Raw genomic sequence first — 115,343 nt, forward strand, 5'->3', positions numbered from 1 at the left:
TCCCGTTTGGTGGCGATAGCGGAGGGGTTCCACACGTACCCATCCCGAACACGACCGTTAAGTCCTCCAGCGCCGATGGTACTTGGACCGCAGGGTCCTGGGAGAGTAGGACGCCGCCAAGCAGATACTCTGCAAGATATGTTTACATACTTATGGTAATCATGTTTTATAGTCGTTTATATTCCCTGATAGCTCAGTTGGTAGAGCACTCGACTGTTAATCGAGTTGTCACAGGTTCGAGTCCTGTTCGGGGAGCCATATAAGGCCCGTTGGTCAAGCGGTTAAGACACCTCCCTTTCACGGAGGTAACAGGGGTTCGATTCCCCTACGGGTCACCAATTATATTGTATTCTATCCTTTATGGAGGCTTAGCTCAGCTGGGAGAGCATCTGCCTTACAAGCAGAGGGTCGGGGGTTCGATCCCCTCAGCCTCCACCATTTAACTCAATATGCTTGTTACAATGACGCGGGGTGGAGCAGCCCGGTAGCTCGTCGGGCTCATAACCCGAAGGCCGCAGGTTCAAATCCTGCCCCCGCAACCAATTTTATTCCTTAGAGGAATATATTTATGTGGAACCGTGGTGTAGTTGGCCTAACATGCCTGCCTGTCACGCAGGAGATCGCGGGTTCGAATCCCGTCGGTTCCGCCATTTATCTTTACAGTTGTGAGCCATTAGCTCAGTTGGTAGAGCACCTGACTTTTAATCAGGGTGTCGAAGGTTCGAATCCTTCATGGCTCACCATTTTTTTTACAAGCGTGCGCGTGTGGCGGAATTGGCAGACGCACTAGACTTAGGATCTAGCGTTTCACGACGTGGGGGTTCAAGTCCCTCCACGCGCACCATATGTTTTGCGGACGTGGCTCAGCGGTAGAGCATCGCCTTGCCAAGGCGAGGGTCGCGGGTTCGATTCCCGTCGTCCGCTCCATTTTTATCACAAATATTTGCGCCCTTAGCTCAGCTGGATAGAGCGTTTGACTACGAATCAAAAGGCCAGGAGTTCGAATCTCTTAGGGCGCACCATTTTTATTAAGAAATACATAACACGCCGGTGTGGCGGAACTGGCAGACGCGCACGACTCAAAATCGTGAGGGAAACCGTGGGGGTTCGAGTCCCTTCACCGGCATATAACGGGACGTAGCTCAGCTTGGTAGAGCACCTGGTTTGGGTCCAGGGGGTCGCATGTTCAAATCGTGTCGTCCCGATCAAATGAAAGACCATCGAATTACTTCGGTGGTCTTTTTGCTATGTAAGGTAATGACTGCAACTTACCTATGCATCAGCTTTCTAAGAGTCTAAGTTCGACATGATGGGTAAGTTTTGTCCTCTCGATAAAGGAGAGCAGCTCGGGCTTGTTTTCACATACAGCGGAATGTTCCAACCATAGTTGATATTTCATTTTGTGCAATACAGATAGATGGAAAGGGTAGGTCTCCCGAGATCTTAAGACATACCCACCTGTAGGAGTATTCTTCCAGGGATCTTTAAATACGGTGGCGATCGGAAATCTGAGCCGTGTCTACCAGTCTTGTTGCTGTTGTTTTTCACGAATACTCGTGTCTACCTCTCGTATGGTGCTTGAGTCTGTACAGTCCTTATATGAAGAGAGATTACTGAATTAGTGGGGCACGTCAACTTTATTATCGCCAAATGCATAACCCATAATATATCTGGATCCATTTTCTTCATACCAGAGTGCACCAAAGCATAATGACTGTAGACTAAGAGGTTCAAGCAATTTCTGATGTGTTCCAAAATAATAATACGTACTGTATACAGTGCTTCCACTGTGGCTCATCCCTTAAAATAGTTTTGCACAACACAAAAAGCCGCAGACAGAGGAGGACCTCTGCTGCGGTTTGCGATTACAGGCTTAAATAAACCTAACGCAAAGACGTTGCGGATCAAGGATCTCTCTCTGTGCGTTTACGAGGTTAGCTGTCGGATTCGGACGGTGAGAGTCGCCCTACCCTTACCCTATGAGACTGTGAACAGTCCCTTTGGATTCACACCCCAGGTAGGTCCTTTCAAACCTAGTGGTTTCCCCATTTCCTGCCAAGCGGAAATTCAACGTGTGTTCACCCAAATGATACTATTGATTGCTTCTTCTTGTGAAAAACAAAAGAGCCCTTTTAAGCTAAAGAGAATCCAAATGTGGTCGGTTAACGACAATAACTAGAGTAAATATGTATGACCGTTTATAAGGTATCTTTCTTCAAAAACCTCTATTTATTGTTTTTCGCATTGCATATCTTTAAAAATATCTCGTTTTCTAGAGAAATCAGGACGGGATAAAGACTTCGAAGGTCTGTTGGCTGTATAAACGAAGTCCTCTTCGGTCACAATAAAGAAAAGTAAGCAGATAGAAGGGGATTAGCGTGAATGCTTCAAAACTAAAAAAACAGTTGAAAAGGAATTGGAAAAAGTGGAAGCGACGGACTGGAACAACGGCATTGTGTATTATTGTTGTTGGGATGGTCTGGTGGGGATTTCATCTCTCCGATAAAGTTCAATCTTTACTGAACTCGAAACCTCAGATTGCTGTCCAAACTTTAAAATATTTACAGAATAATTCGCTCGAGGATGAGTCCGAAGAAGACCGTTATTTTTTACAAAGATTAGAAGAATCAGATGAAATGCATAAGGTTACTTTTCGAAAAAATTATGTTTGTGGTCAAGAAGAACAGGTTCTTGGACAAATGCGCTCTGAACGCATTAGTCATCTACTTCAACATAATCCAGCATGGATAGGTCACCTCGATCGTAACGGGGATGTGTGGCTTATAGAGACGATCTCAGACTTATCACCTGTGTGTAAACAGAAAGCTTATATGAGTATGGATGCAAACGGTAATCTTACATTATATGAAGGCCCTCCTCATAAAGAAAAAGTGTTAAAAACATTCTTTCAGCTTGATATTAATTCCATGGAATCAACACTTCCTAATGGGGTTCTAAAAGAACTATATGATGGTATCCGAATACAGGATATTGATGAGTATAACAGTGTCATTTCAACTTTTAGTGACTATGCACGCGAGCATAGCGAGAATGTGATGAAGAGGACAGATTAAGAATAGAAGAGATATAAAAAACAACTCCCTCAGTATGTTAGAGGGAGTTGTTTTGATATTCCAATTGTTGCTAATAAATTAAGATTAGACTTGAACCGTCCATTGAAGTGTATCTTCAATCAATCCTGTTTGGATGCCTGTAATTGTATCATAAAGCTTCTGAGATAGTTCTCCGATATGCCCTTGATTAATAACCATTTGATTATTATTCCAATACAATTCACCAACAGGAGATATAACGGCAGCTGTTCCAGTTCCAAATACCTCTTCTAAAGTATTGTTCTTGGATGCTTCGTACACTTCTTCCATGGAGAGCTGACGTTCCTCCATAGGCACACCCCAGTTGCGTAGCAATTCCATAATTGAATCACGCGTTACACCCGCTAGAATACTACCGTTCAATTTAGGTGTAATGACTTTCCCGTCAATTTTGAAGAAAATATTCATGCTTCCTACTTCTTCAATATACTTCTTCTCAATGGCATCTAGCCACAGAACTTGCGAATAACCTGCTTCTTTGGCTTCCGTCTGTGCTTTGATGCTAGCCGCGTAATTACCAGCAGCTTTAGCCATCCCCAGACCTCCACGAACTGCACGTGTGTAGGAGCTCTCTACGTTGATTTTAACAGGCTCTAGTCCTTCACTATAGTAAGCGCCAACAGGTGACAGAATGACCATGAGTTTATAGGTGTGGGATGCACGTACGCCTAGACAAGGTTCAGTCGCGATAATAAAGGGGCGAATATATAATGAGGTCCCTTTTCCAGTTGGAATCCAATCTTTATCTACATTAATTAAGGTTTGAATGGCATGGATCAGGAATTCACCATCGACCTCAGGAATTTCAAGACGTCTATTGGATTGGTTGAAACGTTCCATATTTTTCTCAGGTCTAAACAAGAGAATTTGCTTATTCTTTGTTAAGAATGCTTTCATACCCTCAAAAACAGCTTGACCGTAATGAAATACCATAGCGGCAGGGTCTAATTCAATAGGGGCATAAGGAACGATACGAGGTTCATGCCAACCTTGCTCTAAGTTGTAGTCTAGTATAAACATGTGATCTGTGAAATGCTGACCGAACTCCAGATGGCTTTCATCCGGTTTTACTTTGTGGGTGGTTCTTTGTTGAATTTGAATGTCCATATTCTAACTCCTCCTGAGTCTCATTGAAATATTCTTTCTTAATTATAATGATAAAAAAAACAATTGGTCAATCCAATTATATCTATTAAGATAATAGTTAGCATCTATAAGTGGGAGGCGATTCTGTGGAATTTAGACTTTTGGAGTATTTTCTTGCTGTTTGTGACGAGTTACATTTCACAAGAGCAGCAGTACGTTTAGGTATTAGTCAGCCTACGTTGAGTCAACAGATTCGTCTACTTGAAGAAAGGGTAGGTACACCGTTATTCAGAAGAATCGGGAAAAGGAATCATATGACAGAGGCAGGAAGTATTCTACGGAATCATGCGATACGAGTCTTCTATGAGCTAGAACAGGCACAAATAAAAATAAAAGAGATCAAAGGATTGCAACGAGGCAAGTTGAGAATTGGATGTTCAGGTAACCATTTACTCACTACGTCCATCGTTTCTTTCCATGAGAAATATCCGGGTATATCCTTATCTGTGATAGAGTTAGCGACGGAAGAAACAAAGCAGGGTTTGTTAAATAACGAGCTAGATATCGGTGTTGTATTTCTTCCATTGGAAGATATTCATCTAATAAGTCAGCCCTTATATACGGAAGAGCTTAGTTTAGTTGTTTCTACTGAGCACTCATTAGCGCAGGAGTGTAGTGTATCATTCATGCGTTTGCAGAACCTATCCCTAGTATTATTTCCAGAGAAGTTCCTGGTAAGGCAGATGATAGATGCATATGGTAGAGAGGTAGGAATTACGTTTAGTCCTATTCTCGAACTGTCAACAATGGAGTCTATGTTACAGATGGTCCAACTTAATATAGGGGCAACGATTTTACCCAAATCTTATATAAATGTGAATCATATACCAGATCATCGCATTAAAATCATTCCAATTATTGAACCTACTCCCCAAAAAGTGGTGGGAATTGTGTATAGAAATGAAGCTATTAGGACGTTGGCGATGGATGCTTTTATCAGCGAATTATTATATCATTTCCGATCTTAAGGGAAAAAATACTCGCTCTAGAGGTTTATTAAGAATCTATGGTATGTCACGGTGGTATTTCTAGCAGTCATAGACTTAACTGATAGTTTTTCATATAATAAGAAGAACGAATACATATGTTCGCTTTATGATGAGGGAGAGATTGACTTTGCGGATTTTAGGAATTGACCCGGGTATTGCCATTGTCGGATTTGGTTTTGTAGACAAGGAGGGAAGTAAAATCACGCCGGTTCAATACGGATGTATTCAGACAGAAGCTCATACGCCAGAAGAAGACCGTTTGTTACATGTGTACGAAGGTATGATACAGTTGATAGATAAATATAAACCAGATACCGTTGCATTCGAAAAGCTATTTTTTAATCGAAATGTAACGACAGCAATGACCGTCAGTCAGGCACGTGGGGTCATGATTCTAGCAGCAGTACAAAGAGGATTACCCATCGGTGAGTATACACCATTACAGGTGAAGCAGGCTGTTGTCGGATATGGTAAGGCGGAAAAGAAGCAGGTTCAGGAGATGGTGCGTATTTATTTGCGCTTAAAAGAAGTTCCTAAACCCGATGACGTTGCGGATGCTTTAGCTGTAGCTATATGCCATGCACATTCGTATACATTAAATTCGAAGTTAAATGAGGTATTGCGAAAATGATAGATTTCTTAACTGGCCCTGTCGTCCATTTGGAGAATGATTATGTTGTGTTAGATGTTCGGGGTGTTGGTTACCGTGTATTTTGCCCTAATCCATATGCTTTTGCCAAACTTGAAGGTGAAGTTACAATTTATATCCATCACCATGTACGTGAAGATGCGATGTTATTATTTGGTTTCCCAACACGTGAGGAGCAGAAGTTGTTCCGTAAGTTAATTGAGGTATCTGGTATAGGCCCCAAGGTGGCGCTTGGTATATTAAGTGGTGGAAATCCGGATCTTGTTGTTTCAGCAATCTATCAGGAGAATATTGCGTTCTTAACCAAACTTCCTGGCATCGGAAAGAAGACTGCGCAGAGAATGATCCTAGACTTGAAGGACAAGTTAGATGGTCTAGGCCTTGGTGCAACGGTTATATCTGGAGGATTATTCACTGTTCCTGAACCACAAGCGGGAGATGGATCTTCGTGGTCTGAGGCTAGAGAAGGATTGAAGGCGCTAGGTTATACGGAAACAGAGCTAGACAGTGTATGGTTAAAAATTAAAAATGATGTCTCCTATGAAGACACGATAGACGTCTTAATGAAGCGGGCGCTCAAACTGCTCTATGCGGGCTAAGGAAGAGGAGCGATAAGTAATGGAAGACCGTATTATATCAGCAAACTTGATGATGGAAGATCAGGCGGTGGAGCTCAGTCTTCGCCCACGATATTTGGCAGAATATATTGGTCAGAATCAAGTGAAGGAAAATCTAAAGATTTATATTGAAGCGGCCAAAATGCGTAATGAAGCCCTTGATCATGTGCTTCTATATGGTCCGCCAGGACTTGGTAAAACGACATTGGCCAATATCATCGCTAATGAATTAGGTGTCAATCTACGTACTACGTCTGGACCTGCTATTGAACGTCCTGGAGACTTGGCTGCATTACTGACCAATCTTCAAGAAGGTGATGTGCTATTTATTGATGAAATTCACCGTCTACACCGAACCGTTGAGGAAGTTATGTATCCAGCGATGGAGGATTTCGCGCTCGATATTATGATCGGGAAGGGGCCAAGTGCCCGATCCGTCCGATTGGATTTGCCTCCTTTTACATTAATCGGAGCTACAACACGTGCAGGCCTGTTATCAGCACCTCTACGGGATCGATTCGGTGTAGTCAGTCGGCTGGAATTCTATAGTGTGGACGAACTTAGCTTTATCGTATCCAGAGGAGCGGACATATTCGGTATTGAGATTGTGGGCGACGCAGCTGAAGAGATAGCTCTAAGAGCTAGGGGGACTCCTCGTATTGCTAACCGCTTACTGAAGCGAGTACGTGACTATGCACAGGTACGTGGAGATGGCATCATCACACGTGATATTGCGGATCAAGCACTGCACATGTTACAAGTTGACCCGAGAGGGCTAGATCAGATTGATTACAAAATACTTCATACGATGATTACTAGCTTCCGTGGAGGTCCGGTAGGACTTGATACGATTGCTGCAACGATAGGAGAAGAAAGTCAGACGATCGAGGATGTGTACGAACCCTATTTAATGCAGATTGGCTTCTTGCAACGAACACCACGTGGAAGAATAGTGTCGCCTACAGCCTATCAACACTTGGGATTGCCACAACCACCTCAACAGAAGTAAATAACCTATCTTAGAGAGGAGAATTTGATGATTCTCAATTTGAAAAGTAAGGCATTGAAGTGGTTAGGTAAAGGAATGTTAGTTATTGTTCTTAGTTCAGCTTGTCTAACCTCCCCACAAGGGGTAAGTGCGGACGGGCTCACACCGGATAACATAAGAGTTGCATTGTTTCTAGATTTAGGTACTACTTACAAATCAACAACTCCTACTGTAACCTTGCAATCTACTTCCTCATGGAATGCAGGTTTTAAGGGGACAGATGGGTATCAATCGCTGGTTACTTTAGAAGGTAATCAACAAGTGCGATTTAGCATGGATACTTTCCGTGTCAAAGTATTGGAGACAAAGGATTGGATAACAGCTGCGGCAGCAGCGAAGAAGTTGTCTTCAACGAGCGATAAGCCGTTGATATTCAGTACTTCACTAGGTGACAGTACGGTATATCAGCTGTATTCGGGAACGTATGCAACAGAACAAGCGGGACATGAGGCTGTAGTTCGCTTAACTAAGACGGTAGCTTCTCAATTGAACGGTCAGGTACCTTCACTAAAGGGAAGTAAACATTGGTCTGCTGGAGTCTACAATTCTCAGGATCAAGCAGCAACACAACAAAAGGCCATTCAATCTGCTGGATTGGATGCTATGACCGTTATTCAGGGAATGCCTTCCGGTGAAGTTCAATATGCCGTGTGGGTTGGAGAAGCCGTAAGTGATCTTGAAATGTCAAACATTCAAAATAAAATGAGTCAACTTGTACCGTCAGTAACGGTATCAGAGGTTGACTCTTCTATTCCTGCACTTATATTACGTCAAGACGTAGGTATTAATCTTACTTCAATACAAACGGTTGATCATTATCAAATAAGCGGTGAGTCTGCTAAGTTGTGGATTCCAGACAATACACATGGAATGAAAGTTACGGAGAGATCGGCACGTAGCTATCGAGGTCATTGGGAAGTTAGTCTATATAATGGGCAGCTAGCATTGGTGAACGAAGTGCCGTTAGAACAGTACCTTTATTCCGTTGTTGGGGGAGAAGTACCCTCTTCATGGCCAAGTGAGGCATTGAAATCACAGGCTGTAGCTGCTCGAAGTTATGCTATCTTTCAGAGCAACAAATATAAGATAGCAGACGTAGTCGATACGACATTAAGCCAAGTATATAATGGGATAGGTTCGGAAGCGACGAGTATAACCCAAGCTGTTGATGACACTCAGGGAGAAATCCTAACACAAGATGGTAAAGTGGTTGAGACCATATTCTCATCTAATAGTGGGGGTGTAACGGCTGATTCTAGTGAAGTGTGGAATAGTAATAATAAAACTTTTGAAAGTGTCACAAGTGAAGGGGATATAACCGCACAAAAGAGTCTCAAGATGTGGTATCATGTCTTGTTAACTAATGGTGTTACAGGTTATGTTCGAGAGGATAATGTAAAAGAATTGCCAAGTACAACAGCTTCGGGGCTGGCTCAGTTAACGGTAACATCAAAGGATACGGATGTTCGGGTCATCCCTTTAGTTCAATCCAATGTTACAGCAGTTAGTAAACTTAATCCGGGAGATACAGCTGTAATTCTAGCAAAAGTTGCAGAATCAAACACGTATTCGTGGGTTAGAGGTCCTTATACCTCTGCTGAATTACTTAAGACGATGAAGGGGATAACAACCTTACAGTTACCTTCAAGCATAGATGCACTAGAAATAACGAAACGTGGACCATCCGGTCGCGTTATTGAACTCCAAGTCAATGGACAAGTCATGGACGTGAAATATCCAGATATGTTCAGATCTGCCCTTAACGGACTACCAAGTACATTGTTTGATATTGTATCAACAGGAAGTTATACTGTATTAGGTTCAGACGGTGTAACGGTAAAGGCATTTGCTTCTTCTAGTACTTCCGTTATTTCAGCTTCAGGGACTAGTAGTCTTAACAATGCGGGAACTGTCATCATGAATAGTGAATCAAAGGCAGAAGTATTGGAAGCAGGTCAGAAGTTTATATTTATTGGACAAGGAAATGGTCATGGTCTAGGGCTTTCTCAGTGGGGAGCAAAAGGCATGGCGGATGCAGGGAATGATTATCAGGATATTTTGAAACACTATTATCAAAATGTCACTATTACTAAGGAATGACGACACATGGATGTAGAATTATATAATTTTGATCTACCAGAAGAATTGATTGCACAGACGCCACTTTTTGATCGAAGTTCATCACGATTGCTTACGCTGAATAAAGAAGATGGTAAGACAGAACATCATACCTTTAAAGATATAACGGAATATCTTAAGCCAGGCGATACGCTGGTATTGAATGACACTCGCGTTATCCCTGCAAGACTATTTGGTGTAAAGGAAGATACGGGTGCTAAGGCCGAGGTTCTATTACTTAAGAATTTAGGTGAGGATCGCTGGGAAGCATTAGTTAAGCCAGGAAAAAAACTGAAACAAGGAAATACGATCGTTTTTAGTGAAGAACTTAAAGCGGTGATTGAGTCTGAAGGTGATATGGGAGGCAGAGTACTCAAGTTTACTTATCATGGAGTATTTCAAGAAATCCTAGATCGGATTGGACAAATGCCACTTCCTCCATATATTAAGGATAAGCTTGATGATCGTGAACGTTACCAAACGGTGTATGCGCGTCATGAAGGTTCAGCAGCTGCACCTACAGCAGGCCTTCATTTCACAGAGGAATTACTTGATGATATCCGTGCAAAGGGTGTGTCAGTAGCGTTTATTACACTGCATGTGGGATTAGGAACCTTCAGACCCATGTCAGTGGAACGAGTAGAAGACCACGTGATGCATGAGGAGTACTATTCTTTGTCTCAAGAAACGGCAGATCTACTCAACGATACTCGTCGTGATGGAGGTAGAATTATTGCTGTCGGAACAACTTCATGTCGAACGTTAGAGACAGTAGGGAAGCAATGTTCAGGTGGACCACTCAAGGAAAGTAGTGGCTGGACCAGTATTTTCATGTTTCCGGGTTATGAGTTTACGGTTGTGGATGCATTGATCACGAATTTCCATTTACCGAAATCCACCTTGGTCATGTTGGTTAGTGCATTGGCAGGGAGAGAACATATTCTTGATGCGTATAAAGAAGCCGTGAAGGAAAAGTATCGGTTCTTCAGCTTCGGCGATGCAATGTTTATTTATTAAAATAGGTAAAAAGTGAAAGTGAGTTTTACTTGAGTCTAGAAGAACGTTATATAAGGAAGGAATTCAAATACACTATGGCAGCAGCAATTACTTATGAACACATTAAAACATGTAAGCAATCAGGAGCTCGATTAGGGCGTGTTCATACGCCTCATGGAATTATTGAGACACCTACATTTATGCCTGTTGGAACACTAGCAACCGTGAAGACGATGAGTCCGGAAGAACTTAAGCAAATGGATGCTCAGATTATTCTAAGTAATACGTATCATTTGTTCCTACGTCCTGGACACGATATTATCCGTGAAGCGGGTGGTCTACACAAATTTATGAATTGGGATCGCCCAATCCTAACGGATAGCGGTGGTTTTCAAGTATTTAGTCTTAGTGAAATGCGTAAAATCACAGAAGAAGGCGTTCATTTCCGCTCTCATCTAAATGGTGATAAATTGTTCCTTTCACCAGAGGTAGCCATGGAAATTCAGAATGCACTTGGATCAGATATAATGATGGCGTTTGATGAATGTCCTCCTTATCCTGCAGAATATGATTATGTGAAGAAATCACTTGAACGCACGACTCGTTGGGCTGAACGTTGTCTTGAAAGTCATGCCCGCACGAAAGATCAAGGCCTATTTGCTATTGTGCAAGGTGGGATGCATGAAGATCTTCGGAAGCAAAGTGCACGTGATTTGACTTCCATGGATTTCCCGGGGTATGCTATTGGTGGACTCAGCGTAGGAGAGTCTAAGCAGATCATGTATGATGTGCTGGATTATACAGTTCCATTACTTCCTAGTAATAAACCCCGTTATTTAATGGGTGTGGGGTCTCCGGATGCGCTAATTGAAGGATCTATTCGTGGAGTAGATATGTTTGACTGCGTTCTCCCAACACGGATTGCTCGTAATGGGACAACAATGACAAGCGAAGGACGAGTTGTGATCCGCAACGCTAAGTATGCTCGTGATTACGGTCCACTAGATCCAGCATGTGATTGTTATACATGTAGGAATTACTCGAGAGCTTACCTGCGGCATTTGATTAAGGCAGACGAGACCTTTGGACTGAGACTGACTACATACCATAATCTGCATTTCTTGCTAGAGTTAATGCGCAAGGTTCGTCAGAGTATTATGGACGACAGACTGCTAGATTTTCGCGATGAGTTTTTTGAACAGTATGGGCTTTACGAGAATCTTAAAGGTTTCTAGAATGAAGCAATCTATTTGAGGGGGAAGTTACATGTCTGAAATGATTCAATTATTATGGCCTTTTGTTCTTATGTTTGCGATCTTTTACTTTTTGTTAATTCGTCCGCAACAAAAGAAACAAAAAACACGTGCATCCATGTTAAGTGCTCTTAAAAAGGGAGATAAGGTAGTAACCATTGGTGGTCTTCACGGTACAATCGTAGAAATTACTGATGATATTATCGTACTTCTTGTGAATGATGTTACAAAACTTACTTTTGACCGTAGCGCGATTAGCCAAGGTGTTCGCACAGACGTTGAAAGTAAATAAAGTACATTCTTAATCTAGAACTATATTGTGAAATCAAAGAAGAGGTTGTCCATATCGTCGTTAGACGAAATGGATAACCTCTTTTGCATGATACGGTGTAATGGTTGATTCATTATTTACTATTGTGAGGCACACGAATTTTATGAGGAGCTTTCTTATAAAGGGGTTTTTCCTCTTTTCTAAGAATTGATTTTGCCCAATAAATACCTAAACTGGATGAAATAATGCCGAGGAGTGAACCCGCAAACATGTCACTAACCCAATGTATACCAAGATAGAAAATGCTGAATATAATAATGATTCCACTTATCCCTGTGATGATTCTCCAACGACGATTACCTGAACGTGCACCCAATAGTAATATCGTCATAGAGATGGAAGTATGAAGGCTTGGGAAGCAATTGTTCAGACCGGATAGAGGTCTATAGGATTCCTCGAATGTAGGAAATACATCTAGCATATGAAAACGGACTCCTGCGGGTGGATAGGACCATACCTCATTTACGGGAAAAAACAGGTAAAAGGGAATTGCGACAGAGTAATTAATAATGATAGCGAAGCAAATGGCATATACAAATAACTTGTTACGATCTAAAAGGTAAACCCCAATGGAGGAAATTAGTAAGGATTGAAAAACAATAACATAGAAGAAGACGCATATTTGGGTGATGATTGGATTGTAGAAAAAGTCTTGTATATTTCTTACGATATGTCCCTCTATACCGAAGATCCAGGGGGTGAAATCAGCATAATATTTCATGTTGTGTTCAAAGCGTAGTTCATTTTTATTAATGAACAAGATCGCTGCAACCGACAAGATTAATACTATAAATTTACGTGAAGATAGAATGGTTGCAGCGAGCTCTTTGATGACTAGAAAAGGATTACGCATTGATCCTATCCATATAAGCAGTATAATCGTTACTGTTGAGGCTAAAGCAATGGTTCCCATGGATTGATATAACACAAAAACGGCCTCCTCTTTATAACATGACTTCATCTAGTGTACCATATTTATAAGGAAGAGACTATTTATGGGAATTACTTATTTTGCTTTAAATTTACCCCGAACATTCCTCCAATAGCACCAATAACAAAGGCAAGGCCAATCCAAAGAATATTTCCAAAATGAAGTGAGTTATCTAAGGCTAGAAAACTGATGAGTAGAATGATTAATGTGTAAAAGGCACCCGTTAATCCCCCGTGATACCATCCTTTTTTACCAGCACGTTTACCCGATACCATCCCTCCAACGATCGCGGAGAATATATGAATAATATAAGTATACGTGCCAAGATCGTGTTCCTGCATTTCACTTAACCATAAGAATAACGATAGAACGAATGAACCCATCATCATCCAAAAGAACGCATACCAAAGTCCAGCAAGTAATGGGCTGGTAATTCGAAATGAGATGAATTGACGAATAAATTGCATCTGAGAGACCCCCCTTTATAGTTGATTAGTTACTGTCATTGTATGATGGGGCTTGCCCCAGTAGTACAAGAAAGCACAGAGTTGATGGTGAAAGTGACTTTCCATTAATTAAAACGCAGATGATTGCATGAGCTTGCTATAAACAGGTGACAATAGAAATAAATAATAGTCTAATCTTGACAAGATTAAGGGGTGGATTTAATTGACGGGAGATATTTCAACATACATTTTAAGGACATTATTGATGTATGTTGTTATCTATTTCACGATTCGTATTATGGGTAAGCGCGAAATAGGAAAGCTTTCTCTGTTCGATCTAGTTATCTCTATCATGATTGCTGAAATTGCTGTATTTGTAGTGGAAGATATGAAACGTCCCATTATGGATGGAATCATTCCTATGGCTGTACTTGTGGTTCTGCAGGTCATCATTGCAAAAATAAGTCTGAAAAGTAGAAAACTTCGGTTATTGTTTGATGGTAAACCTTCCGTATTGATATCTAACGGTAGACTCCATCGAGATGAGATGAAGAAACAACGTTACAATCTGGATGATCTTATGCTACAGATCCGTCAAAAGGATATTGATAATATTGCTGACGTGGAGTTTGCTATTTTAGAGACAACGGGTCAACTTACAGTACTTCCTAAAGAATCGAATTCGGGTATGAATTTTTCCAATGCCAATGCCAAGAAATCGAAGAGAAGAAAGAAAGTTCTGATTCCAGCCGGAAAGATCACACATCAAGGAATACCTGTACCCCTAATTATGGATGGTAAAGTCCAAGATGATAATTTGGCATTGATCAAAAAGTCACGCTTTTGGTTGAAAAACCAAATTCAGGCTAAAGGTGCAGAAAATTTTGAAGATGTTTTTATGTGCAGTATTGATCATCAAAATCAAATTTACATCGATTTTAAGGAAAAAATAGCGGGTAAGCCGGTTAAGTAACCGTGCGAAACCATTTACCAATGAGTGGTGTTTTTTCTAAATCACGAATAGATACGAGTTTAATACTAAATATAATAATGATATAAATTAGGATTCCTACTATACCTGCAACGATGAACTGAAACCAAGGGTGATCATGGAATGGAAGGTGATTATACGCATATTGTGTGCCACCAGCCATGATGATCATAGCTACACCCATTTTGAAGAAGTCGAAGAGCTTATATTTAAAAGACAACATTCTAGCTACACTGAATCCATGTAACATGGTTACGATGATACTATTTGCAATAATAGCTATCACGGCTCCTAGAATTCCGAATTCAGGTTGGGAAGCTAAGTACCAGATTAGGAACAGCTTGATGGCAGAACCTATTAATGTATTACGAAGTGCTTTACCCGGATGATCTAGCGCCTGCAAGGCAACCTGTAGCGGGGCCTGTACGTAAATAAATAAGGCGAAAGGCGCCATCAGGTGCAACATGCTTGAAATATTCTGGTCGTTATATAAAAGCAAGCATAGCGGAGCAGCGAGGATAAACATAAGGACAGAGAAGGGTGCTCCGGTGACCAGTGCAAGCCGTATGGTCTGGTTGAGCCTTTTGTGTATCGTGATCATATCCTTGCGAGCGGCTGCCTCTGATAAAGAAGGAACAAGGGAGACAGCTAATGAAGCGGTTAGTGCGCTGGGAAGGAGTAGCAATGGAATGATCATTCCTTGTAATGCTCCATATTGTGCTGTTGCAATAGAAGTAGCAAAACCGGCTATGGCTAGACTTTGTGCTGTTATGATAGATTCAAACAGATAGGAGAATGATCCTACAAGCTTACCTGCAGTGACAGGAATAGTAATTTTTAATAAGCGATGAAGTACTCCTCTTGTGGGTATGTTAGCAGGTTCATGGGGGTTAACAGGTTCGGCAATATTCTCGGGTTCGGTCATATCCTCCTTTCTATTCTCCGCATGGTATTGCCATAACAATATAAGTAAACCAATAAATTCACCGGCCATCACACCAAGCATTGCACCAGCTGCACCGAACTCAATTCCTTTGGGTAAAAGGAGAAATGAGAACCAAAGGACACAAACAATTCTGACCACGGTCTCAACAATGGAGGATAGGGCAGATGGAATCATATTTTGTTTTCCTTGGAAGTAACCCCGATAGACTGAGGATATAGCTACAATCACTAGCATAGGACTCATACTAACGAATGTATGATAGACTCGGGGGTCTGTTAGAATATTATTTGTAATCCAAGGGGCAAATAAGATCGATAGCAGCATAAAGACAATACCGAGTCCAATCGTTAACCCAAGACTAACTCGTAAAACGGCACGTGAGTTTCTTGGATTATCTGCTGCATCAGCTTCAGATACCAGTTTGGAGATAGCAAGAGGGATGCCTCCCGTAATGATCGTTATTAGAACGATAAAAAAAGGATATGCAAGTTGGTAAATTCCAACCCCCTCAGCTCCTATAATTCGTGGTAAGATTATTCGGGGAATGAACCCGAGAATCCTATTGATGATTCCTGCTGCCAATAATATCAAGGTACCTTGTATAAATGTTTGTTTTATATGTCTACGTTTATTCAACTTTTCACTCCCTCTTCCAAGAATCAAGCTTAGCCGGTTATCCAGCATGACCACTATTATATGGATATGCTCAACCTGTCCATTCTCATGCTAAAGCTTTGTAATAGAATAAATATAAAAAGGAAATAGACCTCCAAGGTCGAATTACTTGTTAAGAGATATAGACATCATGAGAGAGGAGGGATACACGTGGGAGTAAAAGATTTAAGTAGTGTCCAGCTCGATGATGATATTCACATGATGTGCATGAGTAAAGCGGCAGAATTTAGACTTATCGGATATGAGCACGTGACCGGTAAAGATGTATGGGACTGTGTAAGTTCGAAATACGAGAAGGAAGGGATTCCTCCTCTCTATAAGTTAGTGAATGATATTCTATCTTTGAAAGTAACGAATTTTATGAATTTTATGACGATGGCTGCCTATCGAGGATCTTCTTTCGATTAAGAAAGGGTCCTTTTTGTCATATAGAGTTAAGGTAGAATGTGGTTCTTTTTCACAAAATGACACAAATTTATAATTTTGATAAATTGACTGCATTTTAACGCATGGCTATAATAGGAATATTGAGAACGAAAGGGGAACTAAGAACGGAATGAAAAGAATTATCAGTTTTTTCGTTACAGTAATCGTGTTGACTGCCGTTATGGCTGTGTCTACCCCAGGATTACTGGATAAGGTCCGATTGGGCCTTGACCTTAAGGGAGGATTTGAAATTCTCTATGAGGCTAAGCCACTAGTCGAGGGACAAGCTGTTACCAAAGAATCTTTGAACAGTACAGCAAAAAGTTTAGAAAAACGTGCTAACTTAATGGGAACTAGTGAACCCGAAGTGACAACTGAAGGAGCTAATCGAATTCGTCTGAAGATCGCAGGAGTAACAGACGAGGCTGAGGTTAGAAAGAAAATGAAAGAACCTGCGAATCTAACGTTTCGTAGTTCGCCCACTGGAGGCATTGAACCGACAGATTTTACTAAAATCGAGCTCTTAGGAAGCGATTTTAAAGAGAATGGCGCAGAAGTTGGCTTTGATAATCTAAATAATCCGGAAATTAGTATTACGGTGAAAGATAAGGCTAAATTTGCGGAAGTTACAAAACGCCTTATTAACAAAGAACTAGCTATTTTCTTGGATGAAAATTTGCTATCAGCTCCAACTGTAAGAGCTGAATTAACGGATGGGAAAGCTTCAATCAGTGGTAATTACACGATTGATGAAGCTAAGAATATTCGTGATACGATTAACTTAGGATCGTTGCCACTTAGCCTTACAGAGAAATACTCTCAAAGTGTTGGGGCGACACTCGGTAAACAATCACTAGATCAAACGATTGTAGCGGGACTTATAGCATCCGTATTAATTCTTATTTTCATGATTGGAATGTATCGTTTGCCTGGGTTACTAGCAAGCTTTGCTCTGATCTTGCATACATGGTTGCTAATCTTAGTATTCGTTCTAGCTGACTTCACATTAACTTTGCCGGGTATAGCAGCGTTTATATTGGGGATTGGTATGGCAGTAGATGCTAATATTATAACTAATGAACGGATTAGAGAAGAAATGCGGAATGGAAAAAGTGTTCTATCTTCTGTTAAAGCAGGGAATAAATCCTCTTTCCGTACGGTAATAGATTCTAATATTACAACAATCATTGTTGCAGGTGTTATGTTTGCTTACGGAACAGGTGCTGTAAAAGGCTTTGCATTAGTACTCATTGTTGAAATTGTATTGAGTATTGCAACGAACCTTTACTTCTCCCACTGGTTGCTTAGCCTATTGGTTAAGTCAGGCCTACTTAAAAAGCCGAAGCAATTTGGTGTAAAGGAGAGTGAAATTCGTGAGCTTTAAGAAAGAGATTGATTTCGTTCATATTAGTAAGTATTTCTATACAGCTTCCATCATTCTAACGATCGTAGGGATTATTTGTCTTTCTGTATTCGGGCTGAACTTCGGAGTTGACTTTCGTGCAGGTTCCAATGTAGATATATCCCTTTCGAAATCTCTAACACAGAGTCAAGTACTACCTATTCTCGAGAAACTTGGAATAGAAGACGGAACGAGTATTACTCCTGGGGATAAACGAATGAATATCCGATTCATCGAAGAGTTGAATGAAGAGCATGATAACCAACTTAAAGCTGAGATTCTAAAGCTGGATGGTACTGCATCTTTTGAGATCAATACGGTAGACACAGAGATGGCGAAGGAACTTGGAAGAAATGCCATTTACGCTGTGCTTCTATCTTGTATTGGGATCATTATTTATGTAAGTATCCGCTTTGAATGGCGGTTTGCGCTGGCAGCTATATTGGCGCTGATCCATGATGCATTTTTGGTTGTTACCGTGTTCTCCATCTTCCGTTTGGAAGTGGATTTGATCTTTATTACCGCCGTGTTAACGATTATCGGTTATTCAATTAATGATACCATTGTTATCTTCGACCGAATCCGTGAGAACTTGCGCTTCGCTAAGCTCAAAACCGAAAAAGATCTTAATGCATTAGTGAACAAGAGTGTGAATCAAATGCTTATGCGTTCACTCTATACTGCTCTTACGGTCTTTATTGCAGCGCTCTTCCTATACCTATTTGGAGGAGAATCGATTAAAATGTTCTCCTTGGCTATGGTTGTAGGATTGATATTTGGTGCTTACTCTTCCATCTTTATTGCTAGTCCTTTCTGGCTATTGCTTAAAAGTAAACAAAAGAATAAGAAACTCGGCAAAGCATCTTAAGCCTAAAAAATGTTGTTGAAATCATATTATGAAAGCCGCGGTCTATAACGACGCGGCTTTCATAATGACTAGGTATTAATGTGCATCGTTTCGTTAGATTTAAGTACGAGAAGATCGGCAAGGTATACATGGATACTAGTTATCGGAATTGAAGTTGCTAGAGGGGGGCCCATGTGACTATACAACGTTCAGCATCAACGGAAACCGTAACTTGGACAGGAATTGTTTGTGAATTTGGACTTGCTATCTTTAAGGGGATTGTTGGTTATTTCTCCGATAGTAAAGCTTTATTGGGAGATGCATTGTATTCTGCTACGGAAGCTTCTACATCACTAGCAAATAAACTTCCTTGGAAGCGAAAGGCTACAGTTGGAGGTAATCGCCAATCAGTTAGAATAGAACCTGTGCTAGCGATTATCTTTTCAGTATTAGTTCTCATGGGAGGACTAAAAATTGCTTCGGGTGCGATTCACAATCTTTCGAAGGATGATTTGAAATCACCGGGACAATTCTCAGTGATTGCCGTCTTTGTTTCTCTTGCGGTTAGAGAAGCCATTTTCCAATTTCAATACCGTACATCCAAAAAGAGAAATGAAGGAAAACAGGTAACCTATACTTCAAATCATCGGCTAGGAATATATTCGTCTTTTATCGTATTGCTTGGTGTATTCCTTTCGGTCGCAGGTAATATGTATGGGTGGCCAGGTTTACTATATATGGACTCTATTGCAGCTTTAATTGTATCTGTTCTAGTGCTGAGAAAAGGTTATCTTCTTATAGTAAATTCTGTATATGGTAGGATTGCTCATCAGGAAATAGAGGAAGAGAATTCCGCGAATTTTATCGATACCGTTCAGCGTGTCCATGGAATCATAACTGTAGACGATCTGAAGTCACATGAGCAGGGACATTACATTGTTATTTATGTGAAAGTGAGTGTTAATCCAACTATTACGGTATTGGAAGCACAAGATATAGCTGACTGTGCCAAAAAGCTTCTAATGAATCGGTTTCTCCATGTGAGTGACGTGAACATTCAAGTTGTTCCTTATGATCCTGGATATCCTTATAAATCTAATCATGATCTAACTAGTCGAGATGTACCAACGTTACTACAGTAAATACAAGAAATGATACATGAAGAAGGTAGGAAAGAAAGGTGAATATACGTGCTCCATTCGAAATATAAGTGGCAGCCACAGACATTCGATGCTAAAGAAAGCCAAGCGTTTGCTGACGTATTGTCTATTTCTCCGTTGCTCGCTTCCCTTCTTATCACAAGAGGAATTTGTACTGTTGAAGAAGCCGAAATGTTTATAAAAGGAAACATGAATGATATTCATGATCCTTACCTATTACATGGTATGGCAGAAGCAGTACCCAGAATTCATCATGCTGTGGATAATGACGAACATATATTGATATATGGGGATTACGATGCTGACGGAGTATCCAGTACGTCACTGATGATTCATCTGATGCGTCACATGGGTGCATCATACGATATTTATATCCCTCATCGTTCCAACGAAGGGTATGGTCTTCATAATCATGCGATAGATTGGGCACATCAACAGGGTGTCTCTCTAATCATTACGGTTGATACGGGCATAAGTGCTGTGGACCAGGTAGCCTATGCTAATTCCCTTGGGATTGATGTTATTGTTACGGATCATCACGAGCCTCCTGAGATTCTACCTAACGCGTATGCTCTGATTAATCCTAAACTATCTAACTGTACTTATCCTTATAAGGGTTTAGCGGGTGTAGGCGTTGCATATAAGCTATGTCAGGCTTTAATTGGCAACCCACCATTAGAATGGACAGAACTTGTTGCTATTGGTACTGTAGCTGATTTAATGCCTCTGACAGGTGAGAATCGTATTCTTGTTCGAACAGGTTTGGAATCGATGCGTAAGTCTTCTTTTCAAGGGATTCAAGCATTGCTTGAGGTATGTGGAATTGTTAAGGAAACAGTGACATCCACCAATATTGCCTTTGGTATGGCTCCTAGAATTAATGCAAGTGGACGATTAGATCATGCAGGTAGAGCTGTTTCTTTACTAACGACAGAAGATCCGTCCGAAGCGCTAGGTCTTGCCCATGAATTAGATAACTTGAATAAGCAGAGACAAAAGGTAGTTGAGGATATTCTTCAAGAGGCTCTTGCACAACTCGAAGAGAAGATACAATCGGTAGGCCTTCCCTCTGTTATTGTGTTAGCAGGAAAGGACTGGAACGTGGGTGTAGTCGGCATAGTAGCATCCAAAATCTTAGAACGTTATTATCGCCCTGTCATTATATTAGGTATAGATGGTGATAATGGAGTGTGTAAAGGTTCCGCTCGTTCCATCCCTGGACTTGATATGTATGCTGCTTTAACATCTTGCAAACATTTGATGGACCATTATGGGGGACATTCGGCAGCAGCTGGAATGAGCTTGTCTGTCGAACAGTTAGGTGATTTTGAAAGTGCTCTGAATCATTTTGCCAAAAACATTCTAAAGCCCGATGATCTCATTCCTATCGTAGTGGCTGATGGCGAATGGAAGGTATCAGATTTACCTATCTCTGTCATTGAAGAAATAGAGTTACTGCAACCTTTTGGAATGGCTAATCCTATTCCGCGCTTCATCATTAGGGATATTGAGCTACAAGAAACTCGTAAAATGGGTCGTGATCAGAAACATCTTCGACTTACGATGAAGCAAGCAAATGGAATGATGGAAGCTGTTGCATTCGGTCAAGGTGATCTAGCAGATGTATTGACTACGGGGACATCAATGGACGTTATAGGGGAATTATCAATTAATGAGTGGAATGGATCTCGAAAACTGCAATTTATGCTCCATGACTTAGCTATTTCAGAACCTCAAGTGTTTGATTTACGTGGGGTCAAAGATCCACAGGTAGAGATGAATCACTTTTTACGGATCATGAGTCCTCGTCTTCGTGGCCATTCTGCTCAAGTTGGTGTTCTATTTGATGAAAAAATGCGACAAGATGTAAGAAATGAATTGAACGAACTATCCTTTTGGGTATATGATAAGAACGGTGGAATGGTTTCTGCGAACTCCATAGCTGAACAAGAGGGTAAAGAAGACATAACGACCTTGTTTGTTCTGGATGCACCCCAATCGACACGACAGTTAGATGAGATAATGACCACATTTAAGTCATTAAGCAATATTTTCTTGCTACACGCGACGGATGTTCGAGAGAAACTTCAAGTTCCTGATCGAGAACTGTTTAAAAAGTTGTATATATTGTTGTCTCGTATTGGAACTGATCCAGTATTAGAGCGGGATGTATTATCCCAAATTAGTCGTCAGTCATCCACCTCTGTAAGAATGCTCTCCAAGATGATGGATGTGTTCGAGGAGTTATCCTTTATTGAACGAAGTAACGGTTATATTACGTTGGTGTCTAAACCTTCCAAAAGGGACTTAGATCATTCTTTTCACTTTCGGGATTTAGGAAATCTTGCAGAAATGGAGCACCATTTGCTCTATGCCAATACAGCACAATTAATGGATTGGATGAAAAGCCTTTTGAAGGGTGCCTCATAATATCCAAAGAAGTAACGCTCAAAACATGGTATAGGCTTTCGAAGTGTGTTTTTACGAAGTCTTTCCAAGAAGTAACGCTCAAAACATTTAGGAGGAAATAACTTGAATTTGAAAGATTATATTCGTGTCATCCCTGATTTTCCAGAACCGGGAATTAGCTTTAAAGATATAACAACCCTACTTAAAGATGGTGCTATGTACAAAAAAGCTATTGATGAATTGAAAGAGCTTGTTGCACATCTTGAAATCGATCTAATCGCTGGGCCAGAGGCTCGCGGGTTCGTCGTAGGTGCTCCACTTGCTTACGCGTTAGGTGTTGGTTTTATTCCAATTCGTAAAAGTGGTAAGCTTCCTTATGAGACCATAGAGTTGGGCTATAATCTTGAGTATGGTAAAGATAGTCTAGCTATGCATACAGATGCGATTGAAAAAGGTCAAAAAGTGTTAATCGCAGATGATTTATTAGCTACAGGTGGAACCATCTCTACTTCCGTAAACTTGGTTCGTCAGTTGGGTGGAGATGTCGTGGGTGCTGCTTTCCTAATCGAATTAGATCCACTTAAGGGACGCGACAAATTAACAGACGTAGAAGTGTTCTCACTTCTATCCTATGAAGACTAAGGGATAAGTTTCCCGGGAAATAGTCGAATAAACACATAAAACCCCCTCATCCTTTTCAGAAGGATGAGGGGGTTTTATGTGTGATATACAGGTTAATACATTAGATGGTAGGCGGCTCCTCAACGGGAGAGTCCTCTTTCTCGTTAGATAATCCCAGTACTTCAATTAATTTGACAAGCAGGCTTAGGACGATCCCTACAATGGTTGCTAATGCCATTCCTTTGAGCTCAACGCCGAATATGTTTAGCGTCGCGCCACTTAGACCAGTAACCAATACAAGTGTAGCTAGAATCATATTGGATGCTTTTGAGAAATCAACCTTCTGTTCTACAAAAATACGGAGACCTGAAGCAGCAATAACACCGAATAAAAGAAGAGATACGCCGCCCATTACAGCATCTGGGATATTAGAAATAACAGAAGAGAAGGTTCCAGAGAAGGATAGAAGAATGGCGATAATAGCCGCTCCACCGATGACAAATACAGAGTAAACCTTCGTGAGCGCCATAACACCTATATTTTCGCCATAGGTAGTATTTGGAGTTGAACCGACAAATCCGGAGAAAATAGTGGAGATCCCATTACCTAGGAGTGAACGGTGTAGACCCGGTTCTTTATTTAGATCTTTGCCGACAATGCTACTTGTTACAAGTAGATGACCTATGTGTTCAACGATGACCACAAGAGACACGGGAATGATGGTCAGGATGACTGTTATGTCCCAACTAGGTGTTGTGAAATGTGGGGCAGAGAAGAAACTAGCATTCGCGATCGCAGTTGTGTTTAATTCACCCATAAAGTATGCCAAGAGATATCCGGTTACAATACCAATCAAGATGTGAATGATTTTAGAGAAACCACGGAACATCAGCGCCCCAATGACAGTAACACCCAGTGTAGACATGGATATAATGATTGTAGATGAATCGGGGGTCCATGCTGTTGCGGCATCAGCAGGGGCTATCAATCCTGCCATGCGTGCGGCTACAGGTACTAGCTCAAGTCCTATAGTTGCTACAATGGCTCCCATAACAGCTGGAGGGAAGACGACATCAATCCAGCCTGTCCCAGCAAGTTTAACAATTAAGGCTACAATACAGAATATAACGCCGGTAACAATGAATGCACCTAATGCTAATGAATAGCCTTGGCCAGGATTGTTAATGATGACCATACTGACAGGAGATATAAAAGCAAAACTGGAGCCTAAGTATGCGGGGATTTTCCCCTTACAAATCAGAATATAGAACAAAGTACCGATTCCATTCATTAATAGAATCATCCCTGGATCGACACCGAAAAGATTAGGAACTAAGACGGTGCTGCCAAACATAGCGAATAAGTGCTGTAGACTAAGTAGAAAACCAGGGACTAGAGGTAATCGCTCGTTAACTTGAATTTCTCGTTGCAACATTGTTCACTCCAATTGGTTTTATATTGTCTTTTTGAAAATTGATCTTATATAGATTAAATATATTTGTGGAATATTACAACAACATTTTTGAAATAATCAATATTACGTTAACTTATTGGCGAAAATTGCTCTTCTTTGTAAAGCTTTTCCATGGATTAGATGAAGTGTTGACGTATTACGTCACAAGCGTCATAATTAATAAAAAATCACACGGAGGGAACCTGCAAAGATAATTAGATATGCGGGTTCATTTTATATAGAAGGGAAACGGAATGAACTAGATGGGCATAGAGCGATTACTTGAAAAGGCTGAAGCCTATATAAAAGAAAATGATCTTATCCGCATCCGGGAAGCCTATGACTTTGCTGAACAGGCTCATCACGGTCAAGTGCGGAAATCAGGCGAACCTTATATTCTGCATCCGTTAGCGGTTGCAGATATTGTCGTGAGTATGCAGATGGATACGATATCTGTTATTGCAGCTCTCTTACATGATGTTGTTGAAGATACTACGGTCTCATTAGTTGACATTCGTAATAAGTTCGGTGATACCTGTGCCATGCTGGTGGATGGGCTTACTAAGCTTGAACGTATAAAGTTTAGATCCAAAGAAGAACAACAGAACGAGAATTATCGAAAAATGTTTATTGCCATGGCACAGGACATTCGTGTCATTGTTATTAAATTAGCAGATCGCCTTCATAATATGCGAACATTGAAGTTTCAATCGGAAGAAAGTCAACGCCGAATTGCTTATGAGACATTGGAGATATTCTGTCCTGTAGCAGATCGTTTAGGTATTTCTGCTATCAAGGGTGAGATGGAAGACCTGTCTCTACGCTACTTAAATCCACAGCAATATTATCGTATTGCAAACCTCATTCATAAAAAGCGCGCAGAACGCGAGGGATTCGTGGATAGCGTTATCGTAAGAATAAAAGAAAAACTGGATGAGATGGGGATCGAAGGTGATCTTTCAGGTCGTCCTAAACATATTTATAGCGTGTTCAATAAAATGACTACGAAAAACAAACAATTCAATGAAATATATGACCTACTTGCCATTCGTATCATTGTCGATAATATCAAAGATTGTTATGCGACATTAGGGATTATTCATACCTTATGGAAACCGATGCCAGGTCGATTTAAGGATTATATAGCAATGCCCAAAGCGAATATGTATCAGTCACTGCATACGACTGTAGTGGGCCCTAATGGAGAACCGACAGAAGTACAAATTCGTACGATGGAGATGCATCGTACTGCTGAATTTGGTATTGCTGCGCACTGGGCTTACAAAGAGGGTGCTGCCGCTGTAGGTAACTTCGACAATAAAATGACATTCTTTAGAGAAATTCTAGAACTTCAGCATGAAGCCAAGGATGCGTCAGAATTCGTCGAATCTTTGAAAATGGACTTTTTCTCTGATCTTGTGTTTGTATTTACACCTAAAGGTGAGGTTGTAGAGCTTCCTTCGGGTTCCGTTCCATTAGATTATGCTTATAGAATTCATACGGAAGTTGGTAATCGAACGATTGGTTCGAAAGTGAATGGACGCATCGTACCGTTGGATCATAAGCTGAAGACCGGCGATATTGTTGAAATTATGACTTCCAAGCACTCTTATGGACCTAGTCAGGATTGGCTTAAGATCGCTCAGTCTTCGCATGCTCGAAGCAAGATTAAACAATGGTTTAAGAAGGAAAGACGGGAAGAGAATATTGAAAAGGGACGTGATTCGGTTGAACGTGAACTGAAACGTCTAGGGTTGGATGCTTCCGATTGGATGACTGATGATAAGCTAATGGAAGTCGCGAAGAAGTTTGCTTTTAATGATCCGGAAGATATGCTCTCTGCTGTTGGATTCAGTGGTATAACAGCATCCCAAATCTGTACACGTCTGACAGAGAAGTTACGCAAAGAGCAAGAAGAAGCAAATCTGATTGAATTGACCTCGGAGATCAAGGAAATCAAGGCTCCAACGGTAGAAAAGAAGAATCGTCCTACGAATGGTGTACGTGTGAAAGGAATAGACAACTTGTTAGTACGATTCGCACGTTGTTGTAACCCAGTACCGGGTGACGAAATTATCGGCTACGTGACACGAGGTAGAGGAGTATCGATTCATCGTACGGACTGTCCTAACATCATGTTAGAAGGTGATGGAGAGGAAGCAGCACGAGTTATCGAAGTGGAGTGGGAAGGTCAACTAGAAGCGAATTATAGTGTTGACATCGAGATTACAGGTCATGATCGTAACGGACTCCTAAATGAGGTGCTACAGGCTGTTTCCGAGACGAAGACGAATATTTCTGCGGTGACAGGACGTTCTGATAAGAACAAAATGGCACAGATGCACATGACAATTCTTATTCGGAATACAGATCATCTTCATTCAGTCGTTGAACGTATTAAAAGAGTGAAGGATGTATATACGGTACACCGAATTATCCAGTAATCAGGGATGTATGATAAAAGGAGCGAGTAAGTTCATATGAAAGTGGTAGTACAACGCTGTAAAGAGGCTTCTGTTACTGTTGATGAAGAAGTCGTGGGTAAGATCGATCAAGGATTGATGGTACTTGTAGGAGTCACTCATGAGGATACGGAGAAAGATGCGAAATACTTGGCAGAAAAAGTAACGGGCTTACGTATCTTCGAAGATGATTTTGGGAAAATGAACTTTAGTGTTGTGGATACAAAGGGTGCGATATTATCCGTTTCTCAGTTCACCCTGTATGGTGATTGTCGCAAAGGCAGACGACCGAACTTTATGGCTGCAGCGAAGCCTGATATGGCATTAGAGCTTTATGAAACCTTTAATCGTGAATTAGTCAATAAAGGATTACAAGTTGAAACGGGTATTTTCGGTGAAATGATGGATGTTTCTTTTACCAACTGGGGACCTGTGACCTTGATTATAGATAGCCAAGTAGACGCATAGAAGGTGAATCCCGAGGGAATGATGAGAATAGAGCTCAAGATATTCTTAAGCATCCAAAGGAGCGCTGTATCATGCGACAGTCATCCAAACAAGGGGCATCTCAAGTATTACCCATGTTGCCTATAGGTAGTTTTTATGAAATCATTCAAAGTGATCGTGCTTTAAAAGACGTGTCATATCCAATGTGGTCGGTCTGCCCCAAGGGTAACCATCGTGAAGATATACCAAGGATGTAGCACGTTAAATAGGAGTAAACAGGGACAACCTATCAAGGTTGTCTTTTTTAATATATAGAATTTGCTTATTGAGATGGAGTTGAAACTTGATCTCTTACATAACAGTTAGGTGTTATAAAATACGCGGATTAGGGTAATAACAATTAGATCTTAAAAAAAAGGAGCCCGATATCATGAGTAAAGTTGCATTTCTATTAGCTAATCAATTTGAAGATTCCGAAATGAAAGAACCCTATGATGCTGTGACAAATGCAGGACACGAAGCTGTTATCATTGGGTTGAAAAAAGGCGAAACACTTAAAGGAAAACAAGGTTCATCCACATATACAACAGACTTAGCCGTAGCAGATGCCCTAAAGGAAGAATATGATGCTGTTGTTATTCCAGGAGGTTCTTCTCCAGAAGCGTTACGTCTGGATTCCAATATATTAGAATTTGTAAAAAAAGCGAATGAAAAGAAGAAACCGATCGCCGCGATCTGCCATGGACCACAAATACTTATAAGCGCAGAATTGCTTAAAGGCCGAGTGGTTACTTCTTACCAAGCGCTACAAGATGATATGATCAATGCAGGTGCTGAGTTCAAAAATGAAGAGGTTGTGGTTGATGGTAACTTTATTACTTCACGTACACCTGATGATGAACCCGCATTTATTCGTGAATTATTAAAGGTACTTTAATCTCATATATTTTGTATGATTCCAGTATGAAAAGGGAGGATTCACATGTCTAAACATATTCAAGCCTATTTCCAAACCGAGGATCAAGCAGAAAGTGCTAGAATTACCCTTCTAACGTATAAAACAGAAAATTTAGAAGTTAGTAAGTTAGCGGAGACTATTGGGCGCAATAATAATCTTCTATTGCCTCTTGTGGCAATAAGTCCATCAGGAAATATGAACAATTCAGGAGCAGTAGGTGTTATGGGTGGTGGAGTCGCTGGAAATAACATTGTTCCAATCATAGAAAGTGATGGTAATTCAGATTCGAACGTTAACAAGAATGGAACGTTAATTGACACTGCGGATGTAACAACTGATAATGTTGAAAATTTGAATTATGTTCTTGTTGCGAAGGTTAAAGATGAGCAATATGATGAAATCGTCCAAAAGCTTCGTGAAGTCCACGCATATGTGGAAAAGATGGATTAGATCCAACCATAATAAAGCGCTTACTTAATTGTAATATAACTGTAATGTAGAATACATGATCCTTTAACATAGCCTGACTATAATAGACCTATGACCCCCTTTTTTTAATATAATTTTGGACCTACAATGTCGATTGTAGGTTTTTTTCTGTCGTAAAAGAGATGTGAACTATTGACTTTAGTGCGCTAGTTCATTACAATCTAAAAATAGTTATAAATTGATTCAATGACAGGATTAAGTAATCCAGGCCCCACAAGATCAGAGAAGAGTCCCTTGGCTGTAAGGATTCTCTTGATGACCGGATGAATGACTTCCTCGAGAACAGTTGGCGAAACAAGTGAAGTCTCATAACATTCACATGATTGTAGTAGCCACCTGCGCTGAACGGGCGTTAATCGTGTAAGCAAATGGTCATGCTCGTCTAAGGACAGTTGGTCATTTGAAATGTGGGTGGTACCACGGGTGATTCGTTAATAACAATCTCTCGTCCCGGTTCTTTTTGAACAGGGCGGGGGATTTTTTGATTTTAAATTGGTTAAATATGTAAACGGAGGTATGGATAGATGGCCTTTCAAAAACCGACAGGAACGCAAGATTTATTGCCAGGAACGGTAGAAAAATGGCAATACGTTGAGCAAAAAGCGAGAGATTTATGTAGACGTTTTAATTATCGTGAAATTCGGACACCGCTTTTTGAACAGACGGATTTGTTTGTACGTGGGGTTGGAGATACAACCGATATTGTTGAGAAGGAAATGTATACATTCAATGATAAGGGTGACCGCAGCATGACATTACGTCCTGAAGGGACGGCTGGTGTAGTTAGAGCCTATGTAGAGAATAAGCTCTACGGTGAACCCGATGTCAGCAAATTGTACTATATCGGATCGATGTTTCGGTATGAACGCCCACAGGCAGGACGATATCGCCAATTTCATCAATTTGGTGTAGAAGCCTTTGGAGCGGTTGATCCTGCGATTGATGCGGAAGTGATATCGCTAGGTTATCAATTTTGTAAGGAGTTAGGACTGCAGGGTGTGAAAGTAGAAATTAACTCTGTAGGTACACCTGAGACTCGTACAGCATATCGTGAGCAATTAATTGCCTATCTAACACCTATGAAAGATAGCCTTTGTAAAGATTGTAAATCTCGGATGGAGCGTAATCCAATGCGAGTGTTGGATTGTAAAGTGGACCATGATAAATTTCATGATGCACCCTCTATTTTAGAAAGTCTAGATGAAGAATGCAGCACTCTTTTTGAAAAGGTAAAGCAGCATTTGGATGTGATGGAAGTGGACTATGTTGTGAATCCAAGATTGGTTAGAGGACTAGATTATTACACGCATACCGCGTTTGAATTTAAAGCAGAAGGTATTGGCGCTATCGACACAATTGGTGGAGGAGGTCGTTATAATGGCCTTGTCAGCGGCATTGGTGGTCCTGACCAACCGGGTATTGGTGTAGGGATTGGGTTAGAGCGTATTATACTTATTCTTGAGAAACAACAGATCGAATTAAATGCACAGAAACCTCTAGATGTATACTTCGTCGCTTTAGGGGAAGCAGCAGATAAAGAAATTACCAAACAATTATTTAAGCTTCGCCAACTTGGTTTCTCAGGAGAACGCGATTATTTGGGACGGAAGATGAAAGCACAAATGAAATCATCTGACCGTTTCAAGGCACGGTATACTGCCATCCTAGGGGATGACGAGTTAGAGCGTGGAGAAATTGCGCTGAAATCGATGGAAACAGGTGAACAACATACTGTGAAATTGGATGAGCTACATCTTAAGCTTGTATAAAATTAGGATTAAAAAAGGAGAACGATTAAGAATGAGTAGAACCCATCAATGTGGAACACTTACGCCAGGCCATATCGGAGAGACAGTTACTTTGAATGGTTGGGTACAGACTCGTCGTGACTTGGGAGGCGTTATGTTTATTGATTTCCGTGACCGTAGCGGGATCGTACAGATCGTATTTAACCCAGCATACTCCGGCGAAGCACTTGCTATCGCTGATAAAGTTCGTAGCGAATATGTACTGAAAGTAACAGGAACAGTTGTAGAACGTGATGCAGAGACTGTTAATGCTAATCTTCCTACGGGACAAATTGAAGTCCATATTACTGAGATCGAAGTATTAAATTCAGCTAAGACACCTCCATTCTTTATCGAAGATGGTGTTGAAGTAGATGAATCACTTCGTCTGAAATATCGATATTTAGATCTACGTAGACCTGAGATGCAGAAGACCCTTATCTTACGTTCAAAGGCTTCCAAAATATTCCGAGACTTCTTGGATGAAGAAGGATTCATTGATGTTGAGACACCTATCTTAACGAAGAGTTCACCAGAAGGCGCGCGTGATTATTTGGTACCAAGTCGGGTCCATGCTGGAGAGTTCTTTGCTCTTCCACAATCACCACAAATATACAAACAATTATTGATGGTCGGTGGACTGGAACGTTATTATCAAATCGCTCGTTGTTTCCGTGATGAAGATCTTCGTTCAGATCGTCAACCTGAATTTACGCAAGTCGATATTGAGACTTCCTTCTTAGATCGAGATACGCTTCTAAACATGATGGAGAAACTGATGGCGCGTCTCTTTAAAGAAACGGTAGGCGTAGAATTACCATTGCCATTCCAACGTATTAGTCATGCAGAAGCGATGAGTAAGTATGGTTCTGATAAACCGGATCTACGTTTTGGCTTGGAGCTTGAAGATTTGAGTGACATCGTAGCTAATAGTGGTGCTAAGGTATTCGCTTCTGTGATCGAAAAAGGTGGACAAGTGAAGTGTCTTAACGCTAAAGGATGCGGAACATGGAGTCGTAAGGACATCGATGAGCTTGGAACATATGCAAGCCGTTATGGAGCGAAGGGTCTGGCTTGGGTTCAAGTGAAAGATGGCGAATTCAAGGGTCCAATCGTTAAATTCCTTACAGAACAAGAAATTGAAGCGATTAAAGAACGTACGGGCGCTGAAGAAGGCGATCTTCTATTATTCTCCGCGGATAACAGTAAGGTTGTTGCAGATGTGTTAGGTGCATTACGTCTTAAAATTGGTCGTCAACTAGGATTAATTAACGATAAAGAATTCAAATTTGTCTGGGTATTGGACTTCCCATTACTTAGTTATGATGATGACCAAAAACGTTATATTGCAGAACATCACCCATTCACACGTCCTAAGGATGAGGACTTAGCATTATTCGATACAGATCCTCTAAAAATGCGTGCGGAAGCTTATGATATTGTATTAAACGGCTACGAAGTGGGTGGCGGTTCAATGCGTATATTTAAACGTGAGATTCAGGAGAAAATGTTCAATGCACTTGGTCTTTCACCTGAGGAAGCTTACGATAAATTCGGATACTTACTTGATGCATTTGAGTATGGAACTCCACCTCATGGCGGGATTGCCTTTGGTTTAGACAGACTTGTTATGTTATTAGCTGGTCGTACGAACCTTCGTGAAACGATTGCTTTCCCAAAAACAGCCAGTGCTACGGATCTGTTGATGGATGCTCCTTCACCGGTAGAAAATGTGCAGCTTGAACAGCTTCATATTAAATTGTCCAAAAAACCAGGTGATGACAAGAAATCATAAAGGAGGTCTAGTTAGATGCTGAATCAATTCTCGCGTACAGAACTCGCGATTGGATCAGAAGGCCTTGAAATCATGAAGAATAGCACGGTAGCCGTCTTGGGTATCGGGGGAGTGGGCTCCATTGCAGTGGAGGCCCTCGCTCGTACAGGAGTTGGACGAATCATTCTGATTGACAAAGACGTTGTGGATATCACGAACGTTAATCGACAAATTCATGCCTTAACTACGACAGTAGGTCAGAAAAAGACAGAATTAATGGTTGATCGGGTTAAACTCATTAATCCAGAGTGTGAGGCTATCGCGCTCAATATGTTTTATACGGATGAAACGTATGAGGAATTATTTAAATATGACTTGGATTATGTACTAGATGCGTCTGATACCATTGTGTATAAAATTCATATTATTAAAGAATGCCTCAAGAGAAAGATTCCGATGATTTCTAGTATGGGTGCTGCGAACAAGATGGATCCAACACGTTTTCAAGTAGCAGATATATCGAAGACAACAATGGATCCTATTGCCAGGGTCATTCGTACTACACTTCGCAAGGATGGTATTAAGAAAGGCGTGAAAGTCGTGTTCTCTACGGAGACACCGATGAAACCACGCGAAGATATCACACAGAAGATTGTGCCGGAGAATGCACCAGATAGACGGAAAGCGAAGCAACCGCCTGCGAGCAATGCTTTTGTACCGCCAGTTGTAGGATTAATTATGGCTAGTGTTGCGGTTCGAGAGTTACTTGCTAACAATGGGATTGTGACATAAACGTGAATTTTTAATTTCAAAATAGGGTTGGCGTGGTTGCCGAATTTCGGTCTCCACGTCCTTTTTTTGTGATTATGAGATATGCTAGAGACTGAATTTAAATGTAAATAGAGAATAGGGGAGCAAGTAGATGAAAACAGGATTTTGGCACCGAAGTTTAGGTCTTACCCCAGAAGATGATTGGAAGAAAGAATGGATTGCAGGATTGGTATCCTATTTTGCAGTTGTTTATATTGTGATGGTCAATGCTACGATTCTTCACGATGCAGGAATGCCACTAAAAGCAGCCATGGTGGGTACACTACTAACGTCAATTATGGGGTGTCTGCTAATGGCTTTTGGAGGGAAGTCACCTATTATTGTTGTCCCGGGTATGGGAATTAACGCCTTTTTCACCTATACGCTAGTCCATTCTATGAAGCTTAGCTGGCAGGAAGCGCTTGCTGTTGTTAGTGTTACGGGCGTGATTTTTTCAATCGTAGCTTTTACTTCGTTATACAAAATCATCAGTGAAGCCATTCCTAAGAATCTTCAACATGGTATAACCGTAGGAATTGGATTATTTCTAACGTTCATTGGATTACAGAAATCTGGCATTGTAGTTGCACATCCGACGACATTTGTCGCTATTGGACATTTCTCAGATCCATCCGTTATCGTATCTTGTGTGACGTTACTCTTAGGATTAGTTCTTTTTGTACGAGGAGTACAGGGAGGCATGCTCATTACGATGCTTGTAGGAACTGGACTTGCGTATCTCCTAGGCGCCGGACCAACTTCAACTAAAGCGGAGTCAGGTCATACCTTCCAAGCATACGGTGAGGTATTTGCAGGACTATCATGGACCAGTATCGGAAGTATCGTATTTTGGATTGCTGTTTTTCTCATGTTGTTGATTGTTGTCTTTGAAAATATTGGGTTAGTTGCTTCTCAGACAACTCTTATAGGACGTCCAGAGAACTTTAAGGGAAGCCTCAGAGCCTTGTCAGTAACGAATATATTTGCCGGTATATTTGGTACAAGCCCTGTTGTAGCTGCTGCAGAGTCTACTGCCGGTATCGCGGCAGGAGGGCGTACTGGGTTGACCTCATTAGTATCAGCTATTTTGTTTGGGGCAACATTTTTCTTTATCCCCCTACTGACTTGGATTCCGGATAGTGCTCTCGCACCTATTCTAATTATTATTGGTGGGTTGATGGTTCAAAGTGTACAGGAAATGGATTTCAAAGATCTTACCGAAGCTTTTCCAGCTTTCTTGTTGATGGTGATGATTCCATTTACTTACAGTATTGTGGATGGTATGGCCTTTGGCTTCATTGCGTATCCTGTTGTGAAGTTAGCTCAGAATAGAGGGAAAGAAGTTTCTCCCGTTCTATACGGAATTGCTATTTTGTTTATAGCTAACTTTGTTCTTAATTCCATGTTATAAAAGGTTTACCAAGCATTCTAGTTGGATGCAGCTACGATGACGGATTGTCCTTCAGATCGCTGATGCCCTCTGATTTCTTGATTGTATATTGCTTGAAGCGGATGAAATCAGAGGGCAAACCTATGCTTTCGAAGAAGCTTTCCTATGGAAAGCTTGTAGGCAAACGCTGCTGCTTCTTCAGGACAATTCCTTCACCTTCGCTGATGTTGGTTAAATTCAAACTGGCTCGTGGTTTCTCAAATAGCGTTATGATATACTTGATTTTCTTTGCTGTAAGACAATATTTTAAGCAAAGCTTATATCAAACAGGAAGCGAAAGCTCCAAAAAAACTTTGGATTATGCTTACGAAGCAAGTTTTTTTTGCGAAGTAGAGCAGGAAGCGAAAGCTCCAAAAAAACTTTTAGGAGGTAACTGAAATTGGAAAATGACTTTCAAAGTGCCTATCAAGAGGAAGAGAAAAGGCTGAATGATGCGATCTCAGAAATTGATCGCCAACTGGAATGGCTGCAAGGTGTTGATGTCTATACGGGACACGATTTCACAGAGCAAATCCTCGAAGCGGGGCGTGAAGAGAAGCGTATAGCACTGGCCAAAACCCTGCAGGAGCCTTATTTTGGACGCTTGGATTTCCAAGGTACGAAGGATCAAGACAAAAAACCACTTTATATCGGAAAGATTGGTGTCGATCGTGAAGTGGTGACAGACCAGCCACTTGTTATCGATTGGCGTGCACCAGTGGCGAGTCTTTTTTACTCATTCACGGGTGGTGAGGAGTCTGCGTCTTATGAAGCGCCTGAAGGACTGATTGAAGGGCTTGTGTATTTGAAACGTAACGTCGTTATACGAAAACAAATATTAGAGCGAGTTTCTGATACCTATAACAGAGAGAATGAGCAACCTGCGGTATCCGATGAATTTCTAGTCTATCGTCTTGGAGAGAACAAGGATAATAAGTTGCGTGATATCGTATCAACGATTCAGGCAGAACAGGATCAGATTATTCGTGCTGCCAAGAATACAGCACTCATTATTCAAGGCGTAGCAGGTAGTGGGAAAACAACCGTCGCACTACACCGTCTGGCCTTTTTACTGTATCAGTACAAAGAACAGGTCACAGCGGAAAAAATGATTATTTTTGCTCCCAACCATATGTTCTTGGATTATATTTCTGATGTACTCCCTGAACTGGGCGTAGGTGATATTCAACAGAGTACCTTTGCTGATTGGGCAATGGACGTGCTTGAGTTAAATATGCCACTTGCAGATGCAGGGGAGACACTATATTATTGGTTCGAACATGTAGGTGGAACTCGGGAATTGAATGATGAGGTACCAGGGCGATTCAAAGGGTCTTTGACGCTCATGAAGATGATCTCAAGTGTAATTGAATCGTTGGAGAATTCCTCTGTACCAGAAGGTGATTTCACCCCATGGGATGGTAAGGTATTATCACGGGACAAGATTCTATATTGGTATAACGAAGAATACAAGCCGTATCCACTTGCCAAACGTAAAGAGCGTGTCATGGCGAGGATCCATCGTTGGGTAGAAATGGAGCTTAAGAAGTCTCCATCAGAAGCCGTCCTTAAAGATCGTAAGAAAAAGGCAACACAACGTGAGAAGAGTTATTCTTCCAAATGGCCTAAATATGAGCCTTTGACATTATATAAACAAATGTTTCGTGCTTTGAAAGCACCTATCGGATGGTCAGATGAAGCATTAGAAGGAATTCCAGCTAGCTTGCTGAAATCAACCCAGTCTGATCTTAAGAAGGATATCATTCGTGAAGAGGATCTGTCCCCCCTTCTTTATATTCATTATTTATTGAATGATATAACAGGCGATCAGCGATTTGATCATATCGTTATTGATGAAGCACAAGATTTCTCACCTTTCCAGGTGGCTGTTCTTGATTTATTTGTAAAGGGACATTCGTTCACCATTCTAGGAGACCTTTCACAGGGAATTCATGCATATCGGGGAGTACATCACTGGGAAGAGATGAGTTCATTATTTAAGCCAGAACATACGGCTTATTTCGCATTAACTCGAAGTTATCGTTCAACCATGGAGATTATCGAATTTGCGAATGGCATTTTGGAAAAAGGTGTCCAAAGTGATCTTATGGCAGTCCCCGTATTTCGTAGTGGAGATCCAGTTCGATTAATTCCTTATGGTCAAGGTGAGGATGCAAGGGTAAGTAATCTACAAGAAGCATTAAGTCGATTGTCTATTAAAGAGTATCGGACGGTAGCTATCCTGACGAGAACACTTCATGAGGCTAGAGAATTACATCAGCAATTAGCAGGAAGTGTAGCTGATTTACACCTGATTGATGGAAGTAAACAAGCCTATCAAGGTGGGTTATCTGTACTTCCCGTGTATCTGTCCAAAGGGTTGGAATTTGATGCTGTTATTGTAGCGGATGCAGATTTAGAACATTATGGTCCCAAGCCATGGGACGCTAAGTTGATGTATGTAGGTTGTACGCGTGCGTTGCATGAGCTATGGATTCTGCATGGCGAAGATATCCCTAATTATTTGGGTAGCACTGAAGAAGAGATAGCCGTTGAAGGTTGGCCTGAAGAATCTGAATAGAATAAATGATGAGGATTACCCCTTGGGGTAGTCCTTTTTTGGTAAAAAATAGTTTTACTCATTCTTTCACTTGTTGGTATACCTGATTATATGAGTTAATAAGGATGTCGGAACCGACCATTACGCCATGAAAGGAGGCTGATTGAATTGATCAACGCATACGAGGTGGTTTCCGCGTAAGCGGAAGCCTACAGAAGGGGACCGCCGCAAGCGGTCCCCTTTATTATTTTTTTATAACCATGAGGGTATTTAATGATGTATAATAAGATCGGTTGGAAAAAAAATACATAGTCGAAAGGAGGCGGAATCAATGGGCGTTATTAAAAATATCTTAAATGCAGCAGTAGAAGGACAATGCTTTAAGGAGGACGTTGATTATCGCGAATTACAAAAATGGCAGGGATGTGCTTCCACCTAGCTTGTTGAAAGAGCTTCAACAATATATTCATGGGGAATTGATATATATCCCGAAGAAGAACAATCAGCGTGTGGGCTGGGGAGAACTCAGTGGAACACGGAAGCTGATCACCCGTAGGAATGAAGAAATTTATGGATTATATTCAGAAGGTCGCTCTGTTGAAGATTTGCAACAAACCTATCATTTATCTGAAGACAGTATCCGGAAGGTCATTGTCAAAATGCGGATGGAGCTAGGTAAATCTTCAGTAAAGAGTTAGCATAGAAGTTCATAGTTCCTTTATAGTTCGTAGAAACGAATGCCGTCTTTGATAATGGATGGGATTGTCGTTTCTACTTGTAGAAAACGTATACCGTGTGGCGGATGAGCCAGACGGTTTTCTTATGTTCATCCCGAGTATGATATGATAGATAAAGACATTTCTAATCTCGATGGAGTTAAGGACGTGAATTATATATGGATTTATTCTCTTTTCAGCAGGAATCAGACCCAGTCTCTCGGCTATTAGCCGATCGAATGCGTCCGGTAAATCTGGATGAATATATTGGGCAAGAACATATTATTGGACAAGGAAAATTGTTACGACGTGCGATTGAAGCGGATCAAGTCTCGTCGATTCTTTTATATGGACCTCCAGGATCAGGTAAAACAACGTTAGCACATATTATTTCTCATCATACGAAGGCAACCTTTGTTCGCTTAAATGCGGTCGAAGCTTCTGTCAAAGATGTGCGAGAGGTTATTGATCAAGCGCAAAGCAGTAAGTCTTTATACGGAACTAAGACGATTCTATTCTTAGATGAGGTACACCGCTTTAACAGTTCGCGTCAAGATGCATTGTTACCAGCTGTTGAGAAGGGTACCATTGTGTTTATTGGTGCGACAACAGAGAATCCCTTTCATTACGTCAATGGCGCTTTAATGAGTCGATCAACGTTATTTCAATTGAACGCACTCACGAAAGATCATTCCTTAATCGCTATGAAACGTGCTCTTGTAGATTCGGAAAAGGGTCTCAATTATATGAAGCTCAATGTCGATGTAGATGCACTTGAGCATATCGCTACAATGGCTAATGGAGATATTCGTAGAGCATTAAATGCATTGGAGCTTGCCGTGCTGACAACGGCTCCAGAAGATGATGGTACCATTCATGTGACGATTGAAGTCGCGGAAGAATCGATTCGTAAACCTATTGTAAAAGCAGATGAATCAACGCAATATGATATCATTTCGGCTTTTCATAAGAGTATTCGGGGTTCAAGTGATGCGGCACTATTCTGGTTTCTGTATGGAGTAGAGAAGCTTGGAATGGATCCGATGGTGTTTATTCGACGATTGATTGCAGCGAGTAGTGAAGATATTGGACTTGCCAATCCACAGGCACTGGTACAGGCGGTGAGTGCCCTTGACGCGTATCGGAACAATGGTTGGGCTGAGGGGAAATTAAATATCTCACAAGCGATTTTATTTGCGGTTGAAAGTCCTAAATCCAATGCTGTATATCTTGCTATTTCGAAAGCGATGACGGCTATAGACGATGTGCGATCCGCGGAGGTACCGCTACACTTGAGGGACACCCACTACAAAGGGGCAGTAAAGCTTGGACATGCAGGATATAAATATCCTCATGATTTCCCTAATCATTATGTGAAGCAAGATTATTTACCTAAGGACATCTCACGTCGGGTATTCTATCAAGCGACGGAACAAGGAAATGAATCTAAGATTAAGCTGAATCAAGAGCGACGGCGTGAATAAGCTCTCGATACCTTCCATAAAAAAAATGGGGTGATCTAGTCATGTTCATGACTTATAGAGCAACCCCATTTTTAATATGTTTATTTTATTTTTACAGGTGGGATAGTGTAAGGTACTTTTTCTACTTTATCAATGGTACCGCCACCTAAGCATTCTTCACCTTGGAAGAACACAACGGCTTGTCCTGGCGTAATGGCTTTTTGTTGTTTATCAAAAACAACATGAACCGTTCCATCGGGTAGCCAGTTCAATGTCACCCCTTGATCGGGTTGACGATAACGGAATTTGGCTGTGCAAGTAAAAGGTCCTTTGGGCAAAGAATCTTCTCCTTCAATCCAATTCACTCCTGTTGCCATAAGACTGTTTGAATACAGACTAGGATGACTATCCCCTTGAACCACATAAAGGACGTTCTTCTCTAGATCCTTATCAGCTACAAACCAGGGTTCACCGTTACCAGATCCACCAATACCGAGACCTTGGCGTTGGCCTAAGGTATAATACATCAGCCCATCGTGGTCTCCTTTAACTTCCCCTGTTGCAATATCCACCATTTTACCAGGTTGAGCGGGTAAGTATTGGCTTAGGAATTCTTTGAAGTTACGTTCGCCGATGAAGCAGACACCTGTACTATCCTTTTTCTTAGCCGTATATAAACCAGCTTCTTCCGCAATACGACGTACTTCTGGCTTGGGAAGATGACCGATTGGGAACATAGCTTTAGAGAATTGTTCTTGATTTAAGGCATTGAGGAAGTATGTCTGATCTTTATTACTATCAATACCACGTAATAGTTTATAGACGCCGTTCTCTTCCACTACTCTGGCATAGTGTCCGGTAGCCACATAATCTGCCCCTAAATCGAGGGCTTTATTTAGGAATTCGCCGAACTTGATCTCACGGTTACACATGACATCAGGATTGGGTGTCCGTCCGGACTTATATTCATCAAGGAAATAGGTAAATACTTTATCAAAGTATTCCTTCTCGAAGTTGACTGTGTAATAGGGAATATCGATCTGTTCACAGACACGACGTACGTCTTCAGCATCATCTTCGGCGGTACAATTCCCGAATTGATCCGTATCATCCCAATTTTTCATGAAGATTCCGATTACGTCATAACCTTGCTGTTTCAGAAGCAGCGCAGTGACAGAGGAATCGACACCTCCAGACATGCCGACAACGACACGTGTGTTGCTATTATCTTTTGACATTAGAATCACCATCTCTAACTTTAAATTATGCCCATATCGTATTTTAACATAACCACGATAACTTCACACACCATGATAATGTCCACTCAGGACGAACATTTCATCAATTTGTAACGGTTTGTTTTCCATATATGAAGCGAATATGATACCATAAGCAAAGGGTAATGATCGGAATACGATGGAATAGGTTGAAATACCCCCAAATATACCGATATTTGTTTATAATATGGATGAAATGAACAATAGACAATCATACACGAGTTTTATACGAATAGAAAGAGGTGCTATGGATGAAAATATCAACCAAAGGACGTTACGGATTAACCATTATGATGGAGCTTGCTTCTAGATTTGGAGAAGGACCTACTTCATTAAAGAGTATTGCTGAGAAGAATCAATTATCAGAGCATTATCTTGAGCAACTGATTGCACCACTACGTAATGCAGGTTTAGTAAAAAGTGTTCGCGGAGCCTATGGTGGTTATATTTTATTTCGTGAACCTTCATCTATTACTGCAGGTGATGTTATTCGCGTTCTAGAAGGACCGATCTCCCCTGTGGACTTTACTGAAGAGGATGATCCAGCAAAGAGAGACTTATGGCTTAGAATTCGAGATGGAATCGCTAGTGCTTTAGATTCTACGACGCTTGCAGATCTTATCTCTTTTGAAGAGAAGAGTGAAGCAGATAATTACATGTTTTATATTTAGCAGATTATTTGTCTGTCATTAATGGTTAATAATCTGTCTTTTAAAAATCAATAGGTGGTGGCTTTACAATGAATTCAATTTATTTGGACCATGCGGCTTCCACGCCGATTCATCCAGAAGTAGCTAACGCCATGATGAAGATCATGACTGAACAATATGGTAATGCTTCAAGTGTACATAGGTATGGAAGAGATGCCAAACGTCTATTAAACGGAGCGCGTGATCGCGCATGTGTATTATTAGGTTGTTATCCTGATGAACTTGTTTTTACAGGCGGGGGAACAGAAAGTGATAATTTAGCCTTATTTGGGGTATCTTCATTATTAAGCCACAAAGGAAAGCATATTATTACATCCTCTATTGAACATCATGCTATTCTGCATACTTGTGATGAACTTGAACGTCAGGGGTTTCGTGTGACGTATCTTCCTGTAGATTCAACAGGGCAAGTTAGTCTTAGTGATGTAGAGGACGCCATTACGGATGATACCATTCTGATTAGTGTAATGTATGGTAACAACGAAGTAGGCACAATTCAGCCGATCGAAGAGATAGGCAAGCTAGCACGTAGTCGGGATATTCTATTCCATGTGGATGGAGTTCAGGCTTTGGGGGCGGTTCCTATTTCTTGTAGAGAGCTACCTGTGGATCTGATGAGCTTCTCAGCACACAAAATTAATGGGCCACAAGGGGTAGGCGCTCTATATGTACGTCGTGGTCTACAGTTGAATGCTCGGTTATATGGGGGACTTCAAGAGAAGAAACGACGTGCAGGTACAGAGAATATTGCCGGAATCGTTGGATTCGCCAAAGCAATCGAACTTGTGTATGACAACTTACAAGCAAGAAGAGAGTCCTATTTACTTCTAAGAAGTACCTTACTTCATGCATTAGAACGGGAAATTGGACGTGAATCCTTTATTGTAAATGGTCATCCTACGGATTTCCTACCTCATATTCTCAATGTTAGTTTTCCTGAAGTTGATTCTGAGACACTACTTATGAGTTTGGATATGGAGAGAATTGCGGCAGCAAGTGGATCCGCTTGTACTTCTGGATCGTTAGAATTATCACATGTTCTTAAAGCTATGGGTCTTCCTGAGAATGTTTTGCGCTCTGCGATTCGTTTTAGCTTTGGTATGGGTAATACTGTTGAAGATATGGATAACACCGCGCAAATTATTGGAACCATTCTTCAGCGCATACGTAAAAGAGATCAAAGGTAATTCTCAACAATGGATAGGGAGGTAAGATGGTTTTCCATGTCATCCCAGAAATCATGGCTCAGGTCAGTTCGTGTATAGTTCTAATGCACTGTGGTTTCAAATTGATGATGGTGAGGAGGGTCTTGCCTTGAAGCTTCAAGAAATGATTGGATTAACCGTATTTGATGTTGAAGAGGGCAAAGAAATTGGCAAAGTGTGCGATTTCATCTTAGATGCTCAATTAACAATTACCGGGTTTGAACTTGAACGAAAAGCATTATTCTCTAGCATGGTTAAAATCATTGACTGGAGTGATATTGTTGCTTACGGCGAGGATGCCGTAATGATTCGTAATCAACAGGCTGTTCGTAAGACGAAAGCCGACAACATACAATTTACTTACTCTCTTGGAAAGAACAAACTGAAGGATTTACCTGTCATAACAGAGGATGGTCTTATGCTTGGTAGAATAACGGATGTTTATATAGACAAGGAAGTGGGCAATACAATAGTAGGTCTGGAAATTAGTGATGGATTTGTCACGGATATAATTGAAGGACGAAAGTGGCTACCCTGCACACCCGATATGGTCGTTGGGGAGAATGCTATTGTGGTTCCTCCTATGAGCGAGGAACGTCTAGTACAGCCACTCATTCTGGAAGCGGATAGGTGAAAATATGAAATGTCCTAATTGTAATTCGAAAGATATCGGAAAGATTGGATCTCATCAGTTCTATTGCTGGGGTTGTTTCATCGAACTAACGGTTAACGGCGAGAAAATGTCTGTTTATCAAGTAGAAGAAGATGGAACACTAAGCTCTTTGGATGATTTGTTTTTTGGTGAAGAAATGGCCCAAGACTTCCCACATATACATGTTTCTTCTTAATTGTATGTGGCTAGTAAACGTATAGGTGGTTTTCTTACATACCCATAAACACCTCTTGTTTGTTGTTGAACGTTGACAATAGATGGAGGTGTTTTTGTTTTTTAATATTCTTTAAGATCTGTACATATACTACCGTGTAGAAGCTAGTCCGGAAGGGGGATGATCCATTGGAATCCATGACACATAACAAATGGTTTCGATTTATGATCTGGGTATTATTTGGTCTTATTATTGTTTACTTCATATGGTTATTACGCCCTTTGTTCATGAATATCTATCAATTTCTCAAAATAATTCTTGCACCATTCATCGTTGCCATGATCATCTCTTATGTCCTTAATCCCGTCGTTAGTATGCTTCAGAATCGAAAAGTACCCCGTATTATAGCCGTACTTCTTATTTATGCGGTGTTTATATCGTGTCTTGTGGTTATTCTAATGAATATGATTCCTGTGGTCATTGAGCAATTGGATGAATTAAATGAACATCTACCAGAGATGACGATGCATGCTCAAAGTTTCGTGACCAATTTAAATACAAATCTTGTTCCGTCTGGTGTTAGGGCAGGTGTTATGGATTGGTTCTTTCAGTGGGAAGACCGATTAGCCCAGGGAATATCCAGTTTTATGGATAACATAGGAAATACCATTAACATCGTGCTTAATATATTTATCGTTCCTTTCCTGATATTTTATATTTTAAAAGACTTTGATGTGTTCGAACGAACAGTGGTGTCATACTTACCTCGTTCAGGGCGAAAGGCCGTTGTAGTTGTATTAAAAGAGATCGATAGCGCACTAGGTAGTTATGTTCGAGGACAGTTCATGGTGTGCATAATTATTGGCGTTCTTGCTTATGTTGGGTATATGATCATAGGGATGCCTTATGCATTATTACTTGCCATTGTCGTTGCGATCTTTAATGTAGTCCCCTACCTAGGCCCCTTTCTAGGCGCTGCTCCAGCTGTTGTTATGGCATCTACGGTATCGATCAAAATGGTATTGATGGTTATTGTTGTGAATACAATATGCCAAATGCTGGAGAGTAATGTGATCTCACCCCAAGTTGTGGGTAGAAAGCTACATTTACACCCTGTACTGATCATATTCGCCTTATTAGTAGGAGGAGAAATTGCGGGAATTGTAGGACTAATTATTGCAGTACCTTTGTTGGCTGTTATGAAAGTCATCATTCAGCATCTATTCGCTTATTTTATCAAGCGAAAAACGGTGTGACACTGGATTGACAGAAGCATGGTAGCTCTATATACTTGTACTGATAATGAGTGAAATGGATAAATCGAGGATGAAATAAAGTACGTCGGTGTTTCTTGCCCAGAGAACAGACTCCTTTATGTGTGAAATCATAAAGGCTGAGAGAGTCTGAAAGTATAGCCGTCGGAAAGCTAATTTCGGAGTGTGAGTTAAACTCACCGGGTGGACCCCGTTAGCAGCCGTAACAAAGGCGATCGCTAGGATGGATATTAATAATTTTCCGATTCAAGCGATAACCAGGGTGGTACCGCGATCTAATCGTCCCTGAATATTCAGGGGCGTTTTTTGTGTTTTTAGGCATGAATATGCTAGATCTATATGATGGAGGCGTTTGATATGAAAGCAAGTGAGATTCGTTCCAAATGGCTAGACTTTTTCGAGGAAAAGGGACATAAGATTGAGCCTAGTGCTCCGCTAGTTCCACATAATGACCCATCCCTTTTGTGGATTAATGCAGGTATGGCTCCGTTGAAGTCATATTTCGATGGACGTGAGAAACCAGATAATCCACGGATTGCCAATTCTCAGAAATGCATAAGAACAAATGATATTGAGAATGTTGGGAAGACACGTCGTCACCATACCTTTTTTGAAATGTTAGGGAACTTCTCCATTGGGGATTACTTTAAAGAAGAAGTAATTACATGGGCTTGGGAATTTCTAACGGATAAGAAATGGATTGGTTTCGATCCAGAGCGTTTATCCGTAACCGTATATCCTGAGGATGAAGAAGCATATAAACTTTGGCATGAGAAAATAGGTCTTTCTGAGGATCATATCGTGAAACTTGAAGAAAACTTCTGGGATATTGGTGAAGGTCCATGTGGTCCTTGTACAGAAATTTTCTATGATCGAGGAGAAGCTTATGGGAATGATATGTCGGATCCTGAGATGTACCCAGGTGGAGAGAATGAACGTTACCTAGAAGTATGGAATCTTGTGTTCTCCCAATTTAATCACAATAAAGATGGTAGCTATACACCACTTCCTAATAAAAATATTGATACCGGTGCAGGTTTAGAACGTCTGGCATCTATTCTTCAAGATGTGGATTCTAACTTCGATACCGATTTGTTCCAACCGGTTATTCAACAGACGGCAACGTTAGCTAAAGTGAAATATAACGATAGTGTAGAGCAAGATATTGCGCTAAAAGTGATTGCTGACCATGTTCGTACCGTATCATTTGCTGTTGCAGATGGTGTGCTACCATCTAATGAGGGCCGTGGATATGTTATTCGTCGTTTGCTTCGCCGCGCGGTTCGTTACGGTAAAGTGTTGGGTCTAGATCGTCCTTTCCTCTATACTTTAACGGAAACGGTTGGCAACGTCATGGGTGTCTATTACCCTGAAGTTGTTGAGAAACGTGAATTTATTGAAAAAGTGATAAAGACAGAAGAAGAACGTTTCCATGAAACATTATCTGATGGATTATCTATTCTTGAAGATATTAGTAATCAAGCTAAGCAACAAGGGCAGACTTCTATTAGTGGTAGTGATGCGTTCAAACTTTACGATACGTATGGATTTCCTTTCGACTTGACGGAAGATTATGCAACGGAACATGGACTTACAGTAGATAGAGAAGGTTTCGATGCCGCTATGCAAGAGCAACGTACACGTGCTCGGGCAGCAAGACATGATGGTGGTAGTATGCAAGTACAAGGCGGAATTCTTGGAGATTTAACGATTAAAAGTGAATTTGTTGGATATAATGACTGCGTAACCGAATCTAAAGTCATGGCGATCATTGTAAATGATGCTCTAGTAGATAGCGTTTCAGCTGGTGAAGCATGTCAGGTCATACTTGATATCACACCGTTCTATGCAGAAAGTGGCGGACAGGTCAGTGATCAGGGTCTGTTACGAGGCGGACAAGTTACGGCTAAGGTAGAAGGATTATTTAAAGCTCCATTAGGTCAACATGTGCATCGCGTGGTTGTTGAAGCGGGTGAACTAAAAGTTGGTGAGACTCTTAAAGCTGAAGTTAGCCGTGAGAAACGTTCTGATATTGTGAAGAACCATACAGCTACCCATTTGCTGCATAAAGCCCTTAAGGACGTATTAGGGGAACATGTTAACCAAGCTGGATCTTTGGTAGATACACACCGTTTACGATTTGACTTCTCACATTTCGGTAGTATTTCGCAAGAAGAACTTACAGAGATTGAGCGTCGTGTGAATGAACAGATCTGGAATGGCATTGATGTCAATATTGAATACAAATCAATCGATGAAGCGAAGTCTTCAGGCGCTATGGCGTTATTCGGTGAGAAGTATGGAGATATTGTAAGAGTTGTACAAGTTGGAGATTATAGTCTTGAATTATGCGGCGGATGTCATGTGAGCAACACTTCACAGATCGGTATTTTCAAACTTGTAAGTGAGAGTGGTATTGGTTCAGGTGTAAGACGTATTGAAGCAGTAACAGGACGTCTAGCGTATCTGTACTTGGAAGGACAACTTGATATTCTTAAACAATCAGCAGAATTACTGAAGTCTAATTTACATGATGTACCTAAACGTATTGATGCATTGCATCTACAACTTAAAGAAGCAAATCGTGAGAATGAATCGCTTCAGAGTAAGCTAAGCATTATTGAAGCAGGTAAGCTAAGTGACCAGGTCACTTCTGTTAATGGTGTAGAATTACTAGCGGTTCGTGTAAATGCTGGTAGTATGGATGGCCTACGTTCTCTTGCAGATGAGCTGAAGGAGAAACTTCCGAATGCAGTACTAGTTCTTGGTGCGGCAATGGACGATAAAGTGAACTTTGTCGTAGCTGTACCTCAAGATGTAGTGAAGTCTGGTCTGCATGCTGGTAAGCTAGTGAAAGAGATTGCTTCTATCTGTGGTGGTGGCGGCGGTGGCCGTCCTGATATGGCTCAAGCTGGTGGTAAGGATGCAAGTAAGTTAGATGAAGCTCTGAAATCAGTGAATGAGCTTGTTACTAAGAGTATAAAGGCTTAAGTAAAAGGAAATTTCTTTTATTCTTCACAACAGGATTTCCTTCCAACGCGATGAATATGTTATGATAGTGACAGAAACAAATATTTAAGATTGTATTCGCTAAAACGTGCTAAACATGTTTTAAAGAAGCGAGGTGTCGTGAATGGATTCTATGGATAAGACAGTCAAATTTAATGTTAATGGCGATGAGTTAGAGGCTTCTTCGAAGGAGATACTTCTGACGGTATACGATGCTTTGGTGGAGAAGGAATATCATCCGATCAACCAGATCGTCGGTTATCTTTTATCCGGAGACCCTGCTTATATACCACGTCATAACAATGCTAGAAGTCTCGTGAGGAAGAAAGAACGAGATGAATTGATTGAAGAGTTGGTAAGGTTTTATTTAGCCAATCACCGTTAGGAGAACTTGATGAGAATCATGGGGTTGGATTATGGGGATCGTAGAATTGGAGTGGCAGTTAGCGATATGTTTGGCTGGACTGGTCAAGGGCTAGAGGTTATTGAACGTCGTCGCGAAGGAATTGAGTTCGAACGAATTACGGCTCTGGTCCGGGAGTATGAGATTGCTGAGATAGTTGTTGGCTTACCCAAGAACATGGACGGTTCAGTAGGTTTCCGAGGAGATATTTGCATCGAATTTGCGGATAAGCTGAAGGAGCTACTAGAAATACCTGTTCATTTGTGGGATGAGAGATTAACAACCGTATCTGCTGAACGAACATTAATTGAAGGCAACGTCAGCCGAAAGAAACGTAAACAGGTCATAGATCAGATGGCAGCCAGTTTAATTTTGCAAAACTATTTAGATTCTAAGAGTATAAGGTGAGGGTGATATACATGGCTAATGACAATATGAGTATTGAAGAAGAACCGGAAATTATTTATATACCGGATGAAGAAGGCAATGAAGAAGAGTTCGAAGTGATTATGAAGTTTGAAGTGGATGGTTCTGATGCTAAGTATATGATGGTAGTTCCTATGGATTCAGAGGATGAAGAGACAGACGAAGTCTACGCATTCCGTTATGAAGAAGATGAAGATGGGGACGATATCAAACTATACATGATCGAAAGTGATGAGGAATGGGCAATCGTTGAAGAAACATTCAATACGCTTGTTGCTGAACTCGATGGAGGGCAATTAGATGACTGAGTTCTCTAGTAACCAGGTCGAATGGAGTAATCGTTTAAAGGAAGCCTTCGGTCCTACAGTGGAATTGGAAGATGAAGAAGGAATAACATCAGTATATGATCTAAGTGCTGAATTTGTTGTTGGGGATCAGAGCTATGCCGTTCTACTAAAAGTAGATGAAGATAGTGATGAATACGATATTCTCAAAATTGTTACTTCTGCAGAAGGCAATTTAGAGCTTGTCACCATTGATGATGATGAGGAATGGGAGAACGTCGCTGAGTTGTATGATGAATTGACGTTCCCTCAAGATACCGATATTTAACACGTGTAACATCTGCTAGTATCTTAGCGACAACTCATTCCAATAGGAAATGCCGAAAGGGCGGATTAGTCCGCTCTTTTTGGCTGTGAAGGGACGGGAATTTCCTTGAAAGCTAGAACCAAAATAGTTGGTATTATACTTTTGCTCCTAGTATTGGCTGTAGGCGGTATCGTGTTGTATATATGGAACGGTTTGCAACCCGTTAAAGATTCTGATGACAAGGTACAGTTTACGATCGAGCAAGGCATGGGTACGACTCAAATCGCCAAACTATTACATGAGAAAGCATTGATTAGGAACGAACTAATATTCATTGGATATCTGAAGTGGAAAGATCAGGGTAGTCGATTTCAAGCAGGTACCTATGCTACTACACCTGGACATTCGAACGATGATTTAATAGCGATGTTGAATAATGGAGACGTCGTCAAAGAAGAAATGATCCGTTTCACGATTCCTGAGGGATATACAGTTGAGCAAATAGCAGAGAAGCTAGATCAAGAGGGATTTGTAGACGGTACAAATTTTCTGAAGTTAGCTAACCAATCTACCAATGTCGATGAAACATTACCAGGAGCTATTCCTAACGATTCAGAAATGAAGCATGCATTAGAGGGATATCTCTTCCCAGAAACATACGAATTGAAAAAGGGAAGTACAGAGATCGATATCATAAAGAAGATGACATCTGAGTTAGAACAGAAACTAAATAGTATTGAAAATTGGGAGCAACTGATGAAGCAACGAGGGCTAACGTTACATGAATTGCTCACGATATCGTCATTGGTTGAACGTGAGGTTGTTGTGGATTCGGAGCGAGCATTAGTAGCTGGCGTTATTGATAACCGGTTGAAAAAGGGACAAAAGTTAGAAATCGATGCTACAGTACAATATGCACTTGATAAGCCTAAAGAACGCCTTTTCTATAAAGATTTAGAGATAGAGAGTCCTTATAACACCTATTTAAAAAAAGGGCTCCCTCCCGGTCCGATCTGTAACCCAAGTCTTGCTTCAATTAAAGCAGCCCTTCAACCGAAAGCATCTGAATATTTCTTCTATGTGACGAAAAAAGATGGGTCTCAAACACATTTGTTTGCAAAGACGTATAAAGAACACTTAGTAAATATTGAAAAAAGCAATAGTATGTCAAAATAAAAGAGGTGCAACATGGTTAATAAACCAGAGCTTCTGGTAACAGCTGGGTCTTTAAATGAGATTCCAGCTTTAATAAACGCTGGGGCAGATGCTTTACTGATTGGAAATGATCGTTATGGGATGAGACTAGCAGGTAGTTTCTCCATGGAGGATATTCAAGAAGCTGTACAACAAGCCCATGCTCGCCAAGTAAAGGTATATGTAAGTCTTAACAATTTGATGACCAATGATCTATTAGATTCACTTCCTGATTATGTTAGAGCACTGGGAGAAGCGGGTGTTGATGCTGTTGAATTTAATGATCCATCTGTCCTCATGGCAGTTAAAAGTTATGCGCCACAGATGAATCTTCATTGGAACGCAGAAATGACAACAACGAATTATGCCACAGCCAACTATTGGGGACGCAGAGGGGCTACTCGTGTAGTATTTGCTCGAGAACTTAATATGGATGAAATTACGGAAATGAATGGTAATCTGAAGGTGGAATCTCAGGTTCAAGTTCATGGAATGACGAATATCTATCATTCTAAGCGAAGTTTAGTGGGAAGTTATATGTTACACCAAGGTAGACCTATAGAGGATGGGAATCTTGGTAAAGAACGTGGATTATTTCTTCTTGAAGCAGAAAGACCTGGTGAGAAATTCCCGATCTATGAGGATATCAATGGCACACATATTATGAGCTCCGACGATATCTGTATATTAGAGGATTTACATTTGCTGTTAGGAGCAGGTGTGAATAGTCTCAAGGTGGAAGGAATCTTGAAGCCATTAACTTATAATGAGGCCGTTGTAAGAACTTACAGACAAGTGATTGATAATTATATGGCTGATCCCGTGAATTATAGCTACCAAGAAGAGTATATGGATCAGATTCGGAAGGTTCAAGATTCTGATAGAGAATTGACTTTTGGGTTCTTTTATAAAGAACAGGTGTATTAATTACAGAACTATGTGAGGTGGAACAGTAATGGAAGTCAAGTCTCAACCGAAGTATACAGGCAAGCGATATCGTCTAGACAAGCCAGAACTTTTGGCACCAGCAGGTAACTTAGAGAAATTAAAATTTGCGGTACATTATGGTGCCGATGCAGTCTATATTGGTGGACAGAAATATGGCTTACGTTCTAATGCGGACAATTTCAGCTTTGAAGAAATGCGTGAAGGTGTTGAGTTTGCGCAAAAGTATGGAGCAAAGGTATTTGTGGCGACAAACATATATGCACATAATGAAGATCTAGAGGGTATTGAAGAATATTTGCGAAAACTTCATGAAGTAGGTATCGCAGCTATTATTACAGCAGACCCAGCGATTATTGAAATTGCACAGCGTGCTGTTCCTGATTTAGAGGTGCATTTAAGTACACAGCAATCAACGATCAATTGGCAAGCCGTGAAGTTCTGGAAAGAGGAGGGACTACCTCGTGTCGTATTAGGACGTGAAGCGAGTCTTCAGGAAATCGCTGAAATCAAACAACATGTAGATGTTGAGATTGAAGCATTTATTCACGGGGCAATGTGTTCTTCTTTTTCCGGTCGATGTGTTCTTTCTAATCATTTTACAGACCGGGATTCTAATCGAGGCGGTTGTTGCCAATCTTGTCGATGGAGTTATGATCTATTTGAAGAGGGATCTTCGAATGAAGTATGGGTCTCCGAAGAGGATGCTCAGGAACAAGAAGTTGTTGCAGATTCGAATAACGCTGTAACACATCGTCCATTATTTCAATCAGATGATAATGCCTTCTCCATGGGCTCCAAAGACTTATGTATGTTAGGGAGTATCCCAGAGCTTATTGAAGTCGGAATCGACAGCTTTAAAATTGAAGGTAGAATGAAGTCCCTCCATTATGTGGCTACAGTCGTTAATGCTTATCGTCAAGCGATCGATTCCTATATGGAAGATCCTGAACATTATGTATTGAAGCCTGAATGGGTAGAGGAAATCAACAAGGCGGCTAACCGTCCATTGAATACAGGATTTTTCTTCGATACTCCTGATCATGAAGATCATATCTATGAACCTGAAGAAAAGGCGACGCCATATGATTTCGCAGGATTAGTATTAGAATATAATGAAGAAGACGGTAAGGCGCTTATACAACAACGTAATCATTTTAAACCGGGTCAAGAGATCGAGTTCTTTGGACCTGGGGGAACATTTTTCAAACAACGTGTAGATACGATCTGGGATGAGAAGGGGAACGTACTAGATGCTGCTCGCCATGCCATGCAACGTGTAATTATAAAGGTGGATCAACCAGTCCGATATTATGATATGATGCGTTGTAAGAAGAATTAATTAATTTGATATGAATGTACTAATTAGGTCCTCAGTCCGTATAGATGAGGACCTGTTTTTTGATCTATTTACCATAAATCAAAAATCTTTCGGACTTGTGAAGGATTATAAGGGAAATTGTCGAATATTAACATTTAGCAAACGTAATCGCCTTCATGATGCGTTCTGCACTACATACTGGTAGGTGAATATGCATGGGTTCAAATAGAGGTAAGAGGAGAAATCAAGAAACAGAAAAGTTAAGGGGATCTAAAAAGACGGAAGGGATCTTTAAGCATGGAGGAAATCCTTCGACGGATTCAAACCCTGAAGGTGAGATCTCCGGGTTAACCTGGCGACAAATAAAGAAATTAAACCCATCTAAATCCGTGGGACTCAAACTATTTTTTATCTTTTTTACAGCTATTGTAGCATTTGTGTTACTAGTAGGAATCATATCATATATGAAGGCGAAGAGTACTATTGAGGAAACGGCGGCCAACGCTAATCGGCAGACGATTATTCAAACATCCGAGAAAATGGATATTATGTTAAAACAATATGAAGATATTGCGTTGCAATTATTCTTTGATAAAGGGATGCAGACTTTAGTAGAGGAATTATCTGTACCCGGACAATCAGATTATGAATTATTTACAATTACGAGTGAAATTAATGAGAAATTGTCTAGTCAGATTATTTCAAATAGTACGATTAAAGGTCTTTTTCTAGTGCCGCATGATCCTGAGATGCGTCCGATTACAAGCGGAAGTGTTTCAACAAATGTTGATACTGTTCGTTCTGAGCCCTGGTTCGGACTGTTAAAGGAAAAGAACGCAACGAGCTGGATTCCAACGGAAAAGAGTAAGGATGGATCAACTTATTTTAAATTAGCACGCTCACTTAAGAGCACCACAGGAGCAGCTAAACAATATGTTATCGTCTTTGAGTTGAAACCTGATTTAATGGAAGAACAACTCGGGGGCGTCGATTTAGGTACTGGCGGTAAGTTACAACTGAATACAGATGAAGGTCAGATCGTTGCATCTAGTAAGAAAGACGAGGCAGGTACAAAGAGTAATCTCACACTTACGTTCGATAAGAATGTATCTTCTGGGGATACGACAATCGATCAGGCAGATACGGAAGTACTCGCTGTCTATAATACATTGAAAACTACGGGTTGGAAGCTGATCGGTACGATTCCAACTTCTGAATTGGTGAAGAATGCTAAAGGTATTCTAACGTTCACCATAGGGTCAGCCATTGGTGTGGCTATTATTGCTATTCTAATCGGTATATTGATGGTTCGTATGATTGCTCATCCACTGGTTAATCTGAGAAATCTGATGATAGCAGGTTCGAAGGGAAACCTTTATGTTCGTTCCAAACATATCTCTAAAGATGAAATTGGACAACTTTCCGAAAGCTTTAATATCATGATGGAACAAATCACGGTCTTAGTGAACCAGACAAATAATACGGCCCAAGAGGTTCTTAATACCGCTAGTGAATTGTCAGACGCTTCGAATAAAACGGCACTTTCGGCTCGTGAGATTGCTATTGCAACGGAGGAAATTGCTAATGGTGCTAGTAGTCTGGCAACCGAAGCCGAGCGTGGTAATGAACTTACGGATCATATTGCACAACAAATGCAAACGGTCATTAGCTCAAATATTGAGATGGGACAAGCAGCCAGACATGTTGATAATTCTAGTGAGTTAGGTACGAAGCAATTGAGTGATCTACTAGTTAAGACACATCAGACCGAAGATATGACACGTTCTCTAATGACCAAGGTAGATGGACTTAAGGAGACAACCTTGTCAGTTAACAAAGTTCTTGAAGTGTTACAGAATATTACGAAGCAGACCAATATTCTATCTCTAAATGCGACCATTGAAGCTGCCCGTGCGGGTGTGGCTGGTAGAGGATTTATGGTCGTAGCAGATGAAATTAGACAATTGGCCGACCAATCCAGACAATCCATTGATATGGTTGGTCAGATCACGGATCGGATTATGGGTGAAATGAATGAAACCGTAAGTGCGCTCTCAGATGCATACCCACTCTTCCAGCAGCAAATGAGCGCTGTGAAGGAAACGAATGATATATTCGTCTCCGTACAAGGTCAAATGGGTGAGTTCATCCAGCGCCTTGATTCAGTAACCTCCTCCATTGAAGGTTTGAATCAGACCCAATCGATCTTGTCGGATGCTATGTCTAACGTAAGTTCTGTCGCTGAAGAGTCCTCTGCAACGTCAGAAGAGGTTGCTTCACTCAGTAATGAACAACAGAGCATTGGTAATCAATTAGTACAATTATCTGGTAAACTAGAGAATGTATCCAATGAATTAAAAGATGCTTTATCTAAATTCACAGTCTAATTTATAAATAAAGTAAAGAGTAGGTAAGAGAAGAAGGGAATACTTAGACTCTACACGAGGCTAAGTGTTCCCTTCTTTTTTTATGCTTAACCTGTTCTGCATGGCTGTATAAGTCGTAAAGGGGACATACTAGGGAGAAAAGATCAAAAGAGGAAACCCTATGATTCTAAAACAAAAGAAACGTATTTTTTATAGTTTAATGATATTAACAGGATTAATAGTGATCTTATTCCTTCGTTTAGCGTACATTCAATTGTTTATGAGAGTAACGTTACTTCCGAAAAGTAAATATACACTTCAGGAGATGTCTATGATTCAACGGGAACGAGCTATTATGCTTGATTCAGGACGTGGAAGATTCTATGATCGCCATGGGCTGTCACTAACAGATGAAACGATTCCTGCGGTTGTATTATTTCCTGTAGATAGAAGTTCACTTCATAGTGATACGGTGAATTCGAAGATAGAGAAGATCGCTGCAATATTAGGGACAAGTGCGTTCTCTTTTCAAAAAGTATGGCATAATCTACGTGAACCTACGGTATGGCTTAGTGATAAAGGAGTAGAGCCACTGGCATTAAGTGAAATGCAGGCAAATACGATTACAAATATGAATGTGAGTGGCATAAAAGTATTACCTTTTAATAAAAGATATCATAACAACCTTTCAGGAAATCAATGGCTAGGTTATTTGACACAGTCCTCGGAGAAATCGAATCCTACGAAAGGAATGATTATGAAGCAAGGAGGAGCGGGACTAGAAAAAACATTGGAACCCCTACTAAAAGGGATTGGACCCACCACAGCTTATTATACAGTAGACGGGAGAAATCAACCGATTCAGGGCACAGGGATTCGAGTGAAGGGTCCAGACAATCCATATTATCCTTTGCGATTAATTACAACAATAGACAATCATCTTCAGCAACAAATTGAAAAGTTAACGATGCAATCGGGTATGAAACAGGGATCTGTTGTCGTATTGGATACGCATAATGCCGATGTTGTAGCCATGGTATCAGCGCCTTTCTACAATCCGCAAGCGATTCATCCAGAACAAGGAGAATGGAATAATAAAGCACTACAGGCGGTGACACCGGGGTCTATTTTTAAAACCGTTATTGCAGCTGCAGCTTTAGAGGCTGGGGTAACTTCCATACATGAGAAATTCCACTGTACAGGGCATTACGGAAAGTATGGTCTATCCTGTTGGAAAGAAGAAGGGCATGGTACGTTAACGCTTGAGCATGCTTATGCGCAATCTTGTAATGTTGTATTCGCAACGTTGGCAGAGCGGCTTACAGCAGAACAGATTCAAAGTACAGCACAAGCATTGGGATTAGGAAAAAGGGTTGGTTGGGAGGATCACGATATTCTCGGATTGTCTCAAATGAAGCCTTTTGATCATGAGGATACAGGGGTTATTATGGCCCCTTCATCTACATCCAACGATGGAGGGGTTAGAGCTCAGACGGGAATCGGACAGAGGGATGTAACGATGTCACCCTTACAAGCGGCAAACTTGGTGGTAACTCTTCTTAACAAGGGACAAGTCCAAGCACCTCGTATATTAGAACATATTTCTTATCATAATGGACAAGTGATGAAGCAACTAACTTCGCATACATATCCAAAGACAGAGAACAGTATAAAACCTGAGACTGCGAGTTTCATCATCTCTATGATGAGAAGAGTGGTTACAGAGGGAACTGGCCAATCGTTGTCTCATGTTGCATGGGAAGTAGCGGGTAAGTCTGGAACAGCTCAAGTGAAATTAAAGGGAAAACCCAAGAATAATGAATGGTTTATAGGGTATGGTCCTGTGGAACAACCTAAGTATGCTGTCGCGGTTGTTTTTGAGCAAGTTGCTCCAGATACTCAAAACAAGGCGACAGCACTTTTTGGTCAGATTATGGGTGTGTTATCATCATCGACAGGTATAACAGCTTCTGGGTCGGACGGCTGACTCATATCAAAAGGAGAGACCTCAAATTCTTCACGAGGAAGCCTAATCCAGCGCATAAGATAACCTTGCATGAGTAACTCTTTAATGAGGATCAGTAAGATCGGAGAAAGAACTAAACCAGCAACTCCGAATAAAGATAATGAAACAATCATAAATGACAACATTAAGAATGCTGAGGTTACTCCAATGGAATTACCTGCTATTTTGGGCTCCAGTAATTGTCGTGTGACTAAGATAATAATAAGTAGGACACCTAGACCGATGGCTAGACCTACATTACCTACAATCAATAAATAGATGATCCATGGAATAAAGATGACAGGCACCCCGACGAGAGGAATGATATCGAGTAAAGCACCAATGAGTGCTAAGGATAATGCATTTCCGGTACCTAATATCAATAGACCGATATATAAAATGACGAAACAAATGAAAACCATAATCATCTGTGCCTTAAGGTAGGAACCGATGGATTTGAATACATTATTTTTTAGAAATGCATATGCATTCTTAAATGTCTTAGGTGATTTGTTGCTAGCAATACGGCGCCAAGTTTGAATCTCAACACTTAAGAAGAACGCTAAAATGATCGCGATCGCAAAGTTGCCAAGGAAAGATGAGAATGTTGTAATGGCACCCACTAAATATTTAAAGAAATTTACCATTAAGTCTGAAGTGAAATCCGTTAAAAGCGTGAAATAATCATTCATTTTTTGTGTAAGATTAGGTGGTAGAAGATTGAGCTTATTATGTAAGTAATCTAATGACTGTGTGAATTCCCATTGAATAACTCTAGTGTAGTAGGGAAGCTTATCTTGTAATTGTGAGATCTGGGAGATGATAATAATTCCTACACCAAAGATAATTCCTAGAATGACGAGAACAAATAGCAAAACGGAGATGGCAGAAGACACAGCCTTGTTTAATCCTCGTTTGTTAAGAAATTTAGCTAAGGGCTCGATCATTAAAAAAATGATGAAGGACAAGAAGACAGGAGTAGCTAACTGATATAATTTGCTGAAGATAAACATGACTAAGAAAACAGTTAATGCAATTAATGCGATATCAAAGATGGTACGCCAATACTTTTTATAAAGCGGAAGCATAGTCTAGATACATCTCCTTCTACAATAGGATAAGAAAGCCTGTATTTCATTGTACACGATTTTAAAAAAAACGCCTATTCTTACCTATGTTATGATAAAATAAGAGATAGTGAATTTTTCGATTATTTATTATTGAGCATACAAAGTCAATCAGAGAAAAGTGGGGAATGATATGCAGACTTTGCTGCTTTGGTTGTTTTATATTTCTTCCTTCTATGCTTTTATCCCTGGCATGATCACCCGTGTTTTCGGGTTTAGAGTGTTCCGTAAGGGAAAGAGTGAGCGAGAGTTCGCACTTACTTTTGATGATGGACCGGATCCACACTATACTCCCCAACTACTTGATTTACTCAAAAGATACAACGCTAAGGGAACCTTTTTTGTTATAGGGAAAAATGCTGAACAACATCCAGAGTTAATTAAACGTATGTACGATGAAGGGCATCTTATTGGAATTCATAACTATATCCACAAATCTAATTGGTTTATGCGTCCTACTACTGTACGGAATCAATTCAAGAAAACGGATGAAATCATTTATGCCATAACGGGGCAGAGAGCATCTTACTATCGACCACCGTGGGGAATTGTAAACTTATTTGATTTCTCGAAACGTAATCAATTCAAAATTATTTTATGGTCATCGATGTTTGGTGATTGGCGTGAGAAGGTTGGTTCTGATAAATTAGCAAAACGGATCTTAAGTAAGCTCCAACCTGGAGAAGTCATGCTTCTTCATGATTGTGGATCAACTATGGGGGCCGACCTTAATGCACCTAAACAAATGCTAATTGCGCTTGAACAAGTTCTGATTGAAGCAGAGCATCGCCAACTACGAAGCATTCGTATTGATGAGATGATTCAGATGAAGGAGAATGCACCTGAAATGAAACTGTCTCGTAGGAAGCTAGCTGTAGTGAAACTATGGTTAATGTGGGAAGTCGTGTTTCATTTCATATTCCACCTTAAGACGGTCACACCTGCGAATCCTTTTCTACATTATCGAATGCGTTCCTATAAAGGCATGCCTCTTATTTTAGACAATGGATCAACGTTAAAGACAGGTGATTCGATTATTGAATTACATTTTGATAATGAGAAGTTATTTAACTATGGTCTGAAGTCACGTTCGACGGTTCATCTAGCTATCCAAATGATCCGTTCAATGGAGAAGGAATTACCGGATTTAGCTCATCAGTTAATGGACGATAATCAATTAAAGCAAGCTAAAGCACTGTATGGTGTAAGTATGATTAATCGAGGACCGGAGAAATTCGGTTTCAGTGTTCGGGATTTACCGGCGGGATGGTTTGCGAAGTCAACGCAGAGTTATTTGAAAATTCTAATGAGTATTATACATCCAGCAGGACAGGATCGACTTAAGGAGTCCCCTGATAAATTGGTACCCAAAATGATCATTATGCCTATAGATTATCTGAACGAACATTATGCATCTAGCGGCTCTCATCGTAATTCAAATGTAAAAGATATTCATAATAAAATAGCTGTTGAGAATAGAAATATTGGAGTTTAACACAATACGAGTCATAAAGATATTTTGTATAACTAAAGGGGTGTTCCCCAGGTCATTTCTGACTTGGAGAACACCCCTTTTCAAAATATAAGAAAGGTTAAATTTCATTTTCTCACGATACATTAAATTTTGAGTACAGCACCGGAACTTGCGTTGGTTACTAATTTAGAGTAACGAGCAAGAAGTCCTGTTTTCACTTTAGGTTCGAAGCCTTTCCAATTTGCACGACGGCGTTCAAACTCTTCGTCATCAATTTCAAGTTGAATAGTTCGATTGTTAAGATCTAGTTCAATGATATCCCCATCTTCAACGAAAGCTATAGGTCCGCCTTCAGCAGCTTCTGGTGAAATATGTCCAATACTGATTCCGCGAGATGCTCCTGAGAAACGACCATCTGTGATCAGTCCAACTTTGGCACCAAGTCCCATACCTACAATTTGGGAAGTAGGAGCAAGCATTTCTGGCATTCCTGGACCACCTTTAGGTCCTTCATAACGAATAACAACAACATTTCCTTCTTTTACTTTACCGTTAGCTATTCCGTATAGTGCTTCATCCTGGGAATCATAACAGATAGCAGGTCCTCTATGGTATCCACCTACAGATGCATCAACAGCACCTACTTTGATGATGGAACCTCCAGGAGCTAGATTTCCGAAAAGGACAGCAAGACCTCCGCGTTCGGAATGTGGATTGTCGAGAGGATGGATGACATTCTGATCTATAATCTCACAGCCCTCAACATTTTCACGTAGCGTTTTAGCAGATACCGTAATACAGTCTCCGTTGATCGCACCTGGTTTCTTTAGAAGTTCATTTATGATTGCACTTACCCCACCTGCATTATGAAGATCTTCGATATGCCAGTCAGAAGCAGGAGCTAATTTAGCTAGATGAGGGACACGATTAGCTACTTCGTTAATACGTTCAATAGGGTACTCAAGGCCAGCTTCATGTGCTAGAGCTAGTGTGTGCAATACCGTATTGGTAGAACCACCCATAGCCATATCTAGTGCGAAGGCATTGTCGAGAGCATCCATCGTTACGATATCTCTAGGCTTAATATCAAGCTTAATTAATTCCATCAATTGTGTAGCTGACTTTCTAACGAAATCCTTCCGTTCTTCAGCAACGGCAAGAATGGTTCCATTACCTGGTAGAGCAAGCCCCATTCCTTCAGCAAGACAGTTCATGGAGTTGGCTGTGAACATACCGGAACATGATCCACAAGTAGGACAACCAAATTGTTCTAGTTCTAGCAAACCTTCATCTGATAGGGTACCTGCTTGATGAGCACCAACCCCTTCAAAAACAGAGGTAAGGGAGATCGAGCGACCCGTACTGTCTTTACCAGCTTTCATAGGACCACCACTAACGAAAATGGTTGGGATATTCACGCGAAGCGCACCCATCATCATACCTGGTGTGATTTTGTCACAGTTAGGGATACAGACCATACCATCGAACCAGTGAGCGGCAACAACGGTTTCTACGGAGTCGGCGATAATATCACGGCTTGGTAGAGAGTAACGCATACCGATATGTCCCATTGCAATCCCGTCATCAACACCAATGGTATTGAATTCAAAAGGAACACCTCCGGCTTCACGGATCGCTTCTTTAACAATCTTCCCGAATTCTTGAAGGTGGATATGGCCTGGAACAATGTCAAGATATGAGTTACATACTGCTATAAATGGTTTACCGAAATCTTCTTCCTTTACGCCTGCTGCTCTCAATAAGCTGCGGTGAGGAGCACGATCAAAACCTTTCTTAATCGTATCTGAACGCATTTTCTTTGGTTGCATAATATCTAGTTCCCCCCATATAAAAAATATAATATTCACCGCTTTAACACGGTTGCTTAACAGAGTAAATGCATAAATGGTTTTTAATGAGTCTATCACAAATGACTAGGATTTTCTACAGAATGTCGAGTAAACAATAGGACACCCCCTTCAATTTCAAAAAGAAGGAGGTGTCCTAGGATTTAAAACATATGGACAAGAGGGGTACTGAAATATTATATAGATCGACGAAATGCTCGATTCTCTAAAGAGATAGCCCAGTGGATAGAAGGTTCTACCAAAGGATGTGCTGTACGGCGAACAAAGGGTTGTGACAGAAGGATGGTAAGGGCTATGGCGCTGAGAATAAGAAGGATGGCACCTCCGGTACCATGAATATGTTGGTATAATTCTGTAGTGTTAACTATTCTAATGATGAATCCATGTAATAGAAATACATATAGTGTACGACGTCCAAGGTCAGTCATACGACTCTCAAACGTGGGAATCCAAGCAAGAAAGGCTGCCGCAGAAATGAATTGAAGAATATACAGAGCTACTCGAAATATTCCAGCGTACCATTCATGATGACCAAGCTGCATAAAAGTCATATTCCCAAAAAGCCAACCTTCCGGTAAATTCAGTCCCCACAAACCGAGAATAACGAAGATACTCAACGACACAAGGGCTGCGCCGGTTCTTTTCCAACGGGTGATTAGGTTTACGAATGCTGCGAAATTAAAATGATAGCCTATAATGAAAAAGGGTAGATATACAAAAGTCCGACTGATACTGAGCCATACCCCATCAAGTTGTAAATATCCTACGAGTACACCAAGAATAAGTGAAATACCAATTTGTTGATAAGGCAACAGTCTATGCATTGCGATCGTCAATAGACGCCAAAAGATGTGACTGGCTAGAAACCAAAGCAATAAGTAGGGTGCAAAGAATGAGTGATGACTCTGTTGTACGTGAAATACGGTATAATCCAAAATGGAATAAAGACTTTGGAAAACGACATATTGTAAGCCGATTTGTGTTAATGTTCTCTGACCTGCTTCACCCATTAATCCTGATTTAGCAAAATAACCTGTAACAAGAACGAATAATGGCATATGAAAAGTCAGAATCCATAAAAATAATTGATGGAGGCCACTTATTTGATGAATTAGCGGTTCAATGGCGTTACCAACAAATACGGTAACAATTAATAGGAATCGCAAATTAAGAAAGTAAGTCTCTCCTTGTTTAAGTGACTGTGTTTCCATGTGATGCCTCCATCTCCCTATCCAAGGGTTATGTTTCTCTTATTTATCTATAATTTAAAATTACTATTTCTGAATAGGTTATATTGTGATAATAATCACAATTGTAAACGCTATCATCTCCTACAATTGTGTCTAAATATTGAAATGAATCGTTGTTATAGGCATTGACAACTCTTGATCAAAGGTCAACAATAAGAAGAGGTTATAATACCATCATTATATGTTATTGGTTTCTCGGAGTTACTTGAGTTTTCAGTTGTTACTCATCATTTTTTTTGGAAGCGCTATCAAACTAAAGACTTAAGGGGCTGTTGGTGTAGTGAAGAAAATTCAACTTATTCAAAAAATAATAGATTGTGGGGTTGTTGCAGTACTTCGTGGAGATTCACCCGATCAGGTTGTGGCAATGGCAGAAGAAGCTATTGCTGGAGGAATCAAAGTGATTGAGATTACGATGACCGTACCTCGAGCATTACAGGCAATCGAGAAGCTTAGTCGGGTATATCGCTGGAATACGTCAGATCCCTCGAAATTTGCTATTATCGGTGCGGGTACTGTACTTGAGCCTCATACAGCACGATCTGCGATGCTCTCAGGTGCTGAATTTGTTGTTTCACCATCCTTGAATCCGGATACGATTAAGATGTGCAATTTGTATCGTATACCTGTCATACCTGGACTAATGACACTAGTTGATGTGCAACAAGCCTTAGAACTAGGTGTGGATATTGTGAAATTGTTCCCTGGTAATCTATTTGATCCTTCTATCATCAAAACGATGAAAGCGCCGATGCCTCAAGCTAACTTTATGCCGTCTGGGGGGGTGACCATCTCGAATCTGGGGGAATGGGTTAAGGGAGGCGCAGTAGCAGTGAGTATTGGGTCTGACCTAACAGCAGAAGCAGTTAAGACCGGTGATATGACCAATGTACGTAGAAGAGCGGAGCAATATATGGAAGCATATCATCTTGCGACAGGAAATTAAATAAACTACATATTTGTCTAAGATGTATATATAATAAAGACACACAACAGTCTGCCGCCCTTAAGGATGCAGGCTATTGTTGTATCAATTGTGATATATAGGTTACATACTAGTTACTAGGGAGGCGTTACGTTGGCTATACTGCAAGCAGGTCAATATAATGTACCTTGCCAAGCTATTTTATTTGATAAAGATGGTACGTTGTTCCAATTTATGATGTTATGGGGGGATTGGGCAGACTCTGTATTGAATAGATTAGAGGAGAAACTAACGCTTATCGGAGATGGATTTACGGGCTCTAAAGCTGCAGTCTTCGGTACTCAGCATGATTCACAAGGGCGAATAATTGGTTATGACCTTGAAGGGCCACTAGCCATGGCTACAGTAGAAGAAACCAATGGTATTCTGGCTTGGCAGTTATATGCAGCGGGTGTTCCTTGGAATGAGGCACTTGTTGAAGCTATTGAGATTAGTAAGAATGCTATGTTGGATGTAAGAGAGAATAAACCCGTGATTCCTATGCCAGGGTTATTAGATTTCTTACAGAAATGCCAAGCAACATCTATTCGATTGGGTGTCGTAACATCAGATGAGACATCATCAACGATTGAACAATTAGGTTGGGCAGAGATCAGTCATTATTTTCAGGTGATTATTGGACGTGATCAGGTTCGTCTAGGAAAGCCGCATCCAGAAATGGTAGAAAGAGCATCTCATATTCTAGGTATTGAACCACAGCATATTGTAGTTATTGGTGATACGAATGCCGATATGCAAATGGCCAAACAAGCAGGAGTGAAGCTCGCCATAGGAATATCTTCTTCAGGTGAAGAGATGGAATGTTCGCTAGGTGCAGATGTAATGATCTCACATTATGAAGAACTTAAGATAAAACAAGAATGATGAAATAGCGGTATAACATAGTTGAATCATATGGAGGTGTTAGAGCATGCAAAAGATCGAAACGTTAGCCTCTTGGATTCAAGAGAGCAATCAAATTGTGTTCTTTGGGGGTGCAGGAACCTCAACAGAAAGTGGAATTCCTGATTTTCGTTCAGCAGCAGGACTGTACCAGAATGAACAACATTCACCTTATCCACCCGAAGTGATGCTTAGTCATCATTTTTTTGTCGAGCATCCCGAAGTGTTCTTTGATTTCTATCGGAGCAAGATGATTCATGAACGTGCACAACCTAATGCTTGTCACACGGTACTGGCTAATCTCGAGAAACAGGGGAAATTGAAGGCCATAGTTACGCAGAATATTGATGGTCTACATCAATTGGCAGGAAGTACTAACGTCTTAGAGTTACATGGATCTATTCATCGTAATTATTGTATGGGTTGTTCCCATTATTATGGGTTGGATACTATTATTAAAAGTAAAGATATCGTACCACGCTGTCCTTCCTGTGGCGCCGTCATTAAGCCGGATGTTGTCCTGTATGAAGAAGCGTTGGATCAGCAAATCCTATATCGTTCGATGGATGCCATTGCTTCAGCAGATTTACTTATTATTGGTGGAACTTCGTTGACGGTACAGCCTGCTGCGCACCTAGTCTCCTACTTTCAAGGCAGTCGAACTGTACTTCTTAACGCGGATCCGACATTTTATGATGAACAAGCAGACTTACTTATTTCGGACCGTATTGCGGAAGTCATGACAAAAGTGAAACATTTTCTTTAACCTATGAACGAACATTATTGGGAATCGCATGCGATTTGCAAACGGTTTCTTGCTAAGAATGCTGTAAAAGAATTATGATGTTTACTATAACTTTTATACTTGCTTATTTTTATAATAGAGAGGCGGATGGAATGGATGGTATATATCGCAAATGAAGAACGTTATGGGACGATGAAATATAACCGTTGTGGTCGTTCTGGACTCAAGCTTCCTGCGGTTTCTCTAGGCTTATGGCACAATTTCGGTGGTATTAATACGTTGGAGAATTCTCGCAATATGATCAGAAGATCTTTCGATCTAGGAATTACGCATTTCGACTTGGCTAATAATTATGGTCCGCCTGCAGGTTCTGCGGAAGAAACGTTTGGACAGATATTAGCGCAAGATCTTAAACCTTACCGTGATGAGTTGATTATATCTTCTAAAGCAGGGTATTACATGTGGCCTGGACCTTATGGAGAGTGGGGATCACGCAAGAATCTAGTATCTAGTCTAGATCAGTCATTGAAACGGATGAATTTGGATTACGTGGATATTTTCTATTCTCATCGCTTTGATCCTGAGACTCCTTTGGAAGAAACAATGATGGCGTTGGATCATATCGTTCGTTCTGGTAAGGCCCTTTATGTAGGTATATCTAATTATTCGGCTGAGCAGACCACAGAAGCGATTACCATTCTAAAACAATTGGGTACCCCACTATTCATTCACCAACCAAGTTATTCCATGCTGAATCGTTGGATCGAGAATGGATTGCAGGATGTATTAGCGGAGCAAGGTGTTGGCAGTATTGCATTTACACCTCTTGCTCAAGGTATTCTAACGAATAAATATTTGAATGGTATTCCAGAGGATTCACGTGCGGCTAGTACTTCAGTCTTCTTGAATGAAGGTAATATTACACCAGAAGCATTACGCAAGGTACGCGCGCTTAATCAATTAGCAGCTGCTAGAGGACAAAGTCTAGCTCAACTTGCATTATCATGGGTTCTTCGGGGTAACAAAGTAACATCTGTCCTAATTGGAGCTAGTCGTGTCAGCCAAATTGAGGATAATGTCGCAGCATTAAATAATCTAGATTTCACGCAAGAAGAATTGGATCGCATCGAGACGATTCTTAAAACAGAGAACGAAATGAATATCTGATAATAAAAAAATGTCAATGCCTGCTAATTCTATTTAAGAAGAAGCAGGCATTTTCTGTTAATATGGATATAACCTCTTAACTAATTGGAACCTTCAGGACTTCGACTCGTCTGATGACGATAGGTACTAGGTGACATATTACAGAATCGTTTGAACTGGCGTGAGAAATAAAGGGCGTCTGTTAGACCAACAGATGAGGCAATTTGTTCAACGGACAGTTCAGGGCGTTCCCGTAACAGTTGGCGTGATTTATCAATCCGTAGTTTTAATAAATAGGTAACAGGGGATAGACCCGTTTCTTTCTTGAAAATGCGTGAAAGGTATGCCCGATTGTAACCTAAGCTGTCACACATTTGTTCAATGGATACGGGATGGGCAAATTGTGTAGACATATAGAGGATCATTTGCTTCACGGTTCTTTGCACCTGGGATTCTGTGCCTGTCAGTCGTGATTGGTTCGAGAGTACATCTTGTGCTTCTGCTAGAATGAGATAAAGATAACCAAGAGAGGTCATATGCGCACTTTCTTTTTTGGTATAGAAGGCTTCTTGCATGTGAGAAATGGCTGAAGGAATCATAGGGTTTGTCTTCATGGATGTAAAAACGGAATGATTCGTTACAAATCCAGCTTCATTCACTCTATTCTCGGCTTCTTGGCCTATAAAAGCTACCCAACGATAACACCATGGTTCCTCTGGATCGGAGACATAACTAACTAATTGTCCAGGGTGAATAAGGAAACAAGAGTGCTCGCCCAATTCATAAGTATGATGCTCGGTACGAAAAGTGCCCTTACCACGTTCAACGAAATGTAATAAATAATAGTCATAAATTTTGGGACCCAAAGCATGTAACGGATCGGTCTGGCTCTCACCAGCAAAAAGGACATGCAGTGAAGTTCCATCATGGTAGACGGGGTTAGCGGCTACGGAATAGGTTGAATGATGAGACATGAGAGATACATTCCTATCTTTGTAAAAGTTTTTGAAATATTGAAAAAGAATGGCATTGCCATTTCTACTTGTGTGAACTCTTGAACTCATTATAAATCCAAAGGTCACATTTATCCATATAGAGCACACATGATTACATTATCATAGTTAGAGGTTTCTTATATACTAGAGCTAAGGAACAAAGATATTGAGAGGATAGGTGTAAAGCATATGAGCACGCAAACAGTAGATTTCAAACAAAATTTTATTAGTAAATTCGGAGAGTCCCAACATGATGAACATGTGTTTAATGCACCAGGTCGAGTGAATCTGATTGGAGAACATATAGATTATAATGGTGGGTATGTACTGCCGGCAGCACTTGAGTTCGGTACGACACTTATTATTCGGGAAAGAGATGATCATAAGCTTCATTTCGCTTCTACAAACATTCCATTTGAGGCGACGCTTGAAATAAAAGAAATAGGTACAAAAAAGACAGGTGAGTGGGTGGATTATCCTATCGGTGTCATTGTAGAGTTGAATAAGATCGGCTGCAAATTGACGAAGGGATATGACCTTTACTTCCAAGGGGAAATTCCAAATGGCGCAGGACTATCATCTTCTGCTTCCATTGAAGTAGTGACGGCGTACGCTTTGCTAACATTGGAAGGCAAAGAGACGGACACGGTTGAAATCGCACGTCTATCCCAGAGAGCTGAGAATCAGTATGTTGGTGTAAACTCTGGAATTATGGATCAATTTGCAGTAGCCAATGGTAAACAAGATCATGCAATTCTATTGATGTGCGATACATTGGAGTATAAACACGTACCTTTCCGTACTGGATCATACAAGTTAGTCATCGGTAATACGAATAAACGTAGAGGGCTAGTCGATTCTGCTTACAATGAACGTCGTCAACAATGTGAGGTTGCATTGGAGATTCTGAAGAAAGAAGTTCCAGCGTTAAATTATCTAGCACAATTAAAACCAGATCAACTTGATACGCTTCAAGTTCATATTCAAGATGAGACGGTTAGACGCCGTACTCAGCATGTCGTTGAAGAGAATCAACGTGTGCTTGATTCCGTGGAAGCTCTAACGAATCATGACTTAGAGAAATTTGGTCAATTGATGAACCAATCGCATGATTCATTGCGTGATCTATATGAAGTGAGCTGTGTGGAACTAGATGTTATGGTTGAAGAAGCACAACGGATTTCTGGTACACTTGGTGCACGGATGACGGGAGCAGGATTTGGTGGTTGTACCGTATCACTCGTACACGAAGATTCTGTTGAACAATTCGTGCAACAGGTTGGCGATAACTATAGTGCAAGAACCGGATTAAAGGGTGAATTCTATGTATGTGGCGTTGGCGATGGCGTAAAAGAGATGAAGGAGGAGATGTAACATGGCAATCTTAGTAACAGGTGGAGCGGGGTATATTGGTTCACACACCGTGGCGGCATTACTTGATCTTGGGGAAGAAGTTGTGGTCATCGACAATCTACAGACTGGACATCGTGAGGCTTTGCTTGGCGGCAAGCTGTATGAAGGTGATCTGCGAGATAAAGAATTACTAGCGAAGTTATTTAGTGAGAATGAAATTGATGCAGTTATTCATTTTGCGGCCAATTCTCTTGTAGGAGAAAGCATGCAAAACCCAGTGAAGTATTATGACAACAATGTATTCGGTACATTATGTCTGCTTGAAGCTATGGATGCGGCTAATGTTCGTAAAATTGTTTTCTCTTCTACGGCAGCAACCTATGGTGAACCTGAGAAGGTACCTATTGTCGAAGGTGATCGTACGGAGCCTACCAATGTGTATGGAGAGACCAAGTTGATGATGGAACGTATGATGTCATGGTTCGATAAAGTATTGGGCATTAAGTATGTGGCTCTACGTTACTTTAATGCAGCAGGAGCACATGCTAGCGGTCGAATTGGTGAAGATCACCGCCCAGAAAGTCATCTTATCCCGTTGGTATTACAAGCAGCTTTGAAACAAAGAGCTAACATTGCTGTATTCGGTGAAGACTATCCTACAGCAGACGGAACTTGTGTCCGTGACTACATTCACGTAAGTGATCTGGCTGACGCACATTATCGCGCAGTAAATTATTTGAGAAACGGGAATGAGAGCAACGTGTTTAATCTAGGGAATGGCCAAGGATTCTCTGTTAAAGAAGTCATTGAAACCGCGAAGAAAGTAACAGGTCTTGATATTCCAGTTGTGATGCAAGAACGTCGCGCAGGTGATCCTGCCACATTGGTAGCTTCTTCGGATAAGGCACGTACTGTTCTTGGTTGGAATCCGTCACATGATCGTCTAGAGAATATTATTCAAAGTGCATGGAGTTGGCATCAGTCTCATCCAGCAGGTTACGGAGAATAAGGGGGATGGACATGAATATCGCAACAACAAGAACGCTTGAACAAGATGCAGCATTACATGCGATTGAAAGGTTAGTTCGCTTTGCTCTCGATCACCTACTAATTAGAGAAGAAGATATTGATTACAGCCGTAATATGCTTATGGACCTCTTCCAATTCAGTGAACCTTTCGCGGGAGAAACAGATCATACAAGACAAGATAGTCCTCAAGAAATGATTGATACACTGATTAATTATGGATTTCAGATTGGGTTAATTCCTGAGAATAGTGATACGTATCGAGATTTGTTAGATTCCAAAATCATGGGGCTTCTAATGGCTCGTCCCTCAGAAGTGGTGGATATGTTTCAAGCTACGCTAGAGAAGCAAGGAATTGAAGCGGCTACGCAACACTTCTATCAAATGAATATTGATTCTAATTATATTCGAATGGACCGCGTATCCAAGAATGTCTATTGGAAGCAACCGACGGCTTATGGCGATATTGAAATGACCATTAACTTGTCTAAACCAGAGAAGAATCCCAAAGAGATTGCGATGGCGAAGTTGCTACCCCCTCCAATCTACCCTAAGTGTCAATTATGTCGTGAAAATGTAGGCTATGCAGGACGGATTAACCATCCATCACGTCAGAATTTACGGGTTATTCCGCTAGTCATGAATGATGAGCCTTGGTTGTTCCAATACTCACCATACGTATATTATAATGAGCACTGTATCGTATTGCATCGTGATCACGTACCTATGAAATTGACTAAGGATACGTTAAAAAGACTTTTGTCTTTCGTAGATGTCATCCCACATTATTTCATTGGATCCAATGCTGATTTACCTATTGTCGGAGGCTCAATATTGACTCACGATCATTTCCAAGGTGGTCGTCATACATTCCCGATTCAGAATGCTCCTAAAGAAGCCATATTTACACATCATGAGTATCCTGGCGTTACGGTTAGTATTGTAAAATGGCCGATGTCGGTATTACGTATGACTTCACACGATAGTCAGGTTCTACTCGAATGTGCGAATAACATTTATGAATCTTGGAAGCAATATAGTGATCCGGAAGTAGATATTCTGGCATTTACTAAGAATGAGTCCGGTGAAGATGTGCCACATAACACCGTGACACCGATCGTGCATCGTACCGAAGATGGCGCATATGAGATGGATCTTGTATTGCGTAATAATCGTACTAGTGAGCAGTATCCTGACGGCATATTCCATCCGCATCCTGAGATGCATCACATCAAGAAAGAGAATATTGGATTAATTGAAGTGATGGGGTTGGCTATACTTCCGGGTAGACTGAAGGAAGAGTTGGATCTCGTAGCAGATATACTTAGTGGTGATGATCAGCTTCTTGCTTCGGTTGTTGCAGGCGAACTCCCTGCACTAAGTAATCATCTTGCCTGGATTACAACATTGATCAAGGGACATGGCACGCAATGGAGTAAAGAAGAAGCTATTGAGCTTATTCAACATCAGGTTGGCGATAAGTTTGTAGAGATTCTAGGTCATGCGGGTGTCTATAAGCGAACAGAAGCTGGACAGCAAGCATTTAAGCTATTCCTACAGCATTTGGGATATACTGAATTATAATCAAATATAATGTGTAATAGCGACCGTTCTTCCTCTTTGAGGGAGGGCGGTTTGTTCATTGATCGGGAAAGGTCTATACTATTAGGAGGATGAGATGAACCCGTTGTGATTGGGGTTGCACATCTATTTGGTATGAATAAAGAAATTTCAAACGGAGGCGAATGACTTAATGATAGCATTTGAATTTAATAATCCTACCAAGCTAATCTTCGGAAGAGGGAAACTTGATGCACTAAAAACGGAAGTACCTAAATACGGATCTAAAGTATTGTTCTTATATGGTGGTGGCAGTATTAAGCGTAGTGGTCTTTATGACAATGTTATGGCATTGTTGAAAGAAATTGGAGCAGAAGTTACAGAACTAGGTGGAGTAGAACCTAATCCACGCTTGTCTACAGTACACAAAGGTGTAGATCTATGTACATCGAACGGCATCGATCTCATTCTGGCTGTTGGTGGGGGAAGTGTTCTTGACTGCGCCAAAGCGATTGCTGTAGGTGCGAAATATGATGGAGATATGTGGGATTTCGTAGAGCGCAAAGCTGTGCCTCAAGCAGCCCTTCCTTTAGGAACGGTATTAACGATGGCGGCAACCGGGTCCGAAATGAATGGTGGCTCTGTCATAACGAATGAAGTGACACAAGAGAAAATGGGATGGGGTAGCCCACATGCTTTTCCAACATTCTCCATCCTAGATCCAGCACATACCTTTTCACTTCCTAAAGATCAGACCGTGTATGGTATGGTAGATATGATGTCTCACGTATTAGAGCATTATTTTCATGCAGAGAGTAATACTCCTGTGCAGGATGGCTTCTGTGAGACCATTCTTCGTACGGTCATCGAGACAGCTCCGAAGCTTATCGATGATTTGGAGAACTTTGAATATCGCGCAACCATTATGTACTGTGGCACAATGGCGTTAAATGGTATTTTGAATATGGGTATGAATGGAGACTGGGCTACTCATAACATCGAACACGCTGTATCAGCAGTATATGATATTCCACATGGTGGAGGACTAGCCATTCTGTTCCCGAATTGGATGAAGTATAATCAGAAAGTCGATATTGCGCGCTTCAAACGATTGGCTATTCATGTATTTGATATTGATCCATCAGGGAAAAGTGATGAGCAAGTTGGAATCGAAGGAATTGAGGCATTACGTGCATTCTGGAATTCCATCGGTGCACCTAGTCGTCTAGCGGATTATGATATTGATGCGAGCCAGATTGATAATATGGCTGAAAAGACAACACGTTTTGGTCCATTCGGTAATTTCAATAAATTGAATAAAGAAGATGTCGTTGAAATTTATAACATGTCACTTTAATTGTTGAATTTAATGAACAGTTAGAGATAAATAATACTGAATAATAAAGGGGACTACCCCACAGGTCAAGGCTATGACCCTGTGGAGTAGTCCCTTTTTTTGCATTGGTGAATTATCCTAAATAATCACTGATAGATTATAATGATTCCAACAAAGGTAATATTTGAAACAATAGTTTGATTTATACGTATAAGTTAACATAGACATAAAGATATCGACAGGAGGGCTGTAAGATGGAGGCGCTTTATCTAGGTTGTCTAGCGGGAGGAGTGCTATTTGCCTTAGTAAGTGTAATATTCGGGGACGTATTAAGTAACGCACTAGATGGTGTTCTGGATTTTTTATCGGTAGATATTCTAAAGCCTATGGTGATAGCGAGTGCGATCACGGTATTTGGAGGAGCGGGTATTCTAATTACCCGATATTCTGGCTTAACTGCCATACCAAATTTATTATTATCTATACTGATCGCCGTGCTCATCTCGGTCCTCGTGTACTTTCTGTATGTTAAACCAATGGAAAACACGGAAAACTCTACTGGATACTCCATACATGATCTGGTTGGAAGAATTGGAGAAATTACAATAACTCTTCCTGGGCTAGGTTATGGTGAAGTGATGGTAAAGGTCGGAGCGGGGAACGTGTTACATATCGCTTCGAGCCTCGAACAACGTGTATTAACTGCAGGAACTCGTGTCGTTATTGTGGATGAAGTGGATGGGGTATTACTTGTTACAGAATTTGAAGAGAATAGAGGAGATGAAGCTTGATGGAATCAATACCTGATTATTTGGTTATACCTGCTATCGTGATTGGCGTAATTATTGTGCTTGGTTTGGCATTTTGGGCTCGTTATAAGACAGTAGGACCGGATGAAGCGATGATCGTTACGGGTTCATTCTTGGGAAATCGCAATATCTCAGAGGAGGATGGACGTAGAATTAAGATCGTTCGTGGAGGGGGCGCATTCATTCTTCCTGTATTCCAACAATCGCAATTTATTTCACTTCTTTCTCATAAACTGGATGTCTCAACTCCTGAAGTTTACACCGAGCAAGGTGTGCCCGTTATGGCAGATGGTGTAGCTATCATCAAGGTCGGAGGATCCATTGAAGATGTCGTAACGGCATCTGAACAATTCATTGGAAAACCAGTTGAGTCACTTCGAAGTGAAGCGCAAGAAGTATTGGAAGGTCACCTTCGAGCGATTCTTGGTATGATGACCGTAGAAGAAGTCTACAAGAACCGAGACAAATTTGCGCAAGAAGTTCAAGGCGTAGCTGCAAGAGATCTTAAGAAAATGGGCCTACAAATTGTCTCTTTTACAATTAAAGATTTACGGGATAAGCACGGATACTTAGAAGCATTAGGAAAACCACGTATTGCTACTGTTAAGCGTGACGCAGAGATTGCAGAAGCGGATGCTGTCCGGGATGCACGGATTCAGAAGGCCAATGCAGAAGAGCAAGGTCAGAAAGCAGAACTACTGAGAGATACGAATATTGCTGAAGCATCGAAGGAGAAGGAATTAAAGGTAGCATCCTTTAAGAAAGAGCAAGATACAGCGAAGGCTGAGGCAGACCAAGCCTATCATATTCAGGAAGCGCGTGCGAAACAGATTGTGGTAGAAGAGCAAATGCAAGTTGAGATTGTCCGCAAAAATCGTGAAGTTGACTTGCAAGAAAAAGAAATTCTAGTTCGTCAGTTACAATATGATGCTGAGGTGAAGAAAAAGGCAGATGCGGATCGTTATTCCGTGGAGGTTGGAGCAGAAGCTGATAAAGCACGCAGAATGCTTGAAGCAGATGCACTGCAATACTCAATCGAGACACAGGCCCAAGCCTCCGCATCACAGAAACGATTGGATGGTCAAGCAATGGCTGATTCAGAACGTGCTAGAGGGACTGCGGATGCAGATGTTATCCGTCTGCGTGGACTTGCTGAAGCCGAAGCGAAAGAGAAATTAGCAGATGCATTCCAGAAGTACGGAGAGGCTGCCATTCTTGATATTGTGACGAAGATGCTTCCTGAATTAGCAGGGAAAATCGCACAGCCACTCGCTTCAATTGACAACTTGACTGTTGTAGATACGGGTAAAGGTGAAGGTGCAGCTCGTGTTAGTAATTATGTCACAGAATTGATGGCTACAGCACCTGCTATGCTAAAGAATGTATCCGGTATTGATGTTGAGAATTTAATCAAAGGATTCACTCAAAGAGAAGCGGTCAACAAACCAGCTATTGCCATTGTAGAGGACCTAGAACCGAAGGAATAGGCGTTGGTATTTAATTTCATATGCACAAGCTCCGGTAGCGATTACCGGAGCTTGTGTTATAATTAGAACTAACTAATCACATTCTATTGACGAATACAACCTTGTTTGTTATTATATATGACTTTGAGGGGTTATTAACGAGGTGCAAACGATGAGTAAAATACAAGTATTCAAAGTACTAAATAATAATGTTATCATTGCAAACCATCCTAAATATCAGGAAGTAGTTGTTATCGGTAAAGGTATTGGGTTTAACAGTAAAGTTGGCGATGATTTGCCACTCACATCTGTTGAGAAAATGTTTATTTTGACGAATCAACAAGAACAAGAACAATATAAACAATTAATTCCACAGGTCGCTGAGAACCTTATAGAAATCGTCAATGAAGGTATTATATATATTATGGAGCATAGCAAGCTTCCGTTGAATGAGCATATTCAGATTGCTTTGACAGATCATATTTCTTTTGCGCTCAAGCGTTATAATCAGGGGATTATGCTACATAATCCATTTCTATTTGAGACGAAAGAAATGTATCCTGAAGAATATGAAATGGCGGAATATGTGGTTGATTTAATTCGTAAGGGTTTTCATGTTGACCTCGAACAAGATGAGGTCGGTTTCGTGGCATTACATATTCACAGTGCTTTGACCAACCAACATATTACAGAGGTTAAGAAACATTCAGAACTCGTTGCTTATTTAGTTGAACTGGTGGAAGAAAATATGAACTATCAGATTCCGCGAAATTCATTGGACTATTCGAGACTATTAACGCACTTACGATTTGCTCTAGAAAGAGTACGTAGCGGACAGATTGAGAAACAGATTAGTTCACTGGATAAGCTGCTACATCAAGAGTACCCAGAGTTATATTCTTTGGCATGGAAGATGACCAAGATTATGGAACAGAAACTTCATATGCCTGTATCACCATCTGAAGTAAGTTATCTAACAGTACACCTTCAAAGACTCGATGAGAAGAAAAAAGAGGAAGTTAATAAATAAGCTTGAAAAGATAAAATAAAGATGCTAGTATACTATTCGTAGTTAACGATAAATGAATATGTATTTTACGTGTTACTGATTCGATCAGGCATGAGTTTATTTCAGTATTTTGATTGTTCTCCCCTAAATTGGGTAATCTAACCTTAGTTAGAAGGGCAATCAAAGATACTGAAAAACTCATGTCTTTTTTCGTTTTACAGAGATGAAATACCAATGAGGAGGAAGTGATTAGATGTTTAAAAAGTTATTCGGCGTACTCCAAAGAGTCGGTAAGGCGTTGATGCTTCCAGTAGCGATTCTACCTGCTGCAGGGCTTTTACTAGGGATTGGTAATATGTTGATCAATCCAGACTTTTTGAAGTTTGCGACAGCACTGGATACGGCATGGGTGGAATCAGTTGCCACGATTATGATGAATGCCGGTCAGATCGTCTTTGATAATCTGGCATTACTGTTTGCAGTGGGTGTTGCCATTGGACTAGCTGGAGGAGAAGGTGTTGCAGGTCTCGCAGCGATTATAGGTTATCTAGTTATGAATGTAACCTTAGGAACTGCTGTTGGTGTAACACCAGCAATGGTTGGAAATGTAGCTGGTTACGCTAGCGTGCTAGGTATTCCAACCTTAAGTACAGGGGTATTTGGGGGGATCGTTATTGGGATCGTGGCTGCGGCCATGTACAATCGGTTTTTCAAAATTGAGCTCCCGTCTTATCTTGGGTTCTTTGCGGGGAAACGATTTGTTCCGATTGCTACATCCGTAGCCTCCCTTATCGTAGGGTTAATTCTTGTTGTAGTATGGCCTCCGATCCAAACCGGACTAAATTCGGTATCTCACTTCATGGTGGATTCAAATCCAACATTAGCAGCATTCATATTTGGAGTAGTTGAACGTTCTCTCATTCCATTTGGATTACATCATATTTTCTATTCACCGTTCTGGTTTGAGTTCGGCGAATATGTTAACCAAGCTGGAGTGCTCATTCGAGGAGATCAGAGTATCTTTTTCAATCAATTACGAGATGGTGTAGAATTGACAGCAGGTACGTTCCAAGTTGGGAAATTCCCATTCATGATGTTCGGACTACCGGCTGCTGCACTTGCTATCTATCATGAAGCAAGACCGGAACACAAGAAGTACGTAGCAGGTATTATGGGGTCCGCAGCGTTGACCGCGTTCTTGACAGGGATTACTGAACCGCTTGAATTCTCTTTCTTGTTCGTAGCTCCATTATTGTTTGCGGTTCATGCCATTTTTGCAGGTCTATCCTTTATGACAATGCAAATCCTAAATGTTAAGATTGGTATGACGTTCTCTGGAGGGTTTATTGACTTTCTCATCTTCGGTATCATACCGAACCGAACAAGTTGGTGGCTTGTCGTCGTCGTTGGTTTGATCTTGGCTGTCATTTACTACTTTGGTTTCCGCTTTATCATACGGAAATTCAATTTGAAAACACCGGGACGTGAAGATGAAACAGCAGAGGGCGCTGAAGGTTCAAAAGGTTCAGCGGAGGAACTTCCACAGAATATTCTAGAAGCATTCGGTGGTTCCTCAAACATCAAGCATCTTGATGCATGTATTACGCGTCTACGGATTGAAGTGAAAGACAAATCAGGCGTTAATAAAGACCGTTTGAAACAGCTTGGTGCTGCAGGTGTTCTTGAAGTTGGTAATAATGTTCAAGCTATTTTTGGTACTCGTTCGGATACCATTAAGACGCAAATGCAGGATATCATAGCAGGACGTACACCTGTAGTAGTAGCCATTGAACCTACTCCAAAAGAGGAGAAGGCAGCAGGCGAAGAAGGCAAAGCCATTGTAATTGAAGATATTGTGATGCCAGCCAATGGAGAATTAATGGATATTTCCAATGTTCCAGATGCTGTTTTCTCACAGAAGATGACGGGCGATGGATTTGCTTTCTTACCACACGATGGAAAGATATGTTCTCCGGTCTATGGTAAAGTGTTTAATGTATTTCCAAGTAAGCATGCCATCGGTATTATGTCCGACGGAGGTAAAGAAGTATTGGTCCATATCGGGGTTAATACGGTTAAGTTGAAAGGAAATGGGTTCACTGTATTGGTAGAGGAAGGCGACTTGGTATCTGCTGGACAACCAATTATGGAAGTGGATTTAGAGTATGTGAAAGAGAATGCTAAATCCATCATTTCACCTATTATCTTCTCTAATCTACCTGAGGGTGCATCAGTTACGTTGAACAAGACTGGCGTATTGAAGGCTGGAGAAACTAATATTATTACGATTAATGAATAGTTAAGGTTAAGTTATCCCATAGGTATTATTGAACCAAAAATATAAATAATGAAAGTAGGATGAATATTATGCAAAAAACATTCAAAATTGTGGACGAAGACGGAATCCATGCACGCCCAGCAACAGCTCTAGTAAACACAGCGACAAAGTTTAAATCTACGGAGTCTTATGCAGAAGCTAATGGTAAAAAGGTAACTTTGAAATCAATTCTAGGTGTATTGTCACTTGGATTGGAACAAGGAGATACATTGTCCCTTATTACGGAAGGTGAGCAAGAAGCTGAAGCTTTGGAGAAACTTCAAGAAGTGATGATCAGTGAAGGGTTAGGCGAACTACATGAATAAAATATTGGGCATTGCAGCTTCTGCAGGAATTGCCATTGCCCGAACGTTCATCTTAGAACATCCAGACTATTCTGTTAAGAAGGAAGAAGTGTATAACACAAAGTCAGAACTGGATAAGTTGGACGAGGCATTAAAACAATCAGCTGTTGAACTTGAGGCAATTAAGGAAAAGACTCTTCAAGAACTAGGTGAGAAAAAGGCAGAGATTTTTGAATCTCACCTTCTTATATTAAATGATCCTGAATTCATTAACCCTGTGAAGGATCGAATCACTTCTGAGTCCATTAATGCAAGTTTCGCACTTAATGAGGTCGCTACCCAATTTGTTGGGATGTTCGAGAATATGAAAAGTGCATATCTGCAAGAACGTGCTGCGGATATGCGTGATGTAACGAAACGTATTCTTAAGCACTTACTTGGCATTAGCCAAGTAAGTCCTTCTGAAATCAACGAAGAAGTGATTGTCATTGCGGAAGACTTAACGCCATCGGATACTGCACAACTAAATCGTAAGTATGTTAAAGGATTTACGACAAATATTGGTGGTAGAACTTCTCACTCTGCAATCATGGCCCGTTCGCTTGAGATTCCTGCTGTAGTGGGAACGCAAGACGTGTTAAATCATGTGAGTAATGGTGATCTTGTTATTGTTGATGGATTAGCTGGTGAAGTCATTATTAATCCTTCTGAAGAGATCGTTGCGGAGTACCGTACGAAACAACATGAGTATGACTTGCAAATCGCTGAGTGGAAAAAACTACGTGACGAGCCTACGCTGACTAAAGATAATGTCCAAGTTGAATTAGCGGCTAATATTGGGACACCAGCAGATGTTGAAGGTGTTCTAGAGAATGGTGGAGAAGCTGTTGGGTTATACCGAACAGAATTCCTATACATGGGTCGAGATAAGCTTCCATCTGAGAATGTTCAATATAACGCGTATAAGACCGTTCTCGAGAAAATGAAAGGTAAGCCAGTCGTTGTTCGTACGTTAGACATCGGTGGGGATAAGGAATTACCTTATCTGGATATGCCGAAGGAAATGAATCCATTCTTAGGCTTCCGTGCTATTCGTTTATGTCTAGATCGTCAGGACATCTTCCGTGTTCAGCTTCGTGCATTACTACGTGCGAGCGTACATGGTAACCTTCGTATTATGTTCCCTATGATCGCTACAATAGGTGAATTCAGACAGGCTAAGGCAGTTCTCCTTGAAGAAAAAGCCAAATTGATCGCTGAAGGCATTGAGGTCTCTGACCAAATCCAAATGGGTATTATGGTGGAAATTCCAAGTACAGCTGTACTTGCGGATCAGTTCGCCAAAGAAGTGGATTTCTTTAGCATTGGTACTAATGATCTTATTCAATATACAATGGCAGCTGATCGGATGAATGAACGTGTATCCTATCTGTATCAACCTTATAATCCTGCTATTTTACGCTTGATTGATATGGTTATCAAAGCCGCACACAAGGAAAATAAATGGGTTGGTATGTGTGGTGAAATGGCTGGGGACCAAACGGCTATACCGCTTTTACTTGGATTAGGTCTTGATGAATTCAGTATGAGTGCATCATCCGTTCTTCCTGCTAGAAGTCTTATCTCTAAGTTGACTAGCTCTGAAATGAAGCAGTTAGCAGAGAAAGCACTTCAGCAATGTACCGCAGAGGAAGTCGTGGAATTAGTTAAGGCTTCCGTGAGTAAATAAATGAACGATATATGTTGAATAGAAGGAGCGGCCTTATATGGTTCGCTCCTTTTGTGTTTCTTTATTTTGAGTAAATTAGAGCCGATATATATCATATAGCCCTTACAAAACGACTCTTTCTAACATATGATAACCTGAACAGGGTATGTGATATGTCGTATGGGTTTATATTAGGCATATGATGGTGGTGAAATGTGATGAATAATATAACAAGTTATTACGAAGGTCGAGATTTGGGTTGCTGTTATGCTCCGCAGGGAAGCTGGTTCAAAGTGTGGGCACCTACAGCAAGTCTAGTGTCTCTGGTTCTATATAAGGATTCAGGCCATTATAACTCAGAAGGACAAGTTACAGATCATAGTAATGGTAATGAGATCTTTATGGAAAAAGATGAGTATGGGGTATGGTCTATTTATTTCGGTGGAGATTTGAAAGGGTTATTTTACATGTACAGAACTGAGTTGTCTGATGGAACGACACGTTATGGAGTGGATCCTTACGCAAAGGCTGTTTCTGCTAACGGGGCTAGAACAGCGATAATGGATATGAATTCAACCAATCCTACGGGTTGGGATGAAGATGCTAAGCCGCCACTTTCTCATCCGACGGATAGTATTCTTTACGAACTCCATGTGCGCGATTTCTCTATTCATTACGATTCAGGCATGTGCAACAAAGGTAAATTTAAAGCATTCACAGAGACAGGGTTAAAAGATGCATATGGTAATGCGCTAGGAATGGATCACTTGGTTGAGCTTGGAGTTACGCATGTACATTTGTTACCTGTCTTTGATTATAAGACAGTAAATGAACTTCTATGCGATCCAAGTGATACATCTGAATCACAGTATAATTGGGGATATGATCCTCAGAATTTTAATGTGCCAGAAGGTTCTTACGCAAGTGATGCTCATAACCCTGCTACACGGATTATTGAATTTAAGGAGATGGTTCAAGCTTTCCATCGAAAAGGAATTCGTGTCATTATGGATGTAGTCTATAATCATACGTTTACGGTGGAAGACGGTCCCTTTGAATCATTCGTCCCTAGTTATTTCTACCGAACAGATCATGAAGGAAGATTATCCAATGGCTCTGGAGTTGGTAATGAGATTGCTTCTGAACGACCTATGGTCCGTAAGTATATTAAGGACTCTGTTCGTTATTGGGCCGAGGAGTATCATATCGACGGATTTAGATTTGACCTAATGGGTCTTTTGGATACTGCTACGATTAAAGAGATTACAAATGAATTACTAGAAGAAGTCGATTCTAGCCTATTGATCTACGGTGAGCCTTGGACAGGTGGAGCAACACCCCTAACCCAACAGACGCTAAAAGGAACCCAAAGAGGGGAAAGGTTTGCGTTGTTTAACGACCATTTTCGTAGTGCTATTAAAGGGGATAGTGATGGTTGGGGGCGTGGATTTGCCACGGGTGAACGAGGTAAGGAAGTGGATGTCTTAAAAGGAGTAAGTGGATCTATTCACGATTTTACCGACTCCCCTACGGAAACGATTAACTATGTGACTGTGCATGACAACCTCAATTTATGGGATAAGGTGCTGACTACAGAAGGCTTAATTGAGGATGCAGGACTACTTGATGGGATGGGTAGGTTACTTGCTTATAGCGCGGAGAGAGAAGGTCTGAGAGCAGCAGATCCATATAGAAGTGTAAATAGAAAAAATATTTTCACAAGTGATATGGTTCGTCGGACGTTACTAGCCAATGGTATTGTATTAACTTCACAAGGCATTCCAATGTTTCAAGCAGGAGACGAGATGTTACGATCGAAATTTGCTGATCATAATAGTTATCGTAGCGGCGATCTGATCAACGCGATGCGGTGGGATAATAAGCGTCGATTCAGACCCTTATTTGAATATTACAAAGGTTTAATTGCTTTACGTAAGAACCATTCAGCTTTTCGGATGTATACGAAGGAGCAAATCGAAGAGCATCTCGATGTTATTCAATGTTATGATAACGTCGTTGCCTATCATCTCAAAGATTATGCGAATGGGGATACGTGGCGTAATATCGTCGTAATCTATAATGCAAACTTAGAAGAGGTGGAAGTGGAGGTTCCCTTATCATTAACAGGATGGAATATTGCAGTCAATGATCATGCTGCTGGAACGGCATCACTGGGGATGGTATATGGAGATTTCGTCACAGTTCCCAAGTTGTCAATGATGGTGCTATTCGAAGAAAGGGATGCCATACCTTACCCCACTCAGAAGGTTGAATTCCATTATGAAAGACCTGAGGGCGACTATGAGGGTTGGAATCTATGGATTTGGGGCACAGGTATGCGAGAGCATCGGGTGGATTTCGATGAAATAAGAAACGGTAGAGCCGTTGCGGTAATTTCGGTACTGCCAGGTGCGCGTCAAATTGGTTATATTATTCGTTTAAACGATTGGGATAAAAAAGATGTAGAGCGTGATCGTTATATTGATCTAAGTGCGGGTGTACATGATTTGCAGGTTATTGTTAAGAGTAGTGCCAATCAGTGGAAAAGAACGAGTTAGAATACGTTGTTGTATTATAGGAATAAGTAACAGCCCCATCCAATGATCTGGATGGGGCTGTTACTTATTGACCTTTTATTCCTATTTTCTTTATTTTTTAAAAATACCGAATGGTGCTCCAAGGGGTAGGAAAGAACGACCGAAATGAACATTTAGAACAGAAGCTCCACAACCATATAGAGAAACGATAGCAATTCCCATCTCGGCATAAGCAGCTAGTGTATGGAAGAAGTGTGCAGCAACACCAAAAGCATCAAAGGTTAATCCTAGGAAAAGAAAATCAATTAATACAAAGATGCTGAAAAGCACTTTATGTGTCTCCATGGCCCCAATGGTCATAAATAACGTGAACACTAAGTAACCAAGAAAGACAAACCCCAACTGCTTGCCGTCTATATCTCCCATAAGTTCTGGACCAAATACCCCAAGTTTCATGAGCCAACTACTAGCTACACCAAGCCAGAAAAGGCCATAGGCAGCGAATGCAGTCATCCCAAATGTATTATTGTGTTTAGCATCTTGAATACTTGCAAATAATTGGGCGAATGCACCTAGGAAAATAGCCCAGGGAATAATGAAAGCGAACCCTGAAGTGAGTTCAAGTTTCTGTGAGGATGCAACCAGCGTAACAATCGCGAGCCCGAATAGCCCGATCCCCCCTGGATCTGCAGTCACAATTTTCACATGTTGATTAGTGTGTGGTGTCATAGAAGCCTCCAATGAATAATTATAGAACCATATGACCATCATTTCTGATGCTCAAACAGCCTTCGACATCATATCACAACTTAAGGTCAAATTGTGGAAAATTTTATCGTACATAATAGGCAATATTATGTACGATAACGAAAAAAATGTTTGAATTCATCTTGAAATGGGTAATAGATAGATATACTCGATAAAATGGAGTAAAGAAGACCGTATTTAAAACAGGAGGAATTACTATGACATCTCATTCAATTACAGCTGAAAAAAGAACAGAAAAACAATCTTCATCTTCACTAAGAAGCTTGAGAGCAAATGGACGAATTCCAGCAGTCGTATATGGCTTGAATTCTGAGAGCCTTTCGGTGGATGTTGATTATAAAGACATGATGAAATTGGCTCGTACGGGTCGTTCTGAAATGTTTAAATTACATGTTGAAGGTATGAAAGATCTATCTGTCATTATTAAAGATTTCCAGAAAAAAGACGGCAAATGGAGTCATGTCGATTTCCTACAAATTTCAGAATCCCAACCTCTTCGTGTTAGCATACCTCTTGATTATCACGGTACTGCAATCGGAAGCGAATCGGGTGGAGTTGTACAACATTTGGTAACTGAACTAGAAGTGGAAGGACTACCTGCTGATCTTCCATCTACGATTGATATTGATGTTTCTCATCTTGCAATGGGAGACAAGTTAATGGCTTCTGAAGTGAAACTACCTAAGGGAATTACATTGGTTACAACTGGAGAAGATCATTTGCTTGTATCGGTAACAGCACCACGTGCAGTAATTGAAGAAGATGCTGAAACGTCAGAAGAAGCTACTCCGAAAGCTGAAGCAGCTACAGAAGCTAAAGAAGAATAATCGTTTAGCTAAAATATAAATAATCAACTTATAAACCCCAACCATTTATGGCTGGGGTTTTTTGAATGTCTTGAAGTTCATTTCTCACATGTGTACTTATGAAGATGATGGAAACCGAGAATCTTATTCTGTGCTTTCCATCGTTTCCATCCATTGTTCAAATAGGGAATCTAATTGTTCCTGAATCTCGTCTCGCTCTTGCTGTAGATTATGGAGCTGGAATGCATCATGGCAGACTTCGGGATGAAGCATTCGGTCATCAAGTTGTTGAATGTCTTTTTCCATATTCGCAATTTGAAGCTCTAGGGAGCCATGAGATTGCGTGGATGAGGAGCGATTGCTTCTGGATGTCTTTGTATCAGACTTAATAATAGCCTGCTTCTGCTTCGTTTTTGAGGTCCTAACATGAAGCGAAGTAGTAGGGGCTAATTGTTTACCAACACTTTGAGATCTCTTTGTTTGTATTGCTTTGTAGTCATCGAAGTTCCCCTGAATAACATCAAGCGTTCCTTGATTCAGAACCCATATCTTACGTCCCATACGATTGATGAAGTACCGATCATGAGATACGGCAAGAAGAGTACCAGGAAACTCCTCTAAGGCCTCTTCAAGGGCTTCTCTTGAGTCGATATCCAAGTGGTTCGTAGGTTCATCGAGAATAAGTAGATTGGGCTTCTGGTACATGAGTATAGAGAATCTTAATCGTGTCCACTCACCACCTGATAAGTTACGAACATCCTTGAATACATCCGGACCATAGAAGAGAAAGCGTGCTAACTCACCCCGGGCTTCACCGTCTTCCATACCGACCTGTTCACGGAAATATTGGAGAATGTTCTGTTTCCAGTTCTGTGGTGTCTCTTCTTGGGCTAAATAACCTACACTTACGCGTGAGCCGATCGTAACTTCACCGCTTGAAGGTGACTCCATTCCAAGGATTATTTTTAAAAGGGTACTCTTGCCACTACCGTTATCGCCTAATAGCATAGCAGATTCCCCATAATGTAAGATTTCATGAACTTGTTCAAACAGTGTACGGTTATCAAATGCTTTACTAAGCTCTTTCAGCACTAATACTTGCTTTCCAGAACGATCCTCTTGAGATAATTGGAGGTCCATCGCTTTACGCTCCAAGATAGGCCTTTTTAACTTTTGAATCCGATCTAATGCTTTCTGCATCGATGCCGCGCGACGATGGAAACCTGGATTAGGTGGATTTGAACGGTTACCCCAATCAATTAATTGTTTGATGGTATCTTGCATCTTTTTGATCTTCTTCTGTTGCTCTTGATAATCAGCGAATTGTAATAAAAGCCGAGTCTCTTTCTCCTTCATATAACCACTGTAGTTTGTATGATAAGTAATGGCTTCACCGTCTTCGATCTCTATGATTTTGGTTATGATCGTATCCAGAAAATATCGATCATGTGAAATGGCAACAACACTACCGTCATACTCTGCAATGAATTGTTCAAGCCATTCAATCGCTGCCATATCCAAATGGTTGGTTGGTTCGTCGAGTAATAAAATATCAGGTTGTCTCAGGAGAAGAGAAGCAAGCCCTACCTTCGTCTTTTCACCGCCAGAGAGGGAAGAGAAGTCTCGACCATACTGGTCAGCTGGAATTCCTAAGCCATTTGCGACACGATCTATGGATGCTTCCATCTCATAGCCACCAGCCTGTTCGAATTGTTCCTGTAGACGTCCGTACTCCTGAATCCAGCCTTCATAAACGTTCTCATGTTCTGCACCTTGAGGTTCAGATAACCATTGCTCAAGTTCCTTCATTCGTTCTTGCCATTCCAGAGGGGCTGCAAAACTCCTCAATAATTGTTCATATGTGGTTAAGCCTGTTGTATTCGTTGGGATCTGATCTAGATAACCAATTCTAGCTCCTTTACGTATCGCAATCTGTCCTTGGTCTGGGCGATCATTCCCTATCAGAAGCTGAAGAAGAGTGGACTTGCCGCAGCCGTTACGGCCGATTAACCCCACTTTTTCACCTGCACGTATATCTAATGTGATATCGCTTAGTACGAGTTGGGCACCGTGGTATTTCTGAACATTTTTACATTGAATCATCATGATTTATATTCCTCCATTGATGCCACTAAAGCTACACAAAAAGCCACAGGGAAATGTCCCTGCAGCTAGACCAAACAACGTTTAACGCGAAACGAATAGAGTCCTTAATAAAGGAGCAACATAGCCGTTATATCACCGTTGAGGTTAAGGTAGGAGTGGCATTTCGTAATTTTGATTAGAATGAGAATTACTGTAAGTAGACAGACGGGTAGTGTCAGCTATCACATTGTAAAAAATGCCGAACATTGCCATCGGCAATTGGCAAAACTTCTCATTCCCAAAATTACTTTTCACTCCTACCTCACCTCCTCTTCAATCGAATACAGTTATTTTATATTCAAATCCTGTAAAAATCAAGGGAACGTTACTTTAAAATTTAAATTAGATTGGATTTGAAACTTGATCCTGTATATAATAAATAACAGCCTATGGAATGTTTATCAGTATATATTAAAATTATTAGGAGGTACATATGACACAAATAACTGTTGGTATTGTAGGATATGGTAATTTAGGTAAAGGTGTAGAGAAAGCGATTCGACAAAATTCAGATTTCACACTGGCCGCTGTATTTACCCGTCGTGAACCACAAGGTGTAACTGCAAGTGTTCCAGTTCTTCATATCTCAGAAGCAGAGAAGTATAAGGGTACGATTGACGTTATGATTTTGTGTGGGGGTTCCGCAACGGATTTACCTGAACAAGGCCCTTACTTCGCCAAAATGTTCAATACGGTAGATAGTTATGATACACATGCTTTGATTCCAGAATATTTCGCTAAGGTAGATGCTGAAGCCACTGGAAATGGACATGTTAGTGTTATTTCAACGGGATGGGATCCAGGATTGTTCTCTCTAAACCGTATGTTAGCTGAGGCTATTCTACCTGAAGGTAAAGAATATACATTCTGGGGACGTGGTGTGAGTCAAGGTCACTCGGATGCTATTCGCCGTGTTGAAGGCGTGAAGAATGGTGTTCAATATACGATTCCTGTAGAAGAGGCTGTAGCTAAAGTACGTGCGGGTGAGAATCCACAGTTAACAACTCGTGATAAGCATCTACGTGACTGTTATGTTGTGGCTGAGGAAGGCGCAGATCTAGCTCGTATTGAGCAAGAGATCGTACAAATGCCGAACTACTTCTCCGATTATGACACTACTGTGAACTTCATTACTGAAGAAGAATTAAAGGACAAGCATTCCGCGATGCCACACGGTGGTACGGTACTTCGTAGTGGACGTACAGGTGAGAACAGCACACAGATTATTGAATTCGGATTGAAACTTGATAGTAATCCAGAGTTTACGGCTAGTGTTCTAGTTGCTTATGCACGTGCGGCTTACAAGCTAGCTAAGCTGAGCCAATCGGGAGCTAAGACAGTCTTTGATATTCCATTTGGTATGTTATCACCGAAATCACCAGAGCAACTTCGTAAAGAGTTGTTGTAGAAGAAAATAACAATCTTGTTGTTTGTAACTCCAAAGGGATGTCCTAGTAACCTAACAATGGGTACTGGGACATCCCTCTATTTTTTTGTTAAACAATATTTAGAAAGTTGTTTGGTTTACCCTTAATATTTATCAACAATAGCTCCTAGAACAGCTCCTCTGACGTAAGGTTGCCCTTTAAGATCTTCCAGTTCCTGTGCAGTTCCTGTAAGGACTACCCCTAGAATCCGAATGTCAGACTCGCTCGGTTTCGCTTTATCTCCTCTCAGATAATTGTAAATTCGATTGAACTCATATTCATATTTTCCCTCTAGGCCTTGCTCCAGTGATGATATAAAGTCTTTTTCGTTAATTGGTAGTCCATCCAAGTGGATGCCGAATCCAAATACCCAGCTCTCTAAGAGTGGATTTGCGTAACTTATGCTGCCATTTTCATCTTTGTAGGGATCATAAAACTTTCTATTATCATACGTATCTACCCAATACCACACTTGTGTTAGTTCTGCAGGAATCATCGCCCGTACCTCAGAGAGGGAATAAGGCTTATCTAAAGAAATGGCCATTTCAACCAGCTTATTTTGGTCCATCTGTTTAAGTTCAGACAGATCATTCAACACCTTATCGTTATAGTTCACATCTGGAATGTAGAAAGCCATCAACCGTTGTCCGTTAAGTCCGTTATATGAACGCGTATATCCATACTCTTGTTTAATCATATCAGGATCAGGAAGAGATATGATTAAACCGTTGGCACTACCACCAATGTTTGCGAAGGGGAGGAATGGAAATACATTATAGACAGTCTTCTTAGTCAGCCAAGGAATCGGTACGCCTTCAACTACTTTATATATGTTGTATTCTGTTTTGCCGGACAAAAAACCATCTTCACCTGTAAGCCCTGAAATATATTGATTGGGTCCACTGATACTCTTGAGCGCATACTCATCTTTCGTTTCTTGGGAGGAGCTTGAACTAATAAGCTGAATATTAAGAAATGCTCCTCCGAATAAAACAATGACTGTGACGATTAAAGAGATGATAATATTTCGGATGAATGTTTTTCGTTTCGCTTTTTTAATAAGATTTGATAATTTCTTGCTATCTTGATCTTCCCATGGTGCGGTCATTCTACATCACCTCTGTATCTTTTTTGGAATTGCTTACGAGCTTGAAATAATCCTGATTTAACGTTTGTGACCTTCACCCCAAGTAAATCGGCAATCTCTTGGTAAGATAACTCCAATTCATACTTCATAATAAGGAGTTGCTTATGGTGAGGTAGCAGTTCGCTCAGTACAGATTCTACTTCTGATCGCTTCTCCTTTTGCAACAGATGGTCTTCTGGCAAGTCTGAATCCGCTACCTCTACTGAATCAATAGGAACTTGAATCCATTTATTTCGGCGGCATAGGTCGTAGTAACGGTTGATCGCCACCTTGTATAACCATGCACTGAATTTAGTCTCCTCTATAGATTCAATGTATAAGAAAGCTTTATAGACGGTATCCTGTACGATATCTTCAGCATCAGGTGGCGTGGCTCCAAGACGGATTAAGTATTTTCTTATTTCAGTTATCTTAGGTTGGAGTGCTTGCTGTAGCTGCCCGGGCTCCATGCTTCACCGCCTTTCACCTATATAACGAACAAGTATGCCAAATGTTATATTGAAACAAAAAAAGACTCATCTGTTTGAGTCTTCATATACGTGATGCTTATGTATTGGCATATCGTTTTCTAAGTCGCATGTAATACAGCCATGTTCTGGCGATGAACGAACCAAAGGCGAGGACAGCGAACGCAAGTGAAATCATGCTGATTATTTGTAGTGTATCTAAGTTGTTATCAAACGTAGATGCCATATTTATTTTAATATTTAAAATATAAATGAGAAATGTAGGGAGAAATAGACATGAATAGGTTAGCGCTATCCGTTTTGCATATTTTAAATGATGTGACTTCTCACTGTAGATCTGGGGTCGTTCTTCACCCTCTGAATATTTACGGCTCCATAGCGTCCATTTTAGAAAAGGAGAATTGGAAATAAAGACACTCTTCCAGCCAGATTCTCTGTGTATGGTATTGTAACTTTCATCTGTAGTATTCTGAAAGTCAGCACAATAACTTACCTTCCGCGGGCTACCTATTATAAAATAAAAAGTGGTTCCTGCTTTGCTCATACGATAAAGATGATAACCTTGATCTTCCATGGTTTCGAGCCATTTTTCCAACTTATCCGGTGCATCCATCCATCCAAATTTTCTTTTAACAATCATTTCTCCTGAACGTTTCATCTCTTTTTCTTCGCTCTGACTTCGTCTTTTTTCAGCTTGATTTACGTTGTGTAGGTTATGAAGAGGTATATTTTCACGGATTAATGTCTTGTTCGACTTATTAATTTTAATAACAGAATAGATAGAAAGAACCCACAGAGCTAATAAAGCACTAAAATAAATGTATGTTAAAATCCAATAAGGACTTTTGACAACGTGTTCACCAACTCTTAGGGGTTCATCTTGGGAAAATGAAAACAGACTAATGATACCGACAAAAAAGATAGTCATCGTTGTCAAATATGTTAAAATGCTACCGAAAATGTACATAATTACTCTATTATGCTTGATAATCCCTTCTCGAACAGAGGAGGTCTTTATGTGTTCAAGAGGATTTTCATTCGCCATGACATACCAGTGACCACTCTGTGAAATCTTTATCCAATTATTATCTAATAAAGCTTTAGCCAATGAGTCACTAGGTATTTTATCGTACCCTATTCGGTACGTTATTTTTTTTGGAATACCTTGTTGAAAGAAAAAATAACGTTGACCACGTTTCAGTTCTACAAAATAATAACCCTTTTCCGCCATAGACGAGAGCCATGCTTCTGTTTTGTTCACATCGTAGCTCCAGAATGGCCTAAATACTTTTGTAATCATCGAAATCCTCCTCGTATTTTAATGCGTTCTGGTGTAACTCTTTGATTCTATTTATCTCTACCTGGATTAACTTTTTCCCAAGTTCAGTAATTTCGTAAACGGTTCTTCTCTCTTCATCAGCAAATACAGTAATAATGCCATCTTTCTGCATTTTTGTAAGAGTCCCATAAACTGTCCCCGATCCTAATCGAATACGTAATCCTGAAATTTCCTCTACATGTTTAACGATGCCATATCCATGACGGGGTACGGTTAAGGACAAGAGAATATAAAATGCTGTTTCTGTCATAGGAACATACTTTTTTATTACTTTTTCAATCATATTAAGAAGATCACCTTTCCGTTGTTAGATCATATCGTAACTATATCACGGTATGACTATATCGCGTCATGACTATATCACGTCGTGACATAATCGTCAATGAAACGTTGTTCATCATGTATGGACTTTTTTTGAATGAAAAAAAGTACCCCACCAGTCTCATGACCGATGGAGCACTTAATCAGGTTTAACATTGGGATTTAGAAATAACATAAGAGCATTTGCTGCCACCTGTAGATAAACACTCGGTACGATTTACATCTACTTGTAGGAGGGATTTGAATAATTCAAGTTCACAGTGGCAAGCATGTGTATATTGGTTGGCAATCTGAGAGATAGGACAGTTGTGTTCTTTAATGATATAGGTCCCGTCTTCTCCTTCTTCACATTCAGCCATATATCCATTTTCATTCTGAAGCTGTGTAAGTATAAGGACTTTTTCAGCTAGAGGGAGACCTGACATACTCTTGCCGTACTTTTTTTCTAGTTTGCTTTTGCGTCGCTCGAAGAGATGATTAATCAATTCTTCACCAGATTCTTGTTCAAGCTCACCAAGTAAATCAAGGGTTAACGTATGATAGGTCGTAGGGAAGAAACCTGCTGCCAACTCACTTAACCGATAGACTGCCGTAGGTCTTCCCATACTTTGGCGAATCATACCCGACTCAATATACCCATCTCTCTCAAGCGTGCTTAGATGACGACGAACAGCCATTTCTGTAATCTGTAATTCGTTCGTAATGTCCTTGGCTGTAAGAGGTGCTTTTGTCTTTAACATGTGGACAATTTGTTCCCGGGTGGAGAGTTCTGTTAGTTTATTCATACGACCCTCCATGGTTATGATTGTTGTTTTGCGGCTACCAGTTTCTCAAAATTATCCTCACATTCTGGTTTACAGAAACTGTGATGGATTTCTTCACATTCTACGCAACAGACATGCTTCGCATGGCATAGGGTGTATGCGCAGTTAATATATCGATCTTCTGGCTTACCACAGTGGTGGCATGTGCCAACAATAATATCTTCATCTGTACGATTAATAGGTACGGAGATTCGTTCATCAAACACATAACATTTCCCATCAAAAAGTCTACCTTGGACTTCAGGATCTTTACCGTAAGTAACGATCCCACCTTCTAATTGAGCAACGTCATTGAAACCTTCATTCATTAAGAATCCGGTAAGTTTCTCACAGCGGATTCCGCCAGTACAATAAGTCAGTACTTTTTTATCTTTATATTGGCTTAAGTTCTCTCTAATCCATTGGGGGAATTCTCGAAAGGATTCGACATCAGGACGGATAGCATTCCGGAAATGTCCAATCTCATATTCATAATCATTTCTGCCATCAATGACAACAACATCTTCTTCTTGAAGTTGTTCATGGAATTCGACAGGAGACAATCTCTTTCCACTTAATTGATTAGGATCTAATTCCTTCTCATATCTGAAAGTGACAAGCTCCTTCTTGTGTCGAACGAACATTTTCTTGAATGCATGTTCATCAGAAGTGTCAATTTTGAATATCATATCGGCAAACATGGGGTTCGCCCGGAAATCGCTGATATATTGTTCCGTTTGTGCTACCGTACCCGATACGGTACCATTAATTCCTTCCTCAGCAACGATAATTCGTCCTTTAACTCCGAGGTCTTTGCAGTATTGCAAATGATCTGCTGTAAACTGTTCTGGATCAGGGATTGTTACAAATTTATAGAACAATAATATGTTGTATTGAAGTTGATCTTGAGTCATTCTTAATCACCTTGCCTAATGAATTTTTGTCCTATTAATTGTAGATGAACTTCACCTACTTAGTCAATATAGAAGTATATAAAGTATAATAATGGATAGTGGGAGAAGAATCTCCCAAAAATACGATGGTATACTGTAATAATTACGTTTGAATAAATCATTACATACATAGGAGAGTTGATCATCATGGAGATTTTTCTAGATATATTGGTATTGCTTGGGATTATAGGCATATCCAATATATTGAATCGTTTCGTTCCATTTATCCCTGTTCCCTTATTTCAAATTGCGCTAGGAATGGCAGTTGTAGTCTTACCCCCTGGAATACATATTTCTTTGAACTCCGAGTTATTTCTTGTTTTGTTCATAGCACCTCTATTATTTAATGATGGTAAAAGAACACCAAGGGATGAATTATGGAATTTACGAGCACCTATACTCATGCTTGCTTTGGGGCTTGTATTTGCTACCGTACTTGTCGTTGGTTATATGATTCATTGGATGATTCCTTCGATCCCATTACCAGCGTCCTTTGCACTTGCAGCCATACTGTCTCCGACAGATGCGGTTGCGGTTGGCGCAATGGCGGGTCGAGCTAATCTACCAAAGAAAATTATGCGCTTACTCGAAGGGGAAGCATTAATTAATGATGCATCGGGATTAGTTGCTTTTAAATTTGCAGTTGCAGCTATGGTGACAGGTCTTTTTTCACTTGGTAATGCTACGTTTAGTTTCTTTGTAATTGCTATTGGTGGGCTTGTGGTTGGTGCTGTCGTGTCTCTGTTTATTATTTGGTTGAGAGTATTTCTGCGTCGCCACGGGATGGAAGACATCACGATGCATATGCTTATCCAGCTACTAACGCCATTTGTTATTTATTTAATTGCAGAAGAACTAGGAATGTCGGGAATCTTGGCAGTAGTAGCTGGTGGGATTGTCCATGCTATTGAGAGGGATCGCACAGAATCCTCTTCCAATATGAAGCTGCGAATTGTATCGGAGAGTACGTGGTCTATTGTTCTATATATCTTAAATGGATTGGTATTCGTTCTGCTGGGATTACAAATTCCAGATGTGATAAGTGTTATTTTTGAGGATAGATCATTTAATAACTACCTTGTGATCGGCTATATTCTCTTGATTACAGCTGCGTTAATTATTCTGCGTTTTGTATGGGTCTATGTGTACTCTAAAGGATCATGGGCCGTTAATAAAAAGGAGAACGTTGAGGAGCCAACATTAATGGAGGCTATTCTAACATCGTTATCTGGTGTACGTGGTGCGGTGACCTTAGCAGGGGCGTTCTCTATTCCATTTGTACTTCAGGATGGCAGCCCATTTCCAGAACGTAATTTAATTATATTTATTGCTGCGGGTGTCATTTTGTTGACTTTAATTATCGCGAGTATCACGTTACCACTCCTTTCGAAGAAAGAAAATGATGCAGAGGATAAGGATTCAGAGGGTATTCAGCAAGCTTCTAAAATAAAAGTTCTCAAAGCAGCTATTCGTGGAATGAAGGAAGAAATGAACGAAGATAACGAAGCTGCAGCATTATCAGTAATTTCGGATTATAAGAAAAAGATAGGACAGTTGTTGGGACAGGAAGCTCTTCAGAATAACGATTCCCAATCTCGCCAAATGGTCTTTCATATTCGACTCATTGCGATCCAAGCAGAACGGAACGAAATGGAAAGATTGTTAGCCGAAAAGGAAGTGTCACAAGAAGTGGCTGACCGATTCGAGCAGATCATTGATCAGATGGAGATTCTACTATCGCACAGATTTAAAATGCGTTTCTTAGTGTCGATGTTTAGAATTAGACGGCTTATATTAAATATGGTGCATACAAATAAATGTAAACCGGCAATCAATGATTCACAAGACCCGATGGATTCTTTAAAAGAAGTAAGTATTCTAACGGCTCGCTCTGCCATTTCAGCTGTTCAGAATCAAATGAATGATGCCAATAGAGACAGCTCATTACGAGTGATTTCGCATTATCATCGTACGATAGAAAGAATGAGCAGTAATGAATCGAGTCAATTACGCGAAGATGAAGACTTCCAGAAGTACAGGGTTGAATTTCAATTTAAAGCGATTCAAATTGAAAGAGATGAAGTTCAGAACATGTTTGAATCAGGTGAAATTACTCGTGGGGAAGCTAACCAGTTACGTCAATTTATCAACTATTTGGAAGCAGGTATGTTAGATGATGACGAATTGTAATAAGATGGGATAGCAGGGTTATTGCAGAAGTTATGAGGAGGAATAGAGATGGGCTTCTTAGATAGTCTAATGGGGAATGCTTCTCAAGTGGATTTGCCAGCAGTTCAGAAAGAATATGAACAAATCTTAGCACCACAAGAACGCATTGAGAGAGCGTATAAACTGGTCCGAGATATGTTTATATTTACAGACAAACGACTTATCATGATTGATAAGCAAGGAATAACAGGGAAGAAAATGGAGTATCACTCTATACCTTACAAGAGCATTTCACATTATTCTGTTGAGACAGCTGGGCATTTCGATCTGGATGCGGAACTCAAGATTTATATTTCTAGTAATACCGTGCCTATCGTAAAGACATTTAATAAAACAGTAAATATTTATGAGGTACAAAGTGTTTTATCACAATATATTTTGGGATAGATGATGCATCTCACAACAAAAAGATCAGGAAACATCACGTTCCTGATCTCTTTGTTGTTTTATAACGGAATTAATCCATTGGTTAGTTGTTGAATACCTGCATTCTATAATGATCTAGTGGTTGTTAAGAGACTTCTAGAGGAAGGCGTCTTCGGACGTTTCTTGGCAGGAGCCGAGAATGGCGTATAACCTCCTGTATACATGGAACCGATCTTACAACCCTGAGCTATTGAGAGTTGCAATGGATCCGTGTGCTGTTCTTGTTCTAGTAGTTTCAATAGAATCTTTGCACACGCACGAGCATCATCTAACGCTTCATGATGGTTCAGTGGAATGTCATAATATTCAGCAATCACATTTAATTTGTAGGAAGACACGTCTTGTAACATCTTTTTGCTTAGTAAGTAAGTGCAGAAGTATTGAAAAGTAGGATAATCTAAGAAAGATTGTTCCAAACAGTATCTTAAAACGCTCATATCAAAAGAGGCATTATGTGCAACAATCTGTCTTCCTTGCAAGAGGGGCTCAAGCGTTGGCCAGAGCTCAGAGAAAGTAGGCTGTCCACTGACCATAGCTGGCGTGATGCCATGAATTTGTATATTTCTATAGTCAAATTGCTGCTGGGGATCAATTAACCAGACTTGTTCGGAGGTAATTATTCCATCTCTAACTTCCACAAGACCTAAAGAACAGGCACTTGATCGGTTCGCATTCGCGGTTTCAAAGTCAATTGCAACAAAATCCATATGTAAGAACTCCTTATTATTCGTGTTATTATTCGTGTTAGGTACAAATGGCTATATCATCTATCATCTGTGTATCTATTAATAGTAGCTTGGTAGCTTTGAAATTACAATCAACTAAAACGTTCCAACAGCCATATCAAAAATGACCCGTAGCTATAGGTGAGTAGCTACGGGCCATTCTTATATCAAGCTAACGCTCTCTTGAATTCTTCCGTTAAGAGTGGAACGACAACGAATAAATCACCGACGATCCCATAATCAGCTAGTTTGAATATGGGTGCATCAGGGTCTTTATTAATCGCAATAATGATGCGAGATTGACTCATACCCGCCAGATGTTGAATAGCACCACTGATCCCGCAGGCAATATATACTTCAGGTGTAACCACCTTACCTGTCTGACCGATCTGCATGGCATAATCGCAATATCCGGCATCACATGCTCCTCGAGATGAACCAACGGCGCCATGTAATACGTCAGCTAACTCTTGAAGAGGTTTAAATCCATCGATGCTCTTCACACCTCTTCCACCGGACACCACAATTTTGGCTTCAGTCAAATCTACCTTCCCTGAGGTTTTACGAACGACGTCTTTCACAACGGCACGTAATGATGAAGGAGGAGCATAGTCGATCGTAATTATCTCTGCTTGTGAGTCAGTCTTATCAACGACCGCTATATTGTTTGGACGTATGGTTACGACCTGTGGACCCTCTGTGAATTTTTTTTGTTCAAAAGCTTTACCCGCGTAAAGGGGTCGAGTATAAAGGACCTCTGCTGCCTTTTCAATGGCAATCACATCCGAGATTTGACCCGCTTGTAAATACGATGCAATCATGGGAGCTAGGTCGCGTCCAGAAGCAGTATGTCCTAAGAACACCGCATGTGGATTCAAGACATCCAATACTTCTTTAATAGCAGAGAAGTATATTTCGGAATTATATACCTCTAAGTCCACATGGTCGATGACCTGAACCTGACCGTTAACGTACTGGGATACCTGCGCGGCTATAGCGGATAATTGATGTCCTAATATAATGACTGAAACTTGATCTCCATCTTCTTTAGCTAAATGAACAGCTTGAAGCGCTTCCAAAGTGACTTGACGTAACTTACCATCGCGAACTTCTGCGATAACAACGTATGATTTACTCATATGGACATCCCCTTTAATAATAGGATTATATCGCCTTCACTTCAGAATGAAGAAGATGAACGAGCTGGATAGCCTGTTCGTTAAGATCGCCTTGTAGAATTTGTCCGGATTTGCGCTTAGGAGGTAGGAAGAGGGAGAGACGTTCGGTCTTGGCACAGATTTCAGCTTCCGTAAGACCTAAATCATCTAGGTTGAATAGATGAAAGGGTTTTTTCTTCGCTTTCATAATTCCAGGTAATGAGGGGTAACGTGGCTCATTTAGACCTTGCTGTGCAGTGAACAGGGCAGGGAGAGTAACATGTAATGTTTCGGTATCCCCTTCGGAATCGCGAAGGACAACCGCTTGGTCTTCTGTAACATCCATCTTGACGATCGAAGCAACATGCGGAATATTTAGCAGTTGTGAGAGCCGAATGGCCACTTGACCCCCACCACTATCAATGGAGAAATTACCACCGAGAATAAGATCGCATGATTGCTTGTTGAAATAGGAAGCTAATACATTAGAGAGTGTGAACTCGTCACCCATGATCCGTTCGTCAGAAATATGAACCGCTTCATCAGCACCCATGGCGAGAGCGCTCCTTAACGCTTCTGCTGCACGGCTAGGCCCGATGGAGACAACGGTAATGTTACCTCCATGTTGTTCCTTTTGGCGTAAAGCTTCTTCAACGGCGTATTCGTCATACGGATTAACGACGTATTTAACTCCGTCATCGGAAATATCCCCATCTTGAATAACAATCTTCTCCTCCGTATCAAACGTTTGTTTGAGAATGACATAGATATTCATATGACTAGCTCCTCTCGAACGATTATTTCAAGCCTTTCAAGAAAAATTCAACAGTCTTATCTACTTGGGCGGTTAACGAATATTTTCTACCTGATATGAGCCAAGACGTGACAACTTCATCCATGCCTCCAAATAATAGCAAACGGGTTAACTTAACATCGAGGTCAGGACGAAAAGAATTATCCTTTATACCCTGTTCTAGAATTTCCTCGATCAATTGAATATAAGGCTTCACAGCAAGACCTATTGCTTTGCGGAGTTCAAGCGAACTTTGGCGGAGCTCAATCTGAGTTACATAGGCAAGATTAACGTTTTGTTCTAGCTCCGTGAAATGGATCCCACAAATTGTACGAATGGCCTCTTCGGCAGAATTGGTTTCGCGAAGACTGCTATTGAACATGCTGACCAAGTCACCTAATCGTTGTTGAAAGAGGGAGATGAGAATATCTTCTTTGTTTTTAAAATAAAGATAAACGGTACCGTCTGCTATGCCCGCCTCCTTAGCAATTTTGGATATTTGTGATCCATGAAACCCATTCTCTGCAATGACCTTTAGGGCAGCTTCTAAAATTAATTCAAATTTTTCCTGTTTTCTACTTGTCATGGAGACACCTCGGTGTTAGTATTTAAATCAAATGAATGAATACTCATTCATTTTTTATTATCATATGGGAAATGGGGCATGAAGTCAATGCAAAATCTATATAGATTGAATGAAAGGAAAGTGTCACTTTAATTCATTCTATCGATATAGATTGAATGAAAGGAGTGTATAAGCTTTAATTCATTCTATCGATATAGATTGAACTTTCATTCATTCAATCCATATGATTGGACTACACAAGCGTTTTGTAACCGCTTTCTTAAACATTTGATGGATGACTTTTTGACAATCAAAGAAAGGATGGGGAGAGATGGGGTGGCAGATTACAAATTTCATTTTGTTTCTGGCAGTAATGGGCTATGGGTTCTATTTGTTCTACAAAACAGTCTATCATCGTTATCTGTATTTGAAGCTCGGAGCACCGGCAGACTTTCAGCAACGAGGTGAGGGAAGATGGGCGGAGTTCCTATCACAGGTCTTCGGTCAGAAGAAGTTATTGAAGGATCCCAAAAGTGGATTAATGCACATCATTATTTTTTATGGATTTATTATTTTACAGTTCGGGGCTCTGGATCTAATTGTCAAAGGGTTAACAGCAGGTAAGCATCTGCCCATTCCTGGCTACGAAGTGTTCGGACTTATGCAGGAAGTAACAGTAGTGCTAATATTGCTCGCTATGGGTTACGGCACGTATCGTCGGTATGGGGAAAAGCTGGCACGGCTAAAAAAGGGTTGGAAGCCTAGCATTGTTGCTTTTTTTATCTTCTTCTTGATGTTGTCTGTTCTGCTAAGTTTAAGTTTCGAGCGGTTGTGGCTAGATCTAGACTTTAGCGGATACGCTCCGATGTCCTCCATCATTGCGTTAGCTTTTACCGGAATCTCTAGTTCTACAGCTTACGGTTGGTTTATTGGATTCTGGTGGATGCATTTGTTGATTCTATTATCATTTCTGGTCTATGTGCCACAATCGAAACATTTTCACATTATAACTGCTCCCCTGAACATTTGGTTTCGTCGTAAGGAACCCGTAGGTCGGCTTACAAAGCTAGATTTAGAAGATGAAGAAGCGGAGACTTTCGGTGTTGGTAAGATCGAGGATTTCTCGCAGAAGCAAATGCTTGATTTCTATGCCTGTGTGGAATGCGGACGATGCACGGATGTATGTCCTGCAAGTAACACCGGGAAAGTGCTATCTCCTATGCACCTAATCACGAAGCTAAGGGACCATATGGTGGAGAAGGGGACGGTGGTAACAGGGAAGTCTCCTTGGGTGCCTGCGTATTTGTTCGCGACGAGTGGAGCTCATGCACTAGCTAATGAGGAGAAACCTCTAGTTGATTGGCAAGTGAAAGATGGTGGCATTACGAATATTGTTCCGACACTTGACTGGCATAAATCCACATGGATCACACAGGACAAACAAATAGAAGAGCTAGAGCTTATCGGGGACGTCATAACGGAAGAGGAAATCTGGTCGTGTACGACTTGTCGTAACTGTGAAGATCAATGCCCGGTAAGTAATGAACACGTCGATAAAATTATAGATCTGCGCAGACATCTGGTCTTGATGCAGGGCAGTGTTCCGCAGGAGGGACAACGTGCCATGCAAAACATCGAGAGACAAGGGAATCCGTGGGGATTGAATCGTAATGACCGTGCTACATGGACGGGAGACATTGAGGGAATTCAAGTGCCTACGGTGAAAGAGAATCCGGACTTTGAATATTTGTTTTTTGTCGGTTCGATGGGTTCCTATGATCTTCGTAGTCGGTCCATTTCTAGAGCGTTCGCTCGCTTGTTGAATGAATCAGGCATTTCCTTCGCGATTCTTGGGAATGAGGAGAAGAATTCGGGGGATACCCCTCGCCGAATGGGCAATGAAATGTTGTTCCAACAATTATGTATGGATAATATTAGTACCTTTCAGAAATATGGTGTTCGAAAGATTGTTACCGCGTGCCCACACACGTTCAATACATTGAAGAATGAATACCCTGAATTTGGTCTTGCGGGGGTGGAGATCACTCATCATACACAGTTACTTGACCAACTCATTCAAGAAGGGAAGCTGAACCCCCGTCATGAAGTGAAAGAGCGAATTACGTATCATGACTCCTGCTACTTGGGACGGTACAACAATGTCTATGATGAACCACGAAATGTCTTGAGAGCAATCCCAGGCGTGGAAATGGCAGAGATGAAGCGATCCCGCGAGAACGGTATGTGTTGTGGTGCCGGTGGTGGCATGATGTGGATGGAAGAAACATCGGGTAAGCGAGTAAATCTAGCAAGGACTGAACAGGCGCTGGAAGTGAATCCAACAGTGATTAGTAGTGCTTGTCCCTACTGTCTGACGATGATGGAGGACGGTACTAAGATGAAGGAAGTTGAAGAGCAAGTCAAAGCGAGGGATATTGCAGAAATCTTGGAGCAATCCGTATTCGGGGATCACCCTATTCGTTAATTAGAACTGATCTGAACTGGAGGGAAATCGTAAATGAACAAATCTATTCGCAAGGCCGCTGTAATCGGATCAGGAATTATGGGTTCAGGGATTGCGGCACATCTAGCTAACGTTGGAATTCCATGCTTATTGTTGGATATGGTACCGAAAGAAGTGACTGAAGATGAGGCAGCCAAAGGATATACACTTGAGGATCCTGTAGTGAGAAACCGGTGGGCTGTTGGAGCCCTTGCGAAATTGAAAAAGAATATGCCGTCACCTCTTTACGATGTAGCATTCGCAGAACGAATAACTCCGGGAAACCTGGAGGATCACCTCTCATACATTTCAGAAGTAGATTGGGTGATTGAGGTGATCGTTGAGAATCTTCAAGTGAAAAAGAATCTATTAAGCCAAATTGAACACTATTGGAAGCCTGGAACGATTGTTAGTTCTAATACATCAGGGATATCCATTCAAGAGATGGTCGCTGATTGTAGCGAACCTTTTCAGAAATGCTTTCTAGGTACGCACTTTTTTAATCCACCCCGATATATGAAGTTGTTAGAAATCATTCCAGGTGTCAACACGGATCCAGGGATTGTTCAACACATGAAATCATTCGGTGAGAATGTTCTAGGTAAAGGTGTTGTTCTGGCAAAGGACACTCCGAATTTCATTGCTAACCGAATTGGAACTTATGGACTTCTTATTACATTACAAGAGATGCTCAACAACGGCTTTACGGTAGAGGAAGTGGATGCGGTCACTGGACCCGCGATGGGTAGACCCAAAAGTGCCACCTTTCGGACGCTCGACCTGGTAGGTCTTGATACGTTTATCCATGTAGCAGACAACGTGTACGTTAATATAACAGATGAAACGGAGAAAGCGACTTTTGATGCTCCAGAAGCGCTGACTCAAATGGTTGCAAGAGGATGGCTTGGTGAGAAGTCGGGTCAAGGATTTTATTTGAAGAAAAAGGGTGCTAACGGTAGTGAAATATTGTCACTCGATTTAACTTCGATGGCATACACACCACAGAAGAAGGTAACCTCCGGTTCGCTTGAAGCGGCCAAACTGGCCAAAGGAGCTAGGAACAAAACAAAAGCGTTAATCGCTACAGGGGATCGTTACTCTGAATTCGGGTGGAATATTCTTAAACAGGTGCTCATTTACTCCGCTGAAAAAGTCGGTGAAATTGCGGATTCCATTCATGATATCGATGAAGCGATGAAGTGGGGTTTCAATTGGGAGTTAGGCCCATTTGAGACATGGGACGCGATTGGGTTGGTTAGATCTGTTGAGCGTATGGAGAAGGAAGGACTGAGCGTTCCTTCATGGGTGAAGGAGTGGATTGCGCAGGGGAATCAATCCTTTTATCAGAAAGAAAAAGGTACTATATATGTGATGTCTGAACAGGGCTACAAGCAGATTGAACAACCTCCAGCAATCATTACGCTAAGTAGCTTGAAGGAGCAGAATAAGATTGTAAAAGGAAATGATGGTGCGAGTCTAATCGATCTTGGAGATGGTGTAGCCTGTCTCGAATTTCATTCCCCTAACAATGCTATTGGCGCAGATATTCTAACGATGATCCAGCAGAGTTTGGAAGAAGTGCGGAATAACTTTGAAGGAATGGTTATCGCGAATCAGGGTAGGAATTTCTGTGTGGGTGCCAATATTATGTTGTTGTTGATGGAAGCGCAAGACGAAGAGTGGGATGAAATAGATGGCATTATCCGCTTATTCCAGAACACGATGTACAAAGTGAAAAGATTTGAAAAACCTGTTGTTGCCGCTCCACATCGAATGACATTAGGTGGAGGAGTAGAGGCATGTATGCCTGCGGATCAGGTTATTGCTGGGGCAGAAACCTATTATGGGTTAGTTGAAGTGGGTGTCGGGTTAATTCCTGCCGGTGGCGGATGCAAGGAACTTGCAATGAGGGTAAGCCAGCGTGTGGGACATCCCGAAGCTGAACTCCAACCCTATCTCAATCAAGTTTTTGAAACCGTAGGAATGGCTAAAGTCTCCACGAGTGGCCATGATGCCAAAAGATTAGGATATCTACGTTCGACGGATCGGATTATTGCGAATCAGGATCATTTAATATATGAAGCCAAACAGGCTGTTCTTCGGATGAGTAGAGATGGTTATGAACCGATTCCAGAAGAGAAAATTCGTGTTGTTGGATCAGAAGGAAAGGCTGTTCTGCAACTTGGTGCGATTGGGATGAGAGAAAGTGGCTATATTAGCGATCATGATCTGCTGATTGCAAAGAAGTTGGCTCATGTACTTGCCGGGGGGGATTTACCAGCAGGAAGCCTTGTAAGCGAACAGTATATGCTCGATTTGGAGCGGGAGGCCTTCCTAAGCTTATGTGGGGAGATGAAGACCCAACAACGCATGCATCATATGTTGACCAAAGGGAAAGCGCTACGAAATTAACAATCCAGGGAGCGTGAGAATTGCTATGAAAGAAGCTGTAATCGTATCGATGGCACGTACCGCGATCGGCAAATCCAAAAAGGGAAGTCTAGTGCAGACACGTGCGGATGAGTTAGGGAAGGCGGTTCTAGAAGCTGTAATTGATCGGGCACCTGGTCTTAAAAAAGAGGATGTAGAGGATATCATTATCGGTTGTGCTATGCCGGAAGGCGCACAGGGCTTAAATTTTGCCCGCATTATGTCGCTGTATGCAGGGTTTCCAGTTACGGTTCCAGCCATGACGATTAATCGTTTCTGCTCATCAGGCCTACAGTCTATAGCATTCGCGGCCGAACGCATTATGTTGGGGAATGCTGACATTCTGATTGCTGGTGGAGTAGAAAGTATGAGCCATGTGCCAATGACGGGCTTCAAGGTGTCACCCAATCCGAGAATTGTTGAGGAAATGCCAGAAGTCTATATCGGAATGGGGCATACGGCTGAGAATGTCGCAGAGAGATTCCATGTTTCACGTGAAGATCAGGACCGCTTCGCTGCAAGATCTCACGAGAAGGCAGCACGAGCGATCGCTGAAGGGAAATTCAAAGATGAGATCGTTCCCATTCAAGCGGAATTGAAACGTGTGGATGAGGGTGGTCAAGTCACAATTAAATCTTTTGTATTCGATACGGATGAAGGCGTTCGTCCCAATACTACGGTTGAAGCATTGAGTAAGCTTGCACCTGCCTTCAAGTTAGGTGGCACGGTTACAGCAGGAAATACATCTCAGACGAGTGATGGTGCAGCAGCGGTCGTGATCATGAGTAAAGAAAAAGCTGACGAACTTGGTCTGATCCCATTAGCAACTTTTCGATCTTTTGCATTAGCCGGTGTGGAGCCAGACATCATGGGAGTGGGACCCGTCAAGGCTATACCCAAAGCATTACAAATGGCTGGAATTACGTTAGAAGACGTTAGCCTATTTGAGATTAACGAGGCTTTTGCCTCTCAATGTATCCATGTCATTCGTGAACTAGGCATTGATGAGGACAAAGTCAACGTTAATGGCGGTGCGATTGCGCTTGGACATCCGTTGGGTTGTACGGGTACAAAGGTGACTACTACGCTTATTAACGAACTGCGTCGTCGAGGGGGAGGTTATGGGGTAGTCTCCATGTGTATCGGCGGGGGAATGGGAGCTGCAGGCGTATTTGAAGTTCATCCGCAATAAAAATTATTCGTGAGAACAAAGGAGAGAAAATTGATGAGTAAGACGATGAGCAAAGTGTTAGGCGGAAGTTTCATGATTGAGGATATCGATTACAGACAAATCATGACCCCAGAGGACTTTACGGAAGAACATCGGATGATTGCGGAGACAACAGAGCAATTCGTGGCTACAGAGATTACTCCTAGGGACGAAGAGGTCGAGAAACTGAACTACGCTTTGAGCGTGGAATTGTTACAGAAGGCCGGTGAAGTAGGTCTTCTCGGAGCTGAAGTCCCAGAGAACTATGGGGGGCTAGGACTGGATAAAGTAAGTGCAACATTAATTAATGAGAAGTTGACAAAAGCGTCATCGTTTGCTTTATCCTTCGGTGCACATGTAGGGATTGGTACACTTCCGATTGTCTATTTCGGTACGGAGGAGCAGAAGCAGAAGTACTTGCCGGCACTAGCAACAGGTGAGCAAATTGCGGCCTATTGTCTGACAGAACCTTCTTCGGGATCGGATGCACTAGGAGCCAAAACAACAGCTACATTGACCGAGGATGGTCAGCATTACATTCTAAATGGAAGTAAGCAATTCATTACGAATGCAGGATTTGCGGATATTTTTATCGTGTACGCAAAAGTAAATGGTACAGACTTCAGTACTTTTATTGTGGAGCGTACGATGGAAGGGGTTAGCATAGGTTCTGAAGAGAAGAAGATGGGAATCAAAGGCTCCTCAACATGTCCACTGATTCTCGAGGATGTCAAAGTTCCGATAGAGAACTTATTATGGGAAGTTGGTAAAGGTCATTTGATCGCCTTTAATATATTAAATATCGGACGCTTCAAGTTAGCCGCTGGTTGTGTCGGTGCTTCGAAAGATTCGATTGAATACGCTGCTAAATATGCCAATGAACGTACGCAATTTGATCGCCCAATATCATCTTTTTCTCTCATCGGCAAAAAACTGGCTGACATGAATATGCGAACTTATGTGTTAGAAAGTATGGTATACCGGACAGCAGGTCTGTTCGACATTGGTTTAGCTGAAGTTGATTATGACAGTCCGAATGTGGGGTATCAGTCTGCAAAAGCCATTGCAGAGTATCAGCTAGAATGCTCCATTAACAAAGTATTCGGTTCAGAAACACTTGATTTCGTCGTGGATGAAGGTGTTCAGATCCATGGGGGATATGGATTTATTCAAGAATATCGTATTGAACGCAATTATCGCGATTCGCGCATTAACCGTATTTTTGAAGGAACGAATGAAATTAATCGCCTCCTCATTCCGGGCACGTTGATCAAGCGCGCGATGAAAGGCGAATTACCTTTAATGCAGAAGGCATTAGCGCTACAATCAGAGTTATTAGGGCTAGTTCCAGGTCAACTATTCGAGGGAACGTTAGAGCAAGAGAATCATTTATTATCGATGTCGAAGAAGATATTCCTAATGGTTGGTGCGCAAGCTGTTCAAAAGTATCAAATGAAGTTAGATCAAGAACAAGAAGTACTAAGTCATTTAGCAGATATGATGATTACAGTGTTCGCTATGGAGAGTGCTTTATTCCGTACCCTGAAGCTGATCGATCAAGTTGGCGAAGCGAAAGCGGCGAATGCGATTGATATGACAGTGGCCTTTATCCATGAGGAGTTCGATCGGATCGAATGTTGGGCGAAAGAAACCCTTGCTGCTATGGAATCAGGTGATACACTTCGTACCCAGCTCTCTGTCCTGAAGAAATTGACAAGAAAAACACAGGTAAATACATTCGGATTGAAGCGGAAAATTGCAGCGAAGGTGATCGAAGCGGAGAAGTACGTTTTGTAAGTACATGTTCAAAAAGGTGGACTTTTTGAACATCCTCTGTAACGGATATTTGAGAATGGGGTGGCTCGCATGGTAGATAAGCCTTGGTTAGAACATTATCCGGTTGAAGTACCCATAACATATGATTATCCGAAACAGAATTTGGCGCAGTTTTTAGTTGAGTCCGCAGAGAAATATCCAGATAAGATAGCATTGGATTTTCTAGGGAATAGAATCTCCTACCAAACACTAATGGAATCAGTCTACCGTTTTACGAATGCCCTGCTCAAGCTGGGTATTCGTAAGGGGGACCGAGTAGCCGTCATGTTACCGAATTGTCCACAAGCTGTGATCGCGTATTATGGAACGCTATTGATGGGCGGAATCGTTGTCATGACGAACCCTCTTTACATGCCACGTGAATTGGAGTATCAATTGAAGGATGCCAATGTCCAAATGATTGTAACGCTGGATATTCTATTCGATCGGGTAAAGAAAGCAACGGAGAAAGAACCTTTAAATTATACGCTAGTAACGTCGATTAAGGATTACTTACCGTTTCCCAAAAATTTATTATACCCTTTGAAGAATAAAACGAAAACACCAGTCACTTATAATCATAGCGTATTACCCTTCCTTCCGTTCTTAAAGCAGTCAACAGCAGCGCCTTATCAAATACCCGTCGAGGCTGAGAAGGATTTAGCACTTATTCAATATACAGGAGGGACTACAGGGTTCGCGAAAGGTGTCATGCTGACACATATGAATCTAGTGGCCAATACCATTCAGAGTAAGCTCTGGTTTTACCGTGCTGAAATTGGGGAAGAACGTTATTTAGCAGCACTCCCCTTTTTCCATGTCTTCGGGATGACAGTGTTACTTAATCAATCTATTCTTATGGCTGGTACGTTAATATTAATTCCGCGGTTCGACATTACTCAAATCTTGAAAACAATGGGTCGGTTGAAGCCAACGGTATTCCCCGGAGCACCTACTATGTATATTGCAGTGATCAATCACCCTGATGTTCACAAATTCGATCTGTCTTCCGTCAAAATATGTATTAGCGGTGCAGCCTCTTTACCGGTTGAGGTGCAGGAACGCTTTGAGAGTCTAACCGGTGGTACGTTGATCGAGGGGTACGGTTTGACAGAGACTTCACCGGTAACGCATGCAAACAATCTATGGGAGAAGCGCAAAGTCGGTTCTATAGGCATTCCATTCCCAGATACGGAGGCTCGTATCGTTCATCCGGATTCCGGAGTAGATATGCCACAAGGTGAAATTGGTGAGCTGATCATCCGTGGTCCACAGGTGATGAAGGGATATTGGCAACAACCGGATGAAACGGATAAAGCCCTTCGGGATGGATGGTTATATACGGGAGATTTGGGAAGGATGGATGCCGATGGGTTCTTCTATATCTTGGATCGTCGTAAAGACCTTATAATCGCAGGAGGTTACAATATTTATCCGCGAGAAGTCGAAGAGGTGTTGTTCGAGCATCCTGATGTAGAAGAAGCCGTTGTTGCAGGTGTAATCGATCCTTATCGTGGTGAAACGGTGAAAGCGTACATTATACTGAAAGAAGGAGCTACAGTCAGCGAAGAGGAGCTGAAACGTTGGTGTAAAGAGAAACTTGCCGTGTATAAAGTGCCTAGAATTTATGAGTTTCGCGATACTTTTCCAAAGACATTGGTCGGTAAAGTACTTCGTAGAAAACTGATTGAAGAAGATACTGACAAGATGCCTAAGTAAGTTATCTGTGCACGAGCTAGATTACGGGCAGAGGAGAAGTGAGGAGGATTAGTTATGAAAGCGAATTCAGACAACGTACATCCCGATTTCGAACATTGGGGAAAGATAGCGGAGTCTACGTTCTGGGGATTCGTTGGGTGCGAGATTGAAGAACTAAGCGAGTCCAAGGTGATCATCTCCATTGAAATTAAGCCGCATCATTTGAATTTACTCGGTATTCTCCATGGAGGTGTCTATGCAACCTTAATTGATTCTGCAATGGGGTTGATCGCGATGATTGCTAGACCACATGACAATATAGTTACAAGTAATCTAACGATGAACTACGTTGCACCGATTGAGAAAGGTAGGGTTATTGTAACCGCAGAACTCATTCATGGCTCTCGTAAAATGATGACAGCACAAGCCTTTGCACGAAAAGAGAACGGCGATTTATGTGCATTCGGAACGGGAACCTTTCGAGTCATTAATAAACCTGTCTAGTGTAATATCAGAATACGCTATAACTTAGAATGGCATTGGAGAACCTAAGGGTTGATCCAATGCTATTCTAGTTGGTATATGTTAATGATTTTTATGGATGTACAAAGATATGGAATAAGGATGGAATATGAATGAAGTAGCGAAGGTGACGGAATTGTCCTGAAGAAGCGGTAGCGTTCGCCTACAAGCTTTTCATATGAAAAGCTACTTCGAAAGCATATGCTGCCCTCTGATTTCAACAGCTAGAAGCGGAACACAATCAAGAAATCGGAGGGCAACAGCGATCGTAAGGACAATCTGTCATTGTAGCGGGCATCCTATGAGAAACTGTCAAAGACTAGTTATGTTGTTGAGCCAAAAAAGGTATTGATTATTTGAAATACATCCACTATGATATTGTCAACAGGATGAAGTGAAAGTTAAAGCACTTTAACTTTCAGACATGAAGTGTAAGGTATAGCTCATTATGATGGATTTATTATTCCATAAAGTTAAAGCGCTTTAACTTTATGAGCTGGGAAAGGTTGGTGTTTCCGTGACCCATCGTGAAAGCCGTCGGCAAACTTTTTACATGTACGTGTTCATTTCTCCTTGGCTCATCGGCTTCCTTGTATTTGCACTATACCCCATTCTGTCATCACTCTATTATAGCTTCACGGAGTATGACATCATTCACCCACCCAAGTTCATCGGACTTGCTAATTACACAGAGATGTTCAACAACGAGCTGTTCTGGAAATCTGTTACGGTGACGCTTAGGTATACGATTATTAGCGTTCCTATACAGCTTCTGCTTGGATTAGGATTTGCTTTGCTACTGAATCAGAAAATTCGCTTTCGAGGATTTTTCCGGACAGCCATGTATTTTCCGAGCATGGTGTCAGGTGTAGCGATGTCTCTCCTCTGGTACTGGATCTTCAATCCTCAAATTGGTCTGTTTAATTACATGCTCTCATGGGTTGGTATCAAAGGGCCAGCATGGCTCATGAACCCTGATACTGCATTGTATGCCTTGATCATTATGTCCTTATGGACGGCAGGGACTGGTATGATTCTGTTTCTAGCAGGTCTTCAAGGTGTGCCTTCCAGTCTGATTGAAGCAGCCAAGTTGGATGGGGCAGGACGATTCAAAATTTTCTTGAACGTGACATTGCCGATGATCTCACCAATACTACTATTCCAACTCATCATGGGTGTGATTGATTCTTTCCAAGTGTTCACACAAGCTTTTGTTATGACACAAGGGGGACCGAACTATTCGACGTGGTTCTATGTCTATAACTTGTACACCAGCGCTTTCAAAGAATACCGAGCAGGTTACTCATCCGCGCTTGCATGGGTGTTACTCATCGTGGTCATGCTGTTCACAGCTTTAATTATGAAGTTATCGAACCGTTATGTTCACTATGAAGGAGGCGGAAATAAATGAGCACACTACCAGCTACTGAGCCCAATTCTCCGTCCTCCAAAGTTAAACACAAGCGCAAATTTGATGTGGTGAGTATCGGCAGCTTTATTACACTAATCATTATCACATTTATTATGCTGTTGCCCTTATTCTTTATGGTATCTACCTCGTTGAAGTCAAAGCGGGAGATGCTCAAGTTCCCACCCACATTTCTTCCGGAAAGTTGGCAGTGGAGCAACTATAAAGAGATTTTCGACACATTACAGTTCGGGACCTTATACGGGAACAGCTTATTTATTGGAGGAATGACGGTTATAGGAACATTGTTGTCCTCATCGTTAGTGGCTTATGGATTTGCTAGATATAAGGGGAAGGGTAGAAACGTTTGGTTCATGCTTCTGCTTAGTACGATGATGCTTCCATATCCAGCCATCATGATTCCACAGTTCATTCTCTTCTCCAAAATGAACTGGATTGATACATTTCTACCGCTGATCGTTCCTGCCTTCTTCGGTTCAGCATATAACATCTTTCTATTACGTCAATTTTTCACGACGCTACCTGATGAGTTGTTCGATGCAGGACGTATTGATGGCTGTAGTGAGTTCCGAATGTGGCTGAAGATCGCCCTGCCACTCTCTGGACCCGCACTTGCTACTGTCGCGATCTTTGCTTTTATCTATAGTTGGAATGACCTGCTTACCCCTGTACTTTACTTAAGTTCATCTGAGAAATTCACACTTCCCGTGGGTATGTCTTCACTTACATCATCACGATTCCGTATTCCTCCATGGCATTTGTTGATGGTCGCCTCTGTGTTGGCCATGGTACCTATCGTCACCTTATTTGCCATAGCCCAGAAACGATTCGTTGAGGGCATTGTACTTACTGGCATCAAGTAACCGACACACCGTAGTATTGCGGAACGAAATCACTTGAATCAATGGAGGAATGACTCATGAACAAGAACAGGAAAAGAAGAACGTTTGTACTTCTACTTGCTACGACAATGGGTATTGTTATGGCACTCTCAGGATGTAGTGGAGGCAAATCTGCAGGTGAAGTAGCTCCTACGAATAGCGGGGGTAACAGCGATTCTAGTAAAGGTGAAAAAGTGACGATTACCCATTACACCATCGATTCCGAAGACCGTACCTTTATTGAGAAGCTTATTCCTGACTTCGAAAAGGATCACCCGAACATTAAAGTTAAGGTTGAGAAGGCTCCTTATGAACAGTTCGATAGCAAGCTTCAGACACTAATTGCTGGGGGGAAATCACCAGATGTAACAAGCCATTATGGGTATGGAGGTTTCGCAGAGTACTACAATAAAGATATGCTGCTTGATCTGACAGATATCATTAAAGAAGACGGTTTTAAAGCTGCTGATTACAATATACCGGACAATCTAATGAACATTTATAAGGTCAAAGATCGCACTTATGGTGTACCAGTCAATATGTATGTAACGCTCATGCTGTTTAACAAAGATATGTTTGATGCCGCGAATCTACCATATCCTCCTAGTGACTATGAAGATAAGAGTTGGACATTCGATAAAATGGTGGAAGATGCTAGAAAAATGACGGTTGTATCCGACGACATTGGCAAAACGCAGTATGGGGTTGACTTCACATGGGCAGAACGCGATATGCGCCCACTCTATTTCGGAGCAGAGCCCTATTCCGAAGACACTTGGACGAACGGTGGTATCCCTTCTGCAACACATTTTGACTCTCCAGAAGTGATGGCGGCCTACAACCAATTGTTTGGACTTGTCCTTAAAGAGAAGGTTGCACCAACGACGGAATGGAGTAAGAGTGTAGCAGGACAGAATGGGGATCCTTTTGTCGCGGGCAAGATTGGGATGTCTGTTAACGGCTCTTGGAGTCTTGCAGGAGCTAATGATTTTCCATTCAAAATCGGTATAGCCGCTGTTCCTTGGGGTGGTAATGAAAAAGTCCGCAGTACATTGTTTGTGGATCCATTGCTAATTCTTAAAGGCTCTAAGCATCCAAAAGAAGCCTTCGAGTGGATTAAGTACTTGGTTACAACGGATGTTCAGACGAAGTCTATTGAACTAAGTGGAGGTAATCCTCCTGTCAATACAGATGCAGCCGAAACCTACTATCAACACTTTGAAGGGATCGATCCTGAAGATGTGAAAAGGGTGTATGAAGGTGGTGTGAAATACGGATTTGAATCGTATAACCATCTGATTACGAACTACTCGCAGATTAATGATATGTTCATTAACGAAATGCAACCGATCGAGAGCGGACACCAGACCGTTGAAGAAGTTATGCCAATCATTCAAAAGAAAGTTGAAGAAATTATCAAACGCTAGATGTTCCTGCACCGTCCCGGGAGGGATGGTGTATCAGCATTGAAAGCATATGCTTAGCGGTAAGGCTTCTGTCCATGTATACTAAAAGTAGTGTGTATGAACGGAAAATTACGCCGCAAGGAGAATTAATATAATGAAGGTAAGCATTTATGATGTAGCAAAAAAATCAGGATTGTCTGTCGTAACGGTCTCTCGCGTATTAAATGGTGCAGAATCGGTACGTGAAAAAAACCGCCAGCGTGTGCTTGATGCTATTAAGGAGCTGGATTATCATCCTAATGCGGCTGCTCGCAGCCTTGCACGTGGCAAAACAGGTATCATCGGAATCATCGTGACAACATTACAGGATTCATTCTTTGATGCAGTCGTGAAGGAGCTCAACGATGTACTTGCATTACACGGTTATTTTCTTGCTGTCTCTGTATCTACTGATATCGGTTCCGATGGAAATCACTATCTGATTCAGGAAGACCGTGTGGATGGGATGATCTTGCTCTCACCTATAGAGGAAGACAACTATATTTTAGAATTAAAGCGACGCAATATCCCATACGTCTTGATCGATAATCAGAAGCCGGAGAATGATGCCTTCTCGGTAACGATTGATAATTTCAAGGGAGGGTATGAAGCGACCCGCCATCTGCTTGATTTAGGTCATACGTCCATTGCTCATCTGTGCGGTAATGAGATGTTTCGTAGTACATGTGAACGTCGTAATGGATTTCTTCAAGCCTTGCAGGAGAGAGGGCTCACGTCATTTGAGACGTTACATGGAGAATTTGAAATTGAATTTGGTTATGAGGCTTGTAGCAAATGGCTCCGTGAAGGCACATTGCCGTCTGCGGTATTTGCAGGTGATGACAACATTGCTCTTGGCGTGATTAATGCTTTGATGGAAGCTGGAATTCGTATTCCAGAGACGGTAGCCATCGTCGGGTATGATGATCAATACATCGCTTCTCAACTTCGTCCGCATCTAACCACTGTTCGCCAACCGGCTGACAAGATTGGACTCCTTGCGGCAGATATGTTGTTAAAGCGTATAGACGGTTCGATGAAACGTGCATCAAGCCATAGAATTGAACCGGAACTGATTGTTAGGGAATCATCAGGAAAACGTATTCTTGCTGATATTTAATTTATTATAGGAGTGACGACTATTGGCTTACTACTTGGGAATCGATGGGGGAGGAACGAAGACGTATGCCTTGCTTACTGACGAGTTCGGAAATGTATTGGGGAAAGGCAAGAGCGGCAACGGCAACCACCAGATTAACGCTACTATAGCAGCAAATAGTATACGAGAGGCTACGCTAAGTGCAATTTCGGAGGCGGGTATTCGGCTTGAGGACATCCAACATACCTATCTAGGTCTTGCAGGTGCAGATCGCGAAGCGGATTACATGATTTTACATCCGTTGATCCGACATATTGGATTTACGAACTATACCCTTAACTGCGACACCATGATTGGCCTTCGTGCAGGAACCAATCAACCATACGGCATTGCTATCATCTGCGGAACAGGAACGAATTCCGCTGGTAGAAATCCACAAGGTGTACATTACCAATGTGGTGGTTTTGATTATATGTATGGTGACTTTGGTGGCGGAGGTGCGCTGAACATTGAGGTGTTCCGCTCTGTCATCCGTGCATGGGACGGTCGAGAACAGCCAACTCGATTAACCGATTTGTTACTTCAGTTTCTTGGGTATGACACGGTTACGACCATGTTTAATGATTATCAAGATAACGCAAGAAGTGTACCCGTAGATGCGGCGAAATTGTTATTCGAAGCAGCAGCTGGGCAGGATGCCGTAGCACTAGAAATTTTACATCATCAGGGTGTTGAACTTGGTAAATCGGCTACAGCGATTGTGCAGAGATTAGGCATGGAAACCGATCTATTTGATGTTGTACTTGTAGGCAGTCTGCTAACAAGGGGGGATCGAGGATGGATTCGTGGTCCTATCGAGAAGGCACTACATCAGGTTGCACCTCATGCGTCTATCGTAACACTGAGAGCCGAACCCGTTGTTGGTGCTGTGTGGTCTGCTATGGAAGAAGACGGACGGACGATCAGTAAAGATGTATATGAGAGAATGGGATCGTTCTATGATTTCGAACGGATCAAACAAACGATACGATAGGATGTGAATTATAAATATGTCTACAAATAGAACGCTTAAAATAGCTGTGATCGGCGGAGGGTCTTCTTATACGCCAGAGTTGGTAGAGGGCTTCATCCTACATTATGCAGAACTTCCTGTTCGTGAATTATGGCTCGTTGATATCGAAGCTGGATTACGTAAGCTTACGATCGTCGGTAATCTAGCTAAACGTATGGTTGAGAAGTCAGGACTTCCAATTCAGATTCATCTAACAACAGACCGACGTCAGGCCATTGCGGGTGCCGATTTTGTCAGTACCCAGATGCGTGTAGG

98 protein-coding genes, 11 tRNA genes, 1 rRNA gene and 1 riboswitch (1 of these 111 running past the window's edge) are annotated in these 115,343 nt (G+C 41.1%); of the genes, 88 read left to right on the plus strand and 22 right to left on the minus strand.

Translation table 11 applies throughout. The annotated features are described in order from the left end of the window. Positions 1 to 5: 5 nt before the first annotated feature. The 13 genes from rrf to AC1D7X_RS19610 all read left to right on the plus strand — a co-directional run bounded on the left by rrf (position 6) and on the right by AC1D7X_RS19610 (position 3,074). Positions 6 to 122, plus strand: a 5S ribosomal RNA gene (gene rrf, locus AC1D7X_RS19550). A gap of 60 nt (positions 123 to 182) precedes the next feature. Continuing rightward, a tRNA-Asn gene (locus AC1D7X_RS19555) sits at positions 183 to 258 on the plus strand. A gap of 5 nt (positions 259 to 263) precedes the next feature. Further along, positions 264 to 338, plus strand: a tRNA-Glu gene (locus AC1D7X_RS19560). 24 nt (positions 339 to 362) lie between these two features. Continuing rightward, positions 363 to 438: transfer RNA gene (locus tag AC1D7X_RS19565), tRNA-Val, on the plus strand. 27 nt (positions 439 to 465) lie between these two features. After that, positions 466 to 542, plus strand: a tRNA-Met gene (locus tag AC1D7X_RS19570). A gap of 30 nt (positions 543 to 572) precedes the next feature. Next, a tRNA-Asp gene (locus AC1D7X_RS19575) sits at positions 573 to 650 on the plus strand. A 17-nt stretch (positions 651 to 667) separates the two neighbouring features. After that, positions 668 to 743: transfer RNA gene (locus tag AC1D7X_RS19580), tRNA-Lys, on the plus strand. A gap of 16 nt (positions 744 to 759) precedes the next feature. Then, a tRNA-Leu gene (locus AC1D7X_RS19585) sits at positions 760 to 844 on the plus strand. Positions 845 to 852: 8 nt separating this feature from the next. Further along, positions 853 to 927, plus strand: a tRNA-Gly gene (locus tag AC1D7X_RS19590). Between the two features lie 18 nt (positions 928 to 945). Next, positions 946 to 1,022 (plus strand) — tRNA-Arg (locus AC1D7X_RS19595). Positions 1,023 to 1,046: 24 nt separating this feature from the next. After that, a tRNA-Leu gene (locus AC1D7X_RS19600) sits at positions 1,047 to 1,126 on the plus strand. A gap of 5 nt (positions 1,127 to 1,131) precedes the next feature. Continuing rightward, a tRNA-Pro gene (locus AC1D7X_RS19605) sits at positions 1,132 to 1,205 on the plus strand. 704 nt (positions 1,206 to 1,909) lie between these two features. Then, positions 1,910 to 2,083: riboswitch (cyclic di-AMP (ydaO/yuaA leader) on the minus strand. Positions 2,084 to 2,378: 295 nt separating this feature from the next. Beyond that, positions 2,379 to 3,074: a BofC C-terminal domain-containing protein gene (locus tag AC1D7X_RS19610; RefSeq protein ID WP_495457675.1), complete on the plus strand. Its 696-nt coding sequence runs from the start codon at positions 2,379 to 2,381 to the stop codon at positions 3,072 to 3,074. An 84-nt stretch (positions 3,075 to 3,158) separates the two neighbouring features. Here AC1D7X_RS19610 and AC1D7X_RS19615 read toward each other — a convergent pair whose 3' ends face one another. Then, entirely contained in the window at positions 3,159 to 4,220 is a 1,062-nt protein-coding gene (locus AC1D7X_RS19615) for a branched-chain amino acid aminotransferase (RefSeq protein ID WP_495457676.1), read from the minus strand. 125 nt (positions 4,221 to 4,345) lie between these two features. On the opposite strand from AC1D7X_RS19615, the gene AC1D7X_RS19620 reads away from it, so the two are divergent. From AC1D7X_RS19620 to yajC, 8 genes are all read left to right on the plus strand, one after another. Continuing rightward, positions 4,346 to 5,227, plus strand: a complete 882-nt coding sequence (locus AC1D7X_RS19620) for a LysR family transcriptional regulator (RefSeq protein WP_495475976.1) — start codon at positions 4,346 to 4,348, stop codon at positions 5,225 to 5,227. Between the two features lie 148 nt (positions 5,228 to 5,375). Continuing rightward, on the plus strand, positions 5,376 to 5,879 hold the full coding sequence (gene ruvC, locus AC1D7X_RS19625; protein ID WP_495457678.1) for a crossover junction endodeoxyribonuclease RuvC: 504 nt from the start codon (positions 5,376 to 5,378) through the stop codon (positions 5,877 to 5,879). Next, positions 5,876 to 6,496 carry a Holliday junction branch migration protein RuvA gene (gene ruvA / locus AC1D7X_RS19630; protein ID WP_495457679.1) on the plus strand — a complete coding sequence of 207 codons (621 nt, stop codon included), beginning with the start codon at positions 5,876 to 5,878 and terminating at the stop codon, positions 6,494 to 6,496. Before ruvC ends, ruvA begins: the two co-directional genes overlap by 4 nt. Positions 6,497 to 6,515: 19 nt before the next feature. After that, positions 6,516 to 7,523: a Holliday junction branch migration DNA helicase RuvB gene (ruvB, locus tag AC1D7X_RS19635; protein WP_495457680.1), complete on the plus strand. Its 1,008-nt coding sequence runs from the start codon at positions 6,516 to 6,518 to the stop codon at positions 7,521 to 7,523. A gap of 27 nt (positions 7,524 to 7,550) precedes the next feature. Then, complete coding sequence (locus AC1D7X_RS19640; RefSeq protein WP_495475977.1) at positions 7,551 to 9,662, plus strand: SpoIID/LytB domain-containing protein; 2,112 nt, start codon at positions 7,551 to 7,553, stop codon at positions 9,660 to 9,662. Between the two features lie 6 nt (positions 9,663 to 9,668). After that, positions 9,669 to 10,697: a tRNA preQ1(34) S-adenosylmethionine ribosyltransferase-isomerase QueA gene (gene queA, locus AC1D7X_RS19645; protein WP_495457682.1), complete on the plus strand. Its 1,029-nt coding sequence runs from the start codon at positions 9,669 to 9,671 to the stop codon at positions 10,695 to 10,697. 74 nt (positions 10,698 to 10,771) lie between these two features. Then, positions 10,772 to 11,911: a tRNA guanosine(34) transglycosylase Tgt gene (tgt, locus tag AC1D7X_RS19650; RefSeq protein WP_495457683.1), complete on the plus strand. Its 1,140-nt coding sequence runs from the start codon at positions 10,772 to 10,774 to the stop codon at positions 11,909 to 11,911. 31 nt (positions 11,912 to 11,942) lie between these two features. After that, a complete protein-coding gene (gene yajC / locus AC1D7X_RS19655; RefSeq protein ID WP_495457684.1) occupies positions 11,943 to 12,221 on the plus strand; it encodes a preprotein translocase subunit YajC in 279 nt (92 codons plus the stop codon). 112 nt (positions 12,222 to 12,333) lie between these two features. On the opposite strand, the gene AC1D7X_RS19660 is transcribed toward yajC, so the two are convergent. Continuing rightward, complete coding sequence (locus AC1D7X_RS19660) at positions 12,334 to 13,188, minus strand: phosphatase PAP2 family protein (protein WP_495457685.1); 855 nt, start codon at positions 13,186 to 13,188, stop codon at positions 12,334 to 12,336. A 74-nt stretch (positions 13,189 to 13,262) separates the two neighbouring features. Beyond that, positions 13,263 to 13,658 (minus strand): TIGR04086 family membrane protein, encoded by a 396-nt coding sequence (locus AC1D7X_RS19665; RefSeq protein WP_495457686.1) that lies wholly within the window; start codon positions 13,656 to 13,658, stop codon positions 13,263 to 13,265. A 202-nt stretch (positions 13,659 to 13,860) separates the two neighbouring features. On the opposite strand from AC1D7X_RS19665, the gene AC1D7X_RS19670 reads away from it, so the two are divergent. Then, the gene (locus tag AC1D7X_RS19670) at positions 13,861 to 14,610 is read left to right on the plus strand and encodes a DUF421 domain-containing protein (protein WP_495457687.1); all 750 of its coding nucleotides are present in this window, start codon (positions 13,861 to 13,863) and stop codon (positions 14,608 to 14,610) included. On the opposite strand, the gene spoVB is transcribed toward AC1D7X_RS19670, so the two are convergent. Then, positions 14,603 to 16,258 carry a stage V sporulation protein B gene (spoVB, locus tag AC1D7X_RS19675; RefSeq protein ID WP_495457688.1) on the minus strand — a complete coding sequence of 552 codons (1,656 nt, stop codon included), beginning with the start codon at positions 16,256 to 16,258 and terminating at the stop codon, positions 14,603 to 14,605. The two genes, AC1D7X_RS19670 and spoVB, sit on opposite strands and share 8 nt — an antisense overlap. 141 nt (positions 16,259 to 16,399) lie before the next feature. Between spoVB and AC1D7X_RS19680 the strand changes: the two genes are divergently transcribed. The 6 genes from AC1D7X_RS19680 (at position 16,400) to AC1D7X_RS19705 (ending at position 23,135) form a co-directional block, all read left to right on the plus strand. Further along, entirely contained in the window at positions 16,400 to 16,657 is a 258-nt protein-coding gene (locus AC1D7X_RS19680) for a post-transcriptional regulator (RefSeq protein WP_495457689.1), read from the plus strand. Positions 16,658 to 16,805: 148 nt separating this feature from the next. Beyond that, on the plus strand, positions 16,806 to 18,059 hold the full coding sequence (gene secD, locus AC1D7X_RS19685) for a protein translocase subunit SecD (protein ID WP_495457690.1): 1,254 nt from the start codon (positions 16,806 to 16,808) through the stop codon (positions 18,057 to 18,059). Further along, entirely contained in the window at positions 18,049 to 18,945 is an 897-nt protein-coding gene (secF, locus tag AC1D7X_RS19690) for a protein translocase subunit SecF (protein WP_495457691.1), read from the plus strand. Before secD ends, secF begins: the two co-directional genes overlap by 11 nt. 173 nt (positions 18,946 to 19,118) lie before the next feature. Continuing rightward, positions 19,119 to 20,066, plus strand: coding sequence for a cation diffusion facilitator family transporter (locus AC1D7X_RS19695; protein ID WP_495457692.1), 948 nt, complete (start codon positions 19,119 to 19,121; stop codon positions 20,064 to 20,066). A 48-nt stretch (positions 20,067 to 20,114) separates the two neighbouring features. Beyond that, positions 20,115 to 22,514 (plus strand): single-stranded-DNA-specific exonuclease RecJ, encoded by a 2,400-nt coding sequence (recJ, locus tag AC1D7X_RS19700; RefSeq protein WP_495457693.1) that lies wholly within the window; start codon positions 20,115 to 20,117, stop codon positions 22,512 to 22,514. A gap of 102 nt (positions 22,515 to 22,616) precedes the next feature. Beyond that, positions 22,617 to 23,135: an adenine phosphoribosyltransferase gene (locus tag AC1D7X_RS19705; protein WP_495457694.1), complete on the plus strand. Its 519-nt coding sequence runs from the start codon at positions 22,617 to 22,619 to the stop codon at positions 23,133 to 23,135. Between the two features lie 100 nt (positions 23,136 to 23,235). Here the strand turns inward: AC1D7X_RS19705 and uraA are convergent, their stop codons facing one another. Then, positions 23,236 to 24,546, minus strand: a complete 1,311-nt coding sequence (uraA, locus tag AC1D7X_RS19710) for a uracil permease (protein WP_495457780.1) — start codon at positions 24,544 to 24,546, stop codon at positions 23,236 to 23,238. A gap of 284 nt (positions 24,547 to 24,830) precedes the next feature. On the opposite strand from uraA, the gene AC1D7X_RS19715 reads away from it, so the two are divergent. The 13 genes from AC1D7X_RS19715 to AC1D7X_RS19775 all read left to right on the plus strand — a co-directional run bounded on the left by AC1D7X_RS19715 (position 24,831) and on the right by AC1D7X_RS19775 (position 39,483). After that, positions 24,831 to 27,011, plus strand: a complete 2,181-nt coding sequence (locus tag AC1D7X_RS19715) for a RelA/SpoT family protein (RefSeq protein WP_495457695.1) — start codon at positions 24,831 to 24,833, stop codon at positions 27,009 to 27,011. 36 nt (positions 27,012 to 27,047) lie between these two features. Continuing rightward, positions 27,048 to 27,497 (plus strand): D-aminoacyl-tRNA deacylase, encoded by a 450-nt coding sequence (dtd, locus tag AC1D7X_RS19720; RefSeq protein ID WP_495457696.1) that lies wholly within the window; start codon positions 27,048 to 27,050, stop codon positions 27,495 to 27,497. 71 nt (positions 27,498 to 27,568) lie between these two features. Then, complete coding sequence (locus AC1D7X_RS19725; RefSeq protein ID WP_495457697.1) at positions 27,569 to 27,733, plus strand: hypothetical protein; 165 nt, start codon at positions 27,569 to 27,571, stop codon at positions 27,731 to 27,733. A 173-nt stretch (positions 27,734 to 27,906) separates the two neighbouring features. Next, on the plus strand, positions 27,907 to 28,413 hold the full coding sequence (locus AC1D7X_RS19730; RefSeq protein WP_495457698.1) for a type 1 glutamine amidotransferase domain-containing protein: 507 nt from the start codon (positions 27,907 to 27,909) through the stop codon (positions 28,411 to 28,413). Between the two features lie 45 nt (positions 28,414 to 28,458). Then, positions 28,459 to 28,884, plus strand: coding sequence for a hypothetical protein (locus AC1D7X_RS19735; RefSeq protein WP_495475978.1), 426 nt, complete (start codon positions 28,459 to 28,461; stop codon positions 28,882 to 28,884). Positions 28,885 to 29,447: 563 nt separating this feature from the next. After that, positions 29,448 to 30,692 carry a histidine--tRNA ligase gene (hisS, locus tag AC1D7X_RS19740; RefSeq protein WP_495457700.1) on the plus strand — a complete coding sequence of 415 codons (1,245 nt, stop codon included), beginning with the start codon at positions 29,448 to 29,450 and terminating at the stop codon, positions 30,690 to 30,692. Between the two features lie 31 nt (positions 30,693 to 30,723). Next, positions 30,724 to 32,505 carry an aspartate--tRNA ligase gene (gene aspS / locus AC1D7X_RS19745; protein ID WP_495457701.1) on the plus strand — a complete coding sequence of 594 codons (1,782 nt, stop codon included), beginning with the start codon at positions 30,724 to 30,726 and terminating at the stop codon, positions 32,503 to 32,505. A gap of 15 nt (positions 32,506 to 32,520) precedes the next feature. Beyond that, positions 32,521 to 33,276 (plus strand): tRNA threonylcarbamoyladenosine dehydratase, encoded by a 756-nt coding sequence (locus tag AC1D7X_RS19750; protein WP_495457702.1) that lies wholly within the window; start codon positions 32,521 to 32,523, stop codon positions 33,274 to 33,276. Positions 33,277 to 33,406: 130 nt separating this feature from the next. Beyond that, positions 33,407 to 34,705: an NCS2 family permease gene (locus AC1D7X_RS19755; protein WP_495457703.1), complete on the plus strand. Its 1,299-nt coding sequence runs from the start codon at positions 33,407 to 33,409 to the stop codon at positions 34,703 to 34,705. Between the two features lie 122 nt (positions 34,706 to 34,827). Next, entirely contained in the window at positions 34,828 to 35,121 is a 294-nt protein-coding gene (locus AC1D7X_RS19760; protein ID WP_495475979.1) for a hypothetical protein, read from the plus strand. Positions 35,122 to 35,123: 2 nt separating this feature from the next. Beyond that, positions 35,124 to 37,304 carry a HelD family protein gene (locus AC1D7X_RS19765; RefSeq protein WP_495475980.1) on the plus strand — a complete coding sequence of 727 codons (2,181 nt, stop codon included), beginning with the start codon at positions 35,124 to 35,126 and terminating at the stop codon, positions 37,302 to 37,304. Positions 37,305 to 37,681: 377 nt separating this feature from the next. Further along, the gene (locus AC1D7X_RS19770) at positions 37,682 to 37,981 is read left to right on the plus strand and encodes a CD3324 family protein (protein WP_495476003.1); all 300 of its coding nucleotides are present in this window, start codon (positions 37,682 to 37,684) and stop codon (positions 37,979 to 37,981) included. A gap of 197 nt (positions 37,982 to 38,178) precedes the next feature. Continuing rightward, positions 38,179 to 39,483, plus strand: a complete 1,305-nt coding sequence (locus AC1D7X_RS19775) for a replication-associated recombination protein A (RefSeq protein WP_495457707.1) — start codon at positions 38,179 to 38,181, stop codon at positions 39,481 to 39,483. A gap of 80 nt (positions 39,484 to 39,563) precedes the next feature. On the opposite strand, the gene mnmA is transcribed toward AC1D7X_RS19775, so the two are convergent. Next, entirely contained in the window at positions 39,564 to 40,700 is a 1,137-nt protein-coding gene (mnmA, locus tag AC1D7X_RS19780) for a tRNA 2-thiouridine(34) synthase MnmA (RefSeq protein WP_495457708.1), read from the minus strand. 290 nt (positions 40,701 to 40,990) lie between these two features. On the opposite strand from mnmA, the gene cymR reads away from it, so the two are divergent. From cymR to AC1D7X_RS19855, 15 genes are all read left to right on the plus strand, one after another. Continuing rightward, on the plus strand, positions 40,991 to 41,410 hold the full coding sequence (gene cymR / locus AC1D7X_RS19785) for a cysteine metabolism transcriptional regulator CymR (protein WP_495457709.1): 420 nt from the start codon (positions 40,991 to 40,993) through the stop codon (positions 41,408 to 41,410). A 68-nt stretch (positions 41,411 to 41,478) separates the two neighbouring features. After that, positions 41,479 to 42,636, plus strand: a complete 1,158-nt coding sequence (locus AC1D7X_RS19790) for a cysteine desulfurase family protein (RefSeq protein ID WP_495457710.1) — start codon at positions 41,479 to 41,481, stop codon at positions 42,634 to 42,636. Positions 42,637 to 42,763: 127 nt separating this feature from the next. Next, positions 42,764 to 43,288 (plus strand): PRC-barrel domain-containing protein, encoded by a 525-nt coding sequence (locus AC1D7X_RS19795; RefSeq protein ID WP_495457711.1) that lies wholly within the window; start codon positions 42,764 to 42,766, stop codon positions 43,286 to 43,288. Positions 43,289 to 43,292: 4 nt separating this feature from the next. Next, positions 43,293 to 43,502: a YrzR-like zinc ribbon domain gene (locus AC1D7X_RS19800; RefSeq protein WP_495457712.1), complete on the plus strand. Its 210-nt coding sequence runs from the start codon at positions 43,293 to 43,295 to the stop codon at positions 43,500 to 43,502. Between the two features lie 176 nt (positions 43,503 to 43,678). Then, positions 43,679 to 44,737, plus strand: coding sequence for an AI-2E family transporter (locus AC1D7X_RS19805; RefSeq protein WP_495457781.1), 1,059 nt, complete (start codon positions 43,679 to 43,681; stop codon positions 44,735 to 44,737). A 375-nt stretch (positions 44,738 to 45,112) separates the two neighbouring features. Then, positions 45,113 to 47,746 (plus strand): alanine--tRNA ligase, encoded by a 2,634-nt coding sequence (alaS, locus tag AC1D7X_RS19810; RefSeq protein WP_495475981.1) that lies wholly within the window; start codon positions 45,113 to 45,115, stop codon positions 47,744 to 47,746. 142 nt (positions 47,747 to 47,888) lie between these two features. Continuing rightward, positions 47,889 to 48,149: an IreB family regulatory phosphoprotein gene (locus AC1D7X_RS19815; protein ID WP_068659186.1), complete on the plus strand. Its 261-nt coding sequence runs from the start codon at positions 47,889 to 47,891 to the stop codon at positions 48,147 to 48,149. 9 nt (positions 48,150 to 48,158) lie between these two features. Next, complete coding sequence (gene ruvX / locus AC1D7X_RS19820) at positions 48,159 to 48,575, plus strand: Holliday junction resolvase RuvX (RefSeq protein WP_495457714.1); 417 nt, start codon at positions 48,159 to 48,161, stop codon at positions 48,573 to 48,575. A gap of 11 nt (positions 48,576 to 48,586) precedes the next feature. Beyond that, positions 48,587 to 48,901 carry a DUF1292 domain-containing protein gene (locus tag AC1D7X_RS19825; protein ID WP_495457715.1) on the plus strand — a complete coding sequence of 105 codons (315 nt, stop codon included), beginning with the start codon at positions 48,587 to 48,589 and terminating at the stop codon, positions 48,899 to 48,901. After that, the gene (locus AC1D7X_RS19830; RefSeq protein WP_495457716.1) at positions 48,894 to 49,205 is read left to right on the plus strand and encodes a DUF1292 domain-containing protein; all 312 of its coding nucleotides are present in this window, start codon (positions 48,894 to 48,896) and stop codon (positions 49,203 to 49,205) included. The genes AC1D7X_RS19825 and AC1D7X_RS19830 overlap by 8 nt, the downstream gene beginning before the upstream one ends. 105 nt (positions 49,206 to 49,310) lie before the next feature. After that, entirely contained in the window at positions 49,311 to 50,360 is a 1,050-nt protein-coding gene (gene mltG, locus AC1D7X_RS19835) for an endolytic transglycosylase MltG (protein ID WP_495457717.1), read from the plus strand. A gap of 12 nt (positions 50,361 to 50,372) precedes the next feature. Beyond that, complete coding sequence (locus tag AC1D7X_RS19840) at positions 50,373 to 51,305, plus strand: peptidase U32 family protein (protein ID WP_495457718.1); 933 nt, start codon at positions 50,373 to 50,375, stop codon at positions 51,303 to 51,305. A 28-nt stretch (positions 51,306 to 51,333) separates the two neighbouring features. Beyond that, entirely contained in the window at positions 51,334 to 52,665 is a 1,332-nt protein-coding gene (locus tag AC1D7X_RS19845) for a peptidase U32 family protein (protein ID WP_495475982.1), read from the plus strand. 194 nt (positions 52,666 to 52,859) lie between these two features. After that, positions 52,860 to 55,031 carry a methyl-accepting chemotaxis protein gene (locus AC1D7X_RS19850; RefSeq protein WP_495475983.1) on the plus strand — a complete coding sequence of 724 codons (2,172 nt, stop codon included), beginning with the start codon at positions 52,860 to 52,862 and terminating at the stop codon, positions 55,029 to 55,031. A gap of 160 nt (positions 55,032 to 55,191) precedes the next feature. After that, a complete protein-coding gene (locus tag AC1D7X_RS19855; RefSeq protein ID WP_495457721.1) occupies positions 55,192 to 56,997 on the plus strand; it encodes a peptidoglycan D,D-transpeptidase FtsI family protein in 1,806 nt (601 codons plus the stop codon). On the opposite strand, the gene AC1D7X_RS19860 is transcribed toward AC1D7X_RS19855, so the two are convergent. Continuing rightward, a complete protein-coding gene (locus tag AC1D7X_RS19860) occupies positions 56,937 to 58,103 on the minus strand; it encodes an AI-2E family transporter (protein WP_495457722.1) in 1,167 nt (388 codons plus the stop codon). The genes AC1D7X_RS19855 and AC1D7X_RS19860 overlap by 61 nt on opposite strands. 172 nt (positions 58,104 to 58,275) lie before the next feature. Between AC1D7X_RS19860 and AC1D7X_RS19865 the strand changes: the two genes are divergently transcribed. Beyond that, on the plus strand, positions 58,276 to 59,637 hold the full coding sequence (locus AC1D7X_RS19865; RefSeq protein ID WP_495475984.1) for a polysaccharide deacetylase family protein: 1,362 nt from the start codon (positions 58,276 to 58,278) through the stop codon (positions 59,635 to 59,637). A 122-nt stretch (positions 59,638 to 59,759) separates the two neighbouring features. Here the strand turns inward: AC1D7X_RS19865 and ilvD are convergent, their stop codons facing one another. Beyond that, positions 59,760 to 61,445, minus strand: a complete 1,686-nt coding sequence (gene ilvD, locus AC1D7X_RS19870) for a dihydroxy-acid dehydratase (RefSeq protein WP_495457724.1) — start codon at positions 61,443 to 61,445, stop codon at positions 59,760 to 59,762. 215 nt (positions 61,446 to 61,660) lie between these two features. Next, a complete protein-coding gene (locus AC1D7X_RS19875; RefSeq protein ID WP_495475985.1) occupies positions 61,661 to 62,695 on the minus strand; it encodes an acyltransferase family protein in 1,035 nt (344 codons plus the stop codon). Positions 62,696 to 63,014: 319 nt separating this feature from the next. On the opposite strand from AC1D7X_RS19875, the gene AC1D7X_RS19880 reads away from it, so the two are divergent. The 4 genes from AC1D7X_RS19880 (at position 63,015) to mgrA (ending at position 66,513) form a co-directional block, all read left to right on the plus strand. Then, entirely contained in the window at positions 63,015 to 63,680 is a 666-nt protein-coding gene (locus AC1D7X_RS19880; RefSeq protein WP_495457726.1) for a bifunctional 2-keto-4-hydroxyglutarate aldolase/2-keto-3-deoxy-6-phosphogluconate aldolase, read from the plus strand. A gap of 132 nt (positions 63,681 to 63,812) precedes the next feature. Beyond that, the gene (locus AC1D7X_RS19885; protein WP_495457727.1) at positions 63,813 to 64,583 is read left to right on the plus strand and encodes an HAD family hydrolase; all 771 of its coding nucleotides are present in this window, start codon (positions 63,813 to 63,815) and stop codon (positions 64,581 to 64,583) included. Positions 64,584 to 64,629: 46 nt separating this feature from the next. Continuing rightward, positions 64,630 to 65,367 carry an NAD-dependent protein deacylase gene (locus tag AC1D7X_RS19890; RefSeq protein ID WP_495457728.1) on the plus strand — a complete coding sequence of 246 codons (738 nt, stop codon included), beginning with the start codon at positions 64,630 to 64,632 and terminating at the stop codon, positions 65,365 to 65,367. A gap of 135 nt (positions 65,368 to 65,502) precedes the next feature. Continuing rightward, the gene (mgrA, locus tag AC1D7X_RS19895; RefSeq protein WP_495475986.1) at positions 65,503 to 66,513 is read left to right on the plus strand and encodes an L-glyceraldehyde 3-phosphate reductase; all 1,011 of its coding nucleotides are present in this window, start codon (positions 65,503 to 65,505) and stop codon (positions 66,511 to 66,513) included. Positions 66,514 to 66,593: 80 nt separating this feature from the next. On the opposite strand, the gene AC1D7X_RS19900 is transcribed toward mgrA, so the two are convergent. Continuing rightward, the gene (locus AC1D7X_RS19900; protein ID WP_495457782.1) at positions 66,594 to 67,466 is read right to left on the minus strand and encodes a helix-turn-helix domain-containing protein; all 873 of its coding nucleotides are present in this window, start codon (positions 67,464 to 67,466) and stop codon (positions 66,594 to 66,596) included. A gap of 210 nt (positions 67,467 to 67,676) precedes the next feature. On the opposite strand from AC1D7X_RS19900, the gene AC1D7X_RS19905 reads away from it, so the two are divergent. The 11 genes from AC1D7X_RS19905 to pulA all read left to right on the plus strand — a co-directional run bounded on the left by AC1D7X_RS19905 (position 67,677) and on the right by pulA (position 82,934). After that, positions 67,677 to 68,861, plus strand: a complete 1,185-nt coding sequence (locus tag AC1D7X_RS19905) for a galactokinase (RefSeq protein ID WP_495457730.1) — start codon at positions 67,677 to 67,679, stop codon at positions 68,859 to 68,861. 1 nt (position 68,862) lies between these two features. Next, the gene (galE, locus tag AC1D7X_RS19910) at positions 68,863 to 69,849 is read left to right on the plus strand and encodes a UDP-glucose 4-epimerase GalE (protein ID WP_495457731.1); all 987 of its coding nucleotides are present in this window, start codon (positions 68,863 to 68,865) and stop codon (positions 69,847 to 69,849) included. A gap of 11 nt (positions 69,850 to 69,860) precedes the next feature. Then, positions 69,861 to 71,450 carry a UDP-glucose--hexose-1-phosphate uridylyltransferase gene (locus AC1D7X_RS19915; protein ID WP_495457732.1) on the plus strand — a complete coding sequence of 530 codons (1,590 nt, stop codon included), beginning with the start codon at positions 69,861 to 69,863 and terminating at the stop codon, positions 71,448 to 71,450. Positions 71,451 to 71,619: 169 nt separating this feature from the next. Further along, the gene (locus AC1D7X_RS19920; protein ID WP_495457733.1) at positions 71,620 to 72,783 is read left to right on the plus strand and encodes an iron-containing alcohol dehydrogenase; all 1,164 of its coding nucleotides are present in this window, start codon (positions 71,620 to 71,622) and stop codon (positions 72,781 to 72,783) included. 233 nt (positions 72,784 to 73,016) lie between these two features. Continuing rightward, positions 73,017 to 73,553: an NfeD family membrane protein gene (locus AC1D7X_RS19925; protein WP_495457734.1), complete on the plus strand. Its 537-nt coding sequence runs from the start codon at positions 73,017 to 73,019 to the stop codon at positions 73,551 to 73,553. Continuing rightward, positions 73,553 to 75,058, plus strand: coding sequence for a flotillin lipid rafts scaffold protein FloT (floT, locus tag AC1D7X_RS19930; protein ID WP_495457735.1), 1,506 nt, complete (start codon positions 73,553 to 73,555; stop codon positions 75,056 to 75,058). The genes AC1D7X_RS19925 and floT overlap by 1 nt, the downstream gene beginning before the upstream one ends. Before the next feature lie 151 nt (positions 75,059 to 75,209). Next, positions 75,210 to 76,067, plus strand: coding sequence for a glucose PTS transporter transcription antiterminator GlcT (gene glcT, locus AC1D7X_RS19935; protein ID WP_495457736.1), 858 nt, complete (start codon positions 75,210 to 75,212; stop codon positions 76,065 to 76,067). A 232-nt stretch (positions 76,068 to 76,299) separates the two neighbouring features. After that, positions 76,300 to 78,345: a glucose-specific PTS transporter subunit IIBC gene (gene ptsG, locus AC1D7X_RS19940; RefSeq protein ID WP_495475987.1), complete on the plus strand. Its 2,046-nt coding sequence runs from the start codon at positions 76,300 to 76,302 to the stop codon at positions 78,343 to 78,345. A 68-nt stretch (positions 78,346 to 78,413) separates the two neighbouring features. Beyond that, on the plus strand, positions 78,414 to 78,689 hold the full coding sequence (locus AC1D7X_RS19945; RefSeq protein ID WP_495475988.1) for an HPr family phosphocarrier protein: 276 nt from the start codon (positions 78,414 to 78,416) through the stop codon (positions 78,687 to 78,689). Next, entirely contained in the window at positions 78,682 to 80,397 is a 1,716-nt protein-coding gene (gene ptsP, locus AC1D7X_RS19950; RefSeq protein ID WP_495475989.1) for a phosphoenolpyruvate--protein phosphotransferase, read from the plus strand. Before AC1D7X_RS19945 ends, ptsP begins: the two co-directional genes overlap by 8 nt. A 197-nt stretch (positions 80,398 to 80,594) precedes the next feature. Further along, complete coding sequence (gene pulA, locus AC1D7X_RS19955) at positions 80,595 to 82,934, plus strand: type I pullulanase (RefSeq protein WP_495475990.1); 2,340 nt, start codon at positions 80,595 to 80,597, stop codon at positions 82,932 to 82,934. Between the two features lie 90 nt (positions 82,935 to 83,024). Here pulA and AC1D7X_RS19960 read toward each other — a convergent pair whose 3' ends face one another. Further along, on the minus strand, positions 83,025 to 83,642 hold the full coding sequence (locus AC1D7X_RS19960) for an acetate uptake transporter (RefSeq protein ID WP_495457741.1): 618 nt from the start codon (positions 83,640 to 83,642) through the stop codon (positions 83,025 to 83,027). A gap of 236 nt (positions 83,643 to 83,878) precedes the next feature. Between AC1D7X_RS19960 and AC1D7X_RS19965 the strand changes: the two genes are divergently transcribed. After that, positions 83,879 to 84,508 carry a 50S ribosomal protein L25 gene (locus AC1D7X_RS19965; RefSeq protein WP_495475991.1) on the plus strand — a complete coding sequence of 210 codons (630 nt, stop codon included), beginning with the start codon at positions 83,879 to 83,881 and terminating at the stop codon, positions 84,506 to 84,508. Between the two features lie 123 nt (positions 84,509 to 84,631). Here the strand turns inward: AC1D7X_RS19965 and abc-f are convergent, their stop codons facing one another. Continuing rightward, positions 84,632 to 86,593 carry a ribosomal protection-like ABC-F family protein gene (gene abc-f / locus AC1D7X_RS19970; protein ID WP_495475992.1) on the minus strand — a complete coding sequence of 654 codons (1,962 nt, stop codon included), beginning with the start codon at positions 86,591 to 86,593 and terminating at the stop codon, positions 84,632 to 84,634. Between the two features lie 472 nt (positions 86,594 to 87,065). Here abc-f and AC1D7X_RS19975 point away from each other — a divergent pair, with 472 nt between their 5' ends. Beyond that, entirely contained in the window at positions 87,066 to 88,040 is a 975-nt protein-coding gene (locus AC1D7X_RS19975; RefSeq protein ID WP_495457744.1) for a diaminopimelate dehydrogenase, read from the plus strand. Positions 88,041 to 88,162: 122 nt separating this feature from the next. On the opposite strand, the gene AC1D7X_RS19980 is transcribed toward AC1D7X_RS19975, so the two are convergent. The 6 genes from AC1D7X_RS19980 to trhO form a co-directional block, all read right to left on the minus strand. Beyond that, the gene (locus AC1D7X_RS19980) at positions 88,163 to 89,167 is read right to left on the minus strand and encodes an anti sigma factor C-terminal domain-containing protein (protein WP_495475993.1); all 1,005 of its coding nucleotides are present in this window, start codon (positions 89,165 to 89,167) and stop codon (positions 88,163 to 88,165) included. After that, complete coding sequence (locus AC1D7X_RS19985) at positions 89,164 to 89,655, minus strand: RNA polymerase sigma factor (protein WP_495475994.1); 492 nt, start codon at positions 89,653 to 89,655, stop codon at positions 89,164 to 89,166. The genes AC1D7X_RS19980 and AC1D7X_RS19985 overlap by 4 nt, the downstream gene beginning before the upstream one ends. A gap of 97 nt (positions 89,656 to 89,752) precedes the next feature. Beyond that, a complete protein-coding gene (locus AC1D7X_RS19990; RefSeq protein WP_495457747.1) occupies positions 89,753 to 90,973 on the minus strand; it encodes a DUF2812 domain-containing protein in 1,221 nt (406 codons plus the stop codon). Further along, complete coding sequence (locus AC1D7X_RS19995) at positions 90,954 to 91,295, minus strand: PadR family transcriptional regulator (protein WP_495457748.1); 342 nt, start codon at positions 91,293 to 91,295, stop codon at positions 90,954 to 90,956. Before AC1D7X_RS19995 ends, AC1D7X_RS19990 begins: the two co-directional genes overlap by 20 nt. 187 nt (positions 91,296 to 91,482) lie before the next feature. After that, on the minus strand, positions 91,483 to 92,118 hold the full coding sequence (locus tag AC1D7X_RS20000) for a helix-turn-helix transcriptional regulator (RefSeq protein ID WP_495457749.1): 636 nt from the start codon (positions 92,116 to 92,118) through the stop codon (positions 91,483 to 91,485). 14 nt (positions 92,119 to 92,132) lie between these two features. Next, positions 92,133 to 93,050 carry an oxygen-dependent tRNA uridine(34) hydroxylase TrhO gene (gene trhO / locus AC1D7X_RS20005; RefSeq protein ID WP_495457750.1) on the minus strand — a complete coding sequence of 306 codons (918 nt, stop codon included), beginning with the start codon at positions 93,048 to 93,050 and terminating at the stop codon, positions 92,133 to 92,135. A 186-nt stretch (positions 93,051 to 93,236) separates the two neighbouring features. Between trhO and AC1D7X_RS20010 the strand changes: the two genes are divergently transcribed. Further along, positions 93,237 to 95,279, plus strand: coding sequence for a Na+/H+ antiporter (locus tag AC1D7X_RS20010; protein WP_495457751.1), 2,043 nt, complete (start codon positions 93,237 to 93,239; stop codon positions 95,277 to 95,279). Between the two features lie 48 nt (positions 95,280 to 95,327). After that, positions 95,328 to 95,705, plus strand: a complete 378-nt coding sequence (locus AC1D7X_RS20015) for a PH domain-containing protein (RefSeq protein WP_495457752.1) — start codon at positions 95,328 to 95,330, stop codon at positions 95,703 to 95,705. A 104-nt stretch (positions 95,706 to 95,809) separates the two neighbouring features. Here the strand turns inward: AC1D7X_RS20015 and AC1D7X_RS20020 are convergent, their stop codons facing one another. From AC1D7X_RS20020 to fadR, 4 genes are all read right to left on the minus strand, one after another. Next, entirely contained in the window at positions 95,810 to 96,451 is a 642-nt protein-coding gene (locus tag AC1D7X_RS20020) for a 3'-5' exonuclease (RefSeq protein ID WP_495457753.1), read from the minus strand. Between the two features lie 185 nt (positions 96,452 to 96,636). After that, positions 96,637 to 97,608: an electron transfer flavoprotein subunit alpha/FixB family protein gene (locus tag AC1D7X_RS20025; RefSeq protein WP_495457754.1), complete on the minus strand. Its 972-nt coding sequence runs from the start codon at positions 97,606 to 97,608 to the stop codon at positions 96,637 to 96,639. Between the two features lie 25 nt (positions 97,609 to 97,633). Then, complete coding sequence (locus AC1D7X_RS20030) at positions 97,634 to 98,401, minus strand: electron transfer flavoprotein subunit beta/FixA family protein (RefSeq protein ID WP_495457755.1); 768 nt, start codon at positions 98,399 to 98,401, stop codon at positions 97,634 to 97,636. A gap of 22 nt (positions 98,402 to 98,423) precedes the next feature. Then, a complete protein-coding gene (gene fadR, locus AC1D7X_RS20035; protein ID WP_495457756.1) occupies positions 98,424 to 99,005 on the minus strand; it encodes a fatty acid metabolism transcriptional regulator FadR in 582 nt (193 codons plus the stop codon). A 310-nt stretch (positions 99,006 to 99,315) separates the two neighbouring features. On the opposite strand from fadR, the gene AC1D7X_RS20040 reads away from it, so the two are divergent. From AC1D7X_RS20040 to AC1D7X_RS20095, 12 genes are all read left to right on the plus strand, one after another. Continuing rightward, entirely contained in the window at positions 99,316 to 101,469 is a 2,154-nt protein-coding gene (locus tag AC1D7X_RS20040) for a (Fe-S)-binding protein (RefSeq protein ID WP_495475995.1), read from the plus strand. Positions 101,470 to 101,502: 33 nt separating this feature from the next. After that, a complete protein-coding gene (locus AC1D7X_RS20045) occupies positions 101,503 to 103,899 on the plus strand; it encodes a 3-hydroxyacyl-CoA dehydrogenase/enoyl-CoA hydratase family protein (protein WP_495457758.1) in 2,397 nt (798 codons plus the stop codon). Positions 103,900 to 103,924: 25 nt separating this feature from the next. After that, positions 103,925 to 105,109, plus strand: a complete 1,185-nt coding sequence (locus AC1D7X_RS20050; RefSeq protein ID WP_495457759.1) for an acetyl-CoA C-acyltransferase — start codon at positions 103,925 to 103,927, stop codon at positions 105,107 to 105,109. Positions 105,110 to 105,142: 33 nt separating this feature from the next. Continuing rightward, a complete protein-coding gene (locus tag AC1D7X_RS20055; RefSeq protein WP_495457760.1) occupies positions 105,143 to 106,924 on the plus strand; it encodes an acyl-CoA dehydrogenase FadE in 1,782 nt (593 codons plus the stop codon). Positions 106,925 to 106,993: 69 nt separating this feature from the next. Next, positions 106,994 to 108,661, plus strand: a complete 1,668-nt coding sequence (locus AC1D7X_RS20060; protein WP_495475996.1) for an AMP-binding protein — start codon at positions 106,994 to 106,996, stop codon at positions 108,659 to 108,661. A gap of 54 nt (positions 108,662 to 108,715) precedes the next feature. Beyond that, entirely contained in the window at positions 108,716 to 109,144 is a 429-nt protein-coding gene (locus AC1D7X_RS20065; RefSeq protein WP_495475997.1) for a PaaI family thioesterase, read from the plus strand. Between the two features lie 571 nt (positions 109,145 to 109,715). Next, complete coding sequence (locus AC1D7X_RS20070; RefSeq protein ID WP_495457763.1) at positions 109,716 to 110,573, plus strand: carbohydrate ABC transporter permease; 858 nt, start codon at positions 109,716 to 109,718, stop codon at positions 110,571 to 110,573. After that, positions 110,570 to 111,454 (plus strand): carbohydrate ABC transporter permease, encoded by an 885-nt coding sequence (locus AC1D7X_RS20075; protein ID WP_495457764.1) that lies wholly within the window; start codon positions 110,570 to 110,572, stop codon positions 111,452 to 111,454. The genes AC1D7X_RS20070 and AC1D7X_RS20075 overlap by 4 nt, the downstream gene beginning before the upstream one ends. Before the next feature lie 56 nt (positions 111,455 to 111,510). Next, complete coding sequence (locus AC1D7X_RS20080; RefSeq protein ID WP_495475998.1) at positions 111,511 to 112,899, plus strand: ABC transporter substrate-binding protein; 1,389 nt, start codon at positions 111,511 to 111,513, stop codon at positions 112,897 to 112,899. Positions 112,900 to 113,032: 133 nt separating this feature from the next. Then, the gene (locus tag AC1D7X_RS20085; protein WP_495457766.1) at positions 113,033 to 114,037 is read left to right on the plus strand and encodes a LacI family DNA-binding transcriptional regulator; all 1,005 of its coding nucleotides are present in this window, start codon (positions 113,033 to 113,035) and stop codon (positions 114,035 to 114,037) included. Between the two features lie 22 nt (positions 114,038 to 114,059). Beyond that, positions 114,060 to 115,049: an N-acetylglucosamine kinase gene (locus AC1D7X_RS20090; RefSeq protein WP_495457767.1), complete on the plus strand. Its 990-nt coding sequence runs from the start codon at positions 114,060 to 114,062 to the stop codon at positions 115,047 to 115,049. Between the two features lie 16 nt (positions 115,050 to 115,065). Beyond that, positions 115,066 to 115,343, plus strand: the start of a protein-coding gene (locus tag AC1D7X_RS20095) for a 6-phospho-beta-glucosidase (protein WP_495457768.1). Its footprint extends 1,060 nt past the window's final position; the window shows 278 of its 1,338 coding nt (coding positions 1–278); its start codon is at positions 115,066 to 115,068; its stop codon lies off the right edge, out of view.

It is taken from the genome of Paenibacillus sp. Y568, from assembly GCF_059445545.1.

Excerpts from the sequence above, each read along its gene's own strand:
- AC1D7X_RS19850 (WP_495475983.1), top strand. The coding sequence starts at position 52,860 with ATGGGTTCAAATAGAGGTAAGAGGAGAAATCAAGAAACAGAAAAGTTA.
- AC1D7X_RS19615 (WP_495457676.1), bottom strand. The coding sequence starts at position 4,220 with ATGGACATTCAAATTCAACAAAGAACCACCCACAAAGTAAAACCGGAT.
- hisS (WP_495457700.1), top strand. The coding sequence starts at position 29,448 with ATGGCCTTTCAAAAACCGACAGGAACGCAAGATTTATTGCCAGGAACG.
- AC1D7X_RS19775 (WP_495457707.1), top strand. The coding sequence starts at position 38,179 with ATGGATTTATTCTCTTTTCAGCAGGAATCAGACCCAGTCTCTCGGCTA.
- AC1D7X_RS20030 (WP_495457755.1), bottom strand. The coding sequence starts at position 98,401 with ATGAATATCTATGTCATTCTCAAACAAACGTTTGATACGGAGGAGAAG.
- AC1D7X_RS19735 (WP_495475978.1), top strand. The coding sequence starts at position 28,459 with ATGTCTAAACATATTCAAGCCTATTTCCAAACCGAGGATCAAGCAGAA.
- AC1D7X_RS19925 (WP_495457734.1), top strand. The coding sequence starts at position 73,017 with ATGGAGGCGCTTTATCTAGGTTGTCTAGCGGGAGGAGTGCTATTTGCC.
- AC1D7X_RS19725 (WP_495457697.1), top strand. The coding sequence starts at position 27,569 with ATGCGACAGTCATCCAAACAAGGGGCATCTCAAGTATTACCCATGTTG.
- AC1D7X_RS19980 (WP_495475993.1), bottom strand. The coding sequence starts at position 89,167 with ATGACCGCACCATGGGAAGATCAAGATAGCAAGAAATTATCAAATCTT.
- trhO (WP_495457750.1), bottom strand. The coding sequence starts at position 93,050 with ATGACTCAAGATCAACTTCAATACAACATATTATTGTTCTATAAATTT.
- ruvX (WP_495457714.1), top strand. The coding sequence starts at position 48,159 with ATGAGAATCATGGGGTTGGATTATGGGGATCGTAGAATTGGAGTGGCA.
- AC1D7X_RS20070 (WP_495457763.1), top strand. The coding sequence starts at position 109,716 with ATGTACGTGTTCATTTCTCCTTGGCTCATCGGCTTCCTTGTATTTGCA.
- AC1D7X_RS19715 (WP_495457695.1), top strand. The coding sequence starts at position 24,831 with ATGGGCATAGAGCGATTACTTGAAAAGGCTGAAGCCTATATAAAAGAA.
- aspS (WP_495457701.1), top strand. The coding sequence starts at position 30,724 with ATGAGTAGAACCCATCAATGTGGAACACTTACGCCAGGCCATATCGGA.
- AC1D7X_RS19990 (WP_495457747.1), bottom strand. The coding sequence starts at position 90,973 with ATGATTACAAAAGTATTTAGGCCATTCTGGAGCTACGATGTGAACAAA.
- AC1D7X_RS19865 (WP_495475984.1), top strand. The coding sequence starts at position 58,276 with ATGCAGACTTTGCTGCTTTGGTTGTTTTATATTTCTTCCTTCTATGCT.
- ptsG (WP_495475987.1), top strand. The coding sequence starts at position 76,300 with ATGTTTAAAAAGTTATTCGGCGTACTCCAAAGAGTCGGTAAGGCGTTG.
- AC1D7X_RS19800 (WP_495457712.1), top strand. The coding sequence starts at position 43,293 with ATGAAATGTCCTAATTGTAATTCGAAAGATATCGGAAAGATTGGATCT.
- AC1D7X_RS20020 (WP_495457753.1), bottom strand. The coding sequence starts at position 96,451 with ATGGATTTTGTTGCAATTGACTTTGAAACCGCGAATGCGAACCGATCA.
- AC1D7X_RS19805 (WP_495457781.1), top strand. The coding sequence starts at position 43,679 with ATGACACATAACAAATGGTTTCGATTTATGATCTGGGTATTATTTGGT.
- AC1D7X_RS20085 (WP_495457766.1), top strand. The coding sequence starts at position 113,033 with ATGAAGGTAAGCATTTATGATGTAGCAAAAAAATCAGGATTGTCTGTC.
- AC1D7X_RS19920 (WP_495457733.1), top strand. The coding sequence starts at position 71,620 with ATGATAGCATTTGAATTTAATAATCCTACCAAGCTAATCTTCGGAAGA.
- AC1D7X_RS19760 (WP_495475979.1), top strand. The coding sequence starts at position 34,828 with ATGCTTTCGAAGAAGCTTTCCTATGGAAAGCTTGTAGGCAAACGCTGC.
- AC1D7X_RS19875 (WP_495475985.1), bottom strand. The coding sequence starts at position 62,695 with ATGGAAACACAGTCACTTAAACAAGGAGAGACTTACTTTCTTAATTTG.
- secD (WP_495457690.1), top strand. The coding sequence starts at position 16,806 with ATGAAAAGAATTATCAGTTTTTTCGTTACAGTAATCGTGTTGACTGCC.
- ruvA (WP_495457679.1), top strand. The coding sequence starts at position 5,876 with ATGATAGATTTCTTAACTGGCCCTGTCGTCCATTTGGAGAATGATTAT.
- fadR (WP_495457756.1), bottom strand. The coding sequence starts at position 99,005 with ATGACAAGTAGAAAACAGGAAAAATTTGAATTAATTTTAGAAGCTGCC.
- glcT (WP_495457736.1), top strand. The coding sequence starts at position 75,210 with ATGAGTAAAATACAAGTATTCAAAGTACTAAATAATAATGTTATCATT.
- galE (WP_495457731.1), top strand. The coding sequence starts at position 68,863 with ATGGCAATCTTAGTAACAGGTGGAGCGGGGTATATTGGTTCACACACC.
- AC1D7X_RS20025 (WP_495457754.1), bottom strand. The coding sequence starts at position 97,608 with ATGAGTAAATCATACGTTGTTATCGCAGAAGTTCGCGATGGTAAGTTA.
- AC1D7X_RS19730 (WP_495457698.1), top strand. The coding sequence starts at position 27,907 with ATGAGTAAAGTTGCATTTCTATTAGCTAATCAATTTGAAGATTCCGAA.
- ptsP (WP_495475989.1), top strand. The coding sequence starts at position 78,682 with ATGAATAAAATATTGGGCATTGCAGCTTCTGCAGGAATTGCCATTGCC.
- AC1D7X_RS19755 (WP_495457703.1), top strand. The coding sequence starts at position 33,407 with ATGAAAACAGGATTTTGGCACCGAAGTTTAGGTCTTACCCCAGAAGAT.
- pulA (WP_495475990.1), top strand. The coding sequence starts at position 80,595 with ATGAATAATATAACAAGTTATTACGAAGGTCGAGATTTGGGTTGCTGT.
- AC1D7X_RS19665 (WP_495457686.1), bottom strand. The coding sequence starts at position 13,658 with ATGCAATTTATTCGTCAATTCATCTCATTTCGAATTACCAGCCCATTA.
- AC1D7X_RS20040 (WP_495475995.1), top strand. The coding sequence starts at position 99,316 with ATGGGGTGGCAGATTACAAATTTCATTTTGTTTCTGGCAGTAATGGGC.
- cymR (WP_495457709.1), top strand. The coding sequence starts at position 40,991 with ATGAAAATATCAACCAAAGGACGTTACGGATTAACCATTATGATGGAG.
- AC1D7X_RS20075 (WP_495457764.1), top strand. The coding sequence starts at position 110,570 with ATGAGCACACTACCAGCTACTGAGCCCAATTCTCCGTCCTCCAAAGTT.
- AC1D7X_RS19965 (WP_495475991.1), top strand. The coding sequence starts at position 83,879 with ATGACATCTCATTCAATTACAGCTGAAAAAAGAACAGAAAAACAATCT.
- AC1D7X_RS20065 (WP_495475997.1), top strand. The coding sequence starts at position 108,716 with ATGAAAGCGAATTCAGACAACGTACATCCCGATTTCGAACATTGGGGA.
- floT (WP_495457735.1), top strand. The coding sequence starts at position 73,553 with ATGGAATCAATACCTGATTATTTGGTTATACCTGCTATCGTGATTGGC.
- AC1D7X_RS20010 (WP_495457751.1), top strand. The coding sequence starts at position 93,237 with ATGGAGATTTTTCTAGATATATTGGTATTGCTTGGGATTATAGGCATA.
- ruvB (WP_495457680.1), top strand. The coding sequence starts at position 6,516 with ATGGAAGACCGTATTATATCAGCAAACTTGATGATGGAAGATCAGGCG.
- tgt (WP_495457683.1), top strand. The coding sequence starts at position 10,772 with ATGGCAGCAGCAATTACTTATGAACACATTAAAACATGTAAGCAATCA.
- ilvD (WP_495457724.1), bottom strand. The coding sequence starts at position 61,445 with ATGCAACCAAAGAAAATGCGTTCAGATACGATTAAGAAAGGTTTTGAT.
- AC1D7X_RS19975 (WP_495457744.1), top strand. The coding sequence starts at position 87,066 with ATGACACAAATAACTGTTGGTATTGTAGGATATGGTAATTTAGGTAAA.
- AC1D7X_RS19960 (WP_495457741.1), bottom strand. The coding sequence starts at position 83,642 with ATGACACCACACACTAATCAACATGTGAAAATTGTGACTGCAGATCCA.
- AC1D7X_RS19845 (WP_495475982.1), top strand. The coding sequence starts at position 51,334 with ATGGAAGTCAAGTCTCAACCGAAGTATACAGGCAAGCGATATCGTCTA.
- AC1D7X_RS19815 (WP_068659186.1), top strand. The coding sequence starts at position 47,889 with ATGGATTCTATGGATAAGACAGTCAAATTTAATGTTAATGGCGATGAG.
- mnmA (WP_495457708.1), bottom strand. The coding sequence starts at position 40,700 with ATGTCAAAAGATAATAGCAACACACGTGTCGTTGTCGGCATGTCTGGA.
- spoVB (WP_495457688.1), bottom strand. The coding sequence starts at position 16,258 with ATGCTGGATAACCGGCTAAGCTTGATTCTTGGAAGAGGGAGTGAAAAG.
- mgrA (WP_495475986.1), top strand. The coding sequence starts at position 65,503 with ATGGTATATATCGCAAATGAAGAACGTTATGGGACGATGAAATATAAC.
- AC1D7X_RS20060 (WP_495475996.1), top strand. The coding sequence starts at position 106,994 with ATGGTAGATAAGCCTTGGTTAGAACATTATCCGGTTGAAGTACCCATA.
- AC1D7X_RS19750 (WP_495457702.1), top strand. The coding sequence starts at position 32,521 with ATGCTGAATCAATTCTCGCGTACAGAACTCGCGATTGGATCAGAAGGC.
- dtd (WP_495457696.1), top strand. The coding sequence starts at position 27,048 with ATGAAAGTGGTAGTACAACGCTGTAAAGAGGCTTCTGTTACTGTTGAT.
- AC1D7X_RS20000 (WP_495457749.1), bottom strand. The coding sequence starts at position 92,118 with ATGAATAAACTAACAGAACTCTCCACCCGGGAACAAATTGTCCACATG.
- yajC (WP_495457684.1), top strand. The coding sequence starts at position 11,943 with ATGTCTGAAATGATTCAATTATTATGGCCTTTTGTTCTTATGTTTGCG.
- AC1D7X_RS19640 (WP_495475977.1), top strand. The coding sequence starts at position 7,551 with ATGATTCTCAATTTGAAAAGTAAGGCATTGAAGTGGTTAGGTAAAGGA.
- AC1D7X_RS19915 (WP_495457732.1), top strand. The coding sequence starts at position 69,861 with ATGAATATCGCAACAACAAGAACGCTTGAACAAGATGCAGCATTACAT.
- AC1D7X_RS19985 (WP_495475994.1), bottom strand. The coding sequence starts at position 89,655 with ATGGAGCCCGGGCAGCTACAGCAAGCACTCCAACCTAAGATAACTGAA.
- AC1D7X_RS19830 (WP_495457716.1), top strand. The coding sequence starts at position 48,894 with ATGACTGAGTTCTCTAGTAACCAGGTCGAATGGAGTAATCGTTTAAAG.
- queA (WP_495457682.1), top strand. The coding sequence starts at position 9,669 with ATGGATGTAGAATTATATAATTTTGATCTACCAGAAGAATTGATTGCA.
- AC1D7X_RS19790 (WP_495457710.1), top strand. The coding sequence starts at position 41,479 with ATGAATTCAATTTATTTGGACCATGCGGCTTCCACGCCGATTCATCCA.
- AC1D7X_RS20015 (WP_495457752.1), top strand. The coding sequence starts at position 95,328 with ATGGGCTTCTTAGATAGTCTAATGGGGAATGCTTCTCAAGTGGATTTG.
- AC1D7X_RS20050 (WP_495457759.1), top strand. The coding sequence starts at position 103,925 with ATGAAAGAAGCTGTAATCGTATCGATGGCACGTACCGCGATCGGCAAA.
- AC1D7X_RS19905 (WP_495457730.1), top strand. The coding sequence starts at position 67,677 with ATGAGCACGCAAACAGTAGATTTCAAACAAAATTTTATTAGTAAATTC.
- alaS (WP_495475981.1), top strand. The coding sequence starts at position 45,113 with ATGAAAGCAAGTGAGATTCGTTCCAAATGGCTAGACTTTTTCGAGGAA.
- AC1D7X_RS19825 (WP_495457715.1), top strand. The coding sequence starts at position 48,587 with ATGGCTAATGACAATATGAGTATTGAAGAAGAACCGGAAATTATTTAT.
- AC1D7X_RS19890 (WP_495457728.1), top strand. The coding sequence starts at position 64,630 with ATGCAAAAGATCGAAACGTTAGCCTCTTGGATTCAAGAGAGCAATCAA.
- abc-f (WP_495475992.1), bottom strand. The coding sequence starts at position 86,593 with ATGATGATTCAATGTAAAAATGTTCAGAAATACCACGGTGCCCAACTC.
- AC1D7X_RS19900 (WP_495457782.1), bottom strand. The coding sequence starts at position 67,466 with ATGTCTCATCATTCAACCTATTCCGTAGCCGCTAACCCCGTCTACCAT.
- AC1D7X_RS19945 (WP_495475988.1), top strand. The coding sequence starts at position 78,414 with ATGCAAAAAACATTCAAAATTGTGGACGAAGACGGAATCCATGCACGC.
- AC1D7X_RS19855 (WP_495457721.1), top strand. The coding sequence starts at position 55,192 with ATGATTCTAAAACAAAAGAAACGTATTTTTTATAGTTTAATGATATTA.
- AC1D7X_RS20045 (WP_495457758.1), top strand. The coding sequence starts at position 101,503 with ATGAACAAATCTATTCGCAAGGCCGCTGTAATCGGATCAGGAATTATG.
- AC1D7X_RS20080 (WP_495475998.1), top strand. The coding sequence starts at position 111,511 with ATGAACAAGAACAGGAAAAGAAGAACGTTTGTACTTCTACTTGCTACG.
- AC1D7X_RS19860 (WP_495457722.1), bottom strand. The coding sequence starts at position 58,103 with ATGCTTCCGCTTTATAAAAAGTATTGGCGTACCATCTTTGATATCGCA.
- AC1D7X_RS19995 (WP_495457748.1), bottom strand. The coding sequence starts at position 91,295 with ATGATTGAAAAAGTAATAAAAAAGTATGTTCCTATGACAGAAACAGCA.
- AC1D7X_RS19840 (WP_495457718.1), top strand. The coding sequence starts at position 50,373 with ATGGTTAATAAACCAGAGCTTCTGGTAACAGCTGGGTCTTTAAATGAG.
- AC1D7X_RS20055 (WP_495457760.1), top strand. The coding sequence starts at position 105,143 with ATGAGTAAGACGATGAGCAAAGTGTTAGGCGGAAGTTTCATGATTGAG.